The organism is Methylobacterium frigidaeris, from assembly GCF_022179185.1.
In the GTDB taxonomy this organism is placed as follows: Bacteria; Pseudomonadota; Alphaproteobacteria; order Rhizobiales; family Beijerinckiaceae; genus Methylobacterium; species Methylobacterium frigidaeris.
In genome coordinates, this window is sequence record NZ_BPQJ01000006.1 from 56303 (window position 1) to 171645 (window position 115343).

At 71.5% G+C, this 115343-nt stretch carries 97 protein-coding genes (2 of these 97 running past the window's edge); 55 read left to right on the forward strand and 42 right to left on the reverse strand.

Translation table 11 applies throughout. The features are described from left to right. Nucleotides 1-904, forward strand: the 3' portion of a protein-coding gene (gene dprA, locus MFF64_RS08290; RefSeq protein WP_238190391.1) for a DNA-processing protein DprA. It extends 284 nt beyond the left edge of the window; only the last 904 of its 1188 coding nucleotides appear in the window; its start codon lies off the left edge, out of view; it ends in the stop codon at nt 902-904. Nucleotides 905-1076: 172 nt separating this feature from the next. Here dprA and MFF64_RS08295 read toward each other — a convergent pair whose 3' ends face one another. Next, the gene (locus MFF64_RS08295; RefSeq protein WP_099903407.1) at nt 1077-1841 is read right to left on the reverse strand and encodes a tRNA1(Val) (adenine(37)-N6)-methyltransferase; all 765 of its coding nucleotides are present in this window, start codon (nt 1839-1841) and stop codon (nt 1077-1079) included. Further along, nucleotides 1838-2062, reverse strand: coding sequence for a putative signal transducing protein (locus tag MFF64_RS08300; RefSeq protein ID WP_099903409.1), 225 nt, complete (start codon nt 2060-2062; stop codon nt 1838-1840). The genes MFF64_RS08295 and MFF64_RS08300 overlap by 4 nt, the downstream gene beginning before the upstream one ends. Nucleotides 2063-2267: 205 nt before the next feature. Here MFF64_RS08300 and MFF64_RS08305 point away from each other — a divergent pair, with 205 nt between their 5' ends. Next, the gene (locus tag MFF64_RS08305) at nt 2268-3308 is read left to right on the forward strand and encodes a polyprenyl synthetase family protein (protein WP_099903411.1); all 1041 of its coding nucleotides are present in this window, start codon (nt 2268-2270) and stop codon (nt 3306-3308) included. A gap of 12 nt (nt 3309-3320) precedes the next feature. Here the strand turns inward: MFF64_RS08305 and MFF64_RS08310 are convergent, their stop codons facing one another. The 3 genes from MFF64_RS08310 to MFF64_RS08320 all read right to left on the reverse strand — a co-directional run bounded on the left by MFF64_RS08310 (nt 3321) and on the right by MFF64_RS08320 (nt 8157). Beyond that, nucleotides 3321-5165, reverse strand: a complete 1845-nt coding sequence (locus tag MFF64_RS08310) for a diguanylate cyclase (RefSeq protein ID WP_238190393.1) — start codon at nt 5163-5165, stop codon at nt 3321-3323. Between the two features lie 142 nt (nt 5166-5307). Further along, complete coding sequence (locus tag MFF64_RS08315; protein ID WP_238190519.1) at nt 5308-6210, reverse strand: 4-(cytidine 5'-diphospho)-2-C-methyl-D-erythritol kinase; 903 nt, start codon at nt 6208-6210, stop codon at nt 5308-5310. An 87-nt stretch (nt 6211-6297) separates the two neighbouring features. Then, complete coding sequence (locus MFF64_RS08320) at nt 6298-8157, reverse strand: tetratricopeptide repeat protein (protein ID WP_238190395.1); 1860 nt, start codon at nt 8155-8157, stop codon at nt 6298-6300. Between the two features lie 312 nt (nt 8158-8469). On the opposite strand from MFF64_RS08320, the gene MFF64_RS08325 reads away from it, so the two are divergent. Then, nucleotides 8470-10491, forward strand: coding sequence for a methyl-accepting chemotaxis protein (locus MFF64_RS08325; protein ID WP_238190397.1), 2022 nt, complete (start codon nt 8470-8472; stop codon nt 10489-10491). Between the two features lie 237 nt (nt 10492-10728). On the opposite strand, the gene MFF64_RS08330 is transcribed toward MFF64_RS08325, so the two are convergent. After that, complete coding sequence (locus MFF64_RS08330; protein ID WP_238190399.1) at nt 10729-12393, reverse strand: electron transfer flavoprotein-ubiquinone oxidoreductase; 1665 nt, start codon at nt 12391-12393, stop codon at nt 10729-10731. Between the two features lie 195 nt (nt 12394-12588). On the opposite strand from MFF64_RS08330, the gene MFF64_RS08335 reads away from it, so the two are divergent. The 3 genes from MFF64_RS08335 to moaB all read left to right on the forward strand — a co-directional run bounded on the left by MFF64_RS08335 (nt 12589) and on the right by moaB (nt 15095). Then, nucleotides 12589-13521: a uracil-DNA glycosylase gene (locus tag MFF64_RS08335; protein WP_099899898.1), complete on the forward strand. Its 933-nt coding sequence runs from the start codon at nt 12589-12591 to the stop codon at nt 13519-13521. Between the two features lie 96 nt (nt 13522-13617). Continuing rightward, complete coding sequence (ypfJ, locus tag MFF64_RS08340) at nt 13618-14517, forward strand: KPN_02809 family neutral zinc metallopeptidase (protein WP_099899900.1); 900 nt, start codon at nt 13618-13620, stop codon at nt 14515-14517. Beyond that, nucleotides 14517-15095, forward strand: a complete 579-nt coding sequence (gene moaB / locus MFF64_RS08345; protein ID WP_099899902.1) for a molybdenum cofactor biosynthesis protein B — start codon at nt 14517-14519, stop codon at nt 15093-15095. Before ypfJ ends, moaB begins: the two co-directional genes overlap by 1 nt. Here the strand turns inward: moaB and MFF64_RS08350 are convergent. After that, complete coding sequence (locus tag MFF64_RS08350; protein ID WP_099899904.1) at nt 15061-15576, reverse strand: hypothetical protein; 516 nt, start codon at nt 15574-15576, stop codon at nt 15061-15063. The genes moaB and MFF64_RS08350 overlap by 35 nt on opposite strands. Nucleotides 15577-15693: 117 nt before the next feature. On the opposite strand from MFF64_RS08350, the gene MFF64_RS08355 reads away from it, so the two are divergent. Both MFF64_RS08355 and MFF64_RS08360 read left to right on the forward strand, forming a co-directional pair. Then, the gene (locus tag MFF64_RS08355; RefSeq protein WP_099899906.1) at nt 15694-16806 is read left to right on the forward strand and encodes a PA0069 family radical SAM protein; all 1113 of its coding nucleotides are present in this window, start codon (nt 15694-15696) and stop codon (nt 16804-16806) included. Nucleotides 16807-17030: 224 nt separating this feature from the next. After that, complete coding sequence (locus MFF64_RS08360; RefSeq protein ID WP_165795528.1) at nt 17031-17603, forward strand: GNAT family N-acetyltransferase; 573 nt, start codon at nt 17031-17033, stop codon at nt 17601-17603. Here MFF64_RS08360 and MFF64_RS08365 read toward each other — a convergent pair. The 3 genes from MFF64_RS08365 to rnhB all read right to left on the reverse strand — a co-directional run bounded on the left by MFF64_RS08365 (nt 17572) and on the right by rnhB (nt 20799). Then, nucleotides 17572-18468, reverse strand: coding sequence for a PCC domain-containing protein (locus MFF64_RS08365; protein ID WP_238190401.1), 897 nt, complete (start codon nt 18466-18468; stop codon nt 17572-17574). The two genes, MFF64_RS08360 and MFF64_RS08365, sit on opposite strands and share 32 nt — an antisense overlap. Then, nucleotides 18465-20063 (reverse strand): acyl-CoA synthetase, encoded by a 1599-nt coding sequence (locus tag MFF64_RS08370; RefSeq protein ID WP_238190521.1) that lies wholly within the window; start codon nt 20061-20063, stop codon nt 18465-18467. Before MFF64_RS08370 ends, MFF64_RS08365 begins: the two co-directional genes overlap by 4 nt. Nucleotides 20064-20202: 139 nt before the next feature. Further along, nucleotides 20203-20799, reverse strand: a complete 597-nt coding sequence (gene rnhB, locus MFF64_RS08375; protein ID WP_099905443.1) for a ribonuclease HII — start codon at nt 20797-20799, stop codon at nt 20203-20205. Nucleotides 20800-21045: 246 nt separating this feature from the next. Here rnhB and MFF64_RS08380 point away from each other — a divergent pair, with 246 nt between their 5' ends. The 3 genes from MFF64_RS08380 to MFF64_RS08390 all read left to right on the forward strand — a co-directional run bounded on the left by MFF64_RS08380 (nt 21046) and on the right by MFF64_RS08390 (nt 22314). Continuing rightward, nucleotides 21046-21291, forward strand: a complete 246-nt coding sequence (locus tag MFF64_RS08380; RefSeq protein ID WP_099905441.1) for a hypothetical protein — start codon at nt 21046-21048, stop codon at nt 21289-21291. Between the two features lie 121 nt (nt 21292-21412). Next, nucleotides 21413-21565 carry a hypothetical protein gene (locus MFF64_RS08385; RefSeq protein WP_165795809.1) on the forward strand — a complete coding sequence of 51 codons (153 nt, stop codon included), beginning with the start codon at nt 21413-21415 and terminating at the stop codon, nt 21563-21565. A gap of 386 nt (nt 21566-21951) precedes the next feature. After that, on the forward strand, nt 21952-22314 hold the full coding sequence (locus tag MFF64_RS08390) for a DUF2794 domain-containing protein (RefSeq protein ID WP_048452352.1): 363 nt from the start codon (nt 21952-21954) through the stop codon (nt 22312-22314). A 525-nt stretch (nt 22315-22839) separates the two neighbouring features. Here the strand turns inward: MFF64_RS08390 and MFF64_RS08395 are convergent. After that, nucleotides 22840-23304, reverse strand: coding sequence for an outer membrane protein assembly factor BamE (locus tag MFF64_RS08395; RefSeq protein WP_099905439.1), 465 nt, complete (start codon nt 23302-23304; stop codon nt 22840-22842). Between the two features lie 198 nt (nt 23305-23502). On the opposite strand from MFF64_RS08395, the gene MFF64_RS08400 reads away from it, so the two are divergent. The 13 genes from MFF64_RS08400 to MFF64_RS08460 all read left to right on the forward strand — a co-directional run bounded on the left by MFF64_RS08400 (nt 23503) and on the right by MFF64_RS08460 (nt 35456). After that, nucleotides 23503-24057, forward strand: a complete 555-nt coding sequence (locus tag MFF64_RS08400; protein WP_099905437.1) for a ubiquinol-cytochrome C chaperone family protein — start codon at nt 23503-23505, stop codon at nt 24055-24057. 160 nt (nt 24058-24217) lie between these two features. Beyond that, nucleotides 24218-24739 (forward strand): YceD family protein, encoded by a 522-nt coding sequence (locus MFF64_RS08405; RefSeq protein WP_238190403.1) that lies wholly within the window; start codon nt 24218-24220, stop codon nt 24737-24739. A 137-nt stretch (nt 24740-24876) separates the two neighbouring features. Further along, nucleotides 24877-25911, forward strand: coding sequence for a phosphate acyltransferase PlsX (gene plsX / locus MFF64_RS08410; protein ID WP_099908071.1), 1035 nt, complete (start codon nt 24877-24879; stop codon nt 25909-25911). Nucleotides 25912-25933: 22 nt separating this feature from the next. Then, nucleotides 25934-26911 carry a beta-ketoacyl-ACP synthase III gene (locus MFF64_RS08415; RefSeq protein ID WP_099908073.1) on the forward strand — a complete coding sequence of 326 codons (978 nt, stop codon included), beginning with the start codon at nt 25934-25936 and terminating at the stop codon, nt 26909-26911. Between the two features lie 118 nt (nt 26912-27029). Then, nucleotides 27030-27347, forward strand: coding sequence for an integration host factor subunit alpha (locus MFF64_RS08420; RefSeq protein WP_099908074.1), 318 nt, complete (start codon nt 27030-27032; stop codon nt 27345-27347). Nucleotides 27348-27390: 43 nt separating this feature from the next. Then, on the forward strand, nt 27391-27918 hold the full coding sequence (locus MFF64_RS08425) for a MerR family transcriptional regulator (protein ID WP_238190405.1): 528 nt from the start codon (nt 27391-27393) through the stop codon (nt 27916-27918). Between the two features lie 115 nt (nt 27919-28033). Beyond that, nucleotides 28034-28321, forward strand: a complete 288-nt coding sequence (locus tag MFF64_RS08430) for a hypothetical protein (protein WP_099908096.1) — start codon at nt 28034-28036, stop codon at nt 28319-28321. 118 nt (nt 28322-28439) lie between these two features. Continuing rightward, the gene (locus MFF64_RS08435; protein WP_238190406.1) at nt 28440-28784 is read left to right on the forward strand and encodes a PIN domain-containing protein; all 345 of its coding nucleotides are present in this window, start codon (nt 28440-28442) and stop codon (nt 28782-28784) included. A gap of 112 nt (nt 28785-28896) precedes the next feature. Next, entirely contained in the window at nt 28897-29346 is a 450-nt protein-coding gene (locus tag MFF64_RS08440; RefSeq protein ID WP_099908076.1) for a hypothetical protein, read from the forward strand. 201 nt (nt 29347-29547) lie between these two features. Further along, the gene (locus tag MFF64_RS08445; protein ID WP_099908078.1) at nt 29548-30027 is read left to right on the forward strand and encodes a 4-aminobutyrate aminotransferase; all 480 of its coding nucleotides are present in this window, start codon (nt 29548-29550) and stop codon (nt 30025-30027) included. Nucleotides 30028-30382: 355 nt separating this feature from the next. Then, a complete protein-coding gene (locus tag MFF64_RS08450; protein ID WP_099908080.1) occupies nt 30383-32335 on the forward strand; it encodes a PrkA family serine protein kinase in 1953 nt (650 codons plus the stop codon). Nucleotides 32336-32466: 131 nt separating this feature from the next. Beyond that, on the forward strand, nt 32467-33780 hold the full coding sequence (locus MFF64_RS08455; protein WP_099908082.1) for a YeaH/YhbH family protein: 1314 nt from the start codon (nt 32467-32469) through the stop codon (nt 33778-33780). A 95-nt stretch (nt 33781-33875) separates the two neighbouring features. Continuing rightward, complete coding sequence (locus MFF64_RS08460; protein ID WP_099908084.1) at nt 33876-35456, forward strand: SpoVR family protein; 1581 nt, start codon at nt 33876-33878, stop codon at nt 35454-35456. A 4-nt stretch (nt 35457-35460) separates the two neighbouring features. Here MFF64_RS08460 and MFF64_RS08465 read toward each other — a convergent pair whose 3' ends face one another. Further along, nucleotides 35461-35808, reverse strand: coding sequence for a DUF1476 domain-containing protein (locus tag MFF64_RS08465; RefSeq protein ID WP_099908086.1), 348 nt, complete (start codon nt 35806-35808; stop codon nt 35461-35463). A gap of 172 nt (nt 35809-35980) precedes the next feature. Between MFF64_RS08465 and MFF64_RS08470 the strand changes: the two genes are divergently transcribed. Together MFF64_RS08470 and MFF64_RS08475 are read left to right on the forward strand one after the other, a co-directional pair. Continuing rightward, a complete protein-coding gene (locus tag MFF64_RS08470; RefSeq protein WP_099908088.1) occupies nt 35981-36472 on the forward strand; it encodes a YciE/YciF ferroxidase family protein in 492 nt (163 codons plus the stop codon). 43 nt (nt 36473-36515) lie between these two features. Next, complete coding sequence (locus tag MFF64_RS08475) at nt 36516-36929, forward strand: VOC family protein (RefSeq protein WP_099908090.1); 414 nt, start codon at nt 36516-36518, stop codon at nt 36927-36929. Between the two features lie 85 nt (nt 36930-37014). Here MFF64_RS08475 and MFF64_RS08480 read toward each other — a convergent pair whose 3' ends face one another. The 4 genes from MFF64_RS08480 to MFF64_RS08495 all read right to left on the reverse strand — a co-directional run bounded on the left by MFF64_RS08480 (nt 37015) and on the right by MFF64_RS08495 (nt 42020). After that, nucleotides 37015-38004 (reverse strand): glucokinase, encoded by a 990-nt coding sequence (locus MFF64_RS08480; RefSeq protein ID WP_238190408.1) that lies wholly within the window; start codon nt 38002-38004, stop codon nt 37015-37017. A 68-nt stretch (nt 38005-38072) separates the two neighbouring features. Next, entirely contained in the window at nt 38073-39023 is a 951-nt protein-coding gene (locus MFF64_RS08485; RefSeq protein WP_099902874.1) for a 3-hydroxyacyl-CoA dehydrogenase family protein, read from the reverse strand. A 584-nt stretch (nt 39024-39607) separates the two neighbouring features. Further along, nucleotides 39608-41230 carry an acyl-CoA dehydrogenase family protein gene (locus MFF64_RS08490; protein WP_238190411.1) on the reverse strand — a complete coding sequence of 541 codons (1623 nt, stop codon included), beginning with the start codon at nt 41228-41230 and terminating at the stop codon, nt 39608-39610. 40 nt (nt 41231-41270) lie between these two features. Continuing rightward, the gene (locus tag MFF64_RS08495) at nt 41271-42020 is read right to left on the reverse strand and encodes a sulfate transporter family protein (RefSeq protein WP_238190412.1); all 750 of its coding nucleotides are present in this window, start codon (nt 42018-42020) and stop codon (nt 41271-41273) included. A 133-nt stretch (nt 42021-42153) separates the two neighbouring features. Between MFF64_RS08495 and MFF64_RS08500 the strand changes: the two genes are divergently transcribed. Next, a complete protein-coding gene (locus MFF64_RS08500; protein WP_048452101.1) occupies nt 42154-42543 on the forward strand; it encodes a DUF3775 domain-containing protein in 390 nt (129 codons plus the stop codon). 389 nt (nt 42544-42932) lie between these two features. On the opposite strand, the gene MFF64_RS08505 is transcribed toward MFF64_RS08500, so the two are convergent. From MFF64_RS08505 to MFF64_RS08520, 4 genes are all read right to left on the reverse strand, one after another. After that, a complete protein-coding gene (locus MFF64_RS08505; RefSeq protein ID WP_238190522.1) occupies nt 42933-44396 on the reverse strand; it encodes an efflux transporter outer membrane subunit in 1464 nt (487 codons plus the stop codon). A gap of 233 nt (nt 44397-44629) precedes the next feature. After that, the gene (locus MFF64_RS08510) at nt 44630-47914 is read right to left on the reverse strand and encodes an efflux RND transporter permease subunit (protein ID WP_238190414.1); all 3285 of its coding nucleotides are present in this window, start codon (nt 47912-47914) and stop codon (nt 44630-44632) included. Nucleotides 47915-47984: 70 nt separating this feature from the next. Next, entirely contained in the window at nt 47985-51104 is a 3120-nt protein-coding gene (locus MFF64_RS08515) for an MdtB/MuxB family multidrug efflux RND transporter permease subunit (RefSeq protein ID WP_238190417.1), read from the reverse strand. A 232-nt stretch (nt 51105-51336) separates the two neighbouring features. Continuing rightward, complete coding sequence (locus MFF64_RS08520; RefSeq protein ID WP_238190419.1) at nt 51337-52722, reverse strand: MdtA/MuxA family multidrug efflux RND transporter periplasmic adaptor subunit; 1386 nt, start codon at nt 52720-52722, stop codon at nt 51337-51339. 325 nt (nt 52723-53047) lie between these two features. Here MFF64_RS08520 and MFF64_RS08525 point away from each other — a divergent pair, with 325 nt between their 5' ends. The 6 genes from MFF64_RS08525 to MFF64_RS08550 all read left to right on the forward strand — a co-directional run bounded on the left by MFF64_RS08525 (nt 53048) and on the right by MFF64_RS08550 (nt 60071). Further along, on the forward strand, nt 53048-53689 hold the full coding sequence (locus MFF64_RS08525) for a DedA family protein (RefSeq protein WP_099900760.1): 642 nt from the start codon (nt 53048-53050) through the stop codon (nt 53687-53689). 116 nt (nt 53690-53805) lie between these two features. Beyond that, nucleotides 53806-54639, forward strand: coding sequence for an FkbM family methyltransferase (locus tag MFF64_RS08530; RefSeq protein ID WP_099903779.1), 834 nt, complete (start codon nt 53806-53808; stop codon nt 54637-54639). 462 nt (nt 54640-55101) lie between these two features. Further along, nucleotides 55102-56721 carry an ABC transporter ATP-binding protein gene (locus MFF64_RS08535; RefSeq protein ID WP_099903783.1) on the forward strand — a complete coding sequence of 540 codons (1620 nt, stop codon included), beginning with the start codon at nt 55102-55104 and terminating at the stop codon, nt 56719-56721. Beyond that, nucleotides 56718-57926, forward strand: coding sequence for a phosphopentomutase (locus MFF64_RS08540; protein WP_238190421.1), 1209 nt, complete (start codon nt 56718-56720; stop codon nt 57924-57926). The genes MFF64_RS08535 and MFF64_RS08540 overlap by 4 nt, the downstream gene beginning before the upstream one ends. A 42-nt stretch (nt 57927-57968) precedes the next feature. Next, nucleotides 57969-59342, forward strand: coding sequence for a cytochrome P450 (locus MFF64_RS08545; RefSeq protein ID WP_238190524.1), 1374 nt, complete (start codon nt 57969-57971; stop codon nt 59340-59342). Between the two features lie 75 nt (nt 59343-59417). Beyond that, on the forward strand, nt 59418-60071 hold the full coding sequence (locus MFF64_RS08550) for a TetR/AcrR family transcriptional regulator (RefSeq protein ID WP_099902558.1): 654 nt from the start codon (nt 59418-59420) through the stop codon (nt 60069-60071). A 33-nt stretch (nt 60072-60104) separates the two neighbouring features. On the opposite strand, the gene MFF64_RS08555 is transcribed toward MFF64_RS08550, so the two are convergent. Together MFF64_RS08555 and MFF64_RS08560 are read right to left on the reverse strand one after the other, a co-directional pair. Further along, nucleotides 60105-61580 carry a SulP family inorganic anion transporter gene (locus MFF64_RS08555; RefSeq protein WP_238190422.1) on the reverse strand — a complete coding sequence of 492 codons (1476 nt, stop codon included), beginning with the start codon at nt 61578-61580 and terminating at the stop codon, nt 60105-60107. 372 nt (nt 61581-61952) lie between these two features. Next, nucleotides 61953-64595 (reverse strand): MMPL family transporter, encoded by a 2643-nt coding sequence (locus MFF64_RS08560; protein ID WP_238190424.1) that lies wholly within the window; start codon nt 64593-64595, stop codon nt 61953-61955. Nucleotides 64596-65001: 406 nt separating this feature from the next. Between MFF64_RS08560 and ispH the strand changes: the two genes are divergently transcribed. After that, nucleotides 65002-65952 carry a 4-hydroxy-3-methylbut-2-enyl diphosphate reductase gene (ispH, locus tag MFF64_RS08565; RefSeq protein WP_099899944.1) on the forward strand — a complete coding sequence of 317 codons (951 nt, stop codon included), beginning with the start codon at nt 65002-65004 and terminating at the stop codon, nt 65950-65952. Nucleotides 65953-66074: 122 nt separating this feature from the next. After that, nucleotides 66075-67229: an adenosyl-hopene transferase HpnH gene (gene hpnH, locus MFF64_RS08570; RefSeq protein ID WP_099954682.1), complete on the forward strand. Its 1155-nt coding sequence runs from the start codon at nt 66075-66077 to the stop codon at nt 67227-67229. Here the strand turns inward: hpnH and MFF64_RS08575 are convergent. Both MFF64_RS08575 and MFF64_RS08580 read right to left on the reverse strand, forming a co-directional pair. Next, a complete protein-coding gene (locus tag MFF64_RS08575; protein WP_099899946.1) occupies nt 67152-67892 on the reverse strand; it encodes a phosphorylase in 741 nt (246 codons plus the stop codon). The genes hpnH and MFF64_RS08575 overlap by 78 nt on opposite strands. Nucleotides 67893-68019: 127 nt before the next feature. Continuing rightward, a complete protein-coding gene (locus MFF64_RS08580; RefSeq protein WP_099899948.1) occupies nt 68020-68913 on the reverse strand; it encodes a 3'-5' exonuclease in 894 nt (297 codons plus the stop codon). A gap of 504 nt (nt 68914-69417) precedes the next feature. Between MFF64_RS08580 and ada the strand changes: the two genes are divergently transcribed. From ada to MFF64_RS08595, 3 genes are all read left to right on the forward strand, one after another. Beyond that, complete coding sequence (gene ada / locus MFF64_RS08585; protein ID WP_099899954.1) at nt 69418-70482, forward strand: bifunctional DNA-binding transcriptional regulator/O6-methylguanine-DNA methyltransferase Ada; 1065 nt, start codon at nt 69418-69420, stop codon at nt 70480-70482. A gap of 122 nt (nt 70483-70604) precedes the next feature. Continuing rightward, nucleotides 70605-70919, forward strand: coding sequence for a hypothetical protein (locus tag MFF64_RS08590; RefSeq protein ID WP_099899950.1), 315 nt, complete (start codon nt 70605-70607; stop codon nt 70917-70919). Between the two features lie 150 nt (nt 70920-71069). Next, the gene (locus MFF64_RS08595) at nt 71070-71285 is read left to right on the forward strand and encodes a hypothetical protein (protein WP_099899952.1); all 216 of its coding nucleotides are present in this window, start codon (nt 71070-71072) and stop codon (nt 71283-71285) included. 27 nt (nt 71286-71312) lie between these two features. Here MFF64_RS08595 and MFF64_RS08600 read toward each other — a convergent pair whose 3' ends face one another. From MFF64_RS08600 to MFF64_RS08645, 10 genes are all read right to left on the reverse strand, one after another. Then, entirely contained in the window at nt 71313-72029 is a 717-nt protein-coding gene (locus MFF64_RS08600; RefSeq protein WP_238190426.1) for a ribonuclease activity regulator RraA, read from the reverse strand. Between the two features lie 289 nt (nt 72030-72318). Beyond that, entirely contained in the window at nt 72319-72810 is a 492-nt protein-coding gene (locus MFF64_RS08605; RefSeq protein ID WP_099900821.1) for a hypothetical protein, read from the reverse strand. Nucleotides 72811-72905: 95 nt separating this feature from the next. Continuing rightward, nucleotides 72906-74534: an ABC transporter ATP-binding protein gene (locus MFF64_RS08610; RefSeq protein WP_238190428.1), complete on the reverse strand. Its 1629-nt coding sequence runs from the start codon at nt 74532-74534 to the stop codon at nt 72906-72908. Next, on the reverse strand, nt 74531-75658 hold the full coding sequence (locus MFF64_RS08615) for an ABC transporter permease (protein WP_099902607.1): 1128 nt from the start codon (nt 75656-75658) through the stop codon (nt 74531-74533). The genes MFF64_RS08610 and MFF64_RS08615 overlap by 4 nt, the downstream gene beginning before the upstream one ends. Further along, the gene (locus MFF64_RS08620; protein ID WP_238190430.1) at nt 75655-76578 is read right to left on the reverse strand and encodes an ABC transporter permease; all 924 of its coding nucleotides are present in this window, start codon (nt 76576-76578) and stop codon (nt 75655-75657) included. The genes MFF64_RS08615 and MFF64_RS08620 overlap by 4 nt, the downstream gene beginning before the upstream one ends. Beyond that, entirely contained in the window at nt 76575-78164 is a 1590-nt protein-coding gene (locus MFF64_RS08625) for a peptide ABC transporter substrate-binding protein (protein WP_238190433.1), read from the reverse strand. Before MFF64_RS08625 ends, MFF64_RS08620 begins: the two co-directional genes overlap by 4 nt. 8 nt (nt 78165-78172) lie before the next feature. Next, complete coding sequence (locus tag MFF64_RS08630) at nt 78173-78607, reverse strand: GlcG/HbpS family heme-binding protein (protein WP_099903443.1); 435 nt, start codon at nt 78605-78607, stop codon at nt 78173-78175. Nucleotides 78608-78718: 111 nt separating this feature from the next. Then, on the reverse strand, nt 78719-79582 hold the full coding sequence (gene purU / locus MFF64_RS08635) for a formyltetrahydrofolate deformylase (RefSeq protein ID WP_099903441.1): 864 nt from the start codon (nt 79580-79582) through the stop codon (nt 78719-78721). 47 nt (nt 79583-79629) lie between these two features. After that, nucleotides 79630-80211, reverse strand: a complete 582-nt coding sequence (locus MFF64_RS08640; RefSeq protein ID WP_238190435.1) for a class I SAM-dependent methyltransferase — start codon at nt 80209-80211, stop codon at nt 79630-79632. A gap of 53 nt (nt 80212-80264) precedes the next feature. Further along, on the reverse strand, nt 80265-82133 hold the full coding sequence (locus tag MFF64_RS08645; protein ID WP_238190437.1) for an ABC-F family ATP-binding cassette domain-containing protein: 1869 nt from the start codon (nt 82131-82133) through the stop codon (nt 80265-80267). Between the two features lie 138 nt (nt 82134-82271). Between MFF64_RS08645 and MFF64_RS08650 the strand changes: the two genes are divergently transcribed. Beyond that, on the forward strand, nt 82272-83603 hold the full coding sequence (locus tag MFF64_RS08650) for a nucleotide sugar dehydrogenase (protein WP_099903844.1): 1332 nt from the start codon (nt 82272-82274) through the stop codon (nt 83601-83603). A gap of 129 nt (nt 83604-83732) precedes the next feature. Further along, a complete protein-coding gene (locus MFF64_RS08655) occupies nt 83733-84419 on the forward strand; it encodes a Crp/Fnr family transcriptional regulator (protein WP_238190439.1) in 687 nt (228 codons plus the stop codon). A gap of 52 nt (nt 84420-84471) precedes the next feature. Here the strand turns inward: MFF64_RS08655 and MFF64_RS08660 are convergent, their stop codons facing one another. Both MFF64_RS08660 and MFF64_RS08665 read right to left on the reverse strand, forming a co-directional pair. Further along, the gene (locus tag MFF64_RS08660; RefSeq protein WP_165795717.1) at nt 84472-85689 is read right to left on the reverse strand and encodes an aminotransferase-like domain-containing protein; all 1218 of its coding nucleotides are present in this window, start codon (nt 85687-85689) and stop codon (nt 84472-84474) included. Continuing rightward, the gene (locus MFF64_RS08665) at nt 85676-86494 is read right to left on the reverse strand and encodes a pyridoxal-phosphate dependent enzyme (protein ID WP_238190441.1); all 819 of its coding nucleotides are present in this window, start codon (nt 86492-86494) and stop codon (nt 85676-85678) included. Before MFF64_RS08665 ends, MFF64_RS08660 begins: the two co-directional genes overlap by 14 nt. 84 nt (nt 86495-86578) lie before the next feature. Here MFF64_RS08665 and MFF64_RS08670 point away from each other — a divergent pair, with 84 nt between their 5' ends. Then, the gene (locus MFF64_RS08670) at nt 86579-87034 is read left to right on the forward strand and encodes an Lrp/AsnC family transcriptional regulator (protein WP_238190443.1); all 456 of its coding nucleotides are present in this window, start codon (nt 86579-86581) and stop codon (nt 87032-87034) included. Nucleotides 87035-87078: 44 nt separating this feature from the next. Further along, nucleotides 87079-88101, forward strand: a complete 1023-nt coding sequence (locus tag MFF64_RS08675; protein WP_238190445.1) for an NAD-dependent epimerase/dehydratase family protein — start codon at nt 87079-87081, stop codon at nt 88099-88101. A 49-nt stretch (nt 88102-88150) separates the two neighbouring features. Here MFF64_RS08675 and MFF64_RS08680 read toward each other — a convergent pair whose 3' ends face one another. Then, the gene (locus MFF64_RS08680) at nt 88151-88783 is read right to left on the reverse strand and encodes a TetR/AcrR family transcriptional regulator (protein WP_238190447.1); all 633 of its coding nucleotides are present in this window, start codon (nt 88781-88783) and stop codon (nt 88151-88153) included. A gap of 156 nt (nt 88784-88939) precedes the next feature. Between MFF64_RS08680 and MFF64_RS08685 the strand changes: the two genes are divergently transcribed. The 8 genes from MFF64_RS08685 to MFF64_RS08720 all read left to right on the forward strand — a co-directional run bounded on the left by MFF64_RS08685 (nt 88940) and on the right by MFF64_RS08720 (nt 98232). Then, nucleotides 88940-90250: an HlyD family secretion protein gene (locus MFF64_RS08685; protein WP_238190448.1), complete on the forward strand. Its 1311-nt coding sequence runs from the start codon at nt 88940-88942 to the stop codon at nt 90248-90250. A 176-nt stretch (nt 90251-90426) separates the two neighbouring features. Continuing rightward, a complete protein-coding gene (locus tag MFF64_RS08690) occupies nt 90427-91989 on the forward strand; it encodes a DHA2 family efflux MFS transporter permease subunit (protein WP_099903820.1) in 1563 nt (520 codons plus the stop codon). 356 nt (nt 91990-92345) lie between these two features. Further along, nucleotides 92346-93431 (forward strand): ABC transporter ATP-binding protein, encoded by a 1086-nt coding sequence (locus MFF64_RS08695; RefSeq protein WP_099903822.1) that lies wholly within the window; start codon nt 92346-92348, stop codon nt 93429-93431. Continuing rightward, the gene (locus MFF64_RS08700) at nt 93428-94339 is read left to right on the forward strand and encodes an ABC transporter permease (protein ID WP_238190450.1); all 912 of its coding nucleotides are present in this window, start codon (nt 93428-93430) and stop codon (nt 94337-94339) included. Before MFF64_RS08695 ends, MFF64_RS08700 begins: the two co-directional genes overlap by 4 nt. Nucleotides 94340-94382: 43 nt before the next feature. Next, nucleotides 94383-95162: an ABC transporter permease gene (locus tag MFF64_RS08705; RefSeq protein WP_099904184.1), complete on the forward strand. Its 780-nt coding sequence runs from the start codon at nt 94383-94385 to the stop codon at nt 95160-95162. 42 nt (nt 95163-95204) lie between these two features. After that, nucleotides 95205-95384, forward strand: coding sequence for a hypothetical protein (locus MFF64_RS08710; protein WP_099904185.1), 180 nt, complete (start codon nt 95205-95207; stop codon nt 95382-95384). A 185-nt stretch (nt 95385-95569) separates the two neighbouring features. Further along, entirely contained in the window at nt 95570-96652 is a 1083-nt protein-coding gene (gene rutA / locus MFF64_RS08715) for a pyrimidine utilization protein A (RefSeq protein WP_099904187.1), read from the forward strand. Beyond that, nucleotides 96649-98232 (forward strand): amidase, encoded by a 1584-nt coding sequence (locus tag MFF64_RS08720; protein WP_238190452.1) that lies wholly within the window; start codon nt 96649-96651, stop codon nt 98230-98232. Before rutA ends, MFF64_RS08720 begins: the two co-directional genes overlap by 4 nt. A 4-nt stretch (nt 98233-98236) precedes the next feature. Here the strand turns inward: MFF64_RS08720 and MFF64_RS08725 are convergent, their stop codons facing one another. Next, nucleotides 98237-98482 (reverse strand): hypothetical protein, encoded by a 246-nt coding sequence (locus tag MFF64_RS08725; RefSeq protein WP_099901645.1) that lies wholly within the window; start codon nt 98480-98482, stop codon nt 98237-98239. 65 nt (nt 98483-98547) lie between these two features. On the opposite strand from MFF64_RS08725, the gene MFF64_RS08730 reads away from it, so the two are divergent. After that, nucleotides 98548-99192, forward strand: coding sequence for an MFS transporter (locus tag MFF64_RS08730; protein ID WP_342352939.1), 645 nt, complete (start codon nt 98548-98550; stop codon nt 99190-99192). Nucleotides 99193-99218: 26 nt separating this feature from the next. Here MFF64_RS08730 and MFF64_RS08735 read toward each other — a convergent pair whose 3' ends face one another. Then, a complete protein-coding gene (locus MFF64_RS08735; RefSeq protein ID WP_238190454.1) occupies nt 99219-103535 on the reverse strand; it encodes a translocation/assembly module TamB domain-containing protein in 4317 nt (1438 codons plus the stop codon). Then, nucleotides 103536-105551, reverse strand: a complete 2016-nt coding sequence (locus MFF64_RS08740) for an autotransporter assembly complex protein TamA (RefSeq protein ID WP_238190456.1) — start codon at nt 105549-105551, stop codon at nt 103536-103538. Between the two features lie 409 nt (nt 105552-105960). Here MFF64_RS08740 and MFF64_RS08745 point away from each other — a divergent pair, with 409 nt between their 5' ends. Both MFF64_RS08745 and MFF64_RS08750 read left to right on the forward strand, forming a co-directional pair. Next, nucleotides 105961-106857, forward strand: a complete 897-nt coding sequence (locus MFF64_RS08745) for a histone deacetylase family protein (RefSeq protein ID WP_099903546.1) — start codon at nt 105961-105963, stop codon at nt 106855-106857. A gap of 75 nt (nt 106858-106932) precedes the next feature. Continuing rightward, a complete protein-coding gene (locus tag MFF64_RS08750; RefSeq protein WP_099903544.1) occupies nt 106933-107067 on the forward strand; it encodes a TFIIS helical bundle-like domain containing protein in 135 nt (44 codons plus the stop codon). A 379-nt stretch (nt 107068-107446) separates the two neighbouring features. Here the strand turns inward: MFF64_RS08750 and MFF64_RS08755 are convergent, their stop codons facing one another. Further along, nucleotides 107447-108325, reverse strand: coding sequence for a DUF6925 family protein (locus tag MFF64_RS08755; protein ID WP_099903542.1), 879 nt, complete (start codon nt 108323-108325; stop codon nt 107447-107449). 87 nt (nt 108326-108412) lie between these two features. Here MFF64_RS08755 and MFF64_RS08760 point away from each other — a divergent pair, with 87 nt between their 5' ends. Beyond that, nucleotides 108413-109192, forward strand: coding sequence for a DUF502 domain-containing protein (locus tag MFF64_RS08760; RefSeq protein ID WP_238190458.1), 780 nt, complete (start codon nt 108413-108415; stop codon nt 109190-109192). A 318-nt stretch (nt 109193-109510) separates the two neighbouring features. Beyond that, complete coding sequence (locus MFF64_RS08765) at nt 109511-111661, forward strand: TonB-dependent receptor (protein ID WP_438823060.1); 2151 nt, start codon at nt 109511-109513, stop codon at nt 111659-111661. Between the two features lie 264 nt (nt 111662-111925). Here MFF64_RS08765 and mfd read toward each other — a convergent pair whose 3' ends face one another. Then, on the reverse strand, nt 111926-115343 hold the 3' portion of the coding sequence (mfd, locus tag MFF64_RS08770) for a transcription-repair coupling factor (protein ID WP_099899140.1). The gene runs 185 nt beyond the window's last position; 3418 of the gene's 3603 nt are visible here — the last part of the coding sequence; the start codon falls outside the window, past its right edge; it ends in the stop codon at nt 111926-111928.

Here is a 115343-nt window from a genome sequence, read left to right on the forward strand (position 1 = left end):
GCTGATCTGCCTGCGCGGCGATGCCGCCTGCCTGAAGCGGCCCGCCGTCGCCGTCGTGGGATCGCGCAACGCCTCGGCCGCCGGCCTCACCTTCACCGAGCGCCTGTCGCACGCGCTGGGCGCCGAGGGGCTGGTGATCGTCTCCGGGCTGGCCCGCGGCGTCGATGCCCGCGCCCACAAGGCGGCGCTCCAGAGCGGCACCGTCGCGGTCCTGGCCGGCGGGCACGACCGGATCTACCCGTCCGAGCACGAGGAGCTGGTCGCGCGCATCCTCGAATCCGGCGGCGCGGTCATCGCCGAGATGCCGATGGGCTGGGAGCCCCGCGGCCGCGACTTCCCGCGCCGCAACCGCATCATCTCGGGGCTCTCCCTCGGCACGATCGTGGTCGAGGCGGCGCGCCGCTCCGGCTCGCTCATCACCGCCCGCTTCGCCCTGGAGCAGGGCCGCGAGGTCTTCGCCGTGCCGGGCTCGCCCCTCGACCCCAGGGCCGAGGGCACCAACGACCTGATCCGCGACGGCGCCACGCTCTGCGCCGCCCCCGAGCACGTGATGGCGGTGCTGAGCCCGCTGATCGGCGGGCCGACGCCGGACACCGGGGCCGAGGACGCAGCGGACCGACCGGAGCCCGCGCTCTACTGGGACGAGATCGACTTCTCGGCCGAGCCGGTCACCGCCATGGCGGCCGAGCCGGCGCAGCGCTCCCTCGACGAGGTGTCCCCGCTTCCGGCGCAGCGCGACGACCGGACCATCCTGCTCGAACTCCTCGGGCCGTCGCCAGTGCCGGTCGATGCCCTGGCGCGACAGGCCGGGGTATCGGCGCGGGTGGTCCAGGGGTTGTTGATGGAACTCGAACTCGACGGGAAGATCTGGCGGCACCCGGGCGGGGCAGTGTCGCTGCGGTGATGCCGGCTCAGTGGAGGACTACCGGTGGCGAAATCCAGACCATCGCCCGTCACTCTGCTCAGCAAATCTGTCACTCACGGGGTCATTCCGGGGCAGCGTAGCAGAGCCCCGGAATGACGCGGCGGGTATGGCAGTCATGAGCGACCGAAAATCGGATGCGTCCGCAGGAATCTCATGGCGCTCCGCCCCGGTGCATCGCCTCCACCCGGTCCGTGAACCGCCCGTCCGGCCCGTGCAGCACCAGGGCCGGCGCCAGGGTGAACGGCGCCCGGCTGCCGCGCACGCCCGCCACCAGCACCCGGATCGCAGGCGAATCCGCCCGCGGCTGGACCGGCGTGACCCGGAGCGCGCCGAACCGGCCCGCCAGCGCGTCGAGGCAGGCGGGCAGCGCATCGGCCCGGTGGATCAGCACCAGCCGGCCGCCGGGGCGCAGCAGGTCGGCCGAGGTGCGCAGCCAGGCCTCCAGACCGCCGGGCTCGGAGAATCCATGCGCCGCCGCTCGGACCGCCACCGGAGAGGCGCGGTGCCGGCCGGCCTCGAAGAAGGGCGGGTTGGTCAGGAGCAGGTCGACGGAGTCGGGCAGGAGCCCCGCGGCTCGGCGCTCGCGGCCCGGCGCCGTCACGTCGGCCTCGATCACCCGGACGCGGGCGGCCAGCCCGTTCTCCTCCGCGTTGATGCGGGCGAGGTTCGCGGCTTCCGGATCGCGCTCGACCAGCATCACCCGCGCCTCCGGGCAGGAGCGGGCGACCGCGAGTCCGACCGCGCCGGCGCCGGCGCCGAGATCGCACACCGTCTCGCCGGCCTGCGCACCGGCAGCGGAGGCGAGCAGCACCGCGTCGGTCCCGGCCCGGTGGGCACCCCGCGGCGGCTGGCGCACGGTGAGCCGTCCTCCGAGCCAGGATTCGGCGATCGGCAGGACGTTCGTCGCGCCGCTCATGATTGACGGAGCTCGTGCGCGAGGCCCGCATCGGTGAGGATGCGCCGGGCTTGGCGGGCATGGTCCTCCGGCACCAGCAGCCGGCGCGGGAAGGCGCCGATCATCCCCTCCATCACGCTGATGTGGTTGTCGGCCACCAGCACCGGGATCTCGGCGCCGGCGAGAAGGGATTCAGCGAAGCCGATCAGGACGAGATCGTTGGTGCGGATCAGCTCGATCATGGTGCGGCACGCGGGTTCCTGCTCGGATCGCGGCGGCCATACCACACAAGCGCGCCGCTTGCGCCGCATCCCCAGGCCGCGTCACCCGCTTCAGGGCCTTGCGGCAGCTTGCGTGTTGCCGCCGGGGGCGCTCGCGTGCCAAAGGGGGCGGGAGTAGATCGAGGAGCCCCGCGGTTCGGGGCGGCTCTGAGGAGATCGCGCGGGCGTGGGCGTCGTACTTCCCCTTCAGGACAGACCCTCCGACCCGGAGGCCAGCCTCGACGCCCTGGTGGGGCTCGTGGCGGGCGGGATGGAGCGCGTCAACGCGATGATCCTGTCGCGCACCGGCTCCGACGTGACGATGATCCCGGAGGTTGCCAACCACCTCATCTCCTCGGGCGGCAAGCGCCTGCGCCCGATCCTGACCCTCGCGACCGCGTCCCTGGCAGGCTACGACCTCGCAAAGGGCAGAGAAGCCGACGGCGACGTGAAGCTCGCTGCCAGCGTCGAGTTCATGCACACCGCGACGCTCCTGCACGACGACGTCGTCGACGAGAGCGACATGCGCCGCGGCAAGGTGGCGGCGCGGATCAAGTGGGGCAACGAGGCCAGCGTCCTCGTCGGCGACTTCCTGCTCGGCCAGGCCTTCAAGATGATGGTCGAGGTCGGCTCGCTGCGCGCCCTCGACATTCTCTCGTCGGCCGCCTCGGTGATCGCCGAGGGCGAGGTGATGCAGCTCACCGCCGCCCGCAGCACCGAGACCACCGAGGACGAGTACCTGGCGGTGATCCGGGCGAAGACCGCCGAATTGTTCGCCGCCGCCTGCGAGGTCGGCCCGGTCATCGCCGAGCGGCCGAAGGCCGAGATCGCCGCCTGCCGCAGCTACGGCATGAATCTCGGCATCGCCTTCCAGCTCGTCGACGACGCCCTCGATTACGGCGGCACCAGCGCCGATCTCGGCAAGAACGTCGGCGACGACTTTCGCGAGGGCAAGATCACCCTGCCGGTGGTCCTGTCGTTCCGCCGCGGCAGCGACGAGGAGCGGGCGTTCTGGCGCCGCACCCTGGAGCGCCAGGAGATCGAGGAGCCCCGCGACCTCGACGCCGCGATCGCGATCATGCGCCGCCACCGCGCCCTCGAGGACACGATCGAGCGCGCCCGCCACTACGGCGCCATGGCCAAGGACGCGCTGGCGCTCTTCCCGGCCTCGCCGATGAAGCAGGCGCTGCTGGAAGCGGTGGATTTCTGCATCGCGCGGGCGCGCTGAGGCGCGCCCGCACTATCCGGCGCTCGCGTCCTCGCGCGCCGGCAGAGTGTCGGCCGACAGCACGACCCGGTTGCGACCGGCCCGCTTGGCCTCGTAGAGAGTCGCGTCGGCGACCCGCATCACCTCCTGCAGGGTCCGGCCCGAGCCCGGATAGGCGGCGACCCCGATCGAGACCGAGATGCGCGGCAGGTCGCTCTCGGCGTAGCGGATCGTCATGGCCTCGACGTCGCGCCGGATCATCTCGGCCACCGCGACCGCGTCGGGCGCGGCGGTGCCGGGCATCAGGATCAGGAATTCCTCGCCGCCGAAGCGGCAGGCGACGCCGGTGGGCGCAGAACCCCGTTGCAGGACCTCGCTCACCGCCCGCAGGACGGTGTCGCCGGCATCGTGGCCGAAATTGTCGTTGAACGCCTTGAAGTGGTCGACGTCGACCGAGAGCAGGCTCACGGTCGCGCCCAGGCGCTGCGCCCGCTGGACCTCGCTGCGCCCGCGCTCCAGCAGGTAGCGCCGGTTGTAGAGGCCGGTGAGTACGTCGCGGATCGACTGGTCGCGGAGCTGCTCGCGCAGCGTCATGTTGGCGATGGCGAGCGCGATGTGCTCGGCCGCGAGGATCCCGAGCCGCCGGCTCTCGGCGAAGGCGGCGGCGTCGCACCGATCCGCCGAAGCGTGGGCGAGGTGCAGGAGCCCGATCGTCTCGCCGTGGGCGAGGATCGGCAGGCAGCAGTAATGCCGCGCGGCCGGATCGGGCACGTGGCTGCAACGGAACTCGACGGGGTTGGCGCCGTGGACGTAGAGCCGCCCGCGCCGCAGGCCCCAGCAATCGTCGGGGTGAATGGTCTCGGGGCCCTCGGCATCGTTCCAGGACCCGGCCAGGTCGAGGGTGTCGCGCGAGCCGGAATAGACGTAGAGCGCGCCGCGGCAATCCGGGATCAGGCGGGACAGAACCGTCGAGACCATGCGGCAGAGTTCCTCCTCCGACTTCGCCGACTGGAGCCAGTCGCTGGTCTGGGAGAGTGTGCGGCGCTCGGCCTCGCTCTTCTGCCCGTGCTGCATGTTGGTGCGCAGCCGCTCGAGATGGGCGGCGATGCGGCCGAACTCGCGGCGGTCGTCGGACAGGCCGTCCGGCTCGGTGGCATCACCCACGGCCATCCGCTCCAGGCTCGCCGCGACCTTGGCCAGCGGGCCCGTCACCCGGCCGACGAAGAAGAGGCCGAGACCGAGGCTGAGTACCGGGATCGCCGCGGCCGTCGCGGCCAGGACGAGAATGACGAGCCCGAGCCGCGCATCGGCTGCCGCGAGCCTGTCCGTCGTGCCGGACTCGACTCCCCGCATCACGGCGCTCAAGGTGCCGACCAGCTCGCCGTAAGGGTTCGAGGTGGCGACGTTCACCAGCTCGTTCAGCCGCCCGATCGCCTCGTTCAGCGGCGCGGCCTCCGTCCGCAGCCCGAGGAGGGAGGCCGGACCCAGCGCCTCCTGAGCCTTCAGGTAGTCCTGCCACCGCCCTTCCAGGGTGGGCAGGAACGCTGCGGACGTATGACCCTCCACGAGGATCGCCTTGATCGACGCGAAGGCGGCGTCGACGCGCGCCCGGGACCGCACTGCCTGCCAATCGACCTCGTCGCGCTGGTTGCGGTCGATCGAGAAGGCCGCCTTGACGGCGTTGATCCGCACCCGCGACATGGCGTCGCCCAAGTCGTGCAGGGCCCGGATCATCCGGACGTCGGCGGCGATGGGCCGGGCGGCCTCGGCCCGGATCCGGGAGAGCCCCACCAGCGCAAAGCCCGCCGCCACGACGGCGACCAGGGCCAGGACCGCGAGCCAGGCCAGCAACGGCGTTCGCAGGGTGCGGGAAGACATGACCTCGTCCGTCGGAGCGCCTCGCCCAACGCTGCGTCAGCAGCCGTCGGCAGTCCTCTTAGACTGGATCATCCTTCCTTGATAACCGGTTGACCACAATCGATCCGCGCGAGCCGATCTCGCCTCCGCGGGCGAGCCGCGCTCAGCGCAGCAGCGTCGCCCGCACCCACCAGCCCGGCTGGGCCGCCGCGATCGCCCGCGCCGCCCGTGACGCCGCAGAGCGGTGACCGAACAGCCCGAACACCGTCGCGCCGGACCCCGACATCCGGGCGAGCCGGCAATCCGCCTGGTCGCGCAGGGCCGCGAGGGTGTCGCCGATCACCGGCGCGACCGTGAGGGCAGGGGCCTCGAGGTCGTTGCGGGCCGGGGCGATGCGGGCGATCAGCGCGTCGAGACCGTTGGTGCCGTCGATCTCCGGATGGGTCTCGGCGGCCAGGGGATGCGCCTCGCCGACCTTGAGCCCGAGGGCGCGGAAGACCGGCGCCGTCTCGACCGCCACGCCGGGATTGATCAGCACCGCCGGCACGGGCGGCAGGGCCAGCGCCGGACCGACCGCCTCGCCGGCGCCGCGCATCATCCGGGCCCGCGGCTCGAGGCAGACCGGCACGTCGGCGCCGGTGCGGCGCGCCGCCGCCATCAGGGCCGGATGATCGGGCGCGAGACCGTTGAGGCGGCCGAGGAGCCGCAGGGCCCCTGCCGCGTCGGACGAGCCGCCGCCGATCCCCGCCGCGACCGGCAGGCGCTTCACGAGGTGGAACCGACCGGCCTTCAACCCCGGCAGCTCCGCGGCGAGGTGGCGGGCCGCCCGCATCACCAGGTTGTCGTCGGTCGGACCTGCGGGACCCGCGGTCGGGCCGGTGACCACGAGAGCGAGGACCGGCCCCGGCTCCAGCGTCAGGAGGTCGCCCGCACCTGAACCCGCGAAGACGACCAGGCTCTCCAGGGCGTGATAGCCGTCGCCGGGACGCCGGCCGAGGACGTGCAGGGTCAGGTTGATCTTGGCGGGCGCGCGGGTCGCCAAGGAAGACGGGGCGAGGGAAGTCACAGTCACGTCTCTCGAACGGCTAAGGGGCGCGGCGCCTGTCCGGCACCGCGCCCGCGATATCATCGCGAACTTGGGAGGAGAGGGGCGTCAGCCCCCGCTCTTCGTCTCCGTGCCCATTGCCGGCGGCTCGGTCGGGGCCGGGGCGCCCTTCGGCATCTCGGGCTGGGGCGCGGGCTGGCTGTCGGCGGTGGCGGCGGGCTTCTCCAGCTCCGGCAGCCCGTCCTTCAGCTTGGCCTCGATCTTGACCAGATCCTCCGGCTCGGGGTTCAGGTCCTTGGCGTGCTGCCACTGGAACTTGCCCTCGAGCCTCCGGCCGCTGCGCCAGTAGGCGTCGCCGAGGTGGTCGTTGATGGTGGGATCGCCGGGCTTCAGCTCGATCGCCTTCTCCAGCTCGCGCACCGCGTCGTCCCAGCGGCCGAGGCGGTAATAGGCCCAGCCGAGGCTGTCGATGATCATGCCGTCGCGCGGCTGCAGGTCGACCGCCTGCTTGAGCATGCGGAAGGCCTCGTCGATGTTCTGGTTCTGGTCGACCCAGGAATAGGCGAGGTAGTTCAGCACCTGGGCGCGGCCGTTGGGCTGCGTCGCCGGCACCAGCTCCAGGGCCTTCTTCAGGTCAGCCTCGGCCTTCGGCCACTCCTTGGCGCGCTCGTAGGACGTGCCGCGGAAGTAGTACAGGGTCCAGTAGTTGCGCGCCGGCTGATCGCCGATCAGGTCGATCGCCTTGGTGTAGGTCTGGGCCGACTCGGCGTACTTCTTGCGCGAGCGCTGGACGTTGCCGAGCGCCGAGATCACGTCGATGTCGTTGGGATAGGTCTTTGCGACCTGGTCGAGGTGGGCGATCGCCTCCTCGCCCTTGCCCATCTGCTCGAGATTGAGGCCGATCTGAATGTCGGCATTGAGCTTCAGCGGCGAGGTCGCCGGCATGCGGGCGAAGACCTCGTTCGCCCGGTCGGGCGCCTTCATCCGCTCGAGGGTATCGGCGAGCGTCAGGAGCGCCAGCGAGTGCTCGGGGGCGAGGTAGAGGGCAAGGCGCAGGTACACCACCGCCGGCAATTCGTCGCCCTGCGAGGTCCCGGCCGAGCCGAGGCCGTAGAGCACCTCCGCGGCGCCCTCCTGGGCCGAGCCGATCAGGGGGGTGAGCGGCTTGCCGGCCTTCAGCTTGTCGAGGGCGTCGCGCACGATCGGGTGGCGCGGCAGGACGTTGTCGAATTCCTGGTAGGCCGCCACCGCGAGGTCGGGCCGGCCGGATTCGGCCTCGAAGCGGCCGTAGGCATCGACGATGCGCAGGGTGTTGCGGTCGGAATCGTAGGCCGATTTCAGCCGCCGCTCCGCCTCGACCTTGTCGCCGACCAGTGCCGCGATCAGGCCCGCATGGTAGTCGCGGAAGACGTTGTAGTAGCGCTCGCCCTTGAGCTTGTTGATCGTCTCGAGCGCCTTCTTGCCCTCGCCGGCGCCGGCATAGGACCAGGCGGTGAGCAGGGTCGACGTCAGGTCGGCGGCCGCACCCTTGCCGCCGCGCTGCAGGTTCTGACGCGCCGCGGCGAATTGCTTGGCCTTGATCTTCTGCACCCCGAGGGCGAGCTGGGCGAGGCCGTTGGCCCCGTCCCGCGCCGTCAGGCGCTCGGCGGCGCGGAACGCCTCCGGCAGCGAGCCGTCGGCGAGGAGCGCCACGAAGGAGCGTTCGAGCAGCTCGGCGTTGCGCGGATCGCCCTTCACCGCCTCGCGGTAATAGGTGGCGGCGGCGGCCGTGTCGCGGGAGGCGCCGGCGATGTAGGCGGCGAGGAAGTTGCCTTCCAGCGAATCAGCCGGCTCGTAGGCCTGCGGGGCCGTGATCTCCCGCGCCGGCAGTCGCGCCGCGAGGGCCGGCGCCGTCGAGGCGGCGAGGAGGAGGGCCAGCGCGGCGCGCGCAACACCGCGGCGGGGGGCGGGGATTCGGGTCTTGAGCACCAAACTCGTGGCTCCGTGATCGTGCCGGCCGCGGCGCCAGCGCGCGAAATCGGCGCGACATTGGACCCTGCGCGGGGCAGCGGCAAGACCAAACGGCGGCGGCGATGTGTCGGAGCCTGCCGCCGGGGTTGGCGGGGCGAGCCGCTTGCACGGGGCGATGGGCGGTCACGCCGTCGCCCGGGCCCGAACTTGTAAGATCTATCTTAAACAATCGCTGCGACCGATGTCGAACGCTGATCAAGTCGACCGCCAGAGTTGTCGAACATGTCGCTACGTAGACAAATATTCCTTATCTTGGGCCTGATCGGCTGCTTGCTGGTCTGGCTGGCGGGTTATCAGGTCGCCGATGCCTGGAACCGGGCCGAGGTCATGCGGCGGGCGGCGGACGCCAACCGGGTGACCGACGGGCTCGGTGCCGCCGCCGCGTCGCTCGCGGCCGAGCGGGGATTGACGAATGGCTGGCTCGCCAAGCCGCCTGCGGCCGCGGAACGCCCGGCCCTGGTGCGCGTGCGCGAGGAGGGCGACCGTCAGCTCGCGGCTGCCCTGGAGGCTCTGCGGCAGGACGGAGCGGTGTCGAAGGCGGCGGCCGCCCTCGGCGAGGCGCGCCAGGACCTCGCGGCCCTGCGCCGGCGGGTCGACCACGTCCTCGCCGGCACGCCCGATCCCGACCTCACGGCGTCCTGGTTTCCGGCCGCGACCGGCGTGATCGCCCGCGAGCAGGCGCTGTTCGACGCGGTGCGGGCCGGCATCACCGGCTCGGTGCCGGGCGCGATCCATCACGGCCTCGACGTCAAGCGCGCCCTGTGGGACGCGAGCGAGTTCGCCGGGCGCGAGCGCGGCCGGCTCAACGCGGCGATCGCCGGGCGACAAGCGCTCGCCATCGAGCAGGTCCGCGCCCTGGCGGGCCTCGGCGGGCGCGTCGATGCCGCGCTCGCGCAGGCCCGCGCCTCCGAGCCGGCCCTCTCGGCGGAGTTCCGGGACGCGCTGGCGGCGGCCTCCCGCCGGGTCGAGGCGTTCGAGGCGACCCGCACGGCGGTCCTCGGGGCCGGGGCCGCGAGCCGGCCCTACCCGATCGCCGCCGAGGAATGGTTCCGCCAGGCGAGCGACGTCATCACCGGCATTGCCCAGGCGAGGGCGGCCGCCACCGCCTCGCTCGACGCCATCGTGGCGGCGGAGAGCCGGGCCAGCGAGAGCTGGCTCCTCGCCTCGCTGGCGATCCTCGCCGGCGCCTGCGCGGCGGTCGGCGGCGGTGCGCTCATGCTGGTGCGCGGGGTGACCGGGCCGCTCGCCCGGATGATCGAGGCGATGCGCCGCCTCACCGCCGGCGACTTCGCCGGCGACTTGGCGGTCACGGTACCGGCGGCCTCGTCCCGCAGCGAGATCGGCGCGATGGCGGCGGCGATGGTGGGCCTGCGCGACAGCCTCGCCCGGGCCGCCGCCCTGGAGCAGGAGGCGGCCTCCACCCGCGCCGGGGCCGAGGCGCAGCGCCGGGCGGCTTTGCGCGAGCTCGCGGACCGGTTCGAGGGCTCGGTCGGCGGCGTCCTCGCCGCGGTGACCGCCGCGGCGGCCGAGATGGAGGCCACCGCCCGCGGCATGAGCGAGATCGCCGGCCGCACCGCCGACCAGAGCACCAGCGTCGCCGCCGCCGCCGAGGAGGCCTCCTCGAACGTCGCCACCGTCGCGGCGGCGGCGGGTCAGCTCGGCGCCTCGGTGCATGAGATCGGCCGCCGGGTCGGCTCCTCCGCCGAGATGGCCCAGAGCGCGGCCGCGACGGCCGGCGAGACCGCCCGCCTCGTCCACGAGCTGCGCCAGGGCGCGACGAAGATCGGCGACGTGCTCGGACTCATCTCTTCGATCGCCGCCCAGACCAACCTGCTGGCGCTCAACGCCACGATCGAGGCGGCCCGGGCAGGCGCTGCGGGCCGCGGCTTCGCGGTGGTCGCCGCCGAGGTCAAAGCCCTCGCCGGCCAGACCGGCCGGGCGACGGCCGAGATCGCCGACCAGATCGCCCGCATCCAGGGCTCGACCGAGCAGGCGGTCGCGGCGATCGGCGGCATCGCCGGGCAGATCGGCGAGATCAGCTCAGCCAGCACCGCCATCGCGGCGGCGGTGGAGGAGCAGGGCGCGGCGACCCAGGAGATCGTCCGCAACGTCTCGGAGGCCGCCAAGGGCACCGGCGAGGTGACGGGCAGCGTCGTCGAGGTCGCGGGTGCCGCCGACGAGACAGGCGCGGCGGCGAGCCAGGTCTTGTCTGCGGCGAGCGAGCTGTCGCGCCAGTCCGAGCACCTGCGCGGGGAGGTGGGGCGGTTCCTCAAGACGGTCAGGGCGGCGTGAGACTCGGTTCCCAAGGGCCTTTCGCGACCCGGTCATCGAACCCTCCGGGTCATCCCGGGGCCCGCCGCAGGCGAGAGCCCGGGATCCAGAACCGCAGATGACGCAGAACCGGGCGGCATGGCGGCCCCTTCTTTCTGAACCATCAGCGGCTCTGGATTCCGGGCTCCGCTTTCGCGGCCCCGGACTGACCCTGTGACTTCGAAACGGGGTGGGCCCATGAAAAGGCCCCCTTCGTCCTTACATATTCACGTAATTCGGACCGCCCGGACCTTCCGGCGTCACCCAGTTGATGTTCTGGTTCGGATCCTTGATGTCGCAGGTCTTGCAGTGGACGCAGTTCTGCGCGTTGATCTGGTAGCGCGGCGCACCACCCTCCTCGATCCATTCGTAGACCCCGGCCGGGCAGTAGCGGCTGGAAGGCCCGCCGAACACGTCGTGCTCGGAGGATTTCTGCAGGCCCATATCCTTGACCTGGAGGTGGACCGGTTGGTCCTCCTCGTGATTGGTGTTCGAGAGGTAGACCGACGAGAGACGGTCGAAGGTCAGCACCCCGTCGGGCCTCGGATACTTGATCGGTGTCACGTCCTTGAGCGGCTTGGTGCAGGCATAGTCCGGCTTGCCGTGGCTCAGCGTGCCGAACAGCGACAGGCCGGCGAGCTCGTTGAGCCACATGTCGAGGCCGCCCAGACCCACGCCGACGAGGGTGCCGTACTTCGACCACAACGGCTTGACGTTGCGTACCCGCTTCAGGTCGTAGCCGATCGGGCTCGAGCGCCAGCCCTCCTCGTAAGCAGTCAGCTCGTCCTGGGCCCGGCCGGCGACGAGCGCCTCGTGGATCGCGCCCGCGGCCTGCATGCCGGAGAGCACCGCATTGTGCGAGCCCTTGATCCGCGGCACGTTGACGAAGCCGGCGGAGTCGCCGACGAGGCAGCCGCCGGGGAAGACGAGCTTCGGCACCGATTGCCAGCCGCCCTCCATGATCGCCCGGGCGCCGTAGCCGATGCGCTTGGCGCCCTCGAACACGTCCCGGATCATCGGGTGGGTCTTGAAGCGCTGGAACTCCTCGAACGGCGACAGGGTCGGGTTCTCGTAGTTCAGGTGCGTCACGAATCCGACCGAGACCAGGTGATCGTCGAAGTGATAGAGCCAGGAGCCGCCGCCGGCCTTGTTCGGCAGCGGCCAGCCCATCGAGTGCTGCACCAACCCCGGCCGAAACTTCTCCGGCCTGACCTGCCACAGCTCCTTCACGCCGAGGCCGTACTTCTGATGGTCGGAATGCTGGTTGAGGCGGTAGCGATCGATCAGCTTCTTCGTCAGAGAGCCGCGGGCGCCCTCGCCGAACACCGTGTACTTGGCGCGCAGCTCCATGCCGCGGGTGAAGTCGTCCCGCGCCTCGCCCGAGCGGGCGACACCGAGATCGCCGGTGGCGACGCCGACCACCGCGCCCGAATCGTCGTAGAGGATCTCGGCGGCCGGGAAGCCCGGATAGATCTCGACGCCGAGCTCCTCCGCCTTGCGGCCGAGATACTTCGTGACGTTGGAGAGCGAGCCCACGAAGTTGCCGTGGTTGCTCATCAGCTTCGGGAAGGCGACGTTCGGCAGGCTGATGCCGCCGGCCGGCCCGAGGAACATGAACTCGTCCTTCACCACCTCGGTCTTGAGGGGGCGGTCCGGATCCGCGCGCCAATCCGGAATCAGCTTGTCGAGGCCGCTCGGGTCGATGACGGCGCCCGACAGGATGTGCGCGCCGACCTCGCTGCCCTTCTCGACCACCACGACCGAGACCTCGGTGCCGGCCTCGGCCGCGAGCTGCTTGAGCTGGATGGCGGCAGCCAGCCCGGCCGGGCCCGCTCCGACGATCACCACGTCGAAGTCCATCGCCTCGCGTTCCGGCAGCTCCATCCTGGTCCTCCCCTGGTCTCGCAATAGTTCACATATAAACGATCTCGGGCCGCCTCAAGCGGTTCCGGCGGCCGGACCGTGCGACGGCGTGTCCCCGGGCGCAAGCGGCGGCGCTCAGGCCTCGCGCGCGAGAATGCCTGTGCGCGTCATGTCGCGCCTGTTGTCCACAGCCGCGCGGCACGCCACATCATACATATGATTCCCGACGCTCCGGACAGCCGCGACCTTCTCTCCTTCCTCGACTTCCACGTCGCGGCGGGCGTCGACGCCGCGCTGGACGAGACGCCGCACGACCGCTTCGCCGAACCGGAGGCGCCGCGCCGTGCTGCCCGGGAGGCGGCCGAGCCCGAGGCACCTGCCAGCCGCGCGCCGCCGGCGGAGCCGGTACGCGCTGCCCCGCCGCGGCAGGAGGCGTCCCGGCAAGAGCCCCCCGGCCAAGAGAGCCCCCGCCAAGACGCCTCTCGTGCGGAGACGCCCAGTACCTACGGCCGTTCCGCCGCCGCAGCTCCCGGCGAGGCCGCGGGCGACGCGCGCGAGCTCGCCGCCACCGCCGCGAGCCTGGAGGATCTGGAAGGCCTGCTCGCCCGGTTCGAGAGCTGCGCGCTCCGCTTCACCGCCAAGAACCTCGTCTTCGCCGACGGCAACCCGCAGGCGCGGGTGATGTTCGTCGGCGAGGCGCCGGGCGCCGACGAGGACCGGATCGGCAAGCCGTTCATGGGCCGCTCGGGCCAGCTCCTCGACCGGATGATGGCGGCGATCGGGCTCGACCGCTCCAACGCCTATGTGGGCAACGTCGTGCCCTGGCGCCCGCCGGGCAACCGCAACCCGACCCCGCAGGAGATCGCGACCTGCAAGCCGTTCATCGAGCGGCAGATCGCGCTCGCCGATCCCGACATCCTGGTCTGCCTCGGCGGCGTCGCGACGCAGTCGCTCGCCGGCACCAAGGACGGCATCCTCAAGTCCCGCGGCCGCTGGTTCCCCTACCGGACCGGGCGACGCGAGATCCGGCTGCTCGCCACCCTGCACCCGGCCTACCTGCTGCGCCAGCCGCTGCAGAAGCGTCTCGCCTGGCGCGACTTTCGCGCCCTGCGGACCGCCCTCGACGAGGGCGAGCGGCAGCGCCCCTAAGCGGAACCGTGCCGGCTCCCATCGATTACTCTTGAGCCTCAGACCTGCGCCGCGTAGCCGTCGCGGCCTGAGGCACGGGCCAACGGGTAGCTGAGCATGCGCTGGGAAGATTTTCGCACCTCCGACAACGTCGAGGACCGCCGCGGCGAGGGCGGAGGCGGCGGGTTCGGCTTCCCCGGAGGCGGTGCCGGCGGCCTCGGCATCGGTACCATCGTGATCCTGTGCATCATCGGCTGGGTCACCGGCATCAACCCGGCGATCCTGATCGGCGGCGCCGAGACCGTGACGCGCCAGCGCGCCCCGCAGGAGCAGCAGGGCCAGCAGCCCGACCGGCGCACCGGCGCCCCCTCCGACCAGACCGGCAAGTTCGCCGCCGCGATCCTCGGCAACACCGAGGACGTGTGGAGCCAGGTGCTGCCGAACCAGACCGGGCGCCAGTACACCCCGACCACGATGGTGCTCTATACCGGCGGCACCCGCAGCGGCTGCGGCCAGGCCCGGGCCGCGATGGGGCCTTTCTACTGCCCGCTCGACAAGAAGGTCTATCTCGACACCTCCTTCTTCAAGGAGATGGAGCAGAAGTTCCGCGTGAAGGGTGATTTCGCCTACGCCTACGTCATCGCCCACGAGGTTGGCCACCACGTCCAGGACGTGCTCGGCATCCTGCCCAAGGTGCAGCGCAAGCAGCAGCAGGTCGGCGAGCGCGAATCGAACGCCCTCTCGGTCCGCGTCGAGCTGATGGCCGATTGCCTCGCCGGCGTGTGGGCGAAGAACTCGGACGACCGCTTCAAGGCCCTGGAGCCCGGCGACATCGAGGAGGCGATGCAGGCGGCGAGCGCCATCGGCGACGACCGGCTGCAGAAGCAGAGCCAGGGCTACGTCGTGCCGGATTCCTTCACCCACGGCTCCTCGGCCCAGCGCATGCGCTGGTTCCAGACCGGCTATCGCAGCGGCCAGACCCAGTCCTGCGACACCTTCCGGGCCTCGCAGCTCTGATGGCCGGCCTCGACCAAGCCCGCGCCTTCGTGCCGCTCGGCATCGCGGTGCTCACCGTCTCGGACACCCGCACCCTGGCGGACGACCGCTCGGGCGACACCCTGGTCGAGCGCCTGGGACGCGCGGGGCACCGCCTCGCCGCCCGGGCGATCGCGCCGGACGAGGTCGAGGCGATCCGCGGGCAGGTGCGTGCCTGGGCGGCGGATCCGGGGGTGGATGTCGTCATCACCACCGGCGGCACCGGCTTCACCGGCCGCGACGTGACGCCGGAGGCGCTGGAACCGTTGTTCGAGAAGCGGATGGACGGGTTCTCCGCCGTGTTCCACCGCATCTCCTACGACAAGATCGGCACCTCGACCCTGCAATCGCGGGCCACCGCCGGGGTGGTGAATGCAACCTACGTGTTCGTGCTGCCGGGCTCGCCCGGGGCCTGCCGGGACGCCTGGGACGGCATCCTGGCGGCGCAGCTCGATTACCGGCACCGGCCGTGCAACTTCGTCGAGATCATGCCGCGCCTCGACGAGCACCTGAAGCGCGGGGCTGCTAGCCCCGCACCAGCGCCCCCCGCAGGGGCCTGACCGGCAGGCGGGCCTTGAGCGGCAGGCCCGCCCGCAGGGCCTGCACCCGCACGAGGTCGCCGGCCCGCACCTGCCGGGTGCCGGTCAGCGCCTCGCGCCGTCCGGCGATCCGTTCGAAGAGCGGTGCGTGCGGGCGGCGGAGGCGGCCGACCGCCTCAGTGGTCGTCGTGGCGCCGAACCGGTCGAGCGCCCGGATCCAGCCCTCCGTCGGCACGTCCCCGGCCTCCAGGCACAGCATCCAGGGCCGGCGCGCCAGTCCGGCCGCCGCCACCCACGGGCTGCGACCCCGCGCCACCAGGGCCGCCCCGGTGCTCTCCGCCATGGTGCCGACCTCCGGGTCGTCCGGATGCGCCGCGGCGATCACCGCATCGCCCACCACACCCGCCGCGACGCCGGCCACGAGAGCCGCCAAGGTGTCGGCGAGGGCGTCGATGCGATCCGGATCGATCGCGCCGGGGAGATGGATGACTGCCGTGAACATGATCGCGCCATAGCGGATAGCGGGCGGCGCGTCCTGCCTCGATCGTTGGCATTTACATGCCACTTGCGCTTGTTCCCGTTTTGTTCAAAGCTCGGCCGCGATCGCGGAGGGGCAGGAATGGAATCGGGATGCGGGCGGACGGCGCGCCGCCTTGCCGAGTCGACCCCGGCGGCGGAATCCCGTCGCGGGCGCGGCGCCACCGCCAACCCGACCGGCCGGTTCGAGCCGGCCACGCGCGAGGCCTTCGCGGATGGCTGGGAACTCGAGGACGAGCTGCCGCCCCTGCGCACGGAGGTGACGCTGGAGCGGGCGCGCAGCATCATCACCCGCAACGATTCTCCCGATATCGGCTTCGACCGCTCGATCAACCCGTATCGCGGCTGCGAGCATGGCTGCGTCTACTGCTTCGCCCGGCCGAACCACGCCTATGCGGGCTTGTCGCCGGGGCTGGACTTCGAGACCAAGCTCTTCGCCAAGCCCGACGCGGCTTTGCTCCTGGAGCGCGAGCTCTCGGCCCGGGGCTACGGAGCCCGCACCATCGCGCTCGGCACCGCCACCGATCCCTACCAGCCGATCGAGCGGCGCTACCGTCTCACCCGCGGCGTGCTCGAGGTCCTGGCGCGCTTCCGCCACCCGGTCGGCATCGTCACCAAGTCCGACCTCGTGCTGCGCGACCTCGACATCCTGAAGCCCATGGCGGCCGAGGGCCTGGTGAAGGTCGCGCTCTCGGTCACCACCCTCGACCCCGACCTCGCCCGCCGGATGGAGCCCCGCGCCCCGCGGCCCGAGAAGCGTCTGGCGGCGATCCGGACGCTGGCGGAGGCCGGGGTGCCCGTGATGGTGCTGGTGGCGCCGCTGATCCCGGGCCTCAACGACCACGAGATCGAGGCGGTGCTCGCTCGCGCCCGCGAGGCGGGCGCGAGCGAGGCCGGCGGCGTCCTCCTGCGGCTGCCGCACGAACTCGCCGACCTGATGCGCGACTGGTTTTCGGAGCACTACCCCGACCGGGCCGGGCGCACCTTCTCGCTCCTCAGCGAGGCCCGCGGCGGCAAGGTCTACGATGCGACGTTTGGGCGGAGGTTCACCGGGACGGGCGCCTACGCGGATCTCCTCGACCAGCGGATGCGCGTGGCGATGACCCGGCTCGGCTATCCGGCGGAGCGGGTGCGATTGCGGACCGATCTGTTCCGGGTGCCGGTGGGGGTAGGCGGGCAGTACAGTCTGTTCTGAAGCGAGACAGGCATCGCCTGACGAGGCGCAAGGGCTCCCCTCGCCTCATCGGGAAGCGACTGTCCGGCCAAAGAAAGGCGCGGGATCCCCTCTCCCGTGCGGGAGAGAGGAGGCATGCGCCCCGTTCTTTCTCCAAACAGCCTCACGATCGGCAAGAGGACGGGATGTGTGCCTCCCTTCAAGATGTGCGTTTCCTTTGGGGAAATCACCGCTACTCTGCCGCCATGACCGTCCAGCCCCCTCCCACCCTCGACACCCCCCGCCTCCACCTGCGCCTCGTCGCGCCCGAGGACGCGGAGGCGACCAGCGCGATGATGACCCCGGCGGTGAGCCGGTGGCTCGCCTCCTGGCCGATGCCGTTCACCGTCGCGATGGCGCGGGAGCGGATCGCCATGGCGCGCTCCCTGGCGGCGACCGGGCAGGCGCTGTCCCTCGCCGTGACCGCCCACGGAGACGGCGCGCTTCTCGGCTGGATCATGCTCCACCGGACCCGCGACGATCCACGGACCGCCACCCTCGGCTACTGGCTCGGCGAGGCGCATCACCGCCGCGGCACCCTGCGCGAGGCGGCCGCGGCTCTGCTCCCGGTCGCCGCCGCGTGGCTCGACGTCGACCGGATCGAGGCCAGCGCCCATCCGGAGAATGCCGGCTCCTTCGCGGTGATGCGGGCCTGCGGCATGAGCTTCCGGCGCGAGGCGGTGATCCACGCCCCTTCCCGCAACCGCGACGAACTGGTGCACGTCTACGCCGTCGAGCGCGACGCGCTCACCCTGCCGCCAGGCACAGCTCGAAGGTGATGCAGGCGGCGTTGGCGCCGCGGAGCAGGACCCCCTCGTGGATGTCGCCGGCGACGTCCACCACCGCGATGTCGAGATGCGCGACCAACGCACCGGCCGGCCCCGGCCGCACGGTCCCGTCGCGGATCAGCACCTCGCTGGCATCCGTCGGGATCACCCGCCCGTCGGCGAAGGCCGGCCGCACGATGCTGCCGATGCCGCGCACCCGTGCCACGGCGAGGCCGTGTGCCTGGCAGGCGGCCTCGATCGCCGCGTGGACCTCCTCGTTCGGCTGGATCTTCAGGAGCAGGCAGCCCGATCCCGCTTCCCCCAAAGGAGCCGGCACCAAGGGAGCCGGGGTGAAGAGCGGGAAGTTGGTCTCGGCATCCGGCACGACCCGCCACGCCGCACCGGCCGTGCCCCAGGCCTCGGCCCGGACGGGCTCGGCGACGACCACCTCCGCCGGCAGCAGGTGGCCGGCGCGGCGGCGCCCATCGGCCTCGATCCAGGTGCCGTGGACGTGGAGGAAGGCCGCGCCCTCGCGCTCGCCGAAGGTGGCGGTTGCCCGTTCCAGCCGGGTCTCGCCCGCCGGCCGGAAGGTCTCGCTGTAATAGGCGGCGAAGCGCGGATCCGAGGAGAGGGCCGGCATCACGTAGGCGAAGGGCGCGAAGCTCCCGCCCGAGAGATGCACCACGCCGCCCCGCAACCCGGCCTCGGCGAGCGGCCCGGCGACGGCGTCGAGGAGCGTGCGTCCCGGCGCCAGGTCGAAGGTGCGATGGAGGAGGGCGCCGCGGGCGGCGAGCCAGCGCTCGGGCCGCACGGGTCCGGGCTGGGCGAGGGTGGCGAAAGGCGGTGGCTCCTCGGGCCGGGTCGGGGACGCGCTCACCCTTGCGCCCTCTCGCCCAGCAGGCCCGCCGCCTCCAGCTCCTCCCGGACCATCTTCTTGGTGATCTTGCCGTAGCCGGATTTCGGCAGCGAGTCGCGCAGGATGACTCGCCGGGGCAGCTTGTAGCGGGCGACCTTGTCGAACAGGAACGCCATCACGTCCTCCTCGGAGAGCGTCATGCCCTCCCGGGGCACGCAGACCGCGATGCCGATCTCGCCCCAGGTCGGGTCCGGCACGCCGAGCACCGCCGTCTCGGCCACCGCCGGATGGGCCAGGATCTTCTCCTCGATCTCCCGCGGGTAGATGTTCGAGCCGCCCGAGATGTACATGTCGGAGGCGCGGCCGGTGATGTACAGGAACCGCTCCTCATCGAGATAGCCGAGGTCGCCGGTGCGGAACCAGCCGTCGCGAAACGCCTCGGCATTGGCCTTCGGGTTCTCCCAGTAGCCGGCGAACACTGCCGGGCCACAGACGCAGATCTCGCCGGCCTCGCCCGGGGCGACCTCGCGCCCCTCCGGGTCCTGGATCTGCACCTGCATGCCGGTGCGCTCGAAGCCGCAGGTGCCGATCTTCACCCCCGGCCCGTCCTCCGCCTCGTGCAGGGCGGGGGGCAGCACCGTGATGTTGCCGGTGACCTCGCCGAGGCCGAAATACTGCACGATCACCTTGCCGAGGGTGCGCAGGGCCCGCTTCTGGTCCTCGCGGTACATCGGGGCACCGGCATAGATGATGTAGCGCAGGAACGAATGGTCGTGCGCGTCGACCGCCGGGTGCTCGACCATCATCTTCAGGATCGTCGGCACCGTGAACATGTTGGTGATGCGGTGGCGCGCCACCAGGCCCCAGACTTCCGCCGCGTCGAAGCGCTCGGACGCCGGCAGCACCGAGGTCACCGCACGGGCGATCTGCGCCACCGCGTGCACACCGGCCCCGTGCGAGAGCGGCGCCACCACCAGGGAGGCGTCGGTCTCCGAACTCGTGCCCGGCATCAGGTCGCAGAGGTGGTTGGTGATCACGAAGGCCATCTGGCCATGGGTCAGCACCGCAGCCTTCGGCTTGCCGGTGGTGCCGGAGGTGTAGAAGAACCAGCACGGATCGTCGTGCTCGACCGCCGCGTTCGCCACGCCCGCGCCCGCGCCCTCCGCCACCACGTCCTCGTAGGCCTCGCCCTCGGCCGGGCCCTCGCCGATCACGACGACCCGGTTCAGGTCCGGGCAGGCGGCGCGCACGGCGGCGACGTGGTCGGGGTAGTCGGCATGGCACAGGAAGGCGGTCGCGCCCGATTGCTGCGCGAGGTAGGCGACGTCGCCCGGCATCAGCCGGAAATTCGTCGGCACGAACACCGCGCCGAGCCGGAACGCCGCGACCATGATCTCCAGGATGGCGTTGCCGTTGCGGGCATGGACCAGCAGCCGGTCGCCCTTGGCGATCCCGCGCCGGCCGAGCGAAGCGGCGAGCGCCGACACCCGGGCGTCGAACTGGCCCCACGTCCAGCTCCGCTCGCCCCACACGATGGCCGGGCGGTCCGGGTGACGCGCGGCGGCCTGGGTGAGGGAATGGGCGAGGTTCATCACCCGGCGCGACATTGGGGTCATCATCGGGCAGCCCTCGGGGTCGTGGTGCTCACGTCGGTCTTCCTCCCTGGCGGCGCCGGCCGTTCGGCTCGTGCGCGCGTCGCGGGAGCTTACGACGTTCCGGGCGGGAAGCGGAAGCGCGGGACGCGCATGCGCCGACTCACCCCTTGCGAGACTTGAAGCTGAGCCGGTGGTGCCGGGTGAGGCCGAGGCTCGCCATCGCCGACCGGTGCAAGGCGGTGCCGTAGCCGACGTTGCGCTCCCAGGCATAGGCCGGGTGGCGCAGGGCCAGCGCCCGCATCAGCCGGTCGCGCACCACCTTGGCGACGATCGAGGCGGCGGCGATCTGCGGCACCAGCCGGTCGCCGCCGACGAGCGCGCGGCAGGGCAGGGGCAGGCCGGGCGGCACGTCGCGCCCGTCCACCGCCACCTCCGCGTCGATCCCGAGGCGTCCGACCGCGCGGCGCATGGCGTCGAGGGTGGCGGCTCGCACGTTGATCCGGTCGATCAGGTCGCGGGAGGCGCCGGCGAGCGCCACCCGCCCGGCAGCCTGGATCCGCGGTGCCAGGCGCTCGCGTGTGGCGGCGTCGAGGCGCTTGCTGTCGTCGAGGGCATTCAGCAGGTCGCCCGGCAGGGCGGCGGGGTCGAAATGCACCGCCGCCACGATCACCGGGCCGCAGAGCGCGCCGCGGCCGACCTCGTCGCAGCCGGTGAGGATGGGGTAGCGGGCGGCGTGGCGGGCATCGAACGGGCGCATCGCGCAGATGTGCGGTCGTCCCGGTTTCGAAATTCCTCCCAGTACAATCGGTGACGTTCCCTTCCGGGCGGGGCGGCGCGATGATCGGAGCCGACGAACGTGCGCCGGATCGGGGAGGATGCGCGCCGAAAGCCCTGCGCGTCGATGACGCGCTCGCGCTTGGCGCGGGGCATTTGGCACGCCGCATGCCGCTCCCGGTCTCCGGCCCCGCTCGGCCCGGATTCAACCGCTGGAGGTACGCCGTCCATGAAGGTCGCCCTCGCCGTCGCCGCGCTCTCCCTCGTCCAGCCGACGCATTCCTGGTACCCCTACGAGTGCTGCTCGGACCAGGATTGCGAGCCGATCTCCGACGCCGTCGAGGTGCCGGGCGGCTACCAGACGCATGGGATCTTCGTGCCGATGGCGAAGGTGCGGCCGAGCCAGGACGGGCGCTATCACTGGTGCCATCGCGGTGGCTACGTGTTCTGCTTCTTCGCGCCGCTGGCGGGGTGAGGCCCCGGGACCAGGAGCCTCTGGCGGCCGGGAAGCCCTCTTGGCGGACGGACGGCTTGCTGGCACCTCTGGGCGGCGGGCGCGTTCCCGAAGGGCAGCGACCCCGCGAAGAGGAGGATGCATGACCACGCCGCCGCGGCAGAACCCCGTCCTGGCGCTCGCCTTGCCCGTCGCGCTCCTGGCCGGCGCCCTGACGATCGGGTTCTGGACGCTCGACCACATCCGGATCACCCGTGCCCGCGCGCTCGCCGCTCAGATGTGGATGCAGCCATAGGCGCCGGCTCAAAAAAGGACCGCGCTCCGAGGAGGCGGCCCTGAAGTCATTTGGGTCTCGAAACCTCGGAGGAGGCCCGGCCCGCCGGCATCACGGGGGCTGGGGGGCTGGGTACCGGAGCGGCCGACGGGCTGGGCCATGAGGTCGGCTTACTCCTGCGCGCGCATCAAGGCCGGCGCGCGGCGCGATTGTGGCGTTTTGTGGGCGAATGCGCCCGTTTCCGTGTATTTCTGCTTCGCATCATCGCGTTGCCGGCCACCTGTCTCTCCAGCGCAACCCTTGCGGGGCTGTCAGCGTCATCCCATCATGGTCGGAGGTGGGCCGTTCGCCGGCTCGCCACCGCTGCGCCCCTCGGGCGCGAATCACCCCGACAGGCAGGAGACACGATGAGCGAAGGAGAGACGGCCGAAAGCTGGAGCGCCGGCGCCCATGTGGTGCCATTCCCGCGCGCCGCACCGCAGGTGTCATTCCATCGCGACGAGTTGCGCATCATCCTGAACCTCTACGGCCGCATGGTCGCTGAGGGTGAATGGCGGGACTACACGATCGACTTCACCCGCGAGAAGGCGGTGTTCGCCATCCACCGCCGCACCTCCGAGCGACCGCTCTACCGCATCGAGAAGGATCCCCGCCTCGCCCGGCGCCAGGGCGCCTACGCGGTGATCGCCGAGACCGGGCGGATCCTGAAGCGCGGCCACGACCTGGCGCAGGTGCTGCGCGTGCTGGAGAAGCCGCTCCGGGTGGTGTGAGGATTGACGACCGCCGTCCTGACAGGCGCGACGGCCGGACCTCTCCCCCTCTGCGCAGGGCTGCCCGGGGAAAGCTCGGACGTCGACAGCAAGCCGGGCAAAAGCAACCGGGCAGGAGCGAGTTTCCGTCGTTCGTGTCGGGGCGGCGGTGGCTGGTCAAGCCCGGCGAGATGGCAGGGTTCGACCAGGCCCTGCCGCACGACGTCGATCCGTTCGGCTTGCAGCATGATCGCTCGCCCGATCCGAGCGTCGTCGACGGCGGCATCGGTGATCCCCAGGGCGGCAGCCTGCCGGGTGTCGGGTCATCGGTCCCACGCAAGCCTGAGCCCGCGGATGCGGCCGTTCCCGCGCGCCCAGGGCTGGCGGGCGTCCGACGGGATGGGAGCGGCGTTGCGGACCTGCCGCAGGGCGCGCGTTCGTGGTGCAGGCGGCGCCCGGGATCGGCGCCCAGAGCCGCGAAGGTCCCGGCCGAGGAGGCCGGCGGGTCGGCGAGGGCGCGCTGGTCGCGGCGCGCCCCGCAAACGCCTACCGCGCGTTGCCGAACGGCTCGAACTTGGTCAGGCCGCGCATCAGCTGGCCGAGGAAGGCCTGCTCGCCGCCGCTGGTCGGCGTGGTGCGGGAGATGAAGTCGAACACCTTGCCGTCCTGCTCGCCGTAGAGCGCCACGCGCTCGACCTTGAAGCCGGCGTTGAAGTACACCGCCAGGACGCGCTGGTCCTTCGGGCGCTCGCCCATGAACATCACGGTGCGCTGGGTGTTCTGGCTGATGTAGTACCAGGACTTGTTGCCGACCGTGGAGACGGTGGTGGGCGTGCCGAGGAGCTGCAGCACCTGCTCGGCGCTGGCACCGGGCCGCACCTGGGCCACGGCGGCATCGTCGATGATGTAGCCGTGCCGGAACTCTTCGCCGATCACGCAGCCCGCGGCCGACAGACCGATCAGGCCGGCCGCGGCGAGGCGGAGGAGCGACGGTGTGAAGCGGCGCGGCATCGAGACCTCGGGAAACGGGTGCGGGACAGTTGTCGGCCGGCCGGACGGCAGCCTTGCGCGAGAAGCGACCGCTGCCGTACCCCGGGGTTGTGGCGTTGGCAAGGCACGGCCAAGCTTCGCCTGACGATGTTCGGCCATGGATGGAAAGCCCCGGCGCGGTGGCGGTACGGGGCGATGCGGAAGGCGAGACACCTCACGATGATTCGAAACCCCTTCCGCCGCGAGGATGCCCGCCGGCGCGCCATCGAGGCGCTGCACATCCGCATCAATGCCGGGGCCCGGGTGCCGGCGCTCTACCTCGATCTCGGCGTGCCCGACACGGTGGAGGGCCGGTTCGAGGCCCTGTGCCTGCACGTCGTGCTGGTGCTGCGCCGCCTGCGCCATCTTCCCGCCCCGGCGGCGGACGTGGCCCAGGACCTCGTCAACTCGGTGTTCGAGCAGCTCGACTCGTCCCTGCGCGAGCTCGGGGTCGGCGATATGGGGGTATCGAAGCGGATGAAGAAGCTGGCGCAGGCCTTCTACGGCCGCGCGAGCGCCTACGACGCCGCCCTCGATGCCGGCGACCGCGACGCCCTGGCGGCGACGCTCGCCCGCAACGTGCTGGCCCGCGAGGAGCCCGAGGCGGCGCGAGGCCTCGCGGCTTACGTGGCGGCGGCCGATGCCGCCCTCGCCGGGACCGACCTCGACGCCCTGATGGCGACGGGCCCGGCCCTGCCCGACCCGGCGGGGTTCGGCGGCCCGGCGCAGGCCTGACGCGGATCCCCGCGTCACCGCCTCTTGCGCGCATCCCGCCGGCCTCTTGCGCCGGGGCGGGGCGCGACGCATCTCGGAGGGATCGGGCCCGACCGCGCGCCTCGCAAGGTCGCCGCGTCCGGGTCCCTCGCTCATCCAGGATCGAACTAAAGGCACGTCCATGACCCCCGACAGCGTCGGCCCGTTCTCCCGCCCGATCCTGGTCGAGCGCACACTGAAGACCGGCCAGCCCGTCACCGTCGAGGCCAACGAGGAGGAGCGCGCCGCGCTCGCCCGCGATTTCGGCCTGCCGGGAATCGCACGGCTCGCCGGCACCTACCGGCTGTCCGGCTCGCTGCACCGGCTCCAGGTCACCGGCACCGTCGAGGCGGCGCTGACCCAGACCTGCGTGGTGACTCTCGAGCCGTTCGACGGCACGGTGACGGAAGAGGTCGACGTCGATTTCGCCGACCAGGACGCCTTCGCGGGCACGCCGGCCGAGGATGCCGACATCCCCGACCCGATCGTGAACGGCCGCATCGACCTCGGCAGCCTGACCGCCGAGTTCCTCGCGCTCGGCCTCGACCCCTATCCGCGCAAGCCCGGCGTCGCCTTCGATCTGCCGGCGGCTGAAGAGGAGGAGACGCCCTTCGCCGCGCTCCAGGGCCTGAAGGGCCAGGGACCCGAGGGGAAGGACGGCTGACGACGGGCCGACGCCCCACGCCCAGGCTTCAGAATTCGTTTGCGGCCCGGCGCCGGGTCGCTATTTTCCGCCGCGCCGCGGACCCCCTTCCTTGTTCCCGTGTCCCCGGCGGATCCGAGAGGCTGTTCGACACCCCCATGTCCCAGAGAGTGCGCATCTCGCTCGACGCGATGGGCGGCGATCACGGTCCCTCGACGGTCGTGCCCGGTGCGGGGCTCGCCCGCGAGCGCCACCCCGAGACGACCTTCCTGATGTTCGGCGACGAGGCGGTGCTCACTCCCCTGGTCGCGGCCGAGCCGCGCCTGAAGGGCGCGGTCGAGATCCGCCACACCACCGTGGCGGTCGCCATGGACGAGAAGCCGAGCCAGGCGGTGCGCTCCGGCCGCGGCAAGTCGTCGATGTGGAAGGCGATCCAGGCGGTGCGCGACGGCGAGGCCGACGCCGCGGTGTCGGCCGGCAATACCGGCGCGCTGATGGCGATGTCGAAGATCTGCCTCAAGACGATGTCGCACATCGAGCGCCCGGCCATCGCCTGCCTGTGGCCGACGGTGCGGGGCGAGAGCGTGGTGCTCGATGTCGGCGCCACCATCGGCACCGACGCCAACCACCTCGTCGACATGGCGGTGATGGGCGCCGCGATGGCCCGCATCGTGTTCGACCTCGACCGGCCGACCGTAGGGCTCCTCAACGTCGGCACCGAGGAGATGAAGGGCAACGAGGCGGTCAAGGAGGCGGCGCGCATGCTGCGCGAGGCCGACCTGCCCGGCCTCGCTTATCACGGCTTCGTCGAGGGCACCGATCTCGGCCGCGGCACCGTGGACGTGGTGGTGACCGAGGGCTTCACCGGCAACATCGCCCTCAAGACCGCCGAGGGAACCGCCAAGCAGATCGCCGCGTACCTGAAAGGGGCGATGGGCCGGACGCTGATGGCGAAGATCGGCTACCTGTTCGCCCGCGGCGCCTTCCGGGCCCTGCGCGAGAAGATGAACCCGAGCCGGGCCAATGGCGGCGTCTTCCTCGGCCTCGAGGGCATCGTCATCAAGAGCCACGGCGCCGCCGACGCCGAGGGCTTCGCCAGCGCCATCGACATCGCCCACGACATGGCCCGCCACGACCTGATGCGGACGATCCGGGAGCGCCTCGACGCCGCGCCGGCTCAGGCTTCGGCATAGGTACGGGATTGGGGAGGAGATCATGACCCGCCTTCGCTCGGTGGTGCGGGGCTGCGGCTCCTACCTGCCGCGGACCGTCGTCACCAACGACGACCTCGCCGCCCGGGTCGAGACCTCGGACGACTGGATCATCCAGCGCACCGGCATCCGCCAGCGCCACATCGCCGAACCCGACGAGACCACCTCGGTGCTCGGCATCAAGGCGGCGCAGGCCGCCCTGCACGATGCCGGCATCGATCCCTCGACGATCGACCTCGTGATCTGCGCGACCTCGACGCCGGACCACACCTTCCCGTCGACCGCGACGCAGATCCAGGCCGGGCTCGGCATCCACGCCGGCGCCGCCTTCGACCTCCAGGCGGTCTGCGCCGGCTTCGTCTACGCGGTCGCCACCGCCGACAAGTTCCTGACCACGGGAGCGGCCACCCGCGCCCTGGTGGTCGGCGCCGAGACCTTTTCGCGGTTGCTCGACTGGGAGGACCGGACCACCTGCGTGCTGTTCGGCGACGGTGCCGGCGCCGTGGTGCTGGAGGCGCAACCCGGCGAGGGCCATTCCGGCGACCGCGGCGTGCTGACGAGCCAGCTCCGGGCCGACGGCCGCCACCGGGAGAAGCTCTACGTCGATGGCGGGCCGGGCTCGACCGGGACGACGGGCAAGCTGCGCATGGTCGGCAAGGAGGTGTTCCGGTTCGCCGTCGGCTCGGTCACCGACGTGATCGCGCAGGCCTTCGAGGCCACCGGCACCACCGCGGAGGATCTCGACTGGTTCGTGCCGCACCAGGCCAACCGGCGGATCATCGAGGCCTCGGCCGACAAGCTCGGCATCGCCCGCGAGAAGGTGGTGCTGACGGTCGACCGCCACGGCAACACCTCGGCCGCCTCGATCCCGCTCGCCCTCGATGCGGCCTGCCGCGACGGCCGGATCAAGCGCGGCGACCTCGTGATGATCGAGGCGATCGGCGGCGGTTTCACCTGGGGCAGCGCGCTGATCCGCTGGTAGACCTGTAAAGTATCCGGGAACCCGCCCGGCGCCCGGTTGACCCGGCGCGCATCGCCGATTAGCGTGCGCGATCATAGACATACGTTGTTCGTGAATCAGCCGCCGGGGGAGCAGCACGATGGCAGGCAAGACGGTCACGCGGGCCGATCTGAGCGAGGCCGTCTACCAGCGGGTCGGCCTGTCGCGGACGGAATCCGCCGCCCTGGTGGAGACCGTGCTGTCGGAGATCTGCGGCTGCCTCTCCTCCGGCGAGACCGTGAAGCTGTCCTCCTTCGGCTCCTTCGTGGTGCGCGACAAGGGCAAGCGGGTCGGCCGCAACCCGAAGACCGGCGTCGAGGTGGCGATCGAGCCGCGCCGGGTGATGGTGTTCAAGCCCTCGAACGTGCTCAAGGCCCGGATCAACGGCGACGCCGCCCCGGACGACGACGACGGGTGAGCCGCGTCTGCGCTGGCGCATGGGCTGACGCAGGATCGGGCCGATGACCGGGATGCCGATCGAGGACGAGGATCTTCCCGAGCCTGGCGGGGCCGACGCCCCCGGCCGGGCGCTCCTGCCCGAGAAGGAGCCCGGCGCCTTCCGCACCATCAGCGAGGTCGCCGAGGATCTCGACCTGCCCCAGCACGTGCTGCGCTTCTGGGAGACCCGCTTCACCCAGGTGCGCCCGCTCAAGCGCGGCGGCAACCGGCGCTACTACCGGCCCGACGACGTCGACCTCCTGCGCGGCATCCGCCGCCTCCTCTACGGCCAGGGCTACACGATCCGGGGCGCCCAGCGCGTCCTGCGCGAGCGCGGCATGCGCTTCGTCCAGGCAGTCGGCCGCGGCGAGCAGGTCGCCCCGGCCTTCGTCGAATCCGACCACGAGCCGGAGCCCGAGACCGCCCCGCCGCCGCTGGGGCGGGCGGACCGGGCGAGCCTCAACGCGGTGCTGGACGAACTGCGAGCATGCCGGCGGCAGATCGCCCAGGTGAGAATGTCGGGTTCCGTGAGCGATGGCTCACGCAAGTAGGTACGGCGCTGACCCTATTCGCATTGATCCCTGACGCGGCGCATCAGGATGGAGCGGGACGTTGACGATCGAGGGGTGCGCGGCATCCTCTTGCTCATGCGAAATGGAGTCGGCCGTGGAAGTGAAGGAAGCGGTATCCAGAGCCAAGCACTATCCGGCAGATGTCTTCTCTGACGAAGAAATATCTGACATCCGACTTGAAGAGGTCGAATTTGATAAGCTGGACAGGTCTTGGCTTATAACGCTTGGATTCCTCCAACCAGACTTCGAGACGAATTCTGTCGAGGCTATCAGAAAAAATCCTTTGCAGCGGCCCACGCGCCAGATCTACAAAATCGTCCGAATTCCCGAAAGCGACAGCGAATTTCCGTCGATGAAGACTCGTGTCCTCGGCGAGCCATGAGGCGTAGCATCATCTTGGATACGCAGTTGATCGTCCTGCTTGCGGTCGGACAGGCCGATCGTAGCATGATCAGAAAACATAAAAATTTAACCGAGTCCCGATTCAGGATTTCGATCTCTTGATGCTGCTGTTGGGATCGGAGCCGAGTCTCATCCTGCTCCCGAACACGGTGTCTGAAGCCGCCAATTTGCTGCGCCAGCATCGCGATCCCGAACGAAGAATCATCATGGAAACGTTCAAGAGTTTCATCCACGCCCATTGCGAGCGGGACGTCGCCAGCAAGGTCGCAACATCGAGACGAGAATACAGGCGACTTGGAGTTGCCGATGCGGCGATTCTCGAGAGCTGCACGGACGCCTGTGAAATCCTCACGGCCGACGCAGACCTTCATGTCACCGCATCGGGACTCGGGATGCGATCCAGGAACCTCAACCATATGCGCGAGGACTACGGAATACTCTGATACGTGTTCGAGTCTCCCGCAACCCGGCTCGAACAGACGGGTGCGCCAGCTCCCAAAGCAGCATTTTTCGCGAGATCGCAGAACCCACCGCCCGGCACCGCGTTACGCGCACATGGCCGAATCCCGCCGCCACGCTTCTCCGACCACCGAGCTGATCGCGCGGCTGATGCGCGTCGTGCGCACCTGCCCGGAGGCGACGGCCGACGTGCTCGAACTGGTGCTGCTGGTGAGCCAGATCGAGGCGATCCCCGTGGTCGACCGGGACTACCGCGATGCCAGGCGGGTGATCTCCCGCCTGCGCCACCCGCTCTGGGACATGACGCCCGACCAGCGCGAGGTGCTGCGCAAGGCCGCCGACACCATCCGGGATGCCTGCCGCCTGCGCGAGACCGACATCCCCGCCGACCCGATCGGCGATGCCGGCGAGCGGGCGCGGGTCGAGCGCGGGCTCGCCTCGGCCCTTGCGGGAGAGTTCACGCCGGCCCAGATCGCCCGGGTGACCGGCGCCACGCTGGCGGTGCTTCAGGCGGCGACCGGCGACGAGCCGGGGGAGGGGGCATGATGATCGGCGACTATCCGGTCGAGGGACGGGGCTACTGGCTCTGGCTCGGCGGCGTGGCCCTGCTCGGGCTGTTCAACCTGTTCGTGATGCTGGTCCTGCACTGACGGCGGTTTCCACCACGGAACCGACGGCGCGGCTCTCGACGCGGACGGGCCCGCTCACCACATGCGGCCGGCATCCCCTCGGAGAGCTTGAGCCCACATGACCAGCCCCTTCCGCCCGACCCTGGCGCTCGCCGTCCTGCTGGCCGCCGGGCCCGTGCTGGCCGCCGGCCCCGCCCTGGCACAGACCGCCGCCAAGGTCCGCGAGCACTCCGTCGCCTCCGGCAAGCAGGTCCGGCTGGTGATGGTGCCGAACCTGAAGAAGGATTGCTCGCTCGGGCCGCAGCCCGAGCTGAAGGTCACGAGCCCGCCGAAGAACGGCGCCTTGATCCAGCGCGCCGGCAAGGTGAAGACCCCCGCCACCTATCGATGCCCGAACGCCGAGGCCAACGTCCAGGCCCTGTTCTACGAGAGCAAGGCCGGCTTCACCGGCAGCGACGAGGTCACGGTGGAGATCAAGGGCACCGACGGCAACGTGAGCACCCAGACGATCAAGCTGACGGTCGGGGCCGCGGGCACCAAGGAAGGCCCCAAGGACAGCGGCAAGGACGGCGCGAAGAAGGACAGCACCGACCTCTGAGCGCCGGTCGGCCCTGCGCCCGACGCGCAGGACGAAACGAAGCGGGAACGCTGACCTGACGGCCGGCGTTCCTCCCCTGTCCCGCGGGGCTGCCGACGGCGCTCCGAGGGGTGTGGAAAAACCGGAACAGGCGTGGCCTTTACGGCACAGGGCCGGTGGGTCACCGGCTTTCGCATTGGCGGATCTGCAACTTTCCCGGCCGCCGCGGCACGCGCCTTGCCCGCAGCCGGCCTGCATACAGGCTCCTGGCCGCCTCCGCACCCCTCCTTCCGTCGCCGCGCTGCGACAAACATGGGGATATCGATTGCATCCGAGGCGGGACAGGATGATCCTGGCGATGTCGTGAGGGTCCGGAATGCCAATGCCGTCAGCGAGCGACCTCTTTCAAACTTTCGCGCGCAGCTACGAGTCCCGTCGGGACGCGGAGCTGTCGCTGTCCGAATATCTCGAAGCCTGCCGTGACAATCCCCTGATGTACGCGAGTGCGCCGGAGCGCATTCTCGACGCGATCGGCCAGCCCGAGTTCATCGACACGGCGCGGGATTCCCGCCTGGGCCGGATCTTCATGAACCGGACCATCCGGATTTATCCGGCCTTCTCCGAGTTCTACGGCATGGAGGAGACGATCGAGCGCATCGTCTCGTTCTTCCGCCATGCCGCGCAGGGCCTGGAGGAGCGCAAGCAGATCCTCTACCTGCTCGGGCCGGTGGGCGGCGGCAAGTCGTCCCTCGCCGAGCGGCTGAAGGCCCTGATGGAGGTGCACCCGATCTACGTGCTCAAGGCCGGCAACGAGATGAGCCCGGTCTTCGAGAGCCCGCTGGTGCTGTTCGACCCCGAGACGATGGGGCCGATGATCGAGGAGCGCTACGGCGTGCCGCGCCGGCGCCTCACCGGTCTGATGAGCCCCTGGTGCCTCAAGCGCCTCGACGAGTTCGGCGGCGACATCTCGAAGTTCAAGGTCGTCAAGGTCAACCCGTCCCGCCTGCGCCAGATCGCGATCGCCAAGACCGAACCGGGCGACGAGAACAACCAGGACATCTCGTCCCTGGTCGGCAAGGTCGACATCCGCAAGCTCGAGACCCTGAGCCAGGCCGATCCCGACGCCTACTCCTACTCGGGCGGCCTCAACCGGGCAAACCAGGGCATTCTCGAATTCGTCGAGATGTTCAAGGCGCCGATCAAGATGCTGCACCCCCTGCTCACCGCCACGCAGGAGGGCAACTACGTCGGAACCGAGAATATCGGGGCGATCCCGTTCACCGGCATCATCCTCGCCCACTCGAACGAGGCCGAGTGGCAGAGCTTCAAGACCAACAAGAACAACGAAGCCTTCATCGACCGCATCTACGTCATCAAGGTGCCCTACTGCCTGCGGGTGACCGAGGAGCAGCGGATCTACGAGAAGCTGGTTTCGGGGTCGGAACTCGCCTCGGCCCGCTGCGCCCCCGGCACCCTGGAGATGCTGGCCCGGTTCTCGGTGCTCTCGCGCCTGCGCGAGCACGCGAACTCGAACGTCTTCTCCAAGATGCGGGTCTATGACGGCGAGTCCCTGCGCGAGGTCGATCCACGTGCCCGCTCGATGCAGGAATACAAGGACACCGCCGGCGTCGACGAGGGCATGGACGGGATCTCGACCCGCTTCGCCTTCAAGGTGATGGCCGCCACTTTCAACCACGACACCACCGAGGTCTCGGCCGACCCGGTCCACCTGATGTACGTGCTTGAGCAGTCGCTGCGCCGCGAGCAGCTCCCGCCCGAGACCGAGAAGCGCTACCTCGAATTCATCAAGGGCGAACTGGCGCCGCGCTACGCCGAGTTCATCGGCCACGAGATTCAGAAAGCCTACCTCGAATCCTACCACGATTACGGCCAGAACCTGTTCGACCGCTACATCGACTATGCCGATGCCTGGATCGAGGACCAGGACTTCAAGGACCCGGAGACCGGGCAGCTGCTCAATCGCGAGCTGCTGAACCAGGAACTCACCAAGATCGAGAAGCCCGCAGGTATCGCCAACCCGAAGGATTTTCGCAATGAGGTGGTGAAGTTCGCCCTGCGCTCGCGGGCCCAGCACGGCGGGCGCAACCCGTCCTGGACCTCCTACGAGAAGATCCGCGAGGTGATCGAGCGGCGGATGTTCAGCCAGGTGGAGGAACTGCTGCCGGTGATCTCCTTCGGCTCGAAGAAGGACAGCGAGACCGAGAAGAAGCACGGTGAGTTCGTCGAGCGGATGAAGGACCGTGGCTACACCGAGCGGCAGGTCCGCCGCCTGGTCGAGTGGTACATGCGCGTCAAGCAGGCGGGCTGACCGGATTAGACCCATCGCGGCCCGCGGGATCGTCTCCCGCGGGCTTACCCCCAAAGGGAGACCCCGAGGGGAGCGGTGGCGGGGGATGGACCCGATACGGTATGATGGCGTGATCGGAGAGCGCGAAGCGGATGCACATCATCGATCGACGCCTCAATCCTGGCGGCAAGAGCCTGGCGAACCGGCAGCGCTTCCTGCGCCGGGTCCGGGACGTGGCCCAGCGCGCCGTGCGCGAGGCGGCCCGGGATAAGGACATCAAGGATCTCGGCAAGGACGGCAACGTCACCGTTCCGGTCGACGGCGTGCGCGAGCCGAAATTCACCCGCAACCCCTCGACCGGGGTGCAGGACCACATCCTGCCCGGCAACAAGACCTACATCGAGGGTGACCTGATCGAGCGCCCACCGGGCGGCGGCGGGGGAGGGGGCGGCAGCGGCGAGGCCGGCGACGGCGGGGCTGACGGCGAGGATACGTTCCGCTTCGTCCTGACCCGCGAGGAGTTCCTGGAGCTCTTCCTCGAAGATCTCGAACTGCCCGATCTCGCCAAGCGCCGCCTCGCGGTGGTCGAGACCGCGACCCTGCGCCGGGCCGGCTACACGGTGTCGGGCTCGCCCGCCAACCTCGCCCTGGGGCGCACCCTGCGCAATTCTCTGTCGCGGCGCATCGCCCTCAAGCGGCCCAAGGCCGCCGAGATGGAGACCCTGGAGGAGGAGATCCGGGCGCTGGAGGAGAGCCAGCCCGACGCGGTGATCCTCGACGAGCTGAAGGCGGAACTGGAGCGCTTGCGCACCCGCTCGCAGCGCATTCCCTACGTCGATCCGATCGACCTGCGCTACCGGCGCTTCGAGCCCTATCCGCGTCCCGTCGCCCAGGCGGTGATGTTCTGCCTGATGGACGTCTCGGGCTCGATGACCGAGCACATGAAGGATCTCGCCAAGCGGTTCTACATCCTGCTGCACATCTTCCTGACCCGGCGCTACAAGCACGTCGAGATCGTCTTCATCCGCCACACCGACCACGCCAAGGAGGTCGACGAGGAGACGTTCTTCGGCTCGCGCGAGACCGGCGGCACGCTGGTCTCCTCGGCGCTGGTCGAGATGAAGCGGATCATCGCCGAGCGCTACAACCCCGAGGACTGGAACATCTACGCCGCCCAGGCCTCGGACGGCGACAACGTGTCGAGCGACGGCGCCACCTCGCAGGACCTCCTGCGCACCGCGATCCTGCCGGCCTGCCAGTACTTCGCCTATCTCGAGGTCGGCGACGAGGGTGGGCCGCGGGCGGGCTTCGTCGAGCATCGCACCACGCTCTGGCGCACCTACGAGCCGGTCTCGAAGACCAATTCGGTGCTGGCCATGCGCAAGGTCAACCACCGCCGCGACATCTACCCGGTCTTCCGCGAGCTGTTCGCCCGCAAGGCCGGTCAGGAGGCCGCTGCACCGTGACGAAGCGCGGCCCGGCAGCGGGCCGCGGCGACGCAACTTCGGTTCGCATCCCACCGCCGGGGGATGCTTCAAGGCACCGGGAGGTCCGACGCCCGATGAGTTCCGCCACCTTCGGCGCGCGGCCCGCCGGCCCGGCCGTGATCGCCAAGCACGCTCCGCTCTTCACCGGCAACGACTGGGACTTCGACACGATCCGGCGCATCCACGACGCCTGCGAGGCGATCGCCGGACCCGAGCTTGGCCTGAGCTGGTACCCGAACCAGATCGAGATCATCACCGCCGAGCAGATGCTGGACGCCTACGCGTCGATCGGCATGCCGCTGTTCTACAAGCACTGGTCGTTCGGCAAGCACTTCGCCCAGCACGAGGCCGGCTACCGCCGCGGCCTGATGGGGCTGGCCTACGAGATCGTCATCAATTCCGACCCGTGCATCTCCTACATCATGGAGGAGAATACGGCGACGATGCAGACGCTGGTGATCGCTCACGCTGCCTTCGGCCACAACCACTTCTTCAAGAACAACTACCTGTTCCGCCAGTGGACGGACGCCGAGGGCATCCTCGACTACCTGGACTTCGCCAAGACCTTCATCTCGCGCTGCGAGGAGCGCTACGGGCACAACGCCGTCGAGGCGGTGCTGGACGCCGCCCACGCCCTGATGAACCAGGGCGTCCACCGCTACCCGCGCAAGAAGCGGCCCGACCTCTCCTCCGAGCAGCGCCGCGAGCGCGAGCGCCAGGAGCACCAGGAGAGGATGTACAACGACCTGTGGCGCACCCTGCCGGCCAAGGCCCAGGCCGGCAGGCCGGACCCGCAGGCCGAGCGGCGCCGGGCACTGCTGGAACTGCCGCAGGAGAACATCCTCTACTTCCTGGAGAAGGCGGCGCCGCGGCTGCAGCCCTGGCAGCGCGAGATCCTGCGCATCGTCCGCCACGTGGCGCAGTACTTCTACCCGCAGCGCCAGACCAAGGTGATGAACGAGGGCTGCGCCACCTACAACCACTACCGGATCATGACCCGGTTGTCGGAGACCGGGCAGATCAACGAGGCGGCCTACCTCGAATTCCTGCAATCGCACACCAACGTGATCCGGCAGCCGACCTACGACGACCGGCATTACGGCGGTCACAACCCCTACGCCATCGGCTTCGCGATGATGACGGACATCGCCCGCATCTGCACCGAGCCGACCGACGAGGACCGGGCCTGGTTCCCCGACATCGCCGGCAGCGGCGACGCGATGGAGGTGCTACGCGACGTCTGGGCGAATTACCGCGACGAGAGCTTCATCGCGCAGTTCCTCAGCCCGAAGCTGATGCGCCAGCTGCGGCTGTTCCACGTCACCGACGATCCCGATAAGCCGGAACTCCGGGTCGAGGCGATTCACGACGAGCGCGGCTACCGGCGCCTGCGCCGGGCCTTCGCGCGGCAATACGACGTCGCCTGGCTCGACCCCGACATCGAGGTGGTCGACGTCGACCTCGAGGGCGACCGCAAGCTGATCCTGCACCACAAGGTGCTCAACCGCGTGCTGCTCAACAAGGACGACGCGATGCGGGTGCTGCAGCACCTCGCCGACCTGTGGGGTTACGACGTGCTGATGAAGGAGGTCGACACCGCGACCGGCGCCGTGCTCAAGGAGCACACTGCCAGCGCGCGGCCGACCTTCTTCTAGAGCGTCAGTCCCGGGCCTGCTCGCGCACGGTCCGGGCCGCCTCGACACCGTAGCGGGCGATCAGCCCCGGCAGAGCCTCGGCCTCGGCTTCGGCACCTCCGGCCGCGAGGTCGGCCCGCAGGCGCTCGACCAGGGCCTCGTCCGAGGTGCGGCCGAAGGCGGGCGGGACCGCGCCCGCCTCGACCAGGCGGCTCTTGTAGGCTTCCGCCTCGCTGCCGGTGAGATTCAGGCGCTGGCACATCCAGGCGCCGAGCATCTTGTTGCGCCGGGCGAGCGCGAGGAACCGCAGCTCCTCGTCGAGAGCGAACAATGCCTCGGCGGCCCGCTCCCGCTCCTCGAACATCGTGGCCATGGCGTCGTCTCCCTCGGATCCACGCCCCCTGTCTTTGAGAATGGCGACGATCGGCCTCCGAGACCAGATCGCTTCGCAGAGCCGTGATCCCGGCAAGCCCGTCATCCGAGCAGGAACGAAGCCGGGCGTCCGCGAGTTGCCGGGGCACATCGGTACCCCACGGGAGCATCTTATGGCCGACGACAAGAACCTTCGGGCGCTCTTCCTGCACCAGCTCAAGGACACCTACTTCGCCGAGAACGCGATCCTGAAGGCGCTGCCGAAGATGGCCCAGGCGGCTCGCTCGGAGGAGCTGCGGGGCGCGTTCAGCGTCCATGTCGAGGAGACCCGCGAGCAGGTGAAGCGGCTCGACCAGGTCTTCCGGATCGTGGGCGAGAAGCCCGAGGGCGTCACCTGCCAGGCGATCCAGGGCATCATCGCCGAAGGCGAGGAGGTGATGCAGGAATTCTCCGGCAGCGACGCGCTCGATGCCGGGTTGATCGCCGCCGCGCAGGCGGTGGAGCATTACGAGATCACCCGCTACGGCACCCTGCTGGCCTGGGCCCGGCAGCTCGGCTTCAGCGAGGCCGAGGACCTGATCAAGGAGACCCTGGTCGAGGAGGAGAACACCGACGAGCTCCTGTCCGAGCTCGCCGAGGATGCGGTCAACCCGGCCGCGGCGTAACCGCGACGGCCGCCCGCGCGTTCATCCTGGCGGAGGTGGCGCCATGCCGGAGATCGCCGGGATCCTCGAGACGGTCCTCTACGTCGACGACCTCGCGCGGGCGGCCGCGTTCTGGGGCGGGCCGATGGGCCTGTCCTGCATCCACGAGGATCACCGGATGCGGGCCTACGACGTCGCCGGGCGCGGCGTCCTGCTGCTGTTTCCCCGCGGCGGCTCCCTGCACCCGATCGCGACACCCGGCGGTACCATCCCGCCGCATGACGGGTCGGGTCCGTTGCACCTCGCCCTGTCGATCCCGGCCGACGCGCTGGAGGCGTGGGAGCGGCATCTCGCAGCGCACGGCATCGCGATCGAGGGGCGGACGACCTGGCCGCGCGGCGGCGTCAGCCTGTATTTCCGCGATCCGGACGGGCACTTGGTGGAGCTGGCGACGCCGGGCTTGTGGAAGGGGTATTGAGCCAGAGCCTCCGCCCTTTCCCGGACGACCGAAGCGTCAGCGGAAGGAGATCCGGGACAGGGAGGGCGAGTGAAAGCCCGGCGCCTCACGCCGTCCAGTGCTGCCCGTCATGCGCGAACCGGTCGGGCTGGCAGGCCAGCGCCGAGAGGCCGGTCAGCGCCGGGTCGGCGATGGTGATGACGCAGGTCGGGATCTGGCTCATCCGGTCGGAGAAGGGCGGCTTGTGCTCGAAGGCCTCCCGGAAGGTGCCCTCGTTCAGCACGTCGAGGATCCGGGGCGCGATGCCGCCGCCGATATAGACCCCGCCGGTCGCCAGGAAGGTGAGGGCGAGATCGCCGCAGAGTCGTCCGAGCAGCTTGGAGAACACCCGCAGGGTGCGTTGCGCCGCCGGGTCCCCGTCGGACATCCCGCGCTCGGTGATGGTCTTCGGGTCCATCTCGCCGCCGCCGAGGCCGGCATGGAGCCGGGTGAGGCCGGGGCCGGAGAGCAGGGATTCGACAGTGATGCGGCCTTCGATCCGGGCGAGGCGCGGCCAGAACTCGGCCTCCTCCGCGTCGCTGGGCCCGAAATCGGTGTGGCCGGCCTCGGTCGAGACGATGGCGAGCTGCTTGCCGTAGGGCACCAGGCCGGCGGCGCCGAAGCCGGTGCCGGGGCCGAGCACGAGGCGCGCCCCGCCCGCAGGCGAGAGCACGGGGCCGATCTGTTCGAGGATCGAGCGGTCTCGGCCCGCCGGGTCGAGGGCGGCGGCGCCGGCGGCCACCGGCACGTAGTCGTTGACGATCCGGCAGCTGGCGAGCCCGAAATCGCGACCGATCCGCTCGCCCTCGATCACCCAATGGGCGTTGGTGAGATGCACCGCCGGCCCGTCGACCCGGGCGGCCACCGCCAGGATCGCGGAGCGGGGCGGGGCCACCGTGCTGTGGGCCAGCGCGGCGCGGATCGCCGCGCTCGGGTCGGGATAGGCGGCGGTCTTGTCGTGGGCGAGCACGACGGGGTCCGCCCCCGGCTTCTCCTGCACGGCGAAGCGCGCGTTGGTGCCACCGATGTCGCCGAACAGGACCGGGAAGTCGAACATGGACCGCCGCACCGCCTTTTGCCTCAGGGCTTTCGGTTATAGCGCCGCAGCGGCCCCGGTCGACAGGCTCAGGCGCCCTCCATCCGGCCGACATCCTTCATCGCGCGCTTGAGGGCGAGCAGGCGGCGGTCGCGGTCGCGGAACAGCTCGGCCGGGTCGCGCCCGCCCCAGTCGAAGAAGCCCTTGCCGGCCATCACGCCGGTGCGGCCCTGCGCCACCAGGTCGTCGATCGCCTCCGAGCGGGTGCGCGAAGGGGGCGGGCTGTAGCTCGCATTGGCGAGAGCGTGGCGCAGCAGCTCGATGCCGGTGAAATCCGCTTTGGCGAAGTGGCCGAGGATCGGGATGCGCAAGGCGAGGCCGTGGATGATCGCGTCGTCGATCTCGCGGGCCGAAGCCACGCCCTCGTCGAGCAGGTGGTAGACCTCGGCCGAGATCGCCGACTGGATCCGGTTGGCGACGTAACCCGGGATGAAGCGCTTGAGCACGATCGGCACCTGGCCGAGGCCGAGGACGAGCTGGCGCGCCTCCTCGATCACCGCCGGATCGGTGTGCGGCCCCGGCACCACGTCGACGAGGTCGACGATGTAGGGCGGGGTGTACCAGTGCATCACGAGGGCCCGCGCCTGCCGCGCCTCCGGGATCAGCGGGAAGACGTCGAGGTAGCTGGTGTTGCTGGCGATCCGGGTCTCGGGGTTGCAGAGCCGGTCGAGCTCGGCGAACAAGGTCCGCTTGGCCTCCGGGTTCTCGGTGATCGCCTCGATGACGAGGCTCGTCCCGGCGACGGTGGCGCCGAGATCGGGTTCGAGGCGGATCACTTCCGCCACCCGCCCCGGCGTCCAATCGGCGGAGACGGCGCCGGCCTCGCGCAGGGTGTCGAGGGCGGAGGCGATCAGGCCCGGCACCCGCTCCAGGGTCTCAGGCCGGCTGTCGGTCAGCCGCACCCGGTGCCCGCCGAGCGCCAGAACCAGGGCGATCCCGTGCCCCATCAGCCCGGCCCCGATGACCGCGATCTCGCTCATGGTGTCCTCCCGTGTTGATGATCGTTGGCGCAAAGCATGACGTGCTCGCGCAGGTCCCTTCGACACTCTCTATCGTTGTCCCGGGACTCGCCGGAGGCGAGAACCCGGGATTGTCTGTTGGTTCGGTTGTCGGATGATCGCATTCTGCCTCGGCGGGATGCCCGGTCCGGATGGCCGAGCCAGACCGGCCTCCGATCCGCGAGCATCCCGGGATGGGGCTCGCGCCCGTCGTCATCTGGCTCGCCGGTCCGCACTCCTTGCCACGCTTGATGAGTTGCCGGGGCCTCTCGCCGGCGCCCGCAGACACTCGCAAGCGGCCACAGGATAGACCCGGAGGATGAAACCCGCCACCTCGCCCACCCGCTTCATCGGCGCCGAGGCCGGCACTGACGAGACCGTTATCCGCGACAACGCCCGGCGCGCGGCTGCGCGAGGCCTGGGCGGAGGAGGACAAACTCATTCGCGCCGTCGATGCGAAACGGAGCTGATGACCGGTGGACCTCGCTCGAGAGTGTGGGTGACGTTCGCTCCGGCCAGGTTGCTACGCCAGTACGCGCTCGCACCGGAAAGCCGACTGGCCGACGTCACCCCAGGACCCGGCCCAGCACCACCTCCGTCACCGCCCCCACCCCGTTCGCCCCATACATCGCCCGCTCCCGCGCGAGCCGGGTCGCGGCGTAGGCCTCGGCGATGACCGGCGGCGCACAGGCCGCCAGTGCCGCGGCGGCGGCGAGCGTCGCGAGGCGGCCGGTGGCGAAGCGGGCGCGGGCCTCGGCGTCGGGGGCCTGAAGGGCCGCGACGATGTCGGCGGCCGCCTCGCGCACGCCCGGCAGCCCCTCGGCCTCGTCAGCGAGGTCGGCCACGAGACCCACGACCTCCTCCGGCGCGCGCGTGGCGGCGCGCAGCACGTCGAGGGCCATGACCGTGCCGGAGCCCTCCCAGATCGCGTTGACCGGCGCCTCACGGTAGAGCCGGGGCAGGGGGCTCTCCTCGACGTAGCCGTTGCCGCCGAGAGCCTCCATCGCCTCGTAGACGAAGCCCGGGGCCGCCTTGCAGACCGCGTACTTCACCGCTGGGGTGAGGAGCCGGGTTCGCGCCGTCTCGCCCCGGTCGAAGGCGGCGGCGAGCCGGAGGGCGAGCGCGGTCTGCGCCTCGCTCTCGAGGGCGAGGTCGGCCAGCACCCGGCGCATCGCCGGCTGATCGGCGAGGGGCTTCTGGAAGGCACGGCGGTGACGGGCGTGGTGGAGGGCCAGGACCAGGGCCATGCGGCACAAGCCCGCCGAGGCGACCGCGCAATCGAGTCGCGTCAGCTGGACCATCGCCAGGATGGTCGGGACGCCGCGTCCCTCCTCGCCGATGCGCCACCCGAAGGCGCGCTCGAACTCGACCTCGGCGGAGGCGTTCGACCGGTTGCCGAGCTTGTCCTTCAGGCGCTGGAGATGCAGGGCGTTGACGCTGCCGTCGGGCCGGTGGCGCGGCACCAGGAGGCAGGTCAGCCCGCCGGGCGCCTGTGCCAGCACCAGGAAGCCGTCGGACATCGGCGCGGAGAAGAACCACTTGTGGCCGGTGAGCGCGTAGCCGTCGCCGCCGGTCGGCTCGGCCGTCGTGGTGTTGGCGCGGATGTCGGTGCCGCCCTGCTTCTCGGTCATCCCCATGCCGAGGGTCACGCCCGCCTTCTCGAACCAGGGCCGGAAGGACGGGTCGTAGGTCCGGCTGGCGAGGCGCGGCAGCCAGGCGGCGAGGTGGTCGGCGGCGGAGCTCAGCGCCGCGACGGCCGCGCTCGTCATGGTCATCGGGCAGAGATGCCCGCTCTCGACGCCGGCGACCATGTATTGCCGCGCCGCCCGGGCGAGGTGGCCGCGCCCCAGCGGCCGTCCCGGATCCGCCCCGTCCCAGATCGAGGCGTGCAGGCCGTCCGCGACGCTCGCCGCCATCAGGGCGTGGTAGGCCGGGTGGAACTCGACCCGGTCGGCCCGGTGCCCGCGCGCGTCGTGGGTGCGCAAGGTGGGCGGATGCGCGTTGGCGAGGCGGCCGAGATCGAGGCGCTCCGCCGCGCCCCAGCGCGCGCCGAAACCGTCGAGGCCCGCGGCGGCCGTCGGTCCGCCGAAGGCCGCGAGCGCCCCCCGCAACGGCGCGTCGGCGGCGAACAGGTTCACGTCGCCGAAGGGCGGGCTCTGGTTGAAGACCGCGTGGGTGTCGCCGGACATGGCGTCAGGGTGCGCCGGCCGCGTGCGATCCGCAACCGTCTCAGCGCCGGCCCGCGTCGAGCCGGTCGCGGTCCATCGCCACCGGCGGGCGGGTGGCCGGGGCCTTCAGCAGCCGGTCGCGGCTCAGGCCCTTGTGGACGTGGACCATCAGGGCGATGCCGAAGAGCGGCGTGATCAGGTTGACGACCGGCACCAGCATCAGCCCGGCGAGCAGGGCGCCGGCGAGCATCACGGTGGGAGTGTGATAGCGCCGCATGGCACCGGCCTCGGCCAGGGGCCGGAACCGGGCGGCGGCGAGCTCGAAATACTCACGCCCGAGCAGGTAGGTGTTGGCGAGGAAGAACGCCGCGACGTTGATGCCCGGCACCAGCAGCAGCGCCAGGGCCGCGAGGTTGACGGCGAGCGCGAGGCCCGCGAACCGCACGGCGTAGAGCATCGCCTGGGTGAGCGGCATCGCCTGGCCCGGCACCTCGTCGGGGAAGTCGGTGCGCTCGACGATCGCGGCGGCATCGTCCAGGAAGTAGCCCGCCACCAGGATCGAGACCGGCGGCAGGATGTAGGCGAGGCCGACGAACAGCCCGGCCCCGGCCAGGAACGACGCCACGGCGTTGACCATCGCGTAGTCGGTCGAGATCGGGTGGGCGGCGAGCAAGGCCGCGATGCCCTTGGTGAGGACGAACCAGATCAGGGCCAGGAGCCCGACCGTGAGGCCGAGCGACTTCCACAGGATCGTGCGGAGCGGGCGGGAGAAGACCTGCCGCAGGGCCGCGAAGGCGGCGTTGATGAGCATCGGGAACCTCGGGGCTGGGCGCGCCGCCGCTCACTTGATGCCGAACGGCGCCGCCGTCCAGTGGCGAACCCGGCTTCGCTTCGCGGGTTGAGGCTGCATCGAGTGTCGCGTGCGCCTTGAGGAGGTTCGACCGATGGACATCGCCGTTGAGAAGGTCTGTGAGTTCATCCTGCGGGCCCGGGCCCTCGACGTGAAGGAGGGCCTGAGCGACCCCGATTCCGGCTCGAACCCGATCGACGACGGCGCCCGCGACGTGCTGGTCGACGGCACCGACGACGCGACCGAGGAGGAGCTGCGCGAGATGGTCGCCGGCCTCAACGACGACGAGCGCGCCGAGCTGGTGGCGATCCTGTTCGTCGGCCGCGGCGACATGGAGCCGGAGGAATTCCCGGACGCGGTCCGCCTCGCCCGCGAGCGCGAGGCCGCCGGGACCCGCACCGCCGATTACCTGCTCGGCATCCCGAATGTCGGCGACCTGCTCGACGAGGGGCTGGCGGCGCTGGGGCTCAGCTGCGACGTGTGAGACCCGTTTCGGGACGATCCCGTGCGGGAGCGGTATCGCGCCCGCGACGGCGGAGCCTCGCTCCGCACGCTTGAGCGACGCCGAAATCCGCGTGGCGAAAGCGATCGGTCGGATTTCGGACGAATGGCCGTCCGGTCCGCTCTGGGCGAGGGACACCCATCCTGTCGTCCCCGGGGCCGCGCCGGCGCAGCCCGGCACGACGATGGCGGAGAGCGCGAAAAGGTGTCGGACGACATCCGATTGATTGCCTCGCCATGCGAAAATCGGCTTCGCTCAGGCGCCGCGCGGGCTGCTGACACGAGGTCCGTCGCACAGGCTGCACAGGCTCTCAGGATCAGGGCGCGGGTGGGATGGCGCGGGCACCAGCGGCCGGGCCGCCCCGATCCCCGTCACTCGTCCACCCGCGGCGCCTGGCCGCGGTCGATCGGCAGCGGCCGGAACGCTTTCAGCGCCTCGCCGCTCGGCAGGCTGCTCGTGTCCCAGCCGCCGCCGATCGCGCCGATCAGCGACACGGCGTTGGTGAAGCGGTTGAGCCGGACCTGCAGCGCCGTGACCTCGTTGTTGAGCTCCAGCGCCTGAGCGGTGACGACCGTGGTGTAGTTCTGGGTGCCGGCCCGGTACTCGTTGAGCGCGATCTCCACCGCCCGGCGGGAGGATTGCACCGCCAGTTCCTGCGCCGCCTGCTGGCGGGCGAGGATGCGCTGGCCGGCGAGCCCGTTCTCGACCTGCTGGAAGGCGGTGAGCACCGTCTGGCGGTAATTGGCGACCGCCGCATCGTAGGCCGCCTCGACGGCCTGGAGGGCGGCCGTGCGGGCGCCGCCGTCGAACAGCACCTGGGATCCCGAGGCCGCCACCGACCAGAACGAGTTCGCCGCGGCGAAGAAGTTGCGCGCCGGATCGCCCGCGATGCCGCCATTCGCCGACAGGGTGACGGTCGGGAAGAATGCGGCCACCGCGACGCCGATCTGGGCGCTCTGGGACTGAACGGTGCGCTCGGCGAGCGCGATGTCGGGCCGGCGCTCGAGGAGGTCGGAGGGCAGGCTGACCGGCACATTGGGCGGGCGCACCGGCAGGTTGCCGCGGGCCAGCGACACCTCGGAGGGCGGGCGGCCGATCAGCGTCGCGATGGCGTGCTCCAGGTTCGCCCGCTGCAGCCCGACCGCGATGGCGTTGGCCTGGGTGGTCTGGAGCTGGGTCTGGGCGGTGATGACGTCGGAGCGGGCGGCGACGCCGGCATTGTACTGGTTCTGCGCGATGGTGAGCGAGCGCTGGTAGGCCTGCGCCGTGCGCTCGAGCAGGTTCTGCAACGATTCCTGGTAGCGCAGCTGGTAGTACGCCGTGGCGAGCTGCGTCTGGAGCGCGAGGCGCACGGAGGCGAGGTCGGCGGCGCTGGCCTGGGCGGCGGCGACGTCGCTCTCGATCAAGCGGCGAATGCGCCCGAACAGGTCGAGCTCCCAGGTCGCCGAGCCCTGGAGCGTCAGGGTGGTGCGCTCGACGCCGCCGGTGCTGGCCCGGCTGATCGCGGGGGCACCGAGCGCTGTGGGAAACAGCTGGGCGCGGGCCTCCTGCACCAGGGCGCGGGCCTGCCGGTAGGCGGCGACCTGGGCACGCAAGTTCTGGTTGTCGACGTCGATCAGGCGGATCAGCCGGTCGAGGGTCGGATCGCGGAAGACCCGCCACCAGTCGCCGCGCTCCGCCTCGTCGAGGGGCCGCACCGGCCGCCAGTTGCGCGGCGGCATCGGCCGGGCGCCGCCCTCCTTGAAGGCGGGGGGCGTCTCGACGGTGGGGCGAGAATAGTCGGGGCCGACGAGGCAGCCGGCGAGCAGCAGGGGGAGCAGGGTCGCCGCGGCCAGATGCGGGGTGCCACCTCCAACCCTCCCCCCTCTGCGGGGGAGGGTGCCCCACGAAGTGAGGCGGGAGAGGGGAACCCCGCTTCCGGAGAGGCCGCGACCACGGTGAAGGGCGCAAGCTGGATCGGCGTCGCGCTGCTCCTCTCCCGCCCCGCTTTGCGGGGCGCCCTCCGCCGCAGAGGGGGGAGGGTTCGGTGCTGCGGGATCGGTCCGGACAATGAGATCGTCGAAGAAATTCATTCGGCCGGCAGCGCCCGCGTGGCGGAGCCCCGGCGGCGGCCGACCCAGAGCCGGAACCGGTCGAGGTACAGGTAGACGACGGGGGTGGTGTAGAGGGTCAGGACCTGGCTCACGATGAGGCCGCCGACGATGGCGATGCCGAGGGGACGGCGCAGCTCGGAGCCCTCGCCGCCGTCGAGAATCAGCGGCAACGCTCCGAGCAGTGCGGCCAGGGTTGTCATCATGATCGGGCGGAAGCGCAAGAGGCAGGCTTCGCGGATCGACTCCCGCGGGCTCAGGGACCGGGCGCGCTCGGCGTCGAGGGCGAAGTCGATCATCATGATCGCGTTCTTCTTCACGATGCCGATGAGCAGGATCACCGCGATGAGCGCGATCACCCCGAACTCCTCGCCGGCCAGCATCAGGGCCAGGATCGCCCCGATCCCGGCGGACGGCAGGGTCGAGAGGATGGTCAGCGGGTGGACCCAGCTCTCGTACAGGATACCGAGCACGGCGTAGACCGCGAGCAGCGCCGCCAGGATCAGCAGCGGCTGGCGCGAGGACGAGGACTGGAAGCTCTTCGCCGCGCCGGCGAACTCGCCGTGGATGGTGGCCGGCATCCGCAGGTCGCGCATGTGGGCGTCGATCGCCGCGGTGGCGTCGCTGAGGCTCTTGCCGGGGGCCAGGTTGAACGACAGCGTGGTCGCGACGAACAGGCCCTGGTGGCTGACCTGGACCGGGGTCGCGCCGGCCTCGAAGCTGGCGAAGGCCGAGAGCGGCACCATCGTCTCCTTGGCGCTGCTGACCGCGGCGCTCGACGAGGCGCTGGAGCGGCCGGCCGACGCGATGGAATTGGTGGCGGCGTTGCGGGCCGAATCGGTCGCGACCGCGGCCGCCGCAGTGCTGGCGTCCGTCGTTGCGGTGGCGGCGCTGGCGACCGTACCGGCGACCGCGTTGGTGGTGGCCGAGCCGCGGGCGCGCGCGCCGGAGGTCGAGACGTAGATGAGCTTCAGCGTCTCCGGGTTGTCGAGGTAGCGCGGCGCGATCTCCATCACGACGTGGTACTGGTTCAGCGGGTTGTAGATCGTCGAGACCTGGCGCTGGCCGAAGGCGTCGTAGAGGGTGTTGTCGATCTGGTCCGGGGTCAGGCCGTAGCGGAAGGCGGTCGGCCGGTCGATGACGAGCCGGGTCTCCAGGCCGCCCTGCTGCTGGTCGGAGGTGACGTCGGTGAAGGTCGGGTCCTTCTGCAAGGCTTCCAGCAGCTTCGGGGTCCAGGTGTAGAGCTCCTCGCTGGTGTCGCCCTGGAGCGTGTACTGGTACTGCGAGAAGCTCTGGCGGCCGCCGACCATGAAGTCCTGGCGCGGGAACAGGTAGAGCCGGGCGCCCGGGATCCCCGAGAGCTTCGGGCGCAGACGGGCCATCACTTCGCTGATCGGGTCGCGCTGGCCCAAGGGCTTCAGGCCGACGAAGACGTTGGCCGAGTTGGTGCCGCGCCCCCCAGTGAAGCCGACCACGCTCTCCACCGCCGGATCGGCCTGCACGATGGCCGTGGCGCGCCGCAGCTTCGCGCTCATCGCCTGGAACGAGATGCGCTGGTCGGCCTGGATGCCGCCGATCATCTGGCCGGTATCCTGCTGCGGGAAGAACCCCTTCGGCACGATGACGTACAGGTAGACGTTGAGCACCACCGCGGCGAGCAGGACCAGCATCACGGTCACGCCGTGGCGGAGCGCCCAGTCGAGGGAGACGCGGTAGGCCGACAAGAGCCCCGAGAACCCCGCCTCCAACCCCCGCGCCAGCGGGCCCTGCCGGGCGCCGTGGGCTTCCGGCTTCAGGAACCGGGCGCACATCATCGGCGTGGTGGTGAGCGAGACGACGAGCGAGATCAGGATCGCCAGCGACAGGACGACGGCGAATTCCTGGAAGAAGCGCCCGATGATACCGCCGGCGAGCAGGATCGGCAGGAAGACGGCGATGAGCGACAGGCTCATCGACAGGACCGTGAACCCGACCTCGCGGGCGCCGAGCAGGGCCGCCTCGACCCGCGAGCGCCCGTCCTCGATGTGGCGCTGGATGTTCTCCAGCACCACGATCGCGTCGTCGACGACGAAGCCCGCCGCGATGATGAGCGCCATCAGGGAGATGTTGTCGAGGCTGTAGTCGCACAGCCACATGGCGGCGAAGGTGCCCACCAGCGAGATCGGCACCGCCACCGCCGGGATCAGCGTCGCGCGGGCCGAGCGCAGGAAGCCGAACACCACCAGGATCACCAGGCCGACGGAGATGAGCAGCGTGCGCTCGGCCTCCGCCAGCGACGCCCGGATGGTGAGCGAGCGGTCGCCGGTGACGACGAGTTCGGTGTCGCCGGGCAGGGCCGCCTTGAGCTGCGGCAGCGCCTCCTTCAGCCGGTCGATCGTCTCGACGACGTTGCCGCCGGGCTGCTTGTAGACGATCAGCAGCACCCCGCGCTGGCCGTTGACGAGGCCGAGGTTGCGCCGGTCCTCGACGCCGTCGACCACCTGGCCGACGTCGCGCAGGCGCACGCCGGCCCCGTTGCGGTAGGCGACGACGATGTCCTGGTAATCCGCGGCCTTGCGGCCCTGGTCGTTGGCGTAGAGCTGGTAGCGCCGCTCGCCGGCCTCGATCGCCCCTTTCGGCGAGTTGGCGTTGGCGCTGGCCAGAGCCGCGCGGATGCCCTCGAGGCCGATGCCGTAATGGAACAGGGCATTGGGATCGAGCTCGACCCGCACCGCCGGCAGGGACGAGCCGCCGATCTCGACGTTGCCGATGCCCTCCAGCTGCGACAGCTTCTGGGCCAGCACCGTGGCGGCGGAATCGTAGAGCGTGCCCGGGCTCAGCGTCTTCGAGGTGAGGCCGAGGATCAGGATCGGCGCGTCGGCCGGGTTGAACTTGCGGTAGGTCGGGTTGGTGCGGAGCGCCGTCGGCAGGTCGGCCCGCGCCGCGTTGATCGCCGCCTGCACGTCGCGGGCGGCGCCGTTGATGTCCCGGTCGAGCCCGAATTGCAGCACGATCCGGGTCTGCCCGACCGAACTCGTCGAGGTCATCTGGTCGACATCGGCGATCTGGCCGAGGCGCCGCTCCAGCGGCGCGGCCACCGTCGTCGCCATGGTGTCGGGGCTGGCGCCGGGCATCTGCGCCTGGACCAGGATGGTCGGGAAGTCGATCTGCGGCAACGGCGCCACCGGCAGCCGCACGAAGGCGAACAGGCCGGCGAGCAGCACGCCGAGGGTGAGAAGCGTGGTCGCGACCGGGCGCAGGATGAACGGGGCGGAGAGGTTCACGGGTGGTGGTCCCCGGGCGCGCCGCCGTGAACCCTCCCACCTCTGCGGGGGAGGGTTATGAGCGCCACGCTCACGGCACCGCCTCCCCGGGCGCCAGCCCGCTGCCCCGCCGCCCGGAGAGGCGTCGGCCGAGGCGGTCGAAGGCGAGGTAGATCACCGGCGTGGTGTAGAGCGTCAGCACCTGGCTCACGATCAGGCCGCCGGCGATCGAGATGCCGAGCGGCTGGCGCAGCTCCGAACCCGTCCCCGTCCCGAGGATCAGCGGCACAGCCGCGAACAGGGCCGCGAAGGTGGTCATCAGGATCGGGCGGAAGCGCAGGATGCAGGCCTCGTAGATCGCGTCCCGCGGAGTCATGCCCTCCTCGCGCTCGGCCTGCAGCGCGAAGTCGATCATCATGATCGCGTTCTTCTTCACGATGCCGATCAGCAGCACGATGCCGATGATGCCGATGATGTCGAGGTCGTGCCCGAACAACATCAGGCCGGCGAGCGCCCCGATGCCGGCCGAGGGCAGCGTCGAGAGGATCGTGATCGGGTGGACGAAGCTCTCATACAGAACGCCGAGCACGATGTAGACCGTGACGATGGCGGCCAGCACCAGGAACAGGGTGTTGTCGAGGGAGGCCTGGAAGGCGAGCGCCGAGCCCTGGAAGATCAGCCGGAAGCTGTCGGGCATCCCGAGTTCCGCTTCCGCCGCCTTGATCGCCGCCACCGCCGGCCCGAGCGAGGCGCCGGGCGCGAGGTTGAACGAGATCGTGGTCGCCGGGAACTGGCCGAGATGGCTGATGAGGAGCGGCGCCCGGCGCTCGCTCACCTGGGCGATCGCGGTGAGCGGCACCTGGCCGTTGGTGGCGGTGGAGGACGGCAGGTAGATCCGCTGGAGCGAGTCGAGGGTCCGGTGCAGGTCGGGATCGGCCTCGAGGATGACCCGGTACTGGTTCGACTGGGTGAAGATGGTCGAGATGATGCGCTGGCCGAAGGCGTCGTAGAGGGCGTTGTCGACCGAGGCCGGGGTGATGCCGTAGCGGCCGGCGGTCGCCCGGTCGATGGTGATGTAGGCGGAGAGGCCGCTCGCCTGCCGGTCGCTCGCCACGTCGGCGAGGTCGGGGATCTGCTTCAGGCGATCGACGAGGCGCGGGACCCAGGTGTCGAAGGCGCCCGGATCCGGGTTCTCCAGGATGAACTGGTACTGCGTCGCGCTCACCGCCGTGTCGATGGTGAGGTCCTGCACCGGCTGCATGAACAGCGCGATGCCCGGCACGTCGGCGACGCGGGCGTTGATCCGCCGGATGATGGCGCTGGCATTCTCCGCCCGCTCCTCGCGTGGGCGCAGGTTGATGAGGAAGCGGCCCGAGTTCAGCGTCACGTTCTGGCCGTCGACGCCGATGAACGACGACAGGCTGACCACGTCCGGGTCCTTCAGGATCTCTGCCGCCAGGCGCTGCTGGCGCTCGGCCATCGCCCGGTAGGACACCGTCTGGTCGGCCTGGGTGATGCCCTGGATGAGCCCGGTATCCTGGACCGGAAAGAAGCCCTTCGGGATCACGACGTACAGGTAGATCGTGAGAACGAGGGTGCCCAAAGCCACCAGCAGCGTCAGGCCCTGATAGGCGAGGACGACCCGCAGGGTCCGGCCGTAGAAGGCGATGCCGCCCTCCATCAGCCGGCGCCCGGCATTCCCGATCCGCCCGGCGGCACGGGCCTGGGGCGGCTGGTGGCGCAGGAGGCGGGCGCACAGCATCGGCACCAGGGTCAGCGAGACGACGCCGGAGATCGCGATGGTGGCGGCGAGCGTGATGGCGAATTCGTGGAACAGACGGCCCACCACCTCGCCCATGAACAGGAGCGGGATCAGCACCGCGAGCAGCGACACGGTGAGGGAGATGATGGTGAAGCCGATCTCGCGCGAGCCCTTGAGCGCCGCCTCCATCGGGCTGTCGCCTTCCTCGACGTGGCGGGCGATGTTCTCGATCACCACGATGGCGTCGTCGACGACGAAGCCGGTCGCGATGGTGAGCGCCATCAGCGACAGGTTGTCGAGGGAGAAGCCCCACAGGTCCATCACCGCGAGCGCGCCGACGAGGGAGAGCGGCACCGACAGGCTCGGGATCAGGGTGGCGGGCAGCGAGCGCAGGAACAGGAAGATCACCAGCACCACGAGGGCGATGGCGAGCAGCAGCTCGAACTGCACGTCCTCGACCGAGGCGCGGATCGTCATCGTGCGGTCGGTGAGCGGGGTGACCTGGATCGCCGCCGGCAGGGTCGCCTGGAGCTGGGGCAAGAGCGCCTTGATCCGGTCCACCACCGCGATGACGTTGGCGCCGGGCTGGCGCTGGATGTTGAGGATCACCGCCGGGGTGGTGTCCATCCAGGCGCCGAGCTGGGTGTTCTCCGCCCCTTCCACCACCTCGGCCACCGCCGAGAGCCGCACCGGCGCGCCGTTGCGGTAGGCGATCACCGCGTCGCGATAGGCGGCGGGGTCGCGGATCTGGTCGTTGGCGTTGATGGTGAAGGACTGGGTCGGCCCGTCGATCGAGCCCTTCGGGGTGTTGACGTTGAGGTTGTTGATGGTGGTGCGCAGGTCGTCGATGTTGAGGCCGTAGGCCGCGAGCGCGGTCGCGTTGAACTGCACCCGCACGGCGGGCCGCTGCCCGCCCGCCATCGAGACGAGGCCGACGCCCGAGACCTGGCTGATCTTCTGGGCGAGGCGCGTCTCGGCGAGGTCGCGGACCTGGGTCAGCGCGAGGGTCTTCGAGGTGAGCGCGAGCGTCAGGATCGGCGCGTCGGCCGGATTGACCTTGGCGTAGACCGGCGGCGCCGGCAGGTCGCTCGGCAGCAGGTTGCCGGCGGCGTTGATGGCGGCCTGGACCTCCTGCGTGGCGATGTCGATGCCGAGATCGAGGTTGAACTGGAGCGTGATGACGGAGGCGCCGGCGGACGACTGCGACGTCATCTGGTTGAGGTTGGCGAGCTGCCCGAACTGACGCTCGAGCGGCGCCGTCACCGCCGAGGTCATCACCTCGGGGCTGGCCCCGGGATAGAAGGTCTGCACCTGGATCGTCGGGTAATCGACCGAGGGCAGGGCCGAGAGCGGCAGGTTGAAGTAGGAGATCATGCCCGTGAGCAGGATCGCCAGCATCAGCAGCGTGGTCGCGACCGGGCGCAGGATGAACAGGCGGGAGGGGTTCATCGGAACGCCCAATCGTTCATCACTGACGGACGCGCGCGGCTAACCCTCCCCCCTCTGCGGGGGAGGGTGGCCTGGGCAGGCCGGGAGAGGGGCAGCGCGACGCTGATCGCGGTGGCGCCCTTCAGAATAGTCGCGACCTTTCCGGAAGCGGGTTCCCCTCTCCCGCCCCGCATCCGCGGTGCACCCTCCCCCGCAGAGGGGTGAGGGTTGATGACGTCGTGCCACGTCATGGTCACGGGTTCTGGCTCTGCTGCCGGCGGCGATGCGGGCGCTCGCCATCGGGACGCTGGCCCTCCTGGCGCTGTCCATCCTGCCTCTGACCCTCCGGGCGGGGCTGGGCGGCGCCTTCGCCGTCCGCCGGCTTCGCCTCGGCCTCCGGCCCGGCCGCTTTCTCGGGCCGCCCGCCGGTGACGCGCACCTGCGCCCCGTCCTTCAGCCGGTCCGTCCCGTCGACCACCACCCGGTCGCCGACCGCCAGCCCCTTGGTCACCACGGTCCGCACGCCGTCGCTCTCGCCGATCTCGATCGGGCGCACCGCGACCTTGTCCTCGGCCGTGAGCAGATAGACGTAGGTGCCGGGCGTGCCGCGCAGGACGGCCGCCGCCGGCACCAGGGCTGCGTCGCGCACGGTGTCGACGTCGAGGCGGGCGTTGACGAACTGGTTGGGAAAGAGCCGGTCGTCCTTGTTCGGGAAGAGGGCGCGCAGCTTCACCGTGCCGGTGGTGACGTCGATCTGATTGTCGACGGTGTCGAGGGTGCCGCGAGCGATCTCGGTCGTGTCCGAGCGGTCGAAGACCCGCACCGGCAGGGTGGCGCCGGCCCGCAGGCGGTCCATCACCCGCGACAGCACGGTCTCGGGCAGGGTGAACAGTACCGAGATCGGGTGGAGCTGGGTCACGACGACGATGCTGGTCGAGGCGGCGGTGACGTAGTTGCCCTGGTCGAGCTGGCGCAGGCCCACCCGGCCCTCGACCGGCGAGGTGATGCGGCCGTACTGGATATTGAGCTTCTGCTGGTCGATCTGCGCCTGGTCGGAGGCGACGACGCCCTCGTACTGCTTGACCGTGGCGGCCTGGGTGTCGACGTTCTGCTTCGAGATCGAGTCCTGCCGGTTCAGGGTCTGGTAGCGGGCGAGGTCGAGGCGGGCATTCTGCAGCAGCGCCTGGTCGCGCAAGAGCTGGCCCTGGTACTGGGCGAGCAGGGCCTCGTAGGGGCGCACGTCGATCTGGGCCAGGAAGTCGCCGGCCTTGACGGTCTGTCCCTCGCGGAAGCCGATCTGGGTCAGGTAGCCGCTCACCTGCGAGCGCACCGTCACGGTGGCGAGCGGCGTCACCGTGCCGAGGCCCGACAGCACCACCGGCATCTCGCCCTTCTGCACCGTGGCGACACCGACCGCCTGCGGCCCCTCTCCACCCCCGCCCCGGCGACCGCCGCGCCGGCCGGCGCCGGCCTGCTGCGTCTCGGGCCGCTTGAACCCGTCCGGCAGGTAGGTGCGATACGCCCAGTACCCACCGGCGGCGAGGGCCAGCAGCACCAGAAGCCAGAGCGGCCCGCGGCCGCGCCGTCTGGGCGGCGCTTCGACCGCGTCGTCGGTCCGGATGGGAGACAATTCGTTCATCGATCTGGACAACCCGGACCTGGAAACACCAACCTCGCCCCCGCGACGCCTCTCATGTCGTGCCGGCGGCACGGGCTCGCGCCTGCGGCAAGTCGCCCACAGGCAAGTCGCCCCCGGGTAAGTCGCCCTCGGATCACTCGCCCTCGGAGCGCCGCCCCGGCACCATTCCGCACGGCAATGCGTCGCCAGTACGACGGCCATGTTGCCTCACGATTGCTGAACGCCGCCGGAGGGCTGCCCTGGAAGAGCCACGATCGATCCCCTTATCTCAGGGGATCGGGGCGCGACACGGCGCCGCCCTGCATCGACTGTCAGTGGTATCAGAATGCACGTCCTCCACGACCTGCCGATCTCCGACCTGATCTCCCATTACGGCTACTGGGCGATCTTCCTGGTCATCACCCTGGAGAGCGCCGGCGTGCCGATGCCGGGCGAGACCGCGCTGATCTCGGCCGCCGTCTATGCCGGCTCGACCGGGCAGCTGCGCATCGGGCTCGTGGTGCTGGCCGCAGCCATGGCCGCGATCATCGGCGACAATGTCGGCTACTGGGTCGGCCGCCGCTGGGGCATGCCGCTGCTCCTCAAGCACGGTGGGAAGATCGCCCTCGACCATCGCCGGCTCAAGCTCGGCCAATATCTCTTCCAGCGCCACGGCGGCAAGATCGTGTTCTTCGGCCGCTTCACCGCGATGCTGCGCGCCTATGCGGCCCTGCTCGCCGGGGTGAACCAGTTCGACGCCCGCCGCTTCTTCCTGTTCAACGCCGCCGGCGGCATCGCCTGGGCCTCGCTGATGGGCTTCGGCGCCTTTCTGTGCGGCCGCTCGATCGAGCACGTCGTCGGCCCGATCGGCCTCGGGCTCCTCGCCTTCGTGGTGTTCGGCGGCATCGCCCTGTGGCTGTTCGTGCGCCGGCACGAGGCGCGGCTGACCCTGGAGGCCGAGCAGGCGATCCCCGGCCCGCTCGCCTGAAGCCGCGCATTGCCGCCCGCCCGCCGGGGTGGCATGAGGCGCGCCACGATACTCCCCCACCTGCTCCGCGCCCTGCGCGGGGCGGCCGCGGCGCGCCGCGGCTTCGAACCGGCCCGATGACACAGACCACCCATCCCTTCGGCACCTACGCGCCCGCCGGGCTCGTGCGCTGGATCGTCTCGCGCACCGAGCGCCTGCCCGACGAGAGCTGGCGCGCGCGGCGCCTCGCCCTGCTGCTGCGCCGCTGCGCCATCCGCCTGCTGCGCGGCCAGCCCCTCGACGTCGAGCGCTACGGCGCGCGCATGCGGTTGCACCCCTACAACAACAACTGCGAGAAGAAGGTGCTCTTCACGCCGCAGTTCTTCGATCCGCTCGAACGGAGGATTCTGGCGGAGCGGATCGGACCGGACTGCGTCTTCCTCGACATCGGGGCGAATGTCGGCGCCTACGCGCTGTTCGTGGCGGCCGCCGCCGGTCCCCGCGCGCGGATCCTGGCGGTGGAGCCGCAGCCGGACATCTTCGACAAGCTCACCTTCAACATCGCCCAGAACCCGTTCGGCAGCATCAAGGCGGTGGCCTGCGCGGTGGCCGACAAGGCCGGCGAGATGACCCTGTTCGTCGATCCCCGCAACCGGGGCGAGTCGAGCCTGAAGGTGGTGGGCACCAACGAGGGCGCGGCGATCCGGGTGCCGGCCGTCCCCCTCCTCGACCTCGTGCGGGGCGAGGGCCTGACCCGGATCGACGCGATCAAGCTCGACGTCGAGGGCGCCGAGGACCTGATCCTCGAACCCTTCCTGCGCCAGGCGCCTCCGGTCCTGCACCCGCGCCTCCTGGTCGTCGAGGACGGCACGGACCTGTGGCAGACCGATCTCGCCGCCCTGCTCACCCACCACGGCTACCGCTGCATCGCCAAGACGCGGCTGAACCTGATCTTCGAGCGGGAGGAGTAATACCGCCGCACCTTCGAACGGACGCGTTCGATGGTGCCAGGCAAGCCCGAACGGGCGCCGGCGCTGAGGCGCCGGTCGCCTTCGCGTCGATGCGAAGGCGCGAGGGTATAAGAGGGGGGCGGTCGCGTCCCTTCCCCGATCGCCCCGAGGGCCTCCAGACCCACCGCGTCATTCCAGGTCCGCGCAGCGGAGCCCGGATTGCGGAACCACCGGTGGACGAGAACCGAGTGGAACGCTGACCGCCTCGCCTCGACGGACCTGACCGTCTGGATCCCGGGCTGCGCTGCGCGGCCCCTGGGACGACCTTGCGGGTGTCGAGTCTGCCGGAGCGGGGAGAAGAGCCCCCGCGGTCCGAGATGGGATCGAATGATCCTGCCCGCCCGCGGCGAGGCGCCGGTTCCCGGCCGACGGGGAATGACCTACACCGGTCCACCGGCGCGCCGCCGCCCTACCTCTGAGCCGATGACCGACCCGCTCCTCTCCGTCCAGGACCTCTCCGTCGCCTTCCGCCAGGGCGGGCGCGAGACCCGCGCCGTCGACCGGGTCTCCTTCGCCATCGCGCCGGGCGAGACCGTGGCCCTCGTCGGCGAATCGGGCTCCGGCAAGTCGGTGACGGCGCTCTCGATCCTGCGCCTCGTCGACGGCGCGGCGCCGGAGGGACGCATCCTGTTCAAGGGCCGCGACCTTCTCGGGCTCCCCGAACCCGAGATGCGCGCGGTGCGCGGCGCCGACATCACCATGGTGTTCCAGGAGCCGATGACCTCCCTGAACCCGCTGCACCGCATCGCCGAGCAGGTCGGCGAGGTGCTGCGGCTGCACAAGGGGATGAGCGGCGAGGCGGCCCGCGCCCGCACCCTGGAACTGCTGAACCTCGTCGGCATCCGCGACGCGGAACGGCGGCTCGGCGCCTACCCGCACGAACTCTCGGGCGGGCAGCGCCAGCGGGTGATGATCGCCATGGCGCTCGCCTGCGAGCCCGACCTGCTCGTCGCCGACGAGCCGACCACGGCCCTCGACGTCACCGTGCAGGCGCAGATCCTCTCCCTGCTCGCCGATCTCAAGGCGCGCCTCGGCATGGCGATGCTGTTCATCACCCACGATCTCGGCATCGTGCGCCGCGTCGCCGACCGGGTCTGCGTGATGTTCCAGGGCCGCATCGTCGAGACCGGCCCGGTGGCCGAGGTGTTTTCCAACCCGCGACACGACTATACCCGCCGCCTGCTCGCCGCCGAGCCGACGGGCCGCGGCAACCCGGTCCCGGACGGCGCGCCGATCCTGGTCGAGGCCGGGCCGATCCGGGTGCACTTCCCGATCAGGACCGGTCTGCTGCGTCGCACCACCGGCCACGTCAAGGCGGTGGACGGCGTGGCCGTGAGCGTGCGCGAGGGCGAGACGGTCGGGGTCGTCGGCGAATCGGGCTCCGGCAAGACCACCCTCGGCCTCGCCATCCTGCGGCTGACCGCCTCCGAGGGACCCGTGGTCTATCTCGGCCGGCGCATCGATGGGCTGTCGGCCCGCGCCATGCGGCCCCTGCGGCGCGAGATGCAGGTGGTGTTCCAGGATCCCTACGGCTCGCTCTCGCCCCGCATGTCGGTGGCAGAGATCGTCGCCGAGGGGCTGGAGGTGCAGGGGACCGGCTGCACCGACGCCGAGCGCCGCCGGATCGTCGCCCGGGCGCTCGAGGATGTCGGGCTCGATCCAACCGCCATGGACCGCTACCCGCATGAATTCTCCGGCGGCCAGCGCCAGCGCATCGCCATCGCCCGCGCCATGGCGCTCGATCCGCGCTTCGTCGTCCTCGACGAGCCGACCTCGGCGCTGGACATGTCGGTCCAGGCCCAGATCGTCGAGCTTCTGCGCGACTTGCAGCGTCGGCGCGGCCTCGGCTACCTGTTCATCAGCCACGACCTCAAGGTGGTGCGGGCGCTCGCCAACCGCGTGATGGTGATGCAGGGCGGCCAGGTGGTGGAGGAGGGTGCGGCGGAGGACATCTTCGCGAGGCCCCGCACCGATTATACCCGCGCCCTGTTCTCCGCCGCCTTCGACCTCGCGGCGGCCCCCACCGGGGCGGTGAGCGAATGAGCCGGGCGCTCCTCATCGTCCTCGATTCGGTCGGCATCGGCGGCGCCCCGGATGCCGCCGCGTTCGGCGACGAGGGCGCCGACACGCTCGGCCACATCGCCGAGGCCTGCGCGGCGGGCAAGGGCGACCGGGCGGGCCTCCGCAGCGGTCCCCTGCACCTGCCGCACCTCGCCGGGCTCGGCCTCGGGCTCGCGGCCGAAGCCGCCAGCGGCCGGATGCCGCCGGGCCTCGCACTGTCCGAGCCGATCGAGGGCGCCTTCGGCCACGCGGTCGAGCGTGCACGGGGCAAGGACACGGTGTCGGGCCATTGGGAGATCGCCGGGGTGCCGGTGGACTTTTCCTGGGGCCACTTCCCGGCGACGCGGCCGGCCTTCCCGCCCGAGCTGACCCGGGCCCTGATCGCGGAGGCCGGGCTGCCGGGCATCCTCGGGGATTGCCACGCCTCCGGCACCGCGATCATCGAGGATCTGGGGGCGGAGCACGTCCGCACGGGGCGCCCGATCTGCTACACCTCCGTCGACAGCGTGTTCCAGATCGCCGCCCACGAGGAGGCGTTCGGGCTCGACCGGCTCACCCATCTCTGCACGATCGCCCGCCGGCTCTGCGACCCCTACCGCATCGGCCGGGTCATCGCCCGGCCGTTCATCGGCGACGAGAGATCGGGCTTCACCCGCACCGCGAACCGGCGCGACTACGCCGTGCCGCCTCCCGGCGACACGCTCCTCGACCGCCTCGCCGCGGCCGGCCGGCCGGTTGTGAGCGTCGGCAAGATCGGCGACATCTTCGCCCATCGGTCGACCGGCCGCGAGGTCAAGCCCGGCGGCAACGACGCCTGCCTCACGGCCGCCCTCGACGCTCTCGCCGACCTGCCCGAGGGCGGCTTCGTCTTCGCCAACCTCGTCGAATTCGACACCGAGTACGGCCATCGCCGCGACGTCCCGGGCTATGCCGCGGCCCTGGAGCGCTTCGACGCACGGGTGCCGGAGATCCGGGCGGCCTTGCGGCCCGGCGACCTCTGCCTCGTGACCGCCGATCACGGCAACGACCCGACCTCCCCCGGCACCGACCACACCCGTGAGCAGGTGCCGGTCCTGGCTTTCGGCCCCGATATCGGCCCCGGCCCTCTCGGGCGGATCGGCTTTCCGGCGATCGGGTCGATGGTTGCCCGCCATCTCGGCTTGGCGGAAGCGGAGCCGGTCGCGTAAACATCCGGGGACGCGCACCGGAGGCTTGATCCCTTGTCCATCGTGGCTCCCGGTACGCTGGCCCACCACGCGCCGCCTGTGCCGGCCCTCGCCGAGCGGGTCGGCTGGCTCAAGCTCCTCGGTGCATTCCGGCGCAACACCCTGGAGGCCTTTCCCCGGGCCTGCCTCGACGCACCGGCGGTGACGATCCCGCTGCCCGGAGGCGGGCGGATGGTGCTTCTCTCGACGCCCGCCGGCGCCCGCCACGTCCTCCTCACGGCCACCCACGACTTCGTGCGCCTGCCCGCCGGCCGGCGGGTGATCGGGCCGATCGCCGGACGCGGCCTGGTTCTGGCCGATGGCGAGGCCTGGCGGCACCAGCGCCGGGTGCTCGCTCCCGCCTTCACGCCTCGCACCCTGCCGCTGATGCTGCGCTTCGTCGCCCGCAGCGCGGAGGAATCCTGCCGCCGGCTGGAGGAGGGGCTCGGCGCCCCGGCGGATCTCAGGGGGGAGATGCAGCGCGTCGCCCTCGACATCGCCACCACCTCGATGTTCTCCCTGGAGACCGGCCCCCTCGGGGCCGAGATCCGGGCGCTGATCTCCGGCTACCTCGACCGGCTCGGCCGGCCGACCGTGGCCGATTTCCTGCTGCCGCCGGGCTGGCCGACCCCGTCGAGCCCGCGCCGGGCGCTGTTCCGCCGCCGCTGGCTCAGGCTGGTGCGGACGGTGCTGGAAGCGCGGCGCGAGCAGGGGGCCCAAGGACAGGAGGCGCAAGGCGCGCCGCGGGACCTGTTCGACCTCCTGATCGAGGCCCACGGCGACGCGCCCGGCGGGCTTCTCGCCGACGAGGTCGGCACCCTGATCGTCGCCGGCCACGAGACCACCGCCTCGACCCTGTTCTGGGCCTGCACCCTGCTGGCCCGGGAACCGGCCGTGCAGGACGCCCTGGCCGCGGAAGCGATGGGGCTCGACCTGTCGGAGGAGGGCGCCGCCGCAGCCCTGCCGCACCTGCGGCTGGCCAAGTCCGTGGCGCAGGAGACGTTGCGGCTCTACCCGCCGGTCTACGTCATCGCCCGCCGCGCCGCGCGGGCGAGCGTGGTCGAGGGCACCGAGATCCCGGCCGGCAGCATCGTGATGATCCCGACCTGGGTGCTGCATCGCAACACCCGCTGGTGGGACAGGCCGGAGACGTTCGACCCGCGGCGCTTCCTCGATCGCCCGGAGCCCGACCGTTTCGTCTACCTGCCGTTCGGCGCCGGGCCGCGGATCTGCATCGGCGCACAGCTCGCCCTGTCCGAGGCGACCCTGGTCCTGGCGCGCCTGATGCGCGCCTTCCGCCTCTCCCTCGATGGCGACCGGCCGGTCCTGCCGGTGGCGACCACGACGGTGAGGCCGGACCACGTGCCGCGCTTCCTTCTGGAACGGCGCGTCGGTTGAGCCTGCCGCCCGCGCGAAAATGCATTATGGCAGCGGGGGCGGCCGGTCCGGCCCCGTAGAGAGATCAGAAGCACGGTGCGACCCTGGCGCAGCGGCCCGTCCGACCGGCGCGGCTACCATCACGGCAACCTCAAGGAGGCCCTGATCGAGGCCGCGCGCCGCTTCATCGCGGAGCGCGGGATCGGCGGCTTCACACTGGTCGACGCGGCGCGCCTCGTCGGCGTCTCGCCGGCGGCGCTCTACCGCCACTTCCGCGGCCGCGAGGCGCTGCTGGAGGAGGTCGCCGAGCGCGGCTTCACCGAACTCGCCGCGCGGCTCGCCCGCGCCCTGCGCGGTCCCGGCACGCCGCTGGAGCGCTTCACCCGCATGGGCGAGGCCTACCTGACCTTCGCCGAGGAGGAGCCGGGCTACTACGCGGCGATCTTCGAGGCCCGGCCGGTCGGCCCGGACGGCTGCCCGCCGGGCGGCGAGGCGCCCGCGCAGGCCCCGCGCGACCGCGACGCCTTCGGCCTCCTCGTCGAGGCCCTGCGGAGCACGTTCCCGGACGGCTTCTCCGCCGGGGTCGATCCGCGCTTCGTCGCCCTCGAGGTCTGGGCACTCTCCCACGGCATCGCGACGCTCGCCGCCGCCGGCCGGCTGCCGACCGGCCCCGGCCTGCCGACGAAGTACGACCTCCTGCGCGCCGGCGTGCTCGCGATGGTGCACGGGGCGACGGCGCGGGCGGGGTAGGGGCGACGGGGCGGCGCCCCGTCGCCATCGGCCTCAATGCCCCGAGGCGATCGCCGCCCCCGGCTTGTCGTGGGTGCCGAGCCTCTCGACCAGGGTGGCGGAGGCGGCGTTGAGACCGGCGATCTCCACCGGAACGCCGTGGTGGCGGAACTTCAAGACCACCCGGTCGAGCGCGTTGACGGCGGTGAGGTCCCAGAAATGGGCCTGCGTGACGTCGATCACGACGCCCGACAGATCCTCCTCGCGGAAATCGAAGCCGGCGTGGAAGGCCTCGGCCGTCGCGAAGAAGATCTGGCCGGTGACCTGGTAGGTGCGGGTGCCGCCCGCGCGCGAGGACGTGACGGCGAAGAACCGGGTGACCTTGTGGGCGAAGAACAGCCCGCTGAGGATCACGCCGAACAGCACGCCCTTGGCGAGGTCGTGGGTCGCGACCACGACAGCGACGGTGCCGAGCATCACGATGCTCGACGTGGTCGGGTGGGTGAACAGGGTGCGGAGCGAGCGCCACTGGAAGGTGTTGATCGACACCATGATCATCACCGCGACGAGGGCCGCCATCGGGATCTGTGCCACGTAGGGACCGAGCACCACGATCAGGAACAGCAGGAAGGCCCCGGCCCACAGGGTCGAGAGCCGGCCACGGCCGCCCGACGAGACGTTGATCACCGACTGACCGATCATCGCGCAGCCGGCCATGCCACCGAACAGGCCGGCGGTGACGTTGGCCAGCCCCTGGCCGGCGCATTCGCGGTTCTTGTTCGAAGTGGTGTCGGTGCGCTCGTCGACGATCGCCGCGGTCATCAGGCTCTCGAGCAGGCCGACCATGGCGAGGGTGAGCGAGTAGGGCAGGATGATCCGCAGGGTCTCGAGGGTGAGGGGCACTTGCGGCAGGGCGAAGCTCGGCAGCTCGCTCGGCAGCGCCCCCATGTCGCCGACGGTGCGGATGCCGAGGCCGAGGCTCATCGACAGGGCGGTGAACAGCACGATCGTGACCAAAGCCGAGGGCACGGCCTTGGTCAGGTAAGGCAGGCCGTAGATCAGCGCGAGGCCGGCGGCGGTCATCGCGTAGACGATCGGTCCGCGGCCGATCAGCTCCGGCATCTGGGCGAGGAAGATCAGGATCGCGAGCGCGTTGACGAAGCCGGTGACGACCGAGCGCGAGACGAAGCGCATCAGGTTGCCGAGCTTGAAGGCGCCGGCAGCGATCTGGATCAGGCCGGTCAGGATCGTCGCGGCGAAGAGGTGGCCGAGGCCGTGATCCTTGACCAACGTGGTCATCACCAGCGCCATCGCGCCGGTGGCCGCCGAGATCATCGCCGGGCGCCCGCCGGCGATCGCGGTGACGACCGCGATGCAGAACGAGGCGTAGAGCCCGACCTTCGGGTCGACCCCGGCGATGATCGAGAAGGCGATCGCCTCGGGGATGAGGGCGAGCGCCACGACGGTGCCGGCGAGGATTTCACGCGTGACGTCGGGCGCCCATTCGCGCCGCAGGCGGACGAGATTCATGGATGTGAGCTTTCAGGGAGGCGCGACGAGGCGCGCGCGAAAGAGCCGGCCGCGCGAGGCGGGCGGGCACGAAGAGAACGGACGTGCGGAGAGGACGCGGGAGAGCGGGGCGCTACGGCGGCGTGGGCCGCGAGACCGGGAAGGCTCGATCCTGCATCATAGGCCGTGCCTAGCACGGAGTTTCGCTGCGGTGCAACCGGGAAGGGGTCAAAGTCCCGCCCTTGCTGCAGATCGCTCCGGAGGAGCAACCCAGACGAGAATGGCGCGGGTCCCCCTCTCCCGGATGGGAGAGGGGGACCCGCGCCATTGACGAAAAAGGCCCGCCCCTCGACGGAGGGGCGGGCCGTCCATTGTGAACTGTACCGCCGGCCCTCAGGCCGGGATCAGCGGGTCGCGCCGGGCTGCCGCTTCCGGCACCCCATCCTTGGCCTTCTGCTTCGGCGGCGGTCCGAGGAAGGCCGGCACGATGAAGAAGGCCGCGACGAGGGTGAAGAACAGCGACAGGGCCAGCAGCTTGCCCATGCTGGCCGTGCCCGGGTGGCTCGACAGCACCAGCGAGCCGAAGGCGGTGCCGGTGGTGAGTGCCGAGAAGAAGATCGCCCGGGTCAGGCTCGAGGCCAGCATGTCAGCGACGCCGGCCCGCCAGGCGATCACGTAGTAGATGTGGAAGGCCACGCCGACCGCCAGCATCAGCGGCAGCGCGATGATGTTGGCGAAGTTCAGCGGCATGCCGATGAGGTAGAGCGCCTCCAGCGTCCAGAGGGTGGCGAGCACCAGCGGCCCGAGCGCCATGGCGACGTCCCAGGGCCGGCGCAGGGCCACCGACAGGATGATGAAGATCGAGACCAGCGCCAGCAGGCCCGCCTCGATGAAGGCGCCGAGGATCGTGTGGCTCGACCGCGTGGTGGCGACCGGCGCGCCGGTGGCGTGCGGGGCGACGCTCAGGACTTCCTTGGCGAAGCGCCGCAGCACCGCGTTGTCATTCGAGTTGCCTTTCGGCTGGACCTCGATCCGGGCGCGGCCGTCGGCGGCGATCCAGTCGGAGCGGATCTGCCTGGGCAGGTTCTCCAGGGTGATCTTGGCCGGCGCGAGCAGGCCGCGCAGGCGGGTGAGCAGGGCCTTGAGGTTCGGCACCACCGCGGCGGAGGCTGCCTCGCGCACCGACGGCTCGGCGCTGGCGAGGCGGTCGAGGGTGTCGGTGAAACCCTGGATCGTGGCGAGCGGGCCGGAGGCATTCGCCCCTTGCGCTCCCTGCGCGATGCCCCGCAGGGCGGTCACCGCGTTGCGGATCGCCGTCACCACCTCGCGGTCGTTCGGCGCAGGCGCCACGCGGGGCGGGCTGAGGACAGGCCCCAGGACCTGCGCGGCGTCCTCGATCGTGGCGAGCTTCTGGTCCTGATCGGCGGGCACGAAGGTGTCGATGTCGATCACCCCGGCGACGCTCGGCAGGGCGGTCAGCTTCTTGACCATCGGGGCGATGGCGTCGCGGTTGGGGACGACCACGTCGATGGTGTTGGGGCTGGTCTTCGGATCCTTGGTCAGGTCGAGATAGGTCGCGACCGATTCCACCTTCGCGCTGCGCAGGTGCATCGGGTTCGAGTCGAAGGGCAGCCAGTAGAGCAGCGGCAAGCCCGCCACCGTGACGAGGCCGGTGAGCACCAGGACCAGCTTGCGGTTGGCGAGGATCCAGTGGTCGACCGAGGCCATGCTGGCAGTGCCGACCTCCTGCTTCTCGCCCGGCGGCCGCAGCACGGCGATCATCGCCGGCAGCAGAGTGAGGGAGAACAGGTAGGCGACGATCATGCCGACGCCGGCGATCAGGCCGAGCTCGGACACCCCGCGGAAGTCGGTCGGCAGGAACGAGAAGAAGCCGGCGAGCAGCGATACCGCCGCCAGCGTCAGCGACCAGCCGACGCCGCGGGCCGCCGTGCGGATCGCCAGCACGAGATCCTCCTCGGCGAAGCGGTCGGCGCGGTAGCGCACCGCGAATTGGATGCCGAAATCGATGCCGAGGCCGACGAACAGGGCCGCGAAGGCGACCGAGATCGGGTTCAGCTCCCCGACCATCAGGAGCCCGAGGGCGGCCGTGACGACGAGCCCCGCGAAGGTGGTGACGAGCACCGCCACGACGAGGCTGCCCGAGCGCAGCGCCAGCCACAGGAACAGCACGATGGCGCCGCCGGTGACCGAGTAGTTCAGCGCGGCGTCGTCCGCGAGCGTCGCGAACTCGTCGTCGGCGACCGCGACCTGGCCGGTGAGCCGCACCCGCACCCCGTTGGCCTCGGTGAGGCCGAGATTGCGGGCGGTCTCGCGGATCAGCGCGGTCGCCTTCTCGCCGGGCTGGAGGGCGTCGTAATCGAGCACCGGCTGGGCGATGACGAAGCGGCGCAGGTCGCTCGGCTCCGCCTTGCCGCCGGCGAGGAGCAACTGCCACGAGAGCTGCGCCGGCTCGCCCTTCAGGACATGATCGAAGACGTCCTTCATCTGGCCCATCGGGCCGACGAGGTCCTCGGGCTTGGCCTGGCCGGCCTTCACCCCCTGGGCGCCCATCACCATCGCCTGCATGATGCCGCGCAGGGACGGGTCGGCGGCCAGCGGCCCGAGGAGGCCCTGCTGCTGGATCAGCCGCTCGGTGGTCTGCTCCAGCTCCTTCTGGGGCATCAGGAGCAGGCCGTTCTTGTCGAAGAACGGACCGCCATCGGGCCGGTAGACCACCGGCAGCAGGTCCTTGTGGGTCGACAGCGCCTGGGTCAGGCGGTTCGCCGCCTCCTCGGCCTGTTCCGGCGTCCGGCCGTCGACCACCGCGACGAGCAGGTTGCTGCGCTGCGGGAAGGTTTTCTCGAACTGGATCTCGTCCTGGCGCCAGGGCACGTCCGGCGTGATCAGGCGCTCGACGTCGGTGTTGATGCGGAAGAGATGCGCCGCCGTGACGGCGCTCGCGACGGTGAGCAGCAGCGCCGCCACGAGGACGAGCCAGCGCCGATGTACGGAAAACGCCACGAGCCGTTCGATCACGATGCGAAGCCTGCCTCTAGCTCGCGGGCCACGCGGCGGCCCGGTGAAATCCTGATGATCGGCCCGACGGCCGCGCCGGAACGGCGATGTCCCGTGCAAACCCCGCACCGGCCGGGACCAGTATAGCGCGCGGGGCAGCGGCGCCCATGGTCGCGGTGTGCATTGGCGTCACGGCGACGCTCCAGGAGCACCACCGTGGCGCGCTAGGTAGTGACCCGCAGGCCCGATTGCAACGCGTTGGCCCGAAACGGATCCCGGTTCCGGGCGGGCCCGCGTCGCCCACAGCCCCCGCGCAAGCTCGGCTTTACGCCGCCGGCGCCCTCGCCTTACACCTCGGGGCCGGGAGGGCTTTGCCCGGCAGGAGCGGAGCCCGGACCGGAAGCGCGGCTTGAGGGACGGGGGGCCGGTGGCGGGAACGCGGGAGAACGGGCTCGACCTGGTGCTGGCCCAACCGAGGGGCTTCTGCGCCGGGGTGGTGCGAGCCGTCGACATCGTCGAGCGGGTGCTCGCCCGGGGCGACCGCCCGGTCTATGTCCGCCACGAGATCGTCCATAACGGCCGCGTCGTCGCCGACCTCAAGGCCAAGGGCGCCCGCTTCGTCGAGAGCCTCGATGCGGTGCCCGACGGGGCCACCACGATCTTCTCGGCCCACGGCGTGTCGCGGGCGGTCGAGGCGGAGGCCGCGCGCCGGGGTCTCCCGGTCGTCGACGCCACCTGCCCGCTGGTCGCCAAGGTGCACGCGCAAGGCCGGCGCTACGCCGCGCAGGGCCGCACCGTGATCCTGGTCGGTCATGAAGGCCACGCCGAGGTCGAGGGGACGCTCGGGCAGATCGACGGCGCGGTCCACCTCGTCGGCAGCGTCGCTGACGCCGAGGCGCTCGACCTGGCCGCAGACACGCCGCTCGCCTACATCACCCAGACGACGCTCAGCGTCGACGACACGAAGGCGATCATCGCGACCTTGAGCCGGCGGTTCCCCGACCTCGTCGGGCCCGAGACCCGGGACATCTGCTACGCCACCCAGAACCGCCAGGCCGCGGTGCGGGCGCTCGCCGAGATCGCCGACCTGATCCTGGTGGTCGGTGCGCGCAACTCCTCGAACTGCAACCGCCTGCGCGAGATCGCCGCCGAGGCCGGCCGGCCGAGCCACCTCGTCGAGGGGGCGGAGGACCTGGACGGCATCGATCTCGGCGGGGCCCGCACCCTCGGCCTCACCGCCGGCGCCTCGACCCCCGAGGTGGTAATCGCGGAGGTGATTGCTGCGCTGCAGCGTCGCACCCCCCTGCGGATCTCAACCCTTCCTGGCATCGTCGAGGGGGTAAGCTTCCCGCTCCCGTCGAGTTTGGGCCACACTTAGACCCTTCCGCACCAAGCTTGGACCCTTTCGAACCTAGCTTGCTGGAAATCCGCCACTTTTCGGGCTAATCAGCCCGCTTGGCACAGCGTACGAAACGAACCACGACACAAGGAGCCTTGGTCTTGGGCATTCCTCTCCGGTACGTCGCGAAGATCGGCGGCTACATTCTCAAGCAGCACCTCACCGGGCGCAAGCGCTATCCGCTCGTCATGATGATGGAGCCTCTGTTCCGGTGCAATCTCGCCTGCGCGGGTTGCGGCAAGATCGACTATCCGGACGAGATCCTCAACAAGCGCCTGCCGGTCGACGAAGCACTCGAGTCGGTCCGCGAGTGCGGTGCACCCGTGGTCGTCATCGCGGGCGGCGAGCCGCTGCTGCACAAGGACCTGCCGCAGATCGTCGAGGGCATCATCGCCCAGAAGAAGTTCGCGATCGTCTGCACCAACGCGCTGCTGCTCGAGAAGAAGATCGCGCAGTACAAGCCGAGCCCGTACTTCACCTGGTCGATCCATCTCGATGGCGACAAGGAGATGCACGATCAGTCGGTGTGCCAGCGCGGCGTCTACGACAAGGCGGTGGCGGCGATCCAGAAGGCCAAGGAGATGGGCTTCCGGGTCACGATCAACTGCACCTTCTTCAACAACTCCTCGGCCGACAAGATCGCGGACTTCTTCGACAGCGTGACCCGGATGGGCATCGACGGCATCACCGTCTCCCCCGGCTACGCCTACGAGCGCGCCCCCGACCAGCAGCACTTCCTCAACCGCCGGGCGACCAAGGACCTGTTCCGCGGCGTGTTCCGCCTCGGCAAGGAGAAGGGCCGCGAGAAGTGGACCTTCCAGCAGTCGGGCCTGTTCCTCGACTTCCTGGCCGGCAACCAGACCTATCACTGCACCCCGTGGGGCAACCCGACCCGGACGGTCTTCGGCTGGCAGAAGCCGTGCTACCTGCTCGGCGAGGGCTACGCCAAGACCTTCAAGGAGCTGATGGAGACCACGGACTGGGACGCCTACGGCACCGGCAACTACGAGAAGTGCGCCGACTGCATGGTGCATTCCGGCTACGAGGCGTCCTCGGTGGTCGATTCGGTGAAGAAGCCGTGGAAGCCGCTGGTCTACGCGATGCGCGGCATCAAGACCGAGGGCGAGATGGCTCCCGAGATCTCCCTCGAGAACCAGCGCCCGGCCGAGTTCGTGTTCTCACGCAACGTCGCGCAGAAGCTCTCCGAGATCCGGGACGCCAAGGCCGACGCCAAGAAGCGCGCGACAGCGGCCTAGGGAGTCAAAGGCCGCCGACGAGTCACGGGCGAGGCGAACCAGCCCGCCCAACGTGGCCGAGCGGCGGGCCAGAGCCGCGAGCACGGCGAGGATATCGGGCTCGCCGTCCGGCTTGAGGGCCTTGGCGACCGCCGCCGGCAGGGCGCGGTCGGCCGGGTCGCACACCACGCGCACGGCGCAGAACGGCAGGCCGTGCCCTTCCGCGAAGGCGGCCGCGACCTGCGATTCCATGTCGACCGCGGCTGCGCCGGTCTCGGCGCGCAGGGCCGCCTTGGCGTACGGCGACAGGACCGCCGCCTCCACCCCCGCGACATCCGCCTGGATCACCCGGACCGGCGCGTCTGCCAGCCTCCGGGCGAGAGCTGCGACGACCTGCGGGTGCGCCGCCAGGCGCCGCCCGCCCGCCACGACCCCGGTCGCCACCACGACGTCGCCCGGCACCAGGTCCGGATCGAGCCCGCCGGCGATGCCGATGCTCATCACCGCCCGGCAGCCCGGGCCGCTACGCCCTTTGAGAAGATCCCGCAGCCGCTCCGGATTGCCCCCGGCCCCCACCGTCGCCACGCCGGGACCTGCGGCGAGCCGCGCCTCGCGGGCCAGGCCGGTCACGGCCAGGACGGGATGGGGCCCGTTCGGACCGGTGGTGTCCTCGACGACGATCATGCGGGGGGCTCGGTTGGGGGAGGGGGCGTGAAGTCCCCCTCATACCAGAGCCGGTGGGGCGGGCCTGTGGCGCCGGTGACACGGGGGAGAGGTGCTGCCGGACCTGACAGATCCGGCGGCAGGAGCGCTACGATTCCGGATCGGCCCGGGTCGAGAAGCGGTCGCGGGCGGTGAAGCGATCGGCCGGCAGGCCGGACGGCAGGGTGCCGCGGTAGATCTCCCGCGAGAGGAACGAGCGCTCGATCTCGATCTGCTCCTCGTCGAGGTCGACGTACCAGCAGCGGCGCCGGGGCGACCAGCGGTAGTTGCGGTCCTTGAGCCGGTCCTTGAGGGCGATCGGCGCGTCGGAGGCCCAGAGCCGCACGGTCGGCCGGCGCGCCGCCTCGAGGAGGGCGGCGAGCGCGAGGCGCCCGGAGGCCCGCAGCGGGCGGGCGAGGATCGCCAGCAGCGCCTCGCAATCGTCGATCGCCCGGTGGCCGTTGTGGAAATGGCCGTGATCGGCGAGCAGGTGGCCGAGGCGCATGCCCTCGTGCCCCTCGGCCCGCCAGGGGATCTGGTGGCAGGAGCAGGCCCAGTTGCGCGAGACGAAGATCGGCCAGCGGCGCTCGCACATCTGCCGGTCGAAGCGGGCATTGTGGGCGATGACGACCCGGGCCTCGGCCGCGAGCCCCGCCACCGCCTCGTCGTCGATGCGCTGGCCGGCGACGTCCGCGTCGGTGATGCCGGTGAGGCGCACCACCGCCTCGGGGATCGGGCCGGAGGGCTGATGGAGCTGGTTGAACCGCTCCAGCACCCGGTAGATCCGGCCGCTGGCGCCGTACTCGAACTTGATGATGCCGAGCTCGATCACCTCGTCCGCAGTGACGTCGATGCCGGTGGTCTCGGTGTCGAGGATCAGCCCGACGAAGGTCGGCTCCTCGGGCGTCTCGGCCGGGGGCAGGAAGGGGACGAGGCGACGCAGCACCCGGTACTCGCCGGTGCGCTCCAGGATGGCGGCGATGTCGTCGAGCGCGTCGGTCAAGCGGCGGTCACCCTGGCCTAGAGCGGCCGCGCGACGGCGGCGTGTGTCGTTGCTTGGAGCCGGATTAAACCCGGCCCGGCCGCCGAGCCAAGAGCCCTGCCGCCACGCTCCACCGTATTCGCATCCGGCCAACGAAACTCGCCAGCCCCGGGCGAGACCCCAACGCGAAAAACCCCGCTGCCGTGAGGCAGCGGGGAAGTCGAGGAGATCCGAGAGACGAGCGCCGCGCCGGCGAGGGAGGAAAGGGCCGGCGGGTGCGCCGGGCCGGCTCCGATGCCGCCCGACTGGAAGCCCAACATCCCGTTGCTAGCCCGGTTTCCGGGGCGGCGCCGGAAACGCGTCCGGAGTAAACCTGCGGCAAGCCGAGGCCCGGAATTCGGCCGCAAGCGCCGGGATGCGCGAGGTGGCGGGCGGGGCGAGGGTGGCGCCATCGCCCCGCAGGGCAGCAAAGCCCGACAGGGAGGCAAGACGATCATGCGCAATCCGGATTCCGACCTCGCGGCCATGGGCGGCGTCCCGCCGCTCGACACCGCCGCGTGCTTCGCCGCCATCGCCCGCCGCGACCGGGCGGCGGATGGCCGCTTCGTCTACGCGGTGCGCAGCACCGGCGTGTATTGCCGGCCGAGCTGCGCCGCCCGGCCCGCCCTCCCTAAGAATGTCAGCTTCCACCCGACCTGCGCGGCCGCGGAAGAGGCGGGCTTCCGGGCCTGCCGGCGCTGCCGGCCGAACGAGGCGAGCTTGGGCGAGCGCCAGACCGAGGCGGTGGCCCGGGCCTGCCGGATGATCGACGCGGCGGAGACGCCGCCGGCGCTGGCCGACCTCGCGGCGACGGCGGGCTTGAGCCCGTACCATTTCCATCGGGTGTTCAAGCAGGTCACCGGGGTGACGCCGCGGGCCTATGGCGCGGCGCGGCGCGCGGCGCGGGCGGCGGAGGGGTTGCGGCAGGCCGGGACGGTCACCGAGGCGATCTTCGACGCCGGCTACGGTGCGGCCAGCCGGTTCTACGCCGCGGCGCCGACGCGCCTCGGCATGACGCCCACGGCCTACCGGCGGGGCGGCGAGGGCGCGGCGATCCGTTTCGCGGTCGGCGCCTGCTCGCTCGGCCACGTCCTGGTGGCGGCGACGGAGACGGGACTCTGCGCGATCCTGCTCGGCGACGATCCCGACGCCCTGCTGCGCGACCTCCAGGACCGCTTCCCGAAGGCGGTGCTGACCGGGGGCGACCGCGATTTCGAGGCGGTGGTGGCACAGGTCGTCGGCCTGGTCGAAGCGCCCGGCATGTCCTCGACCCTGCCCCTCGACATCGGCGGCACCGCCTTCCAGCAGCGGGTCTGGCAGGCCTTGAGGGCGATCCCGCCGGGACGCACCGCGACCTACGCGGAGATCGCGCAGGCGATCGGCGCGCCCTCGGCGGCCCGGGCGGTGGCGCTCGCCTGCGGCGCCAACGCGCTTGCGGTGGCGATCCCGTGCCACCGGGTGGTGCGGCAGGACGGCAGCCTCTCGGGCTATCGCTGGGGCGTCGCCCGCAAGCGCGCGCTGCTCGACCGGGAGCGGGCGGACAGCACCTGACGAAATCTGTCTCTCCTCACGGAACTTTCGCGCCAGGGAAAGGCTGTGGGGCCGAAGGAGTGTCTGGCTTCGCCCAGCGCATCACCCGGCGCGGCGAAGCATACATCCATGGATCTCCCACGATGTCTCGGGCTGCTGCTCCGGTCGCCGTCGGATCGACGATCGCCGGCACCTTGCCGGTGGCGGCCCGGAACCTGGCAATCTTCCAGACCGATGGTCCGGCGGCCGAATCGACCGAGACGTTCCGGGCCGAGGCGCTGTGCAGCGACGCCGATACCAACGACCCGGCCACGCCGGGCCGCCGCGTCGCCCTCGATCCGGTGCGCGAGCAGCGCCTGTCGGATCGCGACACGGACGGCGATTCGCTGTTCCGACGGCCAGCGCCTCGAGCCGGACGGCCCTCCGGCTCGGGCAGCCCGCAGCACGGAACGGCTTAATCCTTCCCTTAAGGAAGACGCGACGGAATTTGCGCCGGCCACGGATCGACGGACCGGCACCGGCGTTCTTCCATGGCTCCCTGCCGCAAAGGTTGCGGCCGGAACGAGAGCAACACCAACGCGCGAGCCTCCCTCTTGGAGCGCAACCCCATGTCGTGCCGCCACAACGCCGTCGCTCCCCTGCCGCACCTGATCGCGACGGCGCCGTCGCACCTGCGCAAGTGGCGCCGCTTCCCCAAGACCCTGCCGCAGGCGGCCAACGACAATGTCCGCCCGGGCAGCGCCGCCGAGGCCGGCCTGTGGGCAGCGGCTCTGGGCGCTGCCGCCACGATGGTGGCGGTGCTGCTCGTCGGGATGATCGTGTGAGGCGAACGATCGCGTGAGGCTGTCGCCTCAGCGACCCGTCTTCTGCCGCCAGGCGGCGAAATCGGCCTTCGCTTGGTCGTCGATCAGCGGGTAGAGGCCGATCACGCCGCGGCCGTTCTGGACTTCCTCCAGCACGAAATCCTCGAACACGGTCATCTCGGCGGCTTCCGCCGCGATCTCGTCGGCGAGTTCCGCCGGAATGACGATCACGCCCTCGGCATCGCCCACCACCACGTCCCCGGGAAAGACCGCGACGTCGCCGCAGCCGATCGGCACGTTGATGTCGAGGGCCTGATGCAGGGTCAGGTTAGTCGGGGCGGAGGGGCGGTTGTGGTAGGCCGGGAAGGGCAGGGCGCCGATCTCGGGCGAATCGCGAAAGCCGCCATCGGTGACGACGCCGGCGGCGCCGCGCTTCATCAGCCGCGTCACCAGGATCGCGCCGGCGGAGGCCGCGCGCGGGTTCTTGCGGCTGTCCATCACCAGCACCGCGCCCTCCGGGCACTGGTCGACGGCGACGCGTTGCGGGTGGCCGGGATCGCGGAACACCGCGAGCGTGTTCAGGTCCTCCCGGGCCGGAATGTAGCGCAAAGTGTAGGCCTCGCCGACCATCGTCCCGGCATTCGGGTTGAGGGGGCGCACGTCCTGGATGAACTGGTTGCGCAGGCCGCGCTTGAACAGGGCGGTGGCCAGGGTCGCGGTGCTGACGGTCTTCAGCGTCGCGCGGGTCTCGGGGCTCAGGGGCATCGGGGCTCTCCGGTCGGGGGGCCAAGGCCGTGGGCGAGGGGGGAGCACCGCGGGGCATGGGAGGCCGTGCCGCCCCGCCCGCCACCGATCCTCCCCGCCACCCGGACGGCTTCGCCGCTCCGCGGCCGCCCAGCGGGCAGCCTGTGACGCCGCATTGAAGCACTAATATTTTAGTACATCAACCGGGTTCTCGGAGCATTACGCCATCGTGACCCTCCCCCCTCCGCGGGGGAGGGTCGAGCCGGCGCCCAGTCCGGAGATGGATCGAGCTCTCGGTCGAGCCCCGACCTCACCTCTTGCGCGGCGCCGGCGGTGGAGCCGGAGGCTCGTCGCCGCCCTCGTCGGCCTCGCCACCGCCGATGGTCGACTTGAGGGCGAAGGCGACGAGGGGGCTCGCGACGTCGACCAATTCGGCCTTGGTCAGTCCGTCCTTCGGGTCGAAGGTGCCGACGAGCATCACGGTGCGGTTCTCGGTCTTGGCGAGGTCGAGCCCCTCGCCCGACACCGCCATCGGCTTGCCGGCGATCTCGTCGGCCTTGCGGTCATTGGTGAACAGCACCGTGACCTTGCCGTTCTTGACCACGCCGACGTAGCAGGTCTCCTCCGGGGTGCGGCAGGGGAACAGCATCGCGGCGGCCGGGTCGGGCTGCGGCGCGGGCGCCTCCTTGGGCGGTGGACCTTTCGGCGGCCCCTTCGGAGCCGGCTGGGCAGCCACCGGGGCGGCGGCCGTGAGCGCGAGCAGCGCGAGAGCGAGGGCGCGGCGCGACGATCTCGGTTCCAAGAATCTCGTCTCCAAGGGTCCGGTCTCCTGGGAAGTGCCCTATCGGAAGGCGCGAAGTGGCGCGGCCGCAGGGGGCGTTCAAGGCTCGGGGCGGCTCACGCCTGCGCGAGCCCGCCATCGAGGTCGGCCGCGGCAACGAGCGCCCGCGTATAGGCCTCGCGCGGGCGCTCCAGCACGCAGGGCGTCGGGCCGCGCTCGACCTCGCGGCCGTGGCGCAGCACCAGCACCGTGTCGGCGAGCGCGCGGACCACCGCGAGGTCGTGGGAGATGAACAGGTAGGCGAGGCCGTGCGCCGCCTGCAGGTCGCGCAGCAGGGCGACGATGTCGCGCTGCACCGTGCGGTCGAGGGCGGAGGTCGGCTCGTCGAGGACGACGAGGCGCGGCCGCAGGATCATCGCCCGGGCGATGGCGATGCGCTGGCGCTGGCCTCCCGAGAAGGCGTGCGGGAAGCGGTGCCGCGAGGCCGGATCGAGACGCACCTCGCAGAACGCCTCGGCCGCCCGCGCGTCGCGCGAAGCGGCATTCAGGTGGGGCTCGTGAACCCGCAAGCCCTCGGTGACGATCTCGCCGGCGGTGAGGCGGGGCGAGAGCGAGCCCATCGGGTCCTGGAACACCGGCTGGAAACCCCGGCGCAGGGGGCGCAGGGCGGCGCGGTCGAGCCGCGTGAGGTCGCGGTCCTCGAACCGCACCAGGCCGTGGGCGGCGGGTTCGAGGCGGACGAGCGCCCGGCCGAGGCTCGACTTGCCCGAGCCCGATTCGCCGACGACCCCGATCGTCTGGCCCGCCCGCACGGTCAGGTCAATGTCCGCGACGGCGAGCCGCGGGGCTTCCGCCCGCAGGAAGCGCCGCCGGCCCGGATAGGCGACCGCCACGCCCCGCGCCTCCAGCACCACGGGGGCGCCCTCCGGCACCGGCCCCTTTCGGCCGGCGGGCTCGGCGGCGAGGAGGTTGCGGGTCTCGGGCGCCTGGGGATCACGGAACAGCCGCTCGGTCGGCCCGGCCTCGACGAGGCGGCCAGCGCGGAGCACGGCCGTGCGCTCGGCGATGCGGCGCACCAGCCGCAGGTCATGGGTGATGAAGAGGAGCGCGAGGCCGAGGCGCGCCTTGAGGTCGGCGAGCAGGGCCAGGATCTGCGCCTGCACGGTGACGTCGAGGGCCGTGGTCGGCTCGTCGGCGATCAGGAGGTCGGGCTCGCAGGCGAGCGCCATGGCGATCATCACCCGCTGGCGCTCGCCGCCCGAGAGTTCGTGCGGGTAGGCCGAGAGGCGCGAGGCCGCGTCGCGCAATCCGACGAGGCCCAGCAGCTCGCGCGCCCGCGCCATGGCCTGGCGCCGATTCAGGCCGCGATGGGCCCGGAGCGGCAGGGCGATCTGGTGGCCGATCGAGAAGAGCGGGTCGAGGGCGGTCATCGGCTCCTGGAACACCAGGCCGATGCGGGCGCCGCGGATCCGGTCGAGGGCGGGGCGGGAGAGGGCCGTCAGCTCGGTCCCGTCGAAGCGCACGGAGCCCGCCACTTGCGCCTGCTGCGGCAGCAGGCCCATTACGGCGAGGGCGACCTGGCTCTTGCCCGAGCCCGATTCGCCGACGAGGGCCAGGGTCTCGCCGCGGGCGAGGTCGAGGTCGAGGCCGTCGAGCGCCGTCACGCCGGCCTGCGGGTACCGCACGCCGAGGCCGCGCAGGGACAGGAGGCTCGTGCTCCCTGGATTCACGCTCCCTGGGTTCACGCGCCCTCCCGCGGGTCGAGGGCATCGCGCAGGCGCTCGGCCAGAAGCGTCAGGGCGACGAGGGTGGCGACCAGGAACGCGGCCGGGACGACGAGCATCCACGGCGCGGTCTCGAGGCTGCGGGCACCGTCGGCGATCAGCACGCCCCAGCTCGTCGCCGGCTCCTGCACGCCGAGTCCCAGGAACGAGAGGAAGCTCTCGAGCAGGATCACCCGGGGCACCATCAGGGCCGCGAAGGCGACGACGGGCCCGAGCAGGTTCGGCACCACGTGCCGGCGCAGGATCGCCGCCGTCGAGAGGCCGAGCGCCTCCGCGGCGCGGACGTAGTCGCGCCGGCGGATTCCTTGCGCCTCCGCCCGGACAATGCGGGCCATGTCGAGCCATTCGACGGCGCCGACCGCGACGAAGATCAGCGCCACCGAGCGCCCGAAGAACACCACCAGCATGATGACGAAGAACACGAAGGGCAGGGAGTACAGGATGTCGACGAGGCGCATCATCGCCGCATCGACCCGTCCGCCGAGCGTGCCGGCGAGCGCCCCGTAGATCACCCCGATGCCGAGCGCCACCGCGGTCGCCAGCAACCCGAGCGCCAGGGACAGGCGCCCGGCGACGAGGGTGCGGGTGAGGAGGTCGCGGCCGAGCGTGTCGGTGCCGGCGAGGAAGCGCAAGGAGCGCAGCGGCGCCTCGACGGCGAGGCGCCGCCCGTCCTCGGAACGGCCGAGGATGCGGGCCTCCCCGAAGGTGTCGGAGCGGGAGAAGAAGGTCAGCACCCTGCTGTCCACCGGCTTGTCGGAGGCCAGCGTCAGGCGGACCGCATCGCCCGTGACCGCGACGTCCTCGGCACGCACCCGCATGCGGAAGGCGAGCCGGTCGAGGGCCGGGCGGACCGAAGCCGGCTTCGGGTAGAGCGCGAGCGAGGGCGGGGTGCCGGGATAATCGTAGTAGAGCCGGTCGTAGGGGTGGCCGGTGACGAACGGGCCGACGAGGCAGGCGAGCGCCACGAGGAGCAGCAATGCCGCGCTCGCCCGCGCGAGGCGGTCGCCGACGAGGCGCCGGCGGGCGCGGGCGAGGAGCGAGGCCTCGGCCCAGGCGAGGGGGTGGCTTGCCGCTGACTGGCTCACCCGAAATCCCTGAGGCGCGGGTCGATGAGGGCGCAGGCGAGATCGGACAGGAGGTTGAGCACGAGGACGAACACCGCGATCAGCACCACCGTGCCGAGGACCAGCGTGTAGTCGCGGTTGATCGCCCCGTCGACGAAGTAGCGTCCGACGCCGGGCAGGCCGAACACCGTCTCGACCACCACCGAGCCGGTGAGGAGACCCGCCGCCGCCGGCCCGAGATAGGACACGACCGGCAGGGCCGCGCCGCGGAGCGCATGGAGCGCCAGGATCCGGGGCGGCAGGCCGAGCGCCCGCAGGGTGCGCCAATGCGGCCGGTCGAACACCTCGACGAGCCCGGCCCGGGCGAGGCGGGCCACCACGGCGACCTGCGGCAGCGCCAGGGTGGCGACCGGCAGGACGAGGTTTTTCGGCGATCCATCGTCCCAGCCGCCGACGGGGAGCCAGCGCAAGGATAGCCCGAAGGCGATCTGGAGGAGCGGCGCCACCACGAAGCCCGGGACGGTGAGGGCGAAGGTGCCGAGCGTCGTGACCGCGTGATCCAGCCCCGAGCCCCGCCGCAAGGCCGCGAGGCCGCCGAGAACGGTGCCGAGGAGCAGCGCTACGGCGAGGGCGAGGCTGCCCAGCGTCATCGAGACCGGCAGGCCGCGGGCGAATAGCTCCGCCACCGAGAGGTCGCGCACCGAGAAGGAGGGTCCGAGATCGCCTCGCGCCAGGGCCGCGAGGTAGCGGCCGTACTGGACCAGCAGAGGCTGGTCGAGGCCGTAGACCCGGCGCAGGTTCTCCATCGCGGCGGCCGGCAGCGGCCGCTCCAGGTCGAACGGCCCGCCGGGCGCGAGCCGCACCAGGAAGAACGACAGGGTGACGACGATGAAGAGCGTCGGGACGCCTTGAGCGAGGCGGCGCAGGACGTAAGGGATCATGCCAGCGACAGCCAGCGGGTCGGCGAGACGCCGCGCAGGTTGGGCACGAAGCCACGCAGGCGGGGCCCGATCAGGTGCTTGTGCCGGTAGTGCAGCAGCGGGATCCAGGGGAGGTCGGCGAGGAAGAGCTCTTCGGCGCGGGAGAGGATCCGGGCCCGGGCCTCGAGGTCGGTCTCGCGGGCGGCGTCGCGCATCAGGGCGTCGTAGGCGGGGTTGGCGTAGCGGCCGGAGTTGAACCCGTCATTGTCGCTCTCGACCAGGAACAGGAAGTTCTGCGGGTCGGCGTAGTCGGCGAGCCAGCTCATCCGGGCGATGTCGAACGGGCCGCCGTCGCGCAGGTAGGCGAAGTGGGTCTTGGCGTCGGTGGCGGCGAAGGACGTCGTGACGTTGAGCGGGCGCCACATGTCGGCGATCGCCACCATGGTGTTCCGGTTGTTGTCGGTGATGTTGTAGCGCAGCTCGACCGCCAGCGGCTTCCCCCCGGGGCCGTAGCCGGCCTCGCGCAGGAGCGCCACCGCCGCATCCTCGCGCTCCAGCGGCGAGAGGTCCCGGCCCGGCATCGTCGGCGGCGGGAGCGCGTTGTCGAGCCCGGCGGGCGTCAGGGAATAGGCCGGCAGCATCGTCTCGCCCCACACCGCCTCGGCCAGGAACTCGCGGTCGAGGGCCAGCGACAGGGCGCGGCGCACCCGGGCATCGTCGAGGGGGCGTTTCCGCACGTTCACCATCAGCGCCAGCACGCCGAGGGCAGGGTTGAGCACCACCCGATCGCCGAAGCGGGACTTGAGCGCCTTCACCTGATCGGCGGGCAGGTCCTCGAGGGAATCGATCTCGCCGGCGGCGAAGCGGCGCACCGCGGCGGCGAGATCCGGCGTCGGGATGTACTCGACCTGGGGGATCGCGACCTTGCCGGCCTCGCGGTAATGCGGGTTGCGGATCGCCGTGATGCGGTCGTTCGGCGAGAAGTCCTTCAGGAGGTAGGCGCCGTTCGAGACGAGATGGCCGGGCCGGGTGAAGGCCTCGCCGTGACGGGCGAGGGAGGGCCGGTGGACGGGCGTGCTCGCCTGGTGGGTCATCAGCTCGACGAAGTAGGGGGTCGGCTGCGCGAGCTGGATCACGACCCTGCGCGGGTCGGGGGCCGAGACGCCGACCGCATCGACCGGCATCGCCCCGCGATTGACCGCCTCGGCGTTGCGGATCGGCGCGAGCACGCTGGCGTATTTCGCCCCGGTCGCCGGGTCGAGCATGCGCCGGAAGCCGTGGACGAAATCGTCGGCCACCACCGGGTCGCCGTTCGACCAGCGCCCGTCGGGGCGGAGAGAGAAGGTCCAGGTCAGGCCGTCGGCGGAGGTGGTCCAGCTCTCGGCGGCGCCCGGCACCAGGGTGCCGTCGGGACCGTAGGTGCTCAGGCCCTCGTAGAGGTCGAGGAGGATCGTCGCCTCAGCCACCGTCGAGGTCTTGTGCGGATCGAGGGTCTCGGGATCGGCGCCGTTGCCCCGCCGGTAGGCGGCGGGGCCGGCGGCCCGGGCGGGCGCCGCCGCGCTCACCGCCGCGGCGCTCAGGCCCGCGAGAAGGTCCCGGCGCCGCATCGCCGGGCTCAGGCGCCGGTCTCGGCCTGGAGCCCGGCGGCCTCGATCCCGGCGAGCGCCGCCTTCTCGTCGTTGTCGGAGGTGTCGCCCGAGATGCCGACGGCGCCGACGAGCTTGCCGTCGCGCTTGATCAGCACGCCGCCCGGAACCGGGATGAGCCCGGCCGGACCCGCCACATGGGTCACGGCCGCGACGAAATAGGCCTGCTCCTCGGCCCGCCTGGCGATGGCCCGCGAGCCGATGCCCAGCGCCAGCGCGCCGTTGGCCTTGCCGGTGGCGATCTCGGCGCGCTTGAGGCTGGTGCCGTCCTCCACGCCCGCCGCCTTGAGGGCGCCGCGGGCGTCGAGCACCACCACCGCCAGGGGCTTCAGCCCGAGGTCACGGCCGGCCTTGAGGGCGGCGGTCACGATGGTCGAGGCGGCGTCGAGGGTGAGGTCGGACATTGGGAACTCCGGGTGGTCGCGCGGGCGGAGCCCCGCGCAGGCGTCGTGACCGGATTACCCGGCGGGACGGGCGGCGCCAAGCAGGTCACGCCGGCGCCCCACCCATCGCCCTCAATCGGTGAACACCACCGTCTTGCGGCCGTTGGCGATCACCCGGTCCTCCAGCACGTAGCGCACGGCGCGGGCCAGCACCCGGCGCTCGATGTCGCGGCCCTTGCGCACGAGGTCGTCGGGGGTGTCGCGGTGCGAGATGCGCTCGACGTCCTGCTCGATGATCGGCCCCTCGTCGAGATCGCCGGTGACGAGGTGCGAGGTGGCGCCGATCAGCTTCACGCCGCGCTCATGCGCCTGGTGGTAGGGCCGCGCGCCCTTGAAGCCGGGCAGGAACGAGTGGTGGATGTTGATGCAGCGGCCCGAGAGCTTGTGCGAGAGGTCGTCTGACAGGATCTGCATGTAGCGGGCGAGCACGACCAGCTCGGCCCCGGTCTCCTCGATGAGGCGCCACAGGGCGGCCTCCTGCTGCGGCTTGGTGTCCGGCGTGATCGGCAGGTGGTGGAACGGCACCCCGGCGAGGTCGGCGGCGCCGTAGATCTCGCGCGGGTAGTTCGAGACCACGGCGCAGACCTCCATCGGCAGTTCGCCGATGCGCCAGCGGTAGAGCAGGTCGTTGAGGCAGTGGTCGAAGCGGGAGACGAGCAGCATCACCCGCCGCCGCTCGGCCCGGTCGCGCAAGGTCCAGTCCATGCCGAAGCGCTGCGCCACCGCCGTGAAGCCCTCGGCGAGCGCGTCGCGCCCGGGCTCAGCCCGAACCGGGTTGAACACGATCCGCATGAAGAACCGGCCAGTCTCGACGTCGTCGAATTGCTGCGCGTCGAGGATGTTGCAGCCGGCCTCGAACAGGTAGGCCGACACACCGGCCACGATCCCCGGGACGTTGGTGCAGGAGAGGGAGAGGACGTAGGAGGGGGTGGTCATGGCTGCCCGGGCTGAGACGACGTTTGTCACCGCCCTAGGCGATCGTCTCAGGTGCGTGAAGCCCCCCGGCCGCCTTCCTTGACGAAAGCAATTCGATCCCACGTGACGCCGGGACGGCCGAGCTGGGCATCCTCGTCGGTGCGACACAGGATGCACTGCAAGCCCTGCGCCCGGGCGAGATCGATCGTCTCGGATGCGGTCACGTCGAACATCCGGCGCCCGGGCGGCACGGGCCCATGGCGCAGCGACAGCGCCATCACGCCCCCGACGCGCATCAGGCCGGCGATGCGCGGCATCGCGGAAAGCCGCTCGCCCGCGTCGAGATGCATCCAGACGGCGGTGAGCATCACGACATCGAAGGCCTCGCCGTACCCGGCGAGCGCAGGCAGGTCCGGCAGGCCGTCGTCCAGCCACGCGATCTGCGGCAACGGATGCAGGGCGACCGCCCGCAGGCGCAGCTCGGCCGTCGGCTCTACAGCGGTCACGCGGTAGCCGAGGGCAGCGAAACCCGCAGCGTCGCGCCCGGTCCCGGCACCGACATCAAGGATATGGGCCGGGGGCGCGGGGAGCAGGGGCAGGATCGAGGCGTGGATGTCCGCGAAAGCGATGCTCTCGTACTGCGAGACCAAAGTCTCGGCCTCGGCCGCGTAACCGGCCGTGCCGTGCAGGGAACCGTCGTCCCTCACCCCTCCGCCTCCAGCTCGCCGCTCATCTCCAGCCACTCCTCCTCGGCACTTCCCAGGGCCGACGCGGCCTCGGCCCGCATCCGGGCGAGTTCGCCGGCCTTGGCGGCATCGGTGCGGAAGGCGGTGCCGTCGGCGAGCGCCGCGTCGATCTTGGCGATGGCGGCGGAGAGCTTGGCCATCCGCGCCTCCACCGCCTCGAGCTTGCGGCGCAACGGCGCCAGCGCCGCCCGGCGCTCGGCGTTGGAGCGGCGCTCCACCGCCTTCGCGCCGCCGGTGGATTCCTGGGCTTTCTGGCCTTCCGTCTCCGGGCCGGCCAGCACCAGGCGGCGGTAATCGTCCATGTCGCCGTCGAAGGGCTTCACGGTGCCGTTGCGCACGAGCCAGAGCCGGTCGGCGCAGGCCTCGACCAGGAAGCGGTCGTGGCTCACCAGGATGACCGCGCCCTCGTAGTCGTTGATCGCCTCGACGAGGGCCTGGCGGCTCTCGATGTCGAGGTGGTTGGTCGGCTCGTCGAGGATCAGGAGGTGGGGGCCGTGGAAGGCGGCGAGCCCCATCAGGAGCCGCGCCTTCTCGCCGCCGGAGAGCTGCGAGACCGGGGTGTCGGCCTTGTGGCCGGGGAAGCCGAGGCGGGCGGCGGCGGCGCGGGCCTTCGCCTCCGGCACGTCCGGCATCAGGTCGCGGACATGGGCGTAGGCGCTCTCGGCCGGCCGCAGCTCGTCGAGCTGGTGCTGGGCGAAATAGGCGACGTTCATCTTGCCCCAGCGCCGCACCTCGCCGGAGAGCGGCTCGAGGCGCCCCCCGATCAGCTTGCAGAAGGTCGACTTGCCGTTGCCGTTGGCCCCCAGCAACGCCACCCGGTCGTCGGGGGCGAGGCTCAGGTTCAGGCCCGTCAGCACCGTGCGGTCGGGATAGCCGGCCTGGACCCGCTCCATCGCGACGAGCGGCGGGGACAGGGCACGCTCCGGGCTCGGCAGGTGGATCACCGGCACGTCATCCTCGATGAGCGCCGCGATCGGCTCCATCTTGGCGAGCCGCTTCATCCGCGACTGGGCCTGGCGGGCCTTGGTCGCCTTGGCCTTGAAGCGGTCGACGAAGCTCTGGAGATGGGCGCGTTCCGCCTCCTGCTTCACCCGCGCCTTGGCCTGGAGCATGCGCTTCTCGGCGAGCTGGCGGGCGAAGGAGGTGTAGCCGCCGCGATAGAGCGTGAGCTTGCCGCGGTCGAGATGGAGGATGTGGTCGACGGAGGTGTCGAGCAGGTCGCGGTCGTGGCTGATGATCAGCGCCGTGCGCGGATAGCGCTCGAGATAGTCGTAGAGCCAGAGCGTGCCCTCGATGTCGAGGTAGTTGGTCGGCTCGTCGAGGAGCAGCAAGTCCGGCTCGGAGAACAGCACGGCAGCGAGCGCCACCCGCATCCGCCAGCCGCCGGAGAAGTCGGAGCAGGGCCGGGCTTGCGCTTCGGCGTCGAAGCCGAGGCCGTGCAGGATCGCGGCGGCCCGGGCCGGGGCCGAATGGGCGTCGATGTCGACGAGCCGCGTCTCGATCTCGGCCCGGCGCAAGCCCTCGGCGGTCTCGGCCTCCTGCATCAGCCGCGTCCGCTCGGTATCGGCGGCGAGCACCACCGCGTGCAGGGTCTCGGGGCCGGCCGGCGCCTCCTGCGCCACGCCGCCGATCCGGGTGCCCTTCGGCAGGCCGATCGTGCCGCCCTCCGTCGGGATCTCGCCCTGGATGATCCGGAACAGGGTGGTCTTGCCGGCACCGTTGCGCCCGACGATCCCGACCCGCGCCCGCTCGGGCAGGGCGAAGCTGGCATGGTCGAGGATCAGGCGGTCGCCGATCCGGTAGGTGAGGTCGTTCACGCGGAGCATGGCGGCGTTGTGGGGGCGGCGCGCGTGGGAGGCAAGGGGCGGAACGGCGAGGGGGCTCCGTGTTGACAGCGCGGGCCCCCGCGCCGTGTAAGCGAGGCCATGGTACGCGAAGCCATGACCGCCGAGCCCGGACCCGCGATGACGTCCCCCTCCGATACCCTAGGCCGGCTCCTCTCCGAGCGCCGGGCGCTCATCGGCATCGTCGGCCTCGGCTATGTCGGGCTGCCGCTGGCGCTCGCCGCCCTCCGGGCCGGCTTCCCGGTCCTCGGCTTCGATGTCGACCCCGGCCGCGTCGCGGCTTTGAACCGGGGCGAGGGGGCGTTCCACCACATCCCGGGCGAGGCCTTGGGCCCGGCGCTCGCGGCCGGCACCTTCGAGGCCACCAGCGACATGGCGCGGTTGCCTGAGCCCGACGCGGTGCTGATCTGCGTGCCGACGCCGCTCACCCGCCACCGCGAGCCCGACCTGTCCTACGTCGAGGCCACCGCCCGGGCGATCGCCGCGACCTTGCGGCCGGGCCAGCTGGTGGTGCTCGAATCGACCACCTATCCGGGCACCACCGCCGAGGTGATGCGGCCGATCCTGGAGGCCGGGGGCCTGCGCTCCGGACGCGACTTCTTCCTCGCCTACTCGCCGGAGCGCGAGGATCCGGGCAATGGGGAGTTCGACACCGCCCGCATCCCGAAGGTGGTGGGGGCGGACGATGCCGCCGCGCGCAGCCTGGCGGAAGCGCTCTACGGCGCGCTGGTGGTGCGCACCGTGCCGGTCTCCTCGGCCGCCGCGGCGGAGGCGGTGAAGCTGACCGAGAACATCTTTCGCTCGGTCAACATCGCCCTCGTGAACGAATTGAAGCTCGTCTACGACGCCATGGGCATCGACGTCTGGGAGGTGATCCAGGCGGCGGCCACCAAGCCGTTCGGCTTCATGCCGTTCCAGCCCGGGCCGGGCCTCGGCGGCCACTGCATCCCGATCGACCCGTTCTATCTCGCCTGGAAGGCGCGGGAATTCGACGTGCCGGCCCGCTTCGTGGAGCTGGCCGGCGAGGTCAACACCCGGATGCCCTACCACGTGGTCGAGCGCCTGGCGGCCGCCGTCGACCGCACCGGCCGCGCCTTCTCGAGCGCCCGGGTGCTGGTGCTCGGCCTCGCCTACAAGCGCAACGTCGAGGATACCCGCGAGAGCCCGGCCCTGAAGCTGATCCGGCTGATCGAGGCGCGCGGCGCGATCGCGCAGTACCACGACCCTCTGGTGCCGGTCCTGCCGGCGACCCGCGAGCACCCGGACCTCGCCGGGCGGCGCTCGGAATCCCTGACGCCGGAGACGCTGCGCGCCGTCGACGCGGTGCTGATCGCCACCGACCATGACGGCGTCGATTACGGGCTCGTGGCGGCGGAGGCCCGGCTGATCGTCGATACCCGCAACGTGATGGCGCGACATGGGCTAACAGGTGCGACGATCGTGAAGGCGTAGAACCGGAAAAAACCGTCGGCCGATCGACACATGACCGGGGTGCAAGCGGCGCCGCACCCTGGCGAGCGGAGCCGCGCCGGGCTAAGAACGCGGGGGCAACACCCGCATGCGCGGGGTCGAGGGCAGCAGATGGGTCGGCTCGCAGGTTTTCCCCTCTTCAAGGACGCGGGCATCGACCTGATCTCGTACGAATCGCGCTGCATCTGGCGCCGGTTCGACGCCAACGAGATCCTGGTCGATTTCGACGACGCCTCGACCGACGTCTACCTGCTCGCCGCCGGCGAGGTGCGGATCCTCAACCGGACGCAGTCGGGCAAGGAGGTGATCCTGGGCGAGATGCGGGCCGGGGAGTTCTTCGGCGAACTCGCCGCCATCGACGGGGTCAGCCGCTCGGCCAACGTCACGGCGCTGACCCGGGGCGAACTCTGCGTGGTGCCGGCCCCGGTCTTCCGCGAGATCGTCTTCGCCGCCCCGCCGATCGCCGACCGGCTGCTGCGGCTCCTGGCGAAGCGCGTGCGGATGCTCAACGCCCGGTTGATGGAGCACGCGGTTCTCGACCTGCGCCACCGCCTCTACGCCGAGCTCCTGCGCCTCTCCACGCCCCGGCCCGGCACCGACGGCGAGCGCGCGGTGAGCCCGCCGCCCTACCACCACGTGCTGGCCGCCCGCATCGGCTGCCGCCGCGAGCAGGTGACGCGGGAATTCACCGTGATGGCCCAGGAAGGCCTCGTCGACCGCACTCGCGGCGCCCTCATCCTGCGCCGGCCGGACATCCTGGAAGCACGGGTGGCGGAGGCGCTGAGGGAGGACGCGTAGCGTCTGCCTGCGGATGCGCGAGCGCCTTCGCGCGAAGACCGGTCCCGGCCGTCTACTCTGCCGCCAGAGCCTGCGCGAGGCGGGCCGCCGCGGTGGCGAGCTCCGCCGGGCGGCACGACGCGAAGCCGAGGAGAAGGCCGGTCCTGTCGGCCGCGCCCGCGTAGAGCCGGGAGAGGGGGAGGATGTCGAGGCCCTGCCGAGCGGCCCGCGCGGCGAGCGCGACATCGTCCCCGCCGTCGCGCAGGGTCGCCAGGAGTTGCAGGCCCCCCGCCGGCGTCGCGACGGCCAGCTCATCGGGGCAGTGGTGCTGCAACGCGGCAACGAGCCGGTCCCGCCGCTCGCGGTAGAGCCGCCGCACCCGTCGCACATGGGCCCGGTAATGCCCGCGCCGGATGAACAAGGCCAGAGCGTCCTGGATGTGTGACGCCGCGATCAGGCCCACCTGCCGCTGGGCGGCCAGGATGGTGGCGAGGAGCGGCCGCGGCACGACCATGTAGCCGACCCGGATCGCCGGAAGCGTCGCCTTGGCGAAGGTTCCGGCGTAGACGACGCGCCCGGCCTCGTCGAGAGCCTGCAGGGCAGGGACCGGCGCACCGTCGAAGTGGAACTCGCCGTCGTAATCGTCCTCGACGATGATCGCCCCCGTCGCCTCGCCGAGGCGCAGGAGCGCGCGACGCCGGGCGAGCGGCATCAGGCATCCGGTCGGGAACTGGTGCGAGGGGGTCACGACGACGAGCTTCGGCGGCGGGGCATCCCCGGGGAGCGTGAGGCCTGCCGCATCGACGGGAACCGGGCGGATGCGCGCCCGGGCCGAGGTGAGGGCGGCCCGGGATCCCGGATAGCCGGGATCTTCCATCCAGGCCTCGTCCCCCGGGTCGAGCAGGATGGCGGCGACCAGCGCCAGGGCGGCACGGGCGGTCGGGAGGATGACGACCTGATCCGGCTCGGCCCGTACGCCGCGCTGGGCGGCGAGGTGATCGAGCAGTGCCTCCTGAAGGGCGGAACTGTTGGTGACGAAGGGGCGATCGAGCGGCGCACCGCGGCCCGCCTCGCGCAGGCAGCGGGCCCAGGCGGCGTGCGGGAATTCCCGAGGATCGGCGAAGCCGGTGCGGAACGGCCGGAGCCCAGTCTCCGCCGGCGCGTCCGGCAGGGCGGCGGCCCAGGCGGAGAGCGGCGGCGTGGCCGGCCGGACGCGGGAGGTCGGCGCGAGCCCGTCCGCCGAGCCGCCACGCACCGGGCCGTCGTCGACCCGACCGTCATGGATTGCCACGACCGGGCGGCATCTCGGCCGCCGTGTGGAGATCGCCCGGCACCCGGACCGGCCGGCCGGCGGCCAGCGCCGGGGCGAGGCAGGCCGCCTGCTCGGGCTCCACCGCCACGACGAGGCCGGGAGGCGCGAGCCAGCCGGAGAGCCCCTCCGCCATCGCGGCGGCGAGGCCACCGACGCCGGCCTGGACGAAGAGATGGGTCGGGCGGTCGCGGCCCTCGGCCTGGTCGCGGATCTCCGCTGCCATCACGCCGTACCCGGCCATGACGTCGCGTACGATCGGATCATCGGGGTCGTCGGTGGTGTCGGCGACGAGCAGCCCGGCGCCCGACCTCGCCGCCGTGGCCGCGGCCTCGACCGCGTCGTCGTAGGTGCCGGCGACCCGGACGATCGCGGCGCCCTCGTCGGCAATGCGCCTCGTCCGCGCCGGCGGCACGCCCGCATGCAGGAAGACCCGCGCCGAAGCACCGGCGAACCGCGCCGCCGCCGCCACCGCCAGGCCGTGATTGCCGTCGCTGGCGCAGACCAGCGCCGGCTGCCCGGACGGCCGGGCAGCCAGCAGCCCGCGCAGATCCATTCCGGCGGCGCGGGCGAGCGCCGTGAGGCCGGCATAGGTGCCCCCCAGCGACTTGAAGCTGCCGAGCCTGCGGCGCCCCTCGTCCTTGGCGAGGACCTGCGCGACGCCGAGCCGCCGCGCCAGCGCCGGAAGGGCGACGAGGGGCGTCGGTGCATAGGCCGGATCGAGGTCGCGCAGGGCGGCGGCGATCGCCGCGATCGGCAGGGGCGGGGAGAGGGCGGGATTGATCATGGCCGGAAGGGTGCCGGAATCGCGTGACGATTGGCGCCGAATCCGTGTTACCTCGCGACGGTTTCCGTCATTCTCGAGTGATCCATGCCGGAAAGCGCCACCCTCGACCGGTTCGACCATGCCCTGCTCGCCGCGGTCCAGGCCGACAACCTGACGCCGGCGCGGATCCTGGCCGAGCGGGTCGGCCTGTCCGAGAGCGCGGTGCTGCGGCGCCTGAGGCGGCTGCGGCAGGAGGGCATCATCGTCGCCGACGTGGCGGTGGTGCACCCCGCGGTGCTCGGCACGCCGCTCTGCCTGCACGTGCTCGTCTCGCTGGAGCGCGAGACCTCGGACCGGCTCGACGCCTTCGTGCGCGGCTTGCGCGAGCGGCCGGAGGTCCGGGCGGCGTGGTACGTCACCGGCGAGGCCGATTTCGTGCTCGAGCTGCGCCTGGGCTCGATGGCGGATTACGAGGCCTTCACCCACGCGGTGTTCCACGACGACCCGAACGTGCGGGCGTTCCGCACCCTGGTTGCGATGCGGCAGGTGGTCGGGATCTGATGATCGGGGTCCGACGGCCCCGGGCGGTCGAACGGGGGCGGCGGATGCGGTTTCTGGTGCTCGGCGGCACGCAGTTCCTCGGGCGGGCGATCGCGGAGCACGCGGTCGGGCTCGGCCACGCGGTGACCTGCGCAGCGCGGGGGCTCTCAGGCGCGGTCCCGCCGGGCGCCCGGTTCGTCGCCATCGACCGCGACCGGCCGGACGGACTCGCGGGGCTCGGGCGGGACCGGTTCGACGCGGCCGTGGACGTGGCGCGCCATCCGGGCCAAGTCCGGCGGGCGCTGGCGGCGCTCGAGGGCCGCGTCGGCCACTGGACCTTCGTGTCGACGACGAGCGTCTACGCCGACACCGTGACGAGGGGGCAGCGGGCCGGCACGGCGCCGCTCCTCGCGCCGGCGGAGGACGGGCCGTACGGCGCCGCCAAGGTCGCCTGCGAGAGGCTCTTCGGCGGCGACGCCCTGATCTGCCGCGCCGGGCTGATCGCCGGCCCGGGCGACCCGACCGGGCGGTTCCCGTACTGGGTCGCGCGGCTCGCCCGGGGCGGCGAGGTGCTGGCGCCGGCCGAGCCCGAGGATCCGGTCCAGCTCATCGACGGGCGCGACCTCGCGGACTGGATCGTCCGCGCGGCGCGAGCCGGCCTCGCCGGACCGTTCGATGCGGTCGGGCCGGCCTGCACCCGGCGCGCCTTCCTCGAACGCTGCGCCGCCGCCCTCGACGCGTCGTGCACCACCACCTGGGTCGATCCGGCCTTCCTCGACCGCCACGGCGTCGGGCGCGAATCCGGCCCGTTCTCCCTGCCGCTCCCGCTGCCGGACACGATCGGCGACGCCTCGCGCGACGTCTCGGCGACGCTTGCGGCATGGCTGACGGTGCGGCCCCTGGAGGAGACCGCCCGCGACACCCTGCATTGGTTGAAGGCCGGGAACGGCCCGGTCACGGGCCTCACGGCGGCCGAGGAGGCGGCGCTCCTCGCCGCCTGGCACGCGGCCGAGCGGTGTTATACCGCCGTGCCTTCGAACGGACGCGCTCGAAGGTGCCAGGCAAGCCCGAATGGGCGCCGGCGCTGATGCGCCGGTCGCCTTCGCATCGACGCGTCGATGCGAAGGCGCGAGGGTGTTAGAGCCCCTCCGGCCCGTAGGCTGCCAGGAAGACCCGCACGGCCTCCGCGACCCAGTAGGTCGTCTCGGCCTCGGTCGGCGGGTCGCCGACGGAGAAGAGCAGCCGGCGCATCGTCGTGGCGGCGCAGAGGTCGAAGAAATGGCGGGCGGCGAGGTCGGAATCCATCGGGCGCAGGCGGCCGGCGGCGACCTGGGCGTCGAGATAGGCGCGCAGGCGCGCCCGGCCGAGCAGCGGCCCGGCCTCGTAGAAGGCCCGGCCGAAACGCGGGAACTTCTCCGCCGCGCCGATCACCATCCGGACCGAGGCGATGTGGTCCGGCCGCACCATCGCCTCCATCAGGCTGGTGCCGAGGCGGCGCAGGACGGCGGCGACGTCGGGATCGTCGTGGTCGAGGCGACAGATGTTCTCGGCGAGCGTCCGCTTCTCCTCGATCGTCAGCGCCTCGAACAGGGCCTCCTTGCTCTCGAAGTAGACGTAGAGCGTACCCTTCGAGACGCCCGCCGCCTTGGCGATCGCCCCCATGCTGGCCCCGTCGAAGCCGCTGGCGAGAAACACCTCGCGGGCCCCGTCCAGGATCTGGCGGCGCTTGTCGGTGTCGGCGGACGAGGGGCTGAGGGAAACGTCGCTCATGATCGGGGCCATTGTGGGGGCGCGGCCGCCGCGGTCAACCGGGCTTGTGCACCGCACCCGACATCGATTGACCGAACGGTTCGGTCAACGTAGTATCGCGGTCGTTCGAGAGCCGTCAACCGATTCGCACGGGGGCGGCGGGGACGGATGAAGACGATGGCGTTCCGAGACGATTACGCGCAGGGCCGGCCCGACGGCGAGGCGGCCGGCAGGGCCGCGCCCCAAGTCACAGCGCCCCAGGTCACAGCGCCCCAAGTCACCGTACCCCAGGTCACCGCGCCTCTGGCCGCCGCGCCCGCGCCGACCCCCCAGCCGCCCGCCGAGGCTCCGCCGATCAAGGGCAAGCGCCCGCTGCGCCGCCTGGTCCTGCTCGCGCTGCTCGCCAGCGGTGGCGCCTACGGCGCCTATGCGGGGCACGAGTGGTGGACGACCGGCCGCTTCTTCGTCTCGACCGACGACGCCTACGTCCAGGCCGACATCTCGACGCTCGCCGCCAAGGTGCCGGGCTATCTCGAGGCGGTGCCGGTGGTGAACGGCCAAGCGGTCAAGGCCGGCGACGTCATCGCCCGGATCGAGGACGGCGACTACCGCCTCGCCCTCAAGGCCGCCGAGGACAAGCTGGCGACGCAAGGGAGCACCATCGCCCGCATCGCCCGCCAGGCCGAGGCCGCCCGCGCCCAGGTGCTCCAGGGCCAGGCCCAGATCGACGCCGCCAAGGCCGACCAGGTGAGGGCGGCGTCCGACTACCAGCGCCAGCAGCAGCTCGCGCAATCCGAGTTCGCCGCCAAGTCGCGCCTGGAGCAGTCGCGGGCCGACCGCGACCGGTCGGACGCCACCGTGAAGGGCGCCGAGGCCAACCTGATCGCCCTCCGGGCCAACGTCGCGGTGCTGGAGGCGCAGACGAAGGAGGCCGAGAACCTGGCCGCCGAGCTGCGCACCGCCGTCGACCGGGCCAAGCGCGACCTGTCGTTCACGGTCCTGCGGGCGCCCTTCGACGGGGTGATCGGCAACAAGGCCACGGAGGCGGGGGCCTACGTGGCGCCGGGCTCGCGCATCGCCGCCCTGGTCCCGCTGCAGAGCGCCCGGGTCGACGCCAACTTCAAGGAGACCCAGCTCGGCCGGGTCCGGGCCGGCCAGCCGGTCCATATCCGGGTCGATGCCTGGCCCGACCGGGAGATCGTCGGCACCGTCGAGAGCCTGTCGCCGGCCTCCGGCTCGGTGTTCAGCCTGCTGCCGCCGGACAACGCGACGGGCAACTTCACCAAGATCGTCCAGCGCCTGCCGGTGCGGGTGCGGGTGCCGGAGGCGGTCGCCCGCGAGGGCCTGCTGCGGCCGGGTCTCTCGGTGGTGGTGCGGGTCGACACGCGCGGCCTCGACGAATCGCAGCCGCCGGCCCCGATCGAGCCGCATCAGGCGGTGTCGGAGGGGAAGGCCGCTCCGTCGTCGCTGCGTACTGCGGGTCGCTGAGGCGGGCAGAGATCGTGGGCCCGCTCGCCCTCGCTGAAGGGCTCCGATTGATCCGATCCAGTATTCATTGAGCTCGGGAACGCGTCTCCCGCGTGAAAATGGGAGATGCGCTTAAATATTATCAGAGCGAGCCAAGCAGACTCGTCTACCCTTACAATCGAGCAGGCATCCAAGACATGGCCGCGACCCCCGTGCCCGCCGACGCACCGATCGACCGCCGCCGGATGGTGGCGTTCGTCTGCATGGTGTTCGGGATGTTCATGGCGATCCTGGACATCCAGATCGTCTCGGCCTCGCTCGCCGAGATCCAGGCCGGGCTGTCGGCGTCGGCCGACGAGATCCCGTGGGTGCAGACGAGCTACCTGATCGCCGAGGTAATCTCGATCCCGCTCTCGGGCACCCTGTCGCGGGTGCTCTCGACCCGCTGGATGTTCGTGATCTCGGCCGGCGGCTTCACCCTGATGAGCCTGATGTGCGCCACCTCGTCGTCGATCGGCGAGATGATCGTCTGGCGCGCCGCGCAAGGCTTCATCGGCGGCGGCATGATCCCGACGGTGTTCGCCTCGGCCTTCACGATCTTCCCGGCCTCGAAGCGCAGCATCGTCTCGCCGATGATCGGCCTCGTGGCGACGCTCGCCCCCACCATCGGCCCGACGGTCGGCGGCTACCTGACCGACCTGTTCAACTGGCACTGGCTGTTCCTGGTCAACATCGTGCCGGGCATCTTCGTCACGGTCTCGACCTACCTGCTGGTCGATTTCGACAAGCCGAACCTCGACCTGCTCAAGCGCTTCGACTGGACCGGCCTCGCCCTGATGGCGGCGTTCCTCGGCTGCCTCGAATACGTGCTGGAGGAGGGACCGACCCACGACTGGTTTCAGGAGGAGGCGATCTTTCTCGCGGCGATCGTGTGCGGCGTCGCCTGCATCGGCTTCTTCTGGCGAGCGTTCACCGCCGAACAGCCGATCGTGGACCTGCGCGCCTTCTCCGACCGCAACTTCGCCGGCGGCTGCCTGTTCAGCTTCGTCATGGGCATCGGCCTCTACGGCCTGACCTACCTGTATCCGGTCTATCTCGGCCGGGTCCGCGGCTACTCGGCCCTCCAGATCGGCGAGACGATGTTCGTCTCAGGGCTGTGCATGTTCGCGACGGCCCCGATCGCCGGACGCCTCTCGGGCAAGGTCGACCCGCGGATCATGATGGCGATCGGGTTCACGGGCTTCGCTGCCGGCACCTGGATCGTCACCGGCATCACCAAGGACTGGGACTTCTACGAGCTGCTGCTGCCGCAGGTCCTGCGCGGCTGCTCGCTGATGCTGTGCATGATCCCGATCAACAACATCGCGCTCGGCACCCTGCCGCCGGCCCGGATGAAGAACGCGTCCGGCCTCTACAACCTCACCCGCAATCTCGGCGGCGCGGTCGGCCTGGCGCTGATCAACACCGCGCTCAACGACCGTTGGGACCTGCACCTCGCCCGCCTGCACGAGCGCTTCACCTGGACCAACCCGATGGTGCTGGAGCGCCTCGAGAGCATGGCGAAGGGCTTTTCCGGGCTCGCCGGCAACCCGGACGCCATGGCGCTGAAGGCGATGATGAACACGGTGCGGATCCAGGGGCTCCTGATGAGCTTCTCCGACGTGTTCCTGATTCTGACGGTGCTGTTCGTCCTGATGGCCTGCGCCACGCCGCTGATCCGCCGGCCGCGCCCGGGCGGAGCGGGGGCCGACGCTCATTGACGGGCGCGGGGCCCCCCACGCAATAAAAGGCGCCCCTCCCCGGATGGAGAGAGACGCCAAGTCTGCGACACGTCTCGGGAGGAGATGCGGACGCCGTCCGGGTCGAAGGACCCAGCGGACGGGATCAACGCGTGTCACCGGGAAAATTACACCCAGACCGTGCGTTCCCGCAAGTCAGCATACCCCTCGACCTTGGTCCGGGGCGGGCGAGGAGAGGTTACTTCTGCGTCACCTGAGCCGCGCGGGCCGGGTCGGCGCCTCGGGCGCGACGCAGCCTCTCCCCGGCCGGGGCCTTCCCGGGCGGGGCGGCCCGCGGTAAGGGTCGGCTTCCCGCCCGCCCGCGCCGCCCGGACGACGTGACGACGCCTGCTCCCCCTCCCGCCACCGGCCGCCTCCGTTTCGAGGCGATCTCGAAGCGCTTCGACACCCATCTCGCCGTCGACGGCGTCGATCTCGATCTCGCGCCCGGGGCGGTCTTCTGCCTGCTCGGACCCTCCGGCTGCGGCAAGTCCACGCTCCTGCGCCTGACCGCCGGCTTCGAGGAGCCGAGTGCCGGGCGCATCCTCCTCGACGGGCAGGATCTCGCCGGGGTGCCGCCGCACCGCCGCCCGGTCAACATGATGTTCCAGTCCTACGCCTTGTTCCCGCACCGGGACGTGGCGAGGAACGTCGCCTACGGGCTGGAGCGGGAAGCTTTGAGCCGGTCCGAGATCGCCGCCCGGGTCGCCGAGATGCTGCGCCTGGTGCAGCTCGAGGCCTTGAGCACCCGCCGGCCCGACCAGCTCTCCGGTGGCCAGCGCCAGCGGGTGGCGCTCGCCCGCGCGCTCGCCAAGCGGCCCCGGGTGCTGCTCCTCGACGAGCCGCTGGGCGCCCTCGACCGTGCCTTGCGGGAGGAGACGCAGGCCGAGCTGCGGGCGCTGCAGCGCCGGCTCGGCACCACCTTCGTGGTCGTCACCCACGATCCAGCCGAGGCGATGGTGCTCGCCGACCGCATCGGCGTGATGGCGGCGGGCCGGCTGGTCCAGGTCGGACCGGCGGCCGAGCTCTACGAGCGTCCCGCCACCCGCTACGTCGCGGGCCTCCTCGGCGACGTGAACCTGATCGAGGGCCGGCTTGGGGAGGGCGGGGCCGGGACCCTGCGCAGCCTCGACACGCCGCTCGGCCCCTTGCGGGCCTTCGACCATCACGGCGCCGGCGCCGCGGGAGCCCCGGGCCTGCTCGCCCTGCGGCCCGAGCGCCTGACCCTCGGGAGCGAGGGGCTGCCGGGCACGCTCCTCGACGCGACCTATCTCGGCGAAAAAATCCTCTACCGGGTCGGGATGGCGGACGGGCGGGTGCTGCGCGCGTCGGGCGCCCCCGGCGCGGGCTTCAGCGCCGGCGCCCCGGTGCACCTCGCCTTCGCGCCCGAGGCCGCCTCGCTGCTGCCGGCGGAGCCGGCATGACCGGGCGCCTGCGCGAGTCCCTGCGGCGCTTGCGCCTGCCGGCGGTGCCGCTCCTCTGGCTCCTCGCCTTCTTCGGCCTGCCGTTCCTCGTCGTCGTCAAGATCAGCCTGTCGGACCCGGCGACGGCCTTGCCGCCCTACACGCCGGTGCTCGACTGGGATGCGGGGCTCGCCGGCTGGGCCGACGTGCTCGCCGCCCTCGACTTCGAGAACTACCGCACCCTCGTCGCCGACCCGCTCTACCTCGAGGCGGGCCTGACCTCCCTCGCGGTCGCGCTCGGCGCGACCGGGCTGCTGGTCCTCGTCGGCTATCCGATCGCCTACGCCATGGCGCGGGCGCCGAAGGCCTGGCAGCCGCTCCTCGTCGCCCTGATGGTGATCCCGTTCTGGACGAGCTTTCTGATCCGGGTCTACGCCTGGATCGCGATCCTGAAAGGCGACGGGCTCCTCAACCAGGCGCTCATGGCGCTCGGGCTGATTTCGAAGCCGGTCGAGATCCTCAACACCCCGGCGGCGGTGATGATCGGGGTGGTCTATGCCTACCTGCCGTTCATGGTGCTGCCGCTCTACGCGGTGCTCGAGCGCCTCGACCGCGGGCTGGTCGAGGCCGCCCGCGACCTCGGGGCGAGCCGGCTTTCCGCATTCCGGACCGTGACCCTGCCGTTGTCGCTGCCCGGCCTCGTTGCCGGAGCGCTCCTGTGCGTCATCCCGATCACCGGCGAGTTCATCATCCCGGACCTGCTCGGGGGCCCCGACACGCTGATGCTCGGGCGGGTCCTGTGGAGCGAGTTCTTCTCCAACCGCGACTGGCCGCTCGCCTCCGCGGTGGCGGTGGTGCTGCTCGTGATCGTGGCCGGCCCGGTGGTGCTGTTCCGCGAGGCCGAATCCCGCCGCCTGGAGCGACCTTAGATGAGTGACCTTAGATGAGCGACCCGAGAGCGAGCGCCCGTCGATGAGCCGCGCCCACCCGCTCGCCTGGGCCGCGCTCGGCCTCGGGATGGTCTTCCTGTACGGGCCGATCCTGCTGCTGGTCGTCTACTCGTTCAACGCGTCCCGCCTCGTCACGGTCTGGGCCGGGTTCTCGACCCGCTGGTATGCCGGCCTCCTCGACAACGGCCCGCTGGTCGAGTCCGCCCTCGTCACCCTCAAGGTGGCGCTTGCCTCGGCCGGCCTGGCGACGATGCTGGGCACCCTCGCGGCCCTCGCCCTCGACGGGCGCCGGCGCTTCCCCGGCCGGCCGCTCCTCACCGGGCTCGTCTACGCCCCGATGGTGATGCCGGAGGTGATCACCGGCCTCTCCCTGCTGCTGCTCTTCGTTGGCCTCGGCATCCCCCGCGGCTTCTGGACCATCGTGATCGCCCACGCGACCTTCACGCTCTGCTTCGTCGCGGTGGTGGTGCAGGCCCGCCTGCGCCACCTCGACCGCTCGCTCCTCGAGGCCGCCGCCGACCTGGGTGCTGCGCCCGTCACGGTGTTCCGCACCGTGACCCTGCCGCTGATCGCGCCAGCCGTCATCGCCGGCTTCCTGCTGGCCTTCACCCTGTCGATGGACGACCTCGTGATCGCGAGCTTCGTCTCCGGGCCGGGCGCCACCACCCTGCCGATGCGCCTCTACAGCCAGGTCCGCCTCGGCGTGACCCCGGAGATCAACGCGATCTCGACCCTGCTGATCGGGGCGGTGAGCCTGGCGGTGCTGGGGGCCTCGGTGCTGACGGCCCGGCGGGGGCGCTAGCCGGTCACGATGGGGCACGGGCCCAGGACCGTGGCGCGGTCCATGCTCCTGTCCGAATACGAATCGGGATGGCGGAACGTCGCCGCGGGTATGAAGGCCCTGGTCGACGATCTCGCGTTCGATATCATCCCCGTCACGGCCGCAGTGGCTGACGATTGCGCAGCCGCCTATGCCAAGTGGGCAAGGGTGTGCATCCGGAGGGTGTGCATCCTGTCGCCCTGAACATGGGGGATTGCTTTGCCTGCGTGCTCGCCGAGGCACGCGGATGCCCCTTGCTCTTTGTCGTCGACGATTTCGCTCGCACCGATGTGACGAATGCGCTGAGCACGGCGCGGGAAACGGCCCCGATCCTGCAAAGCCGCTTCGGACGGCCTGATCGCCGCCCACCGGAACCCGGAGCTTCGTGCATGGATGTCGGCGTATTCATCCCGATCGGCAACAACGGCTGGCTGATCTCGGAAGCGGCCCCGCAATACAAGCCGAGCTTCGCTCTCAACAAGGCGATCGTGCAGAAGGCGGAGGCCTACGGGCTCGATTTCGCCCTCTCGATGATCAAGCTGCACGGCTTCGGCGGCAAGACCGAGTTCTGGGACTACAACCTCGAATCCTTCACGCTGATGTCCGGCCTCGCGGCCGTGACCGAGCGGATCAAGCTCTTCGCCTCGACCGCGGTGCTGACCCTGCCGCCGGCTCTCGTCGCCCGGATGGCGACCACGATCGATTCGATCGCCCCGGGCCGCTTCGGCGTGAACATCGTCTCGGGCTGGCAGAAGGCCGAGTACGCGCAGATGGGCCTGTGGCCCGGCGACGAGTATTTCGGCTACCGCTACGATTATTCGACCGAATACGTCCGGGTGATGAAGGAGCTGTGGGAGACCGGCCGTTCGGACTTCCAGGGCGAGCATTTCCGGATGGAGGGCTGCATGATGAAGCCCGCGCCGTCGGGCCCGATCCCGATCGTCGCCGCCGGCCAGAGCGGGCGGGGCATGGAATTCGCCGCCACTTACGCCGACTACAACTTCGTCCTCGGCACCGGCCTCAACACGCCCACGGCCTGCGCCCCGACCTGCGCCCGGCTGATCGAGGCCACCGCCCGGACCGGGCGCGACGTCGGCTCCTACGTGCTGATGATGGTGATCGCCGACGAGACCGACGCGGCGGCGGAGGCACGCTGGATGGCCTACCGCCAGGGCGCCGACATCGCGGCGCTGGCCTGGATGCTCGACCAGAGCACACAGGACAAGAACGCCTCGGCGGATTCGACCGCGACCTGGATGAACCTCCCCGAGGGCGCGGTGAACTTCAACATGGGCACGCTCGTCGGCTCCTACGCCAAGGTGGCGCGGATGCTCGACGAGGCGGCTTTGGTTCCGGGGGTGAAGGGGATCATGCTGACCTTCGACGACTTCCTCGAAGGCCTCGATATCTTCGGCACCCGGATCCAGCCGCTGATGGCCTGCCGGCAGGATCGGCGGGAGATCGCCGCGTGACGGTCTCCGACGCGCTCATCGCCCGCACCATCCTGGCCGGCACGGTGGCGGAGGCGGCACCGGCCCGGGACCTGCCCTCGGCCTGGGAGCGGGACGCGCCCGAGCCGGCCCAGGCCGAGCGGCGCCTGCTCGAGGCCGCACACGCGATCGGAGACGCGGCGCCCATCGTTCCGCCCCTGCCGCCTGTGCAGGCCGGCCCGCTCCACGCCCTCGGGATCGGCGCACTCCAGGCCGCCTTCGCGGCGGGAGCGACCGATCCGGTGACCCTCGTCGACGCCCTCAAGGCGCGCATCGCCCGCCACCCCTCCGGCCGCGATGCGGTCCTGGCCTTGGTGCCGGGCGCCGAGACCGCCGCCGAGGAGAGCGCCCGACGGATCCGCACCGGCGAGGCCCGCCCCCTCGAAGGCGTGCCCTTCGGCGTCAAGGACATCGTCGACTGCGCCGGCGCGCCGGTGACCTGCGGCTCGCACCTCACCGGCGCCCGGGTGGCCGACACCGACGCGACCGTGGTGGCGCGCCTGCGGGCGGCGGGCGCGATCCCGCTGGCGATGCTCGCCACCACCGAGTTCGCCTGCGGCTCGGCCCACAATCCGCGCTACGGCGCGGTCGCCAACCCGTGGAACCGGGCGCGCTGGACCGGAGGCTCCTCCACCGGCTCCGGCGCGGCGCTCGCCGCCCGGCTGATGCCCCTGGCGCTCGGCACCGATACCGGCGGCTCGATCCGGGTGCCCTCGGCCTGGTGCGGCCTCACCGGCCTCAAGCCGACCCGCGGGCTGGTGCCGCGCACCGGCGTCGCGCCCCTGTCCTGGACCCTCGACCATGTCGGCCCGATGGCCCGCTCGGCCGAGGACCTTGCCCGGGTCATGCCCTGGATCACCGGCCCCGACGGCGCCGACCCGCACGCCGCCGGCCGCTACGACGCCACCCGGGCGAAGGGACTCTCGGGGCTGCGGGTCGGCGTGCCGGACGGCTGGTTCACGGCGATGCAGGACGAAGCGGTGCTCGCCGCCTGGCAGGCGATGCTGCTCGTGCTGGAACGGCAGGGCGCGCGTCTCGTGCCGGTCGATCTCGGGGCGATCGCGACCGCGCACCAGGACGGCTACACGATCGTGATGGCGGAGCTGGCCTCGCTCCAGGAGCCCGACCTCGACCGCGCCGCCGCCCTCGATCCCGGCACCCGCGCCCGGCTGGAGCAGGGCCGCCTCTTCTCCGCCACCGACTACCTGCGCGCCCTGCGCCGCCGGCCCGTCGTGCTGGAGCAGGTTCTCGACGCGCTCGCCGCGGTCGACGTGCTGGTGACCCCGGGCCTCGGCGGCGAGGCGGCCTCCCTCGACACCCTCACGGTCGAGGTCGACGGCGCGGCCCACCCGCTCCAGGCGGTGCTGCCGCGCAACACGATGCTGTTCGACTATACCGGCCTGCCGGCCCTGATGCTGCCGACCGGTCGCGGCCGCACCGGCCTGCCGGTCGCCGCGCAGGTGGTGGCGAAGCCGTACGACGATGCGTTGTGCTTGGGCGTGGGAGCGGCGTTCCAGCGGGAGACGGGGCACCATCTCGCGGCGCCGCCGGAGGCAGGGTGACGGCTCACCGCGCGAGCGTCGTCCCTGCCGCCGCGACGAGCCACGCCGCCATCGCGGGGGCGACCGCGTCGGCCTGATCGCTCCAGCGCGCTACCTGGATCTTCGAGGAGGGCCGTATCTCGGCCCGCCGCACCAGCCGGGTCAGACGGCGGCGGCGGAGCGCGTCGGCGACGAGGAGCGAACGCGCGAAGACGATACCGTTGCCGTCATGCGCTGCCTGCAAGGCCGCGCTGATGTCGCGAAAGCGCATTGCGGGCGGGCGTCGTCCGTCGTCCGTCGTCGCCGAGCCACGTCAACCAGGACCATTCGGTGGCGATGCCGTCGGCGGCGTGCCCCTTCGCGAGGAGCGGGAGGCGGCACCAATCGTCCTCCCGGCTGGCGCGACGGAGCACGGGGGCGACGACCGGGAAGACGATCTCGGCAGGCGACTGGCCCGTCCTGGGCTACCTGACGGTCTTCCTCATGGCGGCGTTCGGGCTGGGCACGCAGGCGGCCGGCGTCGCGTTGCTCGCGGCGACGCTGCCGATGCTGGTGCTGCCCCCGCTGGGCGGCCACATGGTCCGGCATCTCGGCGGGCGGCGCTCGTTCGGAAGTGCGCTCGCCCTGGTCGTTCTGGGGGATGCGATCCTGGTGGGAGCGGCGCTCGCCGGCTCTTCCGCCCTCACCGGCGCGCTCGTCGGCATGGCGGCCGTCGGGGCCGGGGCGGCCCTCGCACATCCCCAGCTCACCGGGGCCGTCGTCGCCCTCGCGCCGCCCGAGGCGGCTGGCATGGCCTCGGCCCTCACGATGGTGGCGCGTCAGGCCGGGTTCGTGCTCGGGGTGGCGGCGCTCGGCGCGCTGGCGCCGACGATACCGGGTGGTACGGGATACGCCGCCGTCTTCGCCTTCGCCACCGCTGCCGGCCTGATCGGAGTCGCGGCCTCCCGCGTGCTTCCGGACGGCGCCGCGCGACGGCGATGATGCCTCATGCCGGGCAGGCGTCCGGCTCAATACTCCCACTCCGCCCCCACCCCCACGGCCGTGCGCCCATCCGCCCCGGCCTCGCCTTGCACCTTGATCCGCCCGGTCACGTCGTAGGTGATGGTCGCGGCGCTGTCCTCCGGCCGGGCGCCGGCGCGCACGCCGACATCGACGCGCTCGCTCAGCGCCCGCGACAGGCCGACCGCCGCGCCGCCCTTCGCTCCGGCCTGGATGTCGAGGCTGTCGAGGCCCAGCCCCTTGCGGGCGCTCTCGAACACGTCGGGCCCGCCGGCGCCGCCGGAGAGCTGGGCGACGGCCTGCGCCAGTTGCAGCGCCTGGAACGGCGACAGGCCGCCGGAGGCCTTCTTGAACAGGAGGCGCGACAGCACCTCGTCCTGCGGCAGTGGCGGTTCGGAGGAGATCGCGAAGTCGGGCTGGTTCGCCGGGCCGGTGACGGCGATCTTGGCGGTGACGTCGCCGGCCTGGGACTGGGCCAGGAAGTCGAGATCCGGCGCCGTGAGATCACCCGCGAAGGTCAGGCGGCCGCGGGTGAAATCGAGGCGCTGGCCGACGATCTGGATCCGGCCGCGGCGCATCGCGAAGGCGCCGTTCGCCACCGGCGCGGCCGAGGTGCCGGTGAGGCGGAGATTCCCGCCGAGCTCCGCGTCGATGCCGCGGCCGCGCACGGTGATGCGGCCGGGAGCGTTCACCGCGACGTCGAGGGTGGCGAGGAAGGGCGGGGTCCTGGCCCCGCGGCGGGATGCCGCGTCGCGCTTCGCCCGGGCGGCGAGGCGGGCCCGGGTCTGCGGCGGCGCGTTGACGTGGCGGATGCCGGGCAGGGGCTGCACTGTCGCGGGCAGGCGGTCGGGCACCGAGACGTCGAGGGAGACGACGTCGACCTGGCCCGTGACCCGGGGGGTGCGGGCGAGCGGCCCGGTCAGCGACAGGTTGAGGCCGGTGATCAGCGTCATCAGCGGGCTCGAGACCAGCTCGGCCCGATCGGCCCGGATGGTCAGGTTGCCCGGAAAGCCCGCCGCCGGCTCGACGGCCACGCGCCCCTGCGCCTGCAGGGTGCCGCCGTTGCGGGTGGCGGCGGTCAGGCGCTCGATCACGATCGTGTCGCCGCGGCCGGTCACGCGACCCTGGATGTCGGTGAGGCGCACGCCCTGGAGCGGATCGGTGAAGCTGCCGCCGGTGAGGACCGCCGAACCCTCGACCCGCGGTGCCTGGAGCGTGCCGCCGATCCCGGCATCGAGCGCGACCCGGCCGGTCAGGCGCTGGCCGCCCGCCGCCAGCATCGTGTTGGCGAGCGCGGCATCGAGCGTGCCGCGGGTGCGCAAGGCGAGGGTGCCGCCGGTCTCGACCGGCAGCGAACCGGAGAGGGTGAGCTGCAGCCCGCGGCCGGCCGTCACCGTGCCATCGAAGCCGGCGCGGCCGTCGTCGATCCGGCCGGAGGCCCTGGCGTCGATCGGCGGCAGACCGGCGGAGCGGGTCTCGGGCGTCACGAGGCGCGTGAGGCTCAGGGCGTAGCGCCCCTCAGGGCTCGCGGCCGGGCCGGCGAGCACGGCCTCGCCGTCGAGGGTGCCGGAGAGGCTGAGGCTCGGGGCGGCGATGCGGGCCATCGCGAGCGGCAGGCTCCTGAGGCCGAACCGCAGGTCGAGGGTCTGGCCGATCGTGCCGTCGAGGCTGGCCCGGCCGGAGCCGGCGGCGATAGCGAGGCCGGCGACCGTCACGCCCTCGTCGCGGAAGGTGATCGTCGCCGGGCCGGCGAGCGCCAATCGGTCGGCCCCGCGCACGGCGCCGAGGCGAGAGAGGTCGAGGCGCGCAGGCCCGGCCGGGACCAGCCGTGCGGCACCGTCGAGGGCGAAGCCCCGGGCCCGGGCCTGGAGCACGAGGTCGCTGCCGTCCGGCGCGGGCTTGGCGTCGAGGCGGATGGCCTCGATCGTCTCAGGCCCGGCGACGAGCCGGTCGGCATTGAGCCGGCCGGAGACCCGGGGGCTCGTCCAGAGGTCGGTGCCGTTCAGGTCGGCGTCGAGGCGCGAGAGCGCCACGCCGGCCCCCCGCACGCCGTCGCCGGTCGCCCGCATCCGGGCATCCTGCCGGCCGCCGGCGCGGCTCAGAGAGATCGCGGCGTCGAGGCGTCCCTGGAGACGGGTGAGCGCCAGGGCCGAGAGATCGTCGAGGTCGCCGGCCTTCAGGGACACCTCGCCCTCGGCGAGGCGCGACGCCGGATCGACCGCGGCGCGGCCCGCGAGGCTGACCGAGCCGAGCGTGAAGGCCAACCGATCGAGCAGCCAGTCGGCGTCGCGGCGGGCGAGATGGAGGTCGCCGGCGAGCGGCTTGCCGTCGACCCGGCCTGACAGGGACAACGTCCCGTCGAGGGCGCCGGTGGCGTCGGCGATCGTCGCCCGCGCAGCGAGGTCGCGGACCGGACGGCCCATGGCGCGCGCCTCCGGCGCCGCCAGGGTCAGGGCGAGGTCGGGGCGCTCGAGGGACCCGGTGAGGCGGGCCTCCAGCCCGGCCCGGCCGGCGAGTTCGGGGTCGAGGGTCGCGAGGTCGGTGAGGTCGACCCGGCCGGTCATGTCGGCCTTGGTCTCGGTGGCGCGGCCATCGACCGTGGCGGTCACGGCGTGCCCGGTCAGGCGCGCGGCCTGGACGGCGTAGCCGTCGGGGAGCCGGGTCAGGCGGCCGGCGAAGCGGGGCTCGCGGCCGAGCGTCCGGTCGAGGGCAGGGGTGCCGAGAGACAGCCTCTCGGTGCTGGCCTCGACATCGGCGGTGACGCCGGCCCGGCCGGGATCGCCGGAGAGCAGGGCCTTGAGCGCGACGCGGCCGCCGAGCGGCCGGCCGGCGGCGAGGGAGAAGGCGGCGAGGTCGGGCAGGTCCGCCTGGAGCGTGCCCGCCACCACGTCGCGGCCGATCCGGCCGGCATAGCGGGCGCTCGCTGTCGGCGCCTCGATGGTCACGGCGTCGAGATCGGCGACGCCGTTCGGGTCGATCCGGCCGGCGAGGCGGAACGACGCCTTGGGGCCGATCGCCCGCCGCAGGGCCGGGTCGGCGAGGTGGAGGCCGTCGACGTCGGCGTTTGCGGCGAGGCGAAACGACTGCCCCTCCGGCTGGCGCGGCAGCGGCTCGGCGACGAGATCGGCGCTCGCCCGGCCGAGGCGGCTGCCCGCGGCCGACAGGCCGGCGGCCCGCAGGGTCCCGCGCACGGCGGGGGCGTCGAGGGGGCCTTTGAGGCTCGCGTCGAGCACCAGGGCTTCGAGGGTCGCGTCGCCGGCCTTGGTGACGCCGCCCTCGGTCGGCAGGGCGCGGGCCTGGAGGGTCAGGTCGGCTTTGCGGGCCGCGTCGACCCCGCCGTTCAGCGCCAGCCGCGCGGTGCGGGATGTCAGCTCGAACCGGTCGACCCGCACCGCGCCGTCATCGACGAAGCGGAGATGGCCGTCGAGGCGGGTGGTGCCGGCGAAGACCGCCGCGAGCGGCCCGGGCATCAGGCCCTCGACCCGCGAGGCGAGGTCGAGCGCCATGCGTCGCTCCGCCCCGGCCCGGTCGATGCGGGCCTTGCCGTCGGCGCCGATGCCCTCGCCGGCCTGGAAAGCCAGGGTGGCGTTCCAGGAATCGAGCGTGCCGCGGCCGTCGAGATCGAGGCTCACCGGCGGCAGTCCCGGCAGGTTCATCAGCCGCGCCGCGAGGCCGCCGGCCGGCTCGTCATGGGCGAGCTTCAACTCCAGGCGGCTGGTGTCCGGCACGTAGGCGAGCTTGAGGGTGACGGTGCCGGGCTTGTCGAGGCGGCGCAGGCCGAAGCCGAGATCGAGGCCCTCGCGCGGGTCGCCGAGGGTGGCCTGACCGGCCCCGGCGATGCGGGCGGCCTCGCCGAGCACCGGCTCGCCGAGGACGAGGTCGCTCAACGCGAAGGCCTTGACCACCACCTTGACCGGCAGCTCGGGCAGCAGCGCGTCCTTGTCCTGCGACGGCGGGGCGGCGGAGGGCAGGGGCCGGCGCAACACCTCGAGGCGTCCGATCTCGAGCCGGTCGATCTCCAGGCGCCGGGAGAGCAAGGCCGTGCGCCGCCAGATCAGCCGGGCCTTGTCGAGGCGCAGCCAGACGCCGTTGCGGTCGGCGATGGCGACGTCGCGGATCGTCGCGTCGGAGGAGAGCGCCCCGTCGACGGCGCCGATCGAGACGCGGGAGGTCGGGGTCGAGAGGGCACGGGACAGGAGGTCGCCGAGGATCGTGGTCTCGCCCTCCGCCGCCTCGCCGGTGGCGGCGTGGCCGAGCCAGGCCAGCGCCAGAAGGGCAACGGCGATGGCGGCGGTGAAGAGGCGCGAGACCCGCAACGGCATCATTCAGAAGGCCTGACCGAGGCTGATATAGAGGGCGACCGGCGGCTGCTTGAGCTGCTTGTCGGGGTTCAGCGGCACCGCGAGATCGACCCGGATCGGGCCGATGCCGGTGTAGTAGCGAAGGCCCAGGCCCGCCGCGACGCGGATGCGCTCGTCGAAATCGGGCAGGGTGCCGGCGAACGCCGTGCCGGCATCGACGAAGGGCACGATGCCGATCGTGTCGGTGATCTTGATCCGGCCCTCGATCGAGCCCTCGAGCAGCGAGCGCCCGCCGATCGGCAGCTGGTAGGGGCCGATCGGCCCGACGGTGCGGTACGAGTAGCCCCGGATCGAGCCGCCGCCGCCGGCGAAGAAGCGGAGCGAAGCCGGAATGTCGGCGAGGTTCGCCCCGCTGACCGAGCCGAAGCCGAGGCGCGCCGCCACGATGTAGCGGGCCTCGTCGTCGAAGGCGTAGTAGGTCGACCCTTGAGCCTTGGCGATCAAGAGGTCCGGGCTGTTGCCGAGCCCCGCATAGGGGGTGAGCGAGGCGGTGACGCGAAAGCCCTTCGTCGGGTCGAGCAGGCTGTCGGTCGAATCGTAGGTGACGCCGGCATTGAGGCCGAGCAAGCCGTAATCGACCCGGCCGAGGGCGTCCCGGTCGGAGCCGACCCGGCCGTCGATGCCGACCTGGGCCGAGAAGGCGTCGGCGAAGCGGTGACGGATCGCGACCGTGCCGCCGGTGGCGTCGCTGAGATAGGATTGCTGCACCTCGCGGCCGATGAAGGCGCTGGCGAGGAGGTCGTTGCGGGTGCCGAACAAGGCGGGCTTGACGAAGGTGGCGGCGAGCCGGCCGCCGAGCCCGTTGGTCTCGATGCCGGCGAGCTTGCGGCGGCGGGCGTAGTAGTCGGTGCCGAGGCCGAGATAGGACAGGTCGGCGTCGATCCGCAGGGTCTCGCCGCCGCCGAACAGGTTGCGGTCGGCCCAGTAGGCGCGCACGCCGGGCCCGTCCACGGTGGAGTAGCGCGCCGAGACGCCGACGATGTGTGGCGTGCGCTCGGTCACGTCGACGAAGACCGGCAGCGTACCGTCGGGATCGAGGGCCGTGCCCTCCCGCACCCGCACGCCGCCGAGCGCCTCGATGCGCGAGACCGAGCGGCGGATGTCGGTGAGCGCCTGCGGCGAGTAGGGATCGCCCGGCTCGGCGTAGATGAAGGAGCGCACCACCGCCGGGTCGAGGTTCTTCGTACCCCGCACCGTGACGGTGCCGAGAGCCGCCTTCGGCCCCGGATCGACCACGAAGGTCACGTCCATGGCGCGGGCGGCGTGGTCGACCACCGGGTCGCGTCGCAGCACCTTGGCGAAGGGGTGGCCCTCGCGGCGGAACTGGTCGACGAGGGCCGCCTCGCGGGCGAGCACCGTCGACGAGCGGGCCGGCACGTCGTCGCCAAGGCGGGTGAGGCGGGCCGGCACGGCCTCCGGCGGGAACGGCACGCCCGCGGGGTCGAGCACCGTGATGCTCCGCAGGTGGTAGAGCGGGCCCTGGTCGACGGAGATCCGCACCGCGACGAGGCTGCGGTTGCGCGCGGCCTCGGCGGCGCGCACGGCGCTGCGGGCGGCGGCGTCGCCCCCGAGCACCACGTCCTCGATGCGGAAGCTCACCGTGCCGGCATAGTAGCCGAAGCCCCAGAGCGCATCGACGAGGCGGGGCGCGTCGGCCTCGGCCCGGCGCAGCAGGCCCTCGCCGTCCGGCGGCGCGTCGTTGCGCAGGCGATAGAGGCTCGACGTGTCCTGGAGCGCGCGCAGCAGGTCCTCGTCCTCGACACCCTGGAAGCGGACCGCGTAGGGCAGGGCGGCCGGGCTCGGGGCCGGCGGCGCCTCGTCGGAGTTGAACAGGCCGAACAGGTCGAAGGCGCGCGCCGGCTCCGCCGGCCCGAGGCCGAGCGCGAGGCCGAGCCCGAGAGCTCTTGCGACTCCAGCCCCTGCCACTCCCGCTGACGGACGCGCTCCTGGCGCCCCGCGACGTTCGACCCGATCCCGCATGCCCCCCGGCCGTGCTTGCACGCCCCGCCCTCTCGGGCGAGCCTGAGAAAACTCTTCACGCCCGTGGCGCGCCTCGTGTCCGCCTGCCGGCGGATCCGACAGTCGCGGGCTCCCGCCCAGCGATCCTGCGACCCCGTTACGGGTCTTCTTACCCAAGGGTCGAGGGAATTCGTGTCCAAACCGTGATCGTGCGTCGCCCCGATCACGGGACAAGCTAGAGCATAAACCGTCGGAAAGGGAGCCTGAGCGGGCCCGGCGCATCGGTTGGACCGGGACGATGCAGCGGGCTAACCCTCTGGCATCGGCGAAGAGATCGTCGCTGCCCGCGGCGCGGGGTCGCGCCTGCTTGCCGCCGGGCCGGCGCGTTGAGCGTGTCCATCCCGTCCCCGCTGTCCACAGGGTCGATTGCATGGTCCCGGTCGTGTTCCATCCGGCCTACGAGGCCCCGCTGCCGGAGGGCCACCGCTTCCCGATGGGCAAGTACGGCCGCCTGGCCGCCGCGATCGAGGCGCGCGGCCTGGTGCCGGAGGGCTTCGTGACGCCCGAACCCGCGAGCCCCGACCTGATCCGCCTCGCGCATGACGGAATGTACGTCGAGCAGGTCGTCACCGGCACGGTGTCGCGGGCGGTCGAGCGGGCGATCGGCCTGCCGGTCGATGCCGGGGTGGCGCGACGCTCGCTCGCCGCCTGCGGCGGCACGCTGCTGGCCGCGCGGCTGGCCCTCCAGGGTGGGCTCGCCGGCAGCACCGCGGGCGGCAGCCACCACGGAAGGCGGGAGGCGGGCCGGGGGTTCTGCGTGTTCAACGACGTTGCAGTGGCGGCACTCGCGCTCAAGCGCGAGGGCACGATCCGCCGGGCGCTCGTGATCGACCTCGACGTGCACCAGGGCGACGGCACCGCCGATTGCCTGCGGGACGAGCCCGACCTGTTCACCTTCTCGATGCATGCCGAGAAGAACTACCCCACCGACAAGGTACCGGGCGACCTCGATGTCGGCCTGCCCGACGGGCTGACCGACGACGACTACCTGGCGGCGCTCGCCCTCCACGTGCCGCGCCTCATCGACGCGCAGCGCCCGGACCTGGTGTTCTACAATGCCGGCGTCGATCCCCACCGCGACGACCGCCTCGGCCGCCTGGCGCTCACCGATGAGGGCCTGCGCCGCCGCGAGGCTTACGTGGTCGGCGAGGCGTACCGGCGCGGCATCCCGCTGGTCGCGGTGATCGGCGGCGGCTACGCCACCGACATCGAGGCGCTCGCGGCCCGTCACGCCCTGGTCTTCGAGGCGATGGCGGAACGGGCGTGAGCGGGGTCCGGAACGGCCCAGGCTGTTCGGCCGTTGACTCCCTGAGACCTCACGCCAGCACATTCGGAGGATACGATGAGCCTCATCGGTCGGATCGTCACCAAGATCCTGGGGAACGACGACCCCCGCACCCGCCCCGACGACCGTGCTCAATACAACGATTCGGGCAATCTCGTCGGCCGCCTCGTCACCAAGATCCTGCGGCGCTGACGCGACGGTCCCGCGATCCCGATGCGACACCCCCGCCGACGCCGGCGGGGGTGTCGCCGTTTTGGCGGCCGCGATCGTTCGGGAGAAAAGCCACCGCCGGTGCGCTTTCGCACTTGCGAACGCCGCCCGGGCGCCTATCTTCTGCGGTGCACGGTCGCGACGGCGTCGCGGCCCTGCAGCCCTCTTTGGGCGTTTCCTCCCTAGACTTCGGGCCACCCGCAAGGGTGGCCTTTTTTCTTTGTCTCGGGGGTGTTCTGCGCCAGAGCGCGCATCTCGAGGGCATCTCGCTCATCTCACCTACGACCTCGGGACGAGGTCGAGGATCGGGACGGGAAAGACCCGGTCCGCTACCAGTCTGATCGTATCGAAGCCGACGGTCTCACGACGAAGCCAGATACCGCCGCTGCGCCCGCGCCACCCGAGTCACCGCCCGCGCGGCCCGCGTGTCCGGCACAGCCATCGCCTCTCCGGCGAGGATGCCGGCCTTGAGCGCGACGAGAGCCGGATCACCCCATCGCGCCAGCCAGTCCGCGAAGACGCCATGGCGACCGAGATCGTAACCGCTCTCCGTCCACGGATGGGGCGGGTGCAGATGGATCACCGGGGCGAGGCCCGCTGGGATCGGGGCCGTGGCGGCGTGCAGGCGGCCGAGGCGCAGCAGCTTGTCGAACCAGTGCGCGCGCGGCCCCGGATGCGTGTCGGGCAGGACGACCTCGATGCGGTCGCCGCCCGATGCCGCGATGAGCGTCGCCCCGAGCCTCGACAGACGCTCCCAGAGAACGGCGTCGGCTGGGCGGCCGCAGGCATCGCGCAGAATCGGGACGGCAGCGCCCCGCCCCCGCGCGAGGAGTCGGGCTTGGCGCAGCGGCAGGCCGAGGCAGAACGACACCCCGTCCCGATCCTCGGAGCGCGCCGCCCCGTCGTCGCGGCCGAGTTCGCTCACCACCGGGGCGGGGCAGGACGGCAGGCGGGAGAGCGGCCGGCACAGGGCCAGCGCCTGGCTCCACGCATCACCGCCGAGCGCCGTCTCGTAGGCCACCGGCACGAGGGCGCAGGCCTCCCCCAGCACCAGGGCGCCACGGGGCGTGACGAGGCCGGGGCGACCGTCGAAAGGGCCGTCCGCCGGCTCGTCGGCATCGCGCCGGAAGGTGGCGCCCGCCCCGTAGCCGCCGAGGCTCCAGGTCACCGCCGGATCGGCCAGGGCCTGACGCAGGACCGTCCGCAAAGCGGCCGGGTCCGGCCGCGGCCAAGCCGACAAAGGGTCTTCCCCGCCTTGAGCGCAGCGCAGCAAACCGCTACCTCTTCGGGGGCAGGGGTCGCCTGCCCGGGTCGAGAATCGCAGATCGTGTCGGAAACCTCGCCGTTGATCCCCGATCCGGACCCGCCGGCCACCCGCAAGCGGGTCAGCGTCCGCGGTCGCCTGCGGAACTACTTCTTCACCGGCGTGATCGTCGCCGGCCCGCTGGCGATCACGATCTACATCACCTGGTGGTGCATCAGCCTGATCGACGGCTGGGTCAAGCCGCTGGTGCCGTCGGCCTACCTGCCGGACCATTACCTGCCGTTCAGCGTTCCGGGCCTCGGCCTCGTCATCGCCTTCGTGGCGCTGACGACGCTCGGCGCGCTCACCGCCAACCTCGTCGGCCGCTCGGTGGTCGAGTTCGGCGAGGTGCTGCTCGCCCGCACGCCTGTGATCTCGGGCCTCTATCGCGGCTTGCGACAGGTCTTCGAGACGCTGTTCTCGACCAGCGGCACCTCGTTCCGCACCGTCGGCCTGGTCGAGTTCCCGGTGAAGGGCACCTGGTCGATCGTGTTCCTGTCGGCCCCGGCCGGGCCCGACGTGCAGTCGGCGCTCGGGGCCGAGCACGACCATGTCGGCGTCTTCCTGCCCTGTGCCCCGAATCCCACCACCGGGTTCTTCTTCTACCTGCCCCGGTCCGAGGTGATCGAGCTGTCCATCAGCGTCGACGATGCCGCCAAGCTGGTGATGTCGGCCGGGGTGATCCAGCCGGAGGACCCGCAGACGCGCCTGCAGGCGATGGCGACGGGCCTGCGCGCCGCGCAGGTCGGACCGGCACAGGCCGGACCGGCGACGATGCCGGCGCGGGACCGGCTGGACGCCTGATCCCCCCACGTCCGGGACACGCGCGGCAATCCGCCGGACACGGTGGCGCCGCAACCATGATGCATTTCGGCAACATTCGCGCCGGTCTGCCGCGGCCACGCTTCCTGGAGCGATTGCAAGCTGAGGGCAGGAGCGCAGTGCGGCCAAGCGCTTCGCCGGCTCATCACGACTTCACCTTATAACAGATAAAAACAGATCCTGTTTGTTTCCGGCAGTCGCGCCGTTGCGAAACTGGTCGGCCGCTGTCAAGGCGGCAAGGTCTCGCGAGAACAGGGCGCCCCTTGCGAGACGATAATCCTATCTCTCGGAAGACCCACCATGACGAAGCCGGCCGCGCACGCCCGCGCCACCCTGTTGCTCGCCACCACGATGCTGGCGCCCGCCGCGGCCCTCGCGCAGCCGCTCCCGCCCGAGGGCGAGCTCGCGCTTGAGGCGATCGACGTCGCCGGGCTGAAGGCTGGAAGCGCCCGCGGCGACACGGTCGGCTACCTCACCCGGCGCACGGCCTCGGCGACTCGCACCGACACGCCGCTGATCAATACGCCGCAATCGGTCACCGTGGTGACGCAAGCGCAGATCCGCGACCAGGGCTTCCAGAGTCTCACCGAGGCGATCCGCTACGTGCCGGGGGTGATCCCGCACCAGGGCGAGGGCAACCGCGACGACGTCGTGATCCGCGGCCAGCGCTCCAACGCCGATTTCTACGTCAACGGCATCCGCGACGACGTGCAGTACTTCCGCGACCTGTACAACATCGAGCGGATCGAGGTGCTGAAAGGCCCGAACGCGATGATCTTCGGCCGCGGCGGCGGCGGCGGCGTCATCAACCGGGTGCTGAAGGAGGCCGATGGGGTGCCGATCCGCGAGATCGTCGCCCAGGGCGGGGCGTTCGACAACAAGCGCCTGGCCCTCGACATCGGCGACCGGTTCTCGGACAGCGCGTTCTTCCGCCTCAACGGCGTCGTCGAGGACACCGGCACCTACCGCGACTTCGGCCATATCCGCCGCTACGGCATCAACCCGACCGGGACGCTGCTGCTCGGGCCCGACACGGTGCTGAAGCTTTCCTACGAGTATTTCCACGACGACCGCGTCACCGATCGCGGCATCCCCTCGCAGTTCGGCCGGCCCTACCGCTACCGTGACAACACCCGGACCTTCTTCGGCAACCCGGACCTGAGCTACGCCCGGGTCGACGCCCACATCGCCACCGCCACCCTCGACCACCGCTTCGACTCCGGCGTGCAGCTGCACAGCCAGCTGCGCTTCGCCGACTACGACAAGTTCTACCAGAACGTCTTTCCGGGCAGTGCCGTCAACGCCGCCGGCACCAGCATGACCCTGAGCGCCTACAACAACGCCACGCCACGGACGAACTACTTCAGCCAGAACGACTTCACCTACAAGTTCGCCACCGGCCCGCTCGGCCATACCCTGCTCGGCGGCTTCGAACTCGGCTACCAGACCGGATTGGCCTTCCGGCAGGACGGCTTCTTCGCGACCAGCGGCACGCAATCCCTGGTGGTGAACCCGCTCTCGCCGGTCTCGCGGGTGCCGGTGAACTTCCGTTACAACGGCGGCAACAACAGCCGCTACGACCTCGGCCTCGCCGCGGCCTACGTCCAGGATCAGGTCGAGATCGGCCCGCATCTGCAGCTGATCGGCGGCCTGCGCTACGACCATTTCGACTTCGCGGCGACCGACCGCGGCACCCGGGTGACCACCGCGCGCATCGACGACCTGGTCTCGCCGCGGGCCGGCTTCGTGGTGAAGCCGTGGGAGAACCTGGCCTTCTACGGCAGCTACAGCGTCTCCTACCTGCCCTCGTCCGGCGACCAGTTCTCCTCCCTGACCCCGGGTCTCTCGATCGCCGTGCCGGAGCGGTTCGAGAACCGCGAGATCGGCGTGAAGTGGGACGCCTCGCCGGTGCTCCAGCTCACGGCTGCGCTCTACGACCTCGACCGCTACAACCAGCGCTTCGCCGACCCGAACCGGCCCGGCTACTTCCTCACCACCGGCCAGACCAACACCAAGGGCGCCGAGATCGGCGCCAACGGCTTCATCACCGACTGGTGGCAGATCGCCGGCGGCTACGCCTTCACCGATGCCCGGATCGTCAGCAACTTCAGCTCCGGCTCGACCGTGATCCGCACCGGCAACACCGTCGCGCTGGTGCCGTTCAACGCCATCACCCTCTGGAACAAGTTCGCCATCACGCCCGAATTCGCGGTCGGCGTCGGCGTCATCAACCAGACCCACACCTTCGCGTCGTCCGACAACACCGTGCGCCTGCCGAGCGTCACCCGCTTCGATCTCGGCCTGTTCTACCAGGTGTCGGAGGCGGTGCGGGCGCAGGTGAACATCGAGAACCTGTTCGACCGGCGCTACATCGCGACCGCGGACGCCAACAACAACATCACCCCGGGCGCCTCGCGCACGGTGCGGGTGCAGGTGATCGCGCGGTTCTGAGGGCGCCCTCCCGTTCGGCGGATCGTCGCCCGGGATTTCCCTTCGGCGTGCCGTGACGGACGGCGTGGCGGGACGTGCTGGCCCTCTGGGACGAGCACGCCCAAAAGCTGATCGGCTTCTCAAGATTGCGGACGCTTCAGGCGGCCTGACACGGGGGCGGCGCGTCCGGCCGCGCGCCCGCCATCGTGCTGGACCCTCCAACGGATCCCGCATGGTTCCGAGCTTTGGCACGGTGGCGCGGGACCGTTACCGTCCCCGCGCCTCTCATGCCGCCTTCTTCCTCGTGATCAGCTTCACCAGATCGCGCAGGATCGCCGTCGTCTCCTTCAGCCGCTCGGCGACCGTGGCGAGATCGCGGATGAAGACCACGCTCATGTCGGGGCGCACCTTGGCGAAGGAGCGCTGGTCGGCGATGTAGCCGGCGAGCTTGGCCGGGTTGGCGAAGGCGCGATCGCGGAAGTGCATGACGATGCCCTTCGGACCGGCCTCGACCTTCTCGACGTTGGTCTCCCGGCACAGGATCTTGATCGTCACGATCTTCAGGAGCTGCTCGACCTCCGGCGGCATCGGGCCGAAGCGGTCGATCAGCTCGGCGCCGAAGCTCTCGAGTTCCGCGTCGTTCTCCAGCGTCGCGAGGCGGCGGTAGAGGCCGAGCCGCACCGACAGGTCGGCGACGTACTCCTCCGGCATGGTGACCGGGGCGCCGAGCGCGATGGTCGGCGACCATTGCTCGTCGGTCGGCAGGGTGTTGCCGGACTTGAGCGCCGCGACCGCGTCCTCCAGCATCTGCTGGTAGAGCTCGTAGCCGACCTCCTTGACGTGGCCGGACTGCTCGTCGCCGAGCAGGTTGCCGGCGCCGCGGATGTCGAGGTCGTGGCTGGCGAGCTGGAAGCCTGCCCCGAGCGTGTCGAGGGATTGCAGCACGGAGAGGCGCCGCTCGGCCTGCACCGTCAGGGTCTTGCCCTCGGGCGTGGTGAACAGCGCGTAGGCCCGGGCCTTGGAGCGGCCGACGCGGCCGCGCAGCTGGTAGAGCTGGGCGAGGCCGAACATGTCGGCGCGGTGGACGATCAGCGTGTTGGCGGTCGGGATGTCGAGGCCCGACTCGACGATCGTGGTGGCGAGCAGGATGTCGTACTGGCCCTCGTAGAAGGCCGTCATCACGTCCTCGAGCTGGCCCGCCGCCATCTGGCCGTGGGCCACCGCCACCTTGGCCTCGGGCACCTCGCGGTCGAGGAAGCGCTTGACCTCCTCCAGGTGCTCGATGCGCGGCACGACGTAGAAGGCCTGGCCGCCGCGATAGCGCTCGCGCAGCAGCGCCTCGCGGATCGACAGCGGGTCGAACGGCATCACGAAGGTGCGCACCGCGAGGCGATCGACCGGCGGCGTGGCGATGATCGAGAGTTCGCGCACCCCGGTCATGGCGAGCTGGAGCGTGCGCGGGATCGGCGTCGCCGACAGGGTCAGCACGTGGACTTCCGCCTTCAGAGCCTTCAGCCGCTCCTTGTGGGCGACGCCGAAATGCTGCTCCTCGTCGATGATGATGAGGCCGAGATCCTTGAAGGCGATGTTCTTCGCCAGCAGCGCGTGGGTGCCGACGACGATGTCGACCGAGCCGTCGGCCAGGCCCTCACGGACCTTCTTCAGCTCGGCGTTGCTGACGAAGCGGGAGGCCTGGGCGACGTTGACCGGCAGGCCCTTGAACCGCGCCTCGAAGGTGCGGGCGTGCTGGCGCGCGAGAAGCGTCGTCGGCACTACCACGGCGACCTGCTTGCCCGAGAGCGCGGTGACGAAGGCGGCGCGCAGCGCCACCTCGGTCTTGCCGAAGCCGACATCGCCGCAGACCAGCCGGTCCATCGGGCGGCCGGAGGTGAGGTCGCCGAGGGTGGCGGCGATGGCCGCCTCCTGGTCCTCGGTCTCCTCGTAGGGGAAGCGGGCGGCGAACTCGCCGTAGGTCCCTTCCGGCGGCGCCATCTTCGGCGCGGACTTGAGGAAGCGCTCGGCCGCGACCTTGATGAGGGCGCCGGCCATCTCCATGATCCGGCGCTTGAGCTTGGCCTTGCGCGCCTGCCAGGCCCCGCCGCCGAGCTTGTCGAGGGCGACGTCGGCGTCCTCCGAGCCGTAGCGGGTGAGAAGCTCGATGTTCTCGACCGGCAGCAGCAAGAGGCCGCCGCTGTACTGGATCTCCAGGCAATCGTGGGGTGCGCCCGCCGCCGTCACGGTCTTGAGGCCGACGAAGCGGCCGATGCCGTGGTCGGCATGGACCACGAGGTCGCCGGGCGCCAGCGCCTGCACCTCCAGGATCACGTCCTGGGGGCGCTTGGCCTTGCGCTTGGGCCGCACCAGCCGGTCGCCGAGGATGTCGCCCTCGGCCACCACGGCGAGCTGGCCGGCGGAGAAGCCCGCCTCCAGGCCCCAGACCGCGACGCCGATATCCTGACCGCGCTTCATCGCCAGGATGTCGGAGAGGCGGGTGATGCTCTTCGGCTTCGGCAGGCCGTGCTCGGTCAGGACGCCGCAGAGGCGGTCGCGCGAGCCCTCCGACCACGCCGCCAGGACGACGTGGTGCCCCGCTCCCTGCAAGTCGCGGACATGAGTGACCGCCGCATCGAAGACGTTGACGCCCTCCTGCGCCCGCTCGGGGGCGAAGTTGCGGCCGGGCACGCCCTCGCAATCGATCAGCCGTCGGCCGGGGACCTCCGGCACGTCGAAGGGGGCGAGGCGGGCGACCGTCGCGCCGTCGATGCGCTTCGCCCACTCGTTCGGCGAGAGGTAGAGCGCGTCGGGCTTCAGCGGCTTGTAGGGCGCGGTGCCGCTCTGGCGCTCCTTCAGGGCCTCGCAGCGGGCGTCGTAGTATTCCTGCACCTGGGACAGGCGCTCGGCCACCGCGTCGTCGACCTGATGGTCGAGGATCAGCGGCACGCCGGCGACGTAGTCGAACAGCGTGTCGAGGTGGTCGTAGAACAGCGGCATCCAGTGCTCGAGGCCGGCATAGCGCCGTCCCTCGCTGATCGTCTCGTAGAGCCGGTCGTCGCGGGTCGCAGCGCCGAAGGTCGTGACGTAGCCCTGGCGGAAGCGCCGGATCGTCTCGGTGGTGAGCTGCACCTCGCTCATCGGCACGAGGTCGAGGGAGCGCAGTTGCCCGATGGTGAGCTGGGTCTCGGGGTCGAAGGCGCGGATCGATTCGAGGGTGTCGCCGAAGAAGTCGAGGCGGACCGGATTGGCTAAGCCGGGCGGCGACAGATCGATGATGCCGCCGCGCACCGCGTACTCGCCGGTGTCGCGCACGGTGCCGGTGCGCAGGAAGCCGTTGGCCTCGAGCCAGGCGACGATCTGGTCGGTGTCGAGGGCGTTGCCGGGCGCGGCCGAGAAGGTCTCGACGGCGATGCGGGATTTGGGCGGCACCCGCTGCACCAGGGCGTTGACCGTGGTGGTGAGGATGCGCGGCTTCTCGGCCGAGGAGCGGGTGCGGGACAGCCGCGACAGGGCCGTCATGCGCTGCGCCGCGATGGCGGGATTGGGCGAGATCCGGTCGTAGGGCTGGCAGTCCCAGGCCGGGACGCTCATCACCTCGATCTCCGGCGCCACGAAGGCGAGCGCGCTGGCGAAGGCGGCCGAGCGGGTGCCGTCGCGGGCGACGTGGACCAGCACCGCCGGCCCTTCCGCCACTTGGGAGAGCGCCCGG

Coding starts and splice junctions, on each gene's coding strand:
- MFF64_RS08295 (WP_099903407.1), bottom strand. CDS start 1,841: ATGAGCGGCGCGACGAACGTCCTGCCGATCGCCGAATCCTGGCTCGGA.
- MFF64_RS08300 (WP_099903409.1), bottom strand. CDS start 2,062: ATGATCGAGCTGATCCGCACCAACGATCTCGTCCTGATCGGCTTCGCT.
- MFF64_RS08310 (WP_238190393.1), bottom strand. CDS start 5,165: ATGTCTTCCCGCACCCTGCGAACGCCGTTGCTGGCCTGGCTCGCGGTC.
- MFF64_RS08330 (WP_238190399.1), bottom strand. CDS start 12,393: ATGGAGCTGCCGGAACGCGAGGCGATGGACTTCGACGTGGTGATCGTC.
- MFF64_RS08335 (WP_099899898.1), top strand. CDS start 12,589: ATGATTCCCGACGCTCCGGACAGCCGCGACCTTCTCTCCTTCCTCGAC.
- ypfJ (WP_099899900.1), top strand. CDS start 13,618: ATGCGCTGGGAAGATTTTCGCACCTCCGACAACGTCGAGGACCGCCGC.
- moaB (WP_099899902.1), top strand. CDS start 14,517: ATGGCCGGCCTCGACCAAGCCCGCGCCTTCGTGCCGCTCGGCATCGCG.
- MFF64_RS08350 (WP_099899904.1), bottom strand. CDS start 15,576: ATGTTCACGGCAGTCATCCATCTCCCCGGCGCGATCGATCCGGATCGC.
- MFF64_RS08355 (WP_099899906.1), top strand. CDS start 15,694: ATGGAATCGGGATGCGGGCGGACGGCGCGCCGCCTTGCCGAGTCGACC.
- MFF64_RS08360 (WP_165795528.1), top strand. CDS start 17,031: ATGACCGTCCAGCCCCCTCCCACCCTCGACACCCCCCGCCTCCACCTG.
- MFF64_RS08370 (WP_238190521.1), bottom strand. CDS start 20,063: ATGACCCCAATGTCGCGCCGGGTGATGAACCTCGCCCATTCCCTCACC.
- rnhB (WP_099905443.1), bottom strand. CDS start 20,799: ATGCGCCCGTTCGATGCCCGCCACGCCGCCCGCTACCCCATCCTCACC.
- MFF64_RS08380 (WP_099905441.1), top strand. CDS start 21,046: ATGAAGGTCGCCCTCGCCGTCGCCGCGCTCTCCCTCGTCCAGCCGACG.
- MFF64_RS08385 (WP_165795809.1), top strand. CDS start 21,413: ATGACCACGCCGCCGCGGCAGAACCCCGTCCTGGCGCTCGCCTTGCCC.
- MFF64_RS08390 (WP_048452352.1), top strand. CDS start 21,952: ATGAGCGAAGGAGAGACGGCCGAAAGCTGGAGCGCCGGCGCCCATGTG.
- MFF64_RS08395 (WP_099905439.1), bottom strand. CDS start 23,304: ATGCCGCGCCGCTTCACACCGTCGCTCCTCCGCCTCGCCGCGGCCGGC.
- MFF64_RS08400 (WP_099905437.1), top strand. CDS start 23,503: ATGATTCGAAACCCCTTCCGCCGCGAGGATGCCCGCCGGCGCGCCATC.
- MFF64_RS08405 (WP_238190403.1), top strand. CDS start 24,218: ATGACCCCCGACAGCGTCGGCCCGTTCTCCCGCCCGATCCTGGTCGAG.
- plsX (WP_099908071.1), top strand. CDS start 24,877: ATGTCCCAGAGAGTGCGCATCTCGCTCGACGCGATGGGCGGCGATCAC.
- MFF64_RS08415 (WP_099908073.1), top strand. CDS start 25,934: ATGACCCGCCTTCGCTCGGTGGTGCGGGGCTGCGGCTCCTACCTGCCG.
- MFF64_RS08420 (WP_099908074.1), top strand. CDS start 27,030: ATGGCAGGCAAGACGGTCACGCGGGCCGATCTGAGCGAGGCCGTCTAC.
- MFF64_RS08425 (WP_238190405.1), top strand. CDS start 27,391: ATGACCGGGATGCCGATCGAGGACGAGGATCTTCCCGAGCCTGGCGGG.
- MFF64_RS08440 (WP_099908076.1), top strand. CDS start 28,897: ATGGCCGAATCCCGCCGCCACGCTTCTCCGACCACCGAGCTGATCGCG.
- MFF64_RS08445 (WP_099908078.1), top strand. CDS start 29,548: ATGACCAGCCCCTTCCGCCCGACCCTGGCGCTCGCCGTCCTGCTGGCC.
- MFF64_RS08450 (WP_099908080.1), top strand. CDS start 30,383: ATGCCAATGCCGTCAGCGAGCGACCTCTTTCAAACTTTCGCGCGCAGC.
- MFF64_RS08455 (WP_099908082.1), top strand. CDS start 32,467: ATGCACATCATCGATCGACGCCTCAATCCTGGCGGCAAGAGCCTGGCG.
- MFF64_RS08460 (WP_099908084.1), top strand. CDS start 33,876: ATGAGTTCCGCCACCTTCGGCGCGCGGCCCGCCGGCCCGGCCGTGATC.
- MFF64_RS08465 (WP_099908086.1), bottom strand. CDS start 35,808: ATGGCCACGATGTTCGAGGAGCGGGAGCGGGCCGCCGAGGCATTGTTC.
- MFF64_RS08470 (WP_099908088.1), top strand. CDS start 35,981: ATGGCCGACGACAAGAACCTTCGGGCGCTCTTCCTGCACCAGCTCAAG.
- MFF64_RS08475 (WP_099908090.1), top strand. CDS start 36,516: ATGCCGGAGATCGCCGGGATCCTCGAGACGGTCCTCTACGTCGACGAC.
- MFF64_RS08480 (WP_238190408.1), bottom strand. CDS start 38,004: ATGTTCGACTTCCCGGTCCTGTTCGGCGACATCGGTGGCACCAACGCG.
- MFF64_RS08485 (WP_099902874.1), bottom strand. CDS start 39,023: ATGAGCGAGATCGCGGTCATCGGGGCCGGGCTGATGGGGCACGGGATC.
- MFF64_RS08490 (WP_238190411.1), bottom strand. CDS start 41,230: ATGTCCGGCGACACCCACGCGGTCTTCAACCAGAGCCCGCCCTTCGGC.
- MFF64_RS08495 (WP_238190412.1), bottom strand. CDS start 42,020: ATGCTCATCAACGCCGCCTTCGCGGCCCTGCGGCAGGTCTTCTCCCGC.
- MFF64_RS08500 (WP_048452101.1), top strand. CDS start 42,154: ATGGACATCGCCGTTGAGAAGGTCTGTGAGTTCATCCTGCGGGCCCGG.
- MFF64_RS08515 (WP_238190417.1), bottom strand. CDS start 51,104: ATGAACCCCTCCCGCCTGTTCATCCTGCGCCCGGTCGCGACCACGCTG.
- MFF64_RS08520 (WP_238190419.1), bottom strand. CDS start 52,722: ATGAACGAATTGTCTCCCATCCGGACCGACGACGCGGTCGAAGCGCCG.
- MFF64_RS08525 (WP_099900760.1), top strand. CDS start 53,048: ATGCACGTCCTCCACGACCTGCCGATCTCCGACCTGATCTCCCATTAC.
- MFF64_RS08530 (WP_099903779.1), top strand. CDS start 53,806: ATGACACAGACCACCCATCCCTTCGGCACCTACGCGCCCGCCGGGCTC.
- MFF64_RS08535 (WP_099903783.1), top strand. CDS start 55,102: ATGACCGACCCGCTCCTCTCCGTCCAGGACCTCTCCGTCGCCTTCCGC.
- MFF64_RS08540 (WP_238190421.1), top strand. CDS start 56,718: ATGAGCCGGGCGCTCCTCATCGTCCTCGATTCGGTCGGCATCGGCGGC.
- MFF64_RS08555 (WP_238190422.1), bottom strand. CDS start 61,580: ATGAATCTCGTCCGCCTGCGGCGCGAATGGGCGCCCGACGTCACGCGT.
- MFF64_RS08575 (WP_099899946.1), bottom strand. CDS start 67,892: ATGATCGTCGTCGAGGACACCACCGGTCCGAACGGGCCCCATCCCGTC.
- ada (WP_099899954.1), top strand. CDS start 69,418: ATGGGCGGCGTCCCGCCGCTCGACACCGCCGCGTGCTTCGCCGCCATC.
- MFF64_RS08590 (WP_099899950.1), top strand. CDS start 70,605: ATGTCTCGGGCTGCTGCTCCGGTCGCCGTCGGATCGACGATCGCCGGC.
- MFF64_RS08595 (WP_099899952.1), top strand. CDS start 71,070: ATGTCGTGCCGCCACAACGCCGTCGCTCCCCTGCCGCACCTGATCGCG.
- MFF64_RS08600 (WP_238190426.1), bottom strand. CDS start 72,029: ATGCCCCTGAGCCCCGAGACCCGCGCGACGCTGAAGACCGTCAGCACC.
- MFF64_RS08620 (WP_238190430.1), bottom strand. CDS start 76,578: ATGATCCCTTACGTCCTGCGCCGCCTCGCTCAAGGCGTCCCGACGCTC.
- MFF64_RS08625 (WP_238190433.1), bottom strand. CDS start 78,164: ATGCGGCGCCGGGACCTTCTCGCGGGCCTGAGCGCCGCGGCGGTGAGC.
- MFF64_RS08630 (WP_099903443.1), bottom strand. CDS start 78,607: ATGTCCGACCTCACCCTCGACGCCGCCTCGACCATCGTGACCGCCGCC.
- purU (WP_099903441.1), bottom strand. CDS start 79,582: ATGACCACCCCCTCCTACGTCCTCTCCCTCTCCTGCACCAACGTCCCG.
- MFF64_RS08645 (WP_238190437.1), bottom strand. CDS start 82,133: ATGCTCCGCGTGAACGACCTCACCTACCGGATCGGCGACCGCCTGATC.
- MFF64_RS08650 (WP_099903844.1), top strand. CDS start 82,272: ATGACGTCCCCCTCCGATACCCTAGGCCGGCTCCTCTCCGAGCGCCGG.
- MFF64_RS08655 (WP_238190439.1), top strand. CDS start 83,733: ATGGGTCGGCTCGCAGGTTTTCCCCTCTTCAAGGACGCGGGCATCGAC.
- MFF64_RS08665 (WP_238190441.1), bottom strand. CDS start 86,494: ATGATCAATCCCGCCCTCTCCCCGCCCCTGCCGATCGCGGCGATCGCC.
- MFF64_RS08670 (WP_238190443.1), top strand. CDS start 86,579: ATGCCGGAAAGCGCCACCCTCGACCGGTTCGACCATGCCCTGCTCGCC.
- MFF64_RS08675 (WP_238190445.1), top strand. CDS start 87,079: ATGCGGTTTCTGGTGCTCGGCGGCACGCAGTTCCTCGGGCGGGCGATC.
- MFF64_RS08680 (WP_238190447.1), bottom strand. CDS start 88,783: ATGAGCGACGTTTCCCTCAGCCCCTCGTCCGCCGACACCGACAAGCGC.
- MFF64_RS08685 (WP_238190448.1), top strand. CDS start 88,940: ATGGCGTTCCGAGACGATTACGCGCAGGGCCGGCCCGACGGCGAGGCG.
- MFF64_RS08690 (WP_099903820.1), top strand. CDS start 90,427: ATGGCCGCGACCCCCGTGCCCGCCGACGCACCGATCGACCGCCGCCGG.
- MFF64_RS08700 (WP_238190450.1), top strand. CDS start 93,428: ATGACCGGGCGCCTGCGCGAGTCCCTGCGGCGCTTGCGCCTGCCGGCG.
- MFF64_RS08705 (WP_099904184.1), top strand. CDS start 94,383: ATGAGCCGCGCCCACCCGCTCGCCTGGGCCGCGCTCGGCCTCGGGATG.
- MFF64_RS08710 (WP_099904185.1), top strand. CDS start 95,205: ATGCTCCTGTCCGAATACGAATCGGGATGGCGGAACGTCGCCGCGGGT.
- rutA (WP_099904187.1), top strand. CDS start 95,570: ATGGATGTCGGCGTATTCATCCCGATCGGCAACAACGGCTGGCTGATC.
- MFF64_RS08725 (WP_099901645.1), bottom strand. CDS start 98,482: ATGCGCTTTCGCGACATCAGCGCGGCCTTGCAGGCAGCGCATGACGGC.
- MFF64_RS08730 (WP_342352939.1), top strand. CDS start 98,548: ATGCCGTCGGCGGCGTGCCCCTTCGCGAGGAGCGGGAGGCGGCACCAA.
- MFF64_RS08735 (WP_238190454.1), bottom strand. CDS start 103,535: ATGATGCCGTTGCGGGTCTCGCGCCTCTTCACCGCCGCCATCGCCGTT.
- MFF64_RS08740 (WP_238190456.1), bottom strand. CDS start 105,551: ATGCGGGATCGGGTCGAACGTCGCGGGGCGCCAGGAGCGCGTCCGTCA.
- MFF64_RS08745 (WP_099903546.1), top strand. CDS start 105,961: ATGGTCCCGGTCGTGTTCCATCCGGCCTACGAGGCCCCGCTGCCGGAG.
- MFF64_RS08750 (WP_099903544.1), top strand. CDS start 106,933: ATGAGCCTCATCGGTCGGATCGTCACCAAGATCCTGGGGAACGACGAC.
- MFF64_RS08765 (WP_438823060.1), top strand. CDS start 109,511: ATGACGAAGCCGGCCGCGCACGCCCGCGCCACCCTGTTGCTCGCCACC.